This is a genomic window from Kitasatospora sp. NPDC085879 (genome assembly GCF_040686255.1).
GTDB lineage: Bacteria > Actinomycetota > Actinomycetes > Streptomycetales > Streptomycetaceae > Kitasatospora.
On record NZ_JBFBJZ010000004.1, the window covers coordinates 1 to 112,227 of the forward strand.

The following is a 112,227-nucleotide window of genomic DNA, read 5'->3' on the forward strand; positions in this document are numbered from 1 at the left end:
CTGCTGGGCGAGGGGCGGCGCACCGCTCTGATCATCAACGCCGACGACTACAAGGACACCGAGGCCCGCGCGGCCTCGCTCAAGCGTGAGGTGGAGGAGCTGGAGAGCGTCGGCCTGCAGCCCTTCGAGGTCGACCTGCGCGAGTACTTCGGCCGCCCCGAGGCGCTGGCCGAGGTGCTCTCCGGCGTCGACCTGGTCTACGTCCGCGGCGGCAGCGCCTTCGTGCTGCGCCGGGCGTTCGTGAGCAGCGGCGCCGACGACGTGATCCGCCGCCTGCTGGCCGAGGACGCCTTCGTCTACGCCGGCTACAGCGCGGGCCCCTGCATGCTGGGGCCGACCCTGCGCGGCATCGACGGCGAGATCGACAACCCCGACCTCGTCCCCGACGGCTACCAGGACACCGTGATGGACTGGGACTGCCTCGGCGTGCTGCCCTACGTGATCGCCCCGCACTACAAGTCCGACCACCCGGAATCCGCGGAGATCGACCGCTCGATCGGCTACTTCACCGATCACCACATTCCTTTCATCGCCATTCGCGACGGACAGGCCATCGTCGTCGACGGCGAGTCCAGGACCGTCGTGGGCTGAAATCACCCAAAAGCCGTGCACCGGATTTCCGGCCCCTTTCCGGGAGATGCGCGCGGCAGCACTTCTCCCTGTTCTCCGGACCGGAGGGAAATATGACCGCTGTCTGGGAACGCGCAGGTGATGCGGCCGAGGTGCACGCGCTGCTGCGTGCGTGCGACGCCCACCAGGCGGAGCGGTCGGGTACGGCTGCGCCCGACCGCAGCCTCGCGACGACCGAGGCCCTGGTGCGCCTGGGCGCCGTTCACCTGCTGCGCAGCGACGGCCGGGCCGTCGCCATGTTCACCCTGACCACCGCGCCGCGTCCCGAGCCGGCGACGGACGACTACCCGCCCGCGAGCAACCCGGTGTACCTCAGCCGGCTCGCCGTGGCACCGGACCTGCTGGCCGACGGCACCCTGATGGGGGTGCGCTGCGTCCGCAAGGCCGTGCAGCTCGCCGGCGGGACGGGCGCGGACGCGCTGCGCGCGGAGGCGAATCCGGACCTTGTGAACACCCGCGCCATGCTGGCCGACCTCGGGTTCGAGCAGCACGGCCCCGTACACGCGGACGAGACGGGCCGACGCTACGTCCGTCTCCAGCGGACTCTTCGACCGGGGGAGAAACCTCGATGACCACATACACCGCCCCCGCCGTGGTGGCCGAACTGCTCTCCGGCGACACGCCGGTGGTGCTCTTCGGCGCCGGCGACCTCGGCGTCATGGCGCACTACGCGCTCACCCGGCTCGGCGTGCGGGTGACCTGCTTCTCCGACGGCCGCGCCGTCAAGCACGGGACCACCGTCCGCGGCCTGGAGGTCCGGGCGCCCGAGCAGCTGGCCGAACTCCCCGGCGACACCCATGTGTTCCTCTGCGGGAACTACCTGGAGTCGATGACCGACCGGCTCCGCGGGATGGGCTTCACCCGCATCCACACCTGCGTGGACCTGCTCGACGGCTTCGACTTCACCGGCTCGGACACCGGGATGGAGCCGGTCTTCATCGAACGGAAGATCGCGCTGCACAAGCGCGAGTGTCTCAAGGCCGAGGAGCGCGCCTCCGAGGCCCTGGTGCTGAAGTACCTCGACGTCGTGGTGACCGAGGCCTGCTCGATGAAGTGCCAGGACTGCTCCAACCTGATGCAGTACTACACCAAGCCGAAGCACAGCGACCTCGACCTGCTGGAGAGCGCGGTCGACCGGATCATGGACAGCATCGACGGGATCTACGAGTTCCGGGTGCTCGGCGGCGAACCCTTCGTCAACCCCCGCGTGCACCGGGTGATCGACAAGCTCACCGGGTACGAGGGCGTCGAGAAGGTCGTGGTGTACACCAACGCCACGATCGTCCCGCGCGGCGAGAACCTCGAGTGCCTGAAGAACGACAAGGTCGTCGTCGACATCACCAACTACGGCACCCACTCCCGGAAGCACGACGAACTCATCGAGGTGCTCGACGCGCACGGCATCGCCAACCTCAGCAAGATCCCGGTGTGGACCGACTCGGGTCGGATCAAGTTCGTCGAGCGCAGCGCCGAGGAGCTCGACGACATGTTCCAGAACTGCTGCGTCAACGACGTCCTGACCCTGCTGAACGGCAAGCTGTACCGCTGCCCGTTCTCCGCCAACGGCACCAACCTCGGTGCCGTCCCGGAGACGTCGGCCGACGTCGTCGACCTGACCGGCGACCGCGCCGGCGCCGAACTGCGGGCCGACATCCGCCGCCTCTACGGGCGGTCGACGCACCTCACCGCCTGCTCCTTCTGCAACGGCCGGGACTACCGGACCCCGCGGATCGAGCCGGCGATCCAGACCCGCAGGCCGCTCCCGCTGGTATGAGGATCGCCGTCTTCCCGATCGACGCGATCGGGCACGTCAACCCGCTGCTCGCCGTCGTCACCGCGCTCGCCGCCCACGACGGGGTCACCGAGGTGCGCAGCTTCGGCTCGCCCGTACTGGCCCCGTCGTTCACGGAGGCCGGGGCGCGGCACGTCCCGATCGAGCTCGGCGCCGACCCCCGGCCGGCGCCGCCCTCGCTCTCCGACCTGGCGTACAAGAGCTTCGTCCGGCCGACCTCCGTGATCGCCGAACACCTCGACCGGGCGAAGGAGTTCGCACCGGACGCGGTGCTGTACGACGTCTTCTCGGTGCACGGCGCGCTCGCGGCCCGTGCGCTCGGCGTCCCCTCCGCGTCGCTGGTCACCTTCCCCGGCTACGGGGCGCTGGGCGAGGACTTCGTCGCCCACCACGGCGCCCCGCACCCCGAACTGGACGCGGCCAACGAGCACTACCGGCGGCTCACCGGCGCGGACCTGCTCGGCGAGGGCCACCTGCCCGTGCTCTTCCCCTCGGACGACCTCTCGATCGTCACGGCGGTCGAGTCGCTCGCCCGCGAGCCCGACAGCACCACCCCGAACCTGCTGGCCCTGCTGGCGCGCTCCACCGGGGTCTACGAGTACGTCGGCCCGTCCGTCGGCCGGGCCCGGTTCCGGCCGCCGCCGGCGGCAGTCCCGCGGCAGCGCCGCACCCCGCGGTTCGACCCGGACTTCCCGTACGAGCGGCTGACGAGGGCCAGGAAGGACGGCCGGAGCATCGTGCTGTTCTCCCTCGGCACCGTGCTCACCGACTTCCGGTTCCACTCTCCGGTCGGCGGCGCCGCCACCGGCCGGGACTTCCTGCTGCGGATGCTCGGCCACCTGGTCACCGCCTTCGCCGACCGGCCGGACGTGCTCGTGGTGGCGGCGACCGGCTCGGTCCTGACCGAGGCGGACGAGCCCGACTGGCCGGACAACTTCGTGGTCCGGGCCTTCCTGCCGCAGCTGGAACTCCTCGAGTCCCACGCGGACGTCTTCATCACCCACCACGGGATGAACTCCACCACCGAGAGCATCCTCGCGGGCGTTCCGATGGTGTCGCTGCCCGGCGCCGGCGACCAGATCACCAACGCGGAGATCGCCACCGCGAACGGGGCCGCCGTCGCGTACTGGGACCTCCGCGACCCGTTCGCCACCGTCACGGCCGAGACGCTCGGGCGGGCCGTCGACGAGGCCCTGCACGACCCCGCGCACCGGGCGGTCTGCGGCCGGCTGGCCGAGACCATGGCGGCCGCAGGCGGCCCCGCCCGGGCCGCCGGGCTCGTGGTCGCGCTCGGCGCACGGACGGCCGGCCGCTGACCGCCGGTCGGCGGCCGGCCCGGACACCCGGACCCGCCGCCGACCGTCCCGCACACCGACCGCGCTCGCACACCGAGGAGGCGGCAGGTCAGGCCAGCGTCGTCAGGAACTCCGCCAGCCCCTCGACCACCCGGCGCCCGGCGGCCTCCGCGACGAGGTCCTCCCGCCAGCGGGCGGCCACCGACCAGGCGCCGTCCGCCGACGGCTCCACCTCCACCAGCAGCCCCGCACCGGCCCGGGGTGCGGCCACCCGCACCGGCCGGTAGCCGATCCCGTCCCCGCCGAACCGCCCGCCCGGCGTCGGCAACTGGAACGCCACCATCGCGCTCCACAGCCCGTCCTGCGCCCCGCCGGGCCGCACCGCCCGGACGACCTCGTCGAACGGGGTACGGGCGTGCCGCAGCCCCTGGAACACCGCCCGCCCGGTCGCCCGGACGAACTCCGCCGGCTCCCGCCCGTCGGCCGCCATCGGCAGCACGATCGGATTGACGAAGCACCCCACCACGGAGTGGAAGGCCCGCTCGAAACGTCCGGACGAGATCGTGGCCAGGTGCAGCCGGTCCGCACCGAACGCGCGCTCCAGGCCGTGCGCCGTGCCGCAGAGCACCGCCGCCAGCGGGAGGGCCCGGGCCTCCCGGACGGCAGCCAGCACCCCCTCGACCGCGGCGGGGTCCAGGACCACCTCGTGGTCCCGGCGCGGCGCCTGCTCCTGCGCGGCGGCCGGCAGCAGCCGCGGGCACTCCCCGCCCAGCATGTCCCGCCAGAACGGCAGGTCGCGCTCCTTCCACGCCGCGACGTGCTGCGCCTCCCAGCGGGCGTAGTCGTGGAAGCCCGGCACGGGCGGGAGGTCCGGCTGCCGGCCGGCGGCCCGGGCCGCGTAGGCCGCGCCCAGGTCGTCCAGCAGCACCTGCTCCGACCGGCCGTCGAAGACGATGTGGTGCAGGCTCAGGCAGAGCAGCCACCGTTCGTCGCCCAGCCGGCCGAGGCGGGCCCGCAGCGGCGGTTCCTCCTCCAGGTCGAACGGCTGCCGCCACCAGTCGGCGCACAGGGCCGCGGCGGTCTCCGCCACCGGCCGGGAAGGGTCCGCGACGGGCGTCGCGACCAGCGGGGTGCGGACCGGGTCGAAGGGCAGCACCTCCTGCACGGGGCCCAGGTCGCCGTCCCAGCGGAACACGCTGCGCAGCCCGGGGTGCCGCCGGACCACGTCGTCGAAGGCCGCGGCGAGCGCGGCCGGGTCGACCGGCCCGGTCAGCAGGTAGGGCAGCACCACCTGGTTGTCGTCCTGCCCCGGGGCGAGGCTCTCGTCCAGCAGGAACCGCTGCTGGCTGTGCGACAGCGGGACGGGCCCGGTGCTCATCGGCCCTCCAACGCGGTCCGGTCCAGCTTGCCGTTCTGATTGGTCGGCAGCCGGTCCACCCGGCGCCAGGTGACCGGGACCATGTAGTCCGGCAGCCGGGCCGCGACGTGGCCGCGCAGCTCGGCCGAGGCCGGCCCGTCGGCGTCCGCGGCGTACACCGCCACCAACTGTGCGTCGGCGACCAGGACGGCCGCCTCGCGGACCGCCGGGTGGCTGCGCACGGCGGCCTCGACCTCGTCCAGCTCCACCCGGTACCCTCGCAGCTTGACCTGCCGGTCGACCCGGCCGAGGTGCACCAGCGCCCCGTGCTCCCGGCGGACCCGGTCCCCGGTGCGGTACCAGTCGTCCGGCCGGGGCGCGCCCCGCACCACCGCGAACCCGCCGTCCTCACGGAAGAACCGGCCGGCGTTGGCCGCCGGGTCGACGTACCCGGGGAACCGCTGGACGCCCCGGACACAGAGTTCGCCCTCGTCGGCCGGCCGGCCGTCCGGGCCGACCAGCACCGACTCCAGGTGCGGGTAGACGGCGCCGATGGGCACCGTGCCGTTGCCGGTCGGCAGCCAGTCGGCCGGGTCGTCCGGGAGGCGGTGGTTCGCGCAGACGCCCGCCAGCTCGGTCGGCCCGTAGTTGTTCTCGATCACGCCGTGCGGTGCGGCCGCCTTCCAGGCCGCCGCGGCCTCGAAGGTCAGCTGCTCGCCGCTGAACATGCTCCAGCGCAGGTCCGGCAGCGACCCGGGTTTCAGCGCCCTGGTACGGCGGGCCAGCGCGATCACCGAGGGGACGGTGTCCAGGTGGGTGATCGCGTGCTCGGCCAGGAACCGCACCGGGCTCAGCCAGGCGCGGAACCCGGCGACCACCAGCGTGGCGCCGGACGCCCAGGACGCCAGGATCTCGAACACCGAGGCGTCGAAGGACAGGTCGGCGGCCTGTGCCACCCGCGCCCCCGGCCCGAGTTCGTACAGGTCGACCACGTGGCCGAGGTAGCCGGCGAGAGCGGCGTGCGTGACCGGCACGCCCTTCGGCCTGCCGGTCGACCCCGAGGTGTAGATCAGGTACGCCTCGCCCTCCGGAGGCCGGTCGCCGCCGGCCACCGGGCCGGCGGCGGGCAGGTCCGCCGGTCGGACCTGCCGGACGCCCGCGGCCTCGGCGGGCACCGGCTCGGCCGAGTCCGCCAGCAGCAGGGCGGGGCGGGCCTCCCGCACGATGTCGGCCACCCGGCTCTCCGGCCAGCGCGGGCTGATCGGCAGCACGGCCCCGCCGCTGCGGAGGATGCCGAGATAGGCCGTGTAGGTGTGCAGGGACTTGTCGAATCGCAGGCCCACCCGGCCCGGTTGCGGGCCGAGCCGGGCGGCGACCGCCGACGAGCCCTCCCACAGCTCCGCGTAGGAGACGTCCCGGCCGTCGATCCGCAGGGCCGGCAGGTCGGGGTGGCGGACCACCGCCTCCTCGACCGCGGTGACGATGTCGCGCATCGGTTCTCCGGTCCTTCCTCTCAGCTCACCAGGGCTTCGGTGCGGGCCTGCAGCCGGCGCACGCTCGGATAGCCGAGGCTGACCACCCGGGGCACCGCGACCAGCAGGGCCAGCACGCTCAGGCTCGCCGCCACCCCGACGGAGGCCGCGACCGCGCCCAGGGCGTAGCCGACCGGCCGCAGCGCGGACGAGCTCAGCCAGTCGTAGGACGAGACCTTCGACAGCGCGTCGTCCGGGACGTGCTGCTGCATGGTGGTGAGCCACAGCGAGTCCGCCGCCGTCATGCCCGCGCCGGCCAGCGCCAGCGCCGCGGCCTGGACGGCGGCCGGCGCACCGGAGGCGACCAGCAGCAGTGCGGGCACCAGCAGCAGTTCGGCCAGGCGCGCGGCCAGCATGGGGCGCGCGGGCTGGAAGCGGAGCAGCACCAGGTCGCCGAGGACGTCGCCGGCGCCCAGCGCGGCGACGACCACCGCCCAGCTCAGCGCCCCGGACTTCTCCTGCAGGGCCAGGATCGGACCGACCACCATGAAGACGGCGACCGCGACGTGGGTGGCCATGAACCCGGTGAGACTGGTCCAGATCCACGGGGTGCCGCGCACCAGGCGGAAGCCCCTGGCCAGTTCACCGAAGGTGGAGCCGTCCGAGCGCCGGGCGGTCTGCGGGAGTCGGATCCTGGTCGCGCAGAACGCGCCGACCAGGAAGGAGGCGCCGTCCAGGGCGAGCGCCCAGCCCGCGCCGACGGTCGAGATCAGCAGCCCGGCGACGAGCGGCCCGACCACCCCGGACACACTGCGGGTGAACGACAGCAGGCTGTTGGCCTGCTGCATCCGTTCGGCGGGCACGGTGAACCTGGTCAGCCCGGAGGAGGCCGGCAGGTGGAAGGCCTGGGCGGTGCCGAAGAGCACCTGCAGGACGATCAGCAGCACCAGGTTCACCCGGTCGAGCAGCACCATCGCGGCGACGCCGAACTGCACCGCGGCCCGCACCGTGTCCATGGCGGCCATCACGTGGTGGCGCGGCAGGCGGTCCGCCCACACGCCGCCGAGCAGCACGAAGACCACCAGCGGCACGGTGCTCGCGCCGAGCGCGATACCGGCGGTGGCGCCCGAGCCGGTCGCCTGGAGCAGTCCGACGGTCAGCGCGACCAGGCTCACCATGTTCCCCAGGACGGAGATGGAGAAGCCGGCGTACTGGTAGCGGAACTGACGGTGCGTGAACGGCTGGAAGGCCTGGGCCAGTTTCATGGTTCCTCGGGACGTTCGAACGGGGGTGGGACCGGATTACCGGCCTGCGGGGGCGAAGCCGGCCGCGAGGGCGCGAAGCACCTCGTCCACGGCGGTGTCGAGCGACGGCCGGTCCTCGCCGCGCACCGTCACGTTGGCCATCCGGTACTGGGTGGCCGACTTGGGGTCGCCGGGCCGGGCCAGCTCGTCCACGGCGCGGACCCCGGGCAGGGCCCGCAGGTCGCGTGCGCGCAGGCCGGTGCGCACGTCGCCGTCCCGGTCCGCGAAGGTCGGGAACAGGCCGGCGGCCGCGCCGCGCATCGCCGAGAGGTCGGCCTCCGGTGGCTCGCCGAGCGCGACCTGCAGCGCGACGCGGACCGGATCGGGGCCGTCCACCAGCCGGAAGAGCCGGGCGGTGTGCCCCGCCAGCCGGCCGTTCACCTCGATGAGCTCGAAGCCGTCCGGGGTCAGCTGCAGCTCGGTGTGGGTCACCCGGGGGCCGACGTCCAGGGCGTCGAGGATCCGGCCGGTGTACTCCGCGGCCTCGCGGCGGAGCCGGTCCGGGAGCCGGGACGGCAGGAGGTCGCCCTGCACGTTGACGGCGTCGGCACCGTCCCGGCCGGCACCGCGCGCGACCGCGACCGGCAGCTTGTCCAGGACGCCCAGGTGGAGGCGGTTCCTGTCGAAGGTCACCGTCTCCACCGAGACGAGACTGCCCAGCCAGCCCACGCCGGACGGGTGCGGCGCCGGCTCGATCCGGGTCTCCAGCATCAGGTCCGACCAGTCGGTGCGGACGCCGAGCTGCCGGCGCAGGTCCTCCTCGCCGTCGAGGAAGGCGATGCCCCGCCCTCCGGCGGCGCGGCGCGGCTTCAGCACGCAGGGGCCGCCGAGCGCGGCGAACTCCCGTGCCAGGTCGGCCGGGCCGTCGACGGCCGCGGCCCGCACCGCGGTCAGGCCGGCCCGGTGCAGCAGCCGGCGCTGGACCAGTTTGTCCCAGGGCCGCTCCACCGTGGAGGCGGCGCCGGGGTGCAGCAGGCCGTGCAGCAGGTCCGCCGTGTCCAGCAGGTCGTCGTGGAAGGTGGTGGCGCCGCGCAGGCCCAGCGGGGCGAGGAACGCGGCGTGCCCGTCCTCGGGCACCGTGCGGCACTCGAAGAAGCGGCGGGCGACCGCCATGAAGTCCTCCAGCGCGGCCGTCCGCGGGTCCACCAGCAGGACCACCTCGCAGAGCCCCCGGGCCGCGACGTAGATCTCGCGGAGGTTGGCCGCGCCGTCAGGCGCATGACAGACCCCGATGCGGGGGAGGGCGACGGATTCGGACATGGGTCGGCCGCCCGCTACCGCGCGGTGGCGGAACGGGCGCCGTCGAGCAGGGTCGCCAGGCGGCCGTCGACGAAGAAGTCCTCCAGCGGGATCTCGATCTCCAGCCGCGCCTCGATCCGCTCGATCAGGGTGACGGCGAGCAGCGAGTTGCCGCCGAGGCCGAAGAAGTCGTCGTCCGGCGCGGGGGATTCGACGTCCAGCACGTCGCACCACTCCGCGCGCACCACATCGTCGACAACAGCGCTTTCCATGGCGGTCCTCTCTCAGGGTTTCGGGCCCACGGCCCAGACGGGGGACAGCACCGCGCCCCGCCGGGTCTTGGGCGTCTCGGCGTCGAGCCCCAGGTCGACGGCGGTCAGGCCGTGCGCCAGGGCGTGGCGGACCGGGGCCTGGAACAGGCTCTCCGCGTACGCCTCGTGGCGGTGCTCGTGCTCGTCGACCAGGCCCGTCTCGTAGATCTCCAGGCGCGGGCCGACGACACAGGCGAGGGTGACGGCGAGCAGGCCGTCCGGGCCGGACACCGCGAAGGCGATGCGCTCGCCCACCGGGTCGGCCGCCCACTGCGCCAGCCGCATGCGGATCAGGCGGACGGGGTCGGCCAGCCCGTGCCGCCGCTTGACCTGCCCGACGAGTTCGGCGGCCTCCGCGACCACCTCGGCGGCGGGCCGGACGGTGGTGGCCAGGCCGCAGTCCGCCGCCGCCCGCCGGTCCTTCAGCACGGTGCGCCGGCCGCTCGCGCCCAGCCCGGCCAGGTAGGCGGCGTCGTCGGCCGGGACGTGGATCGTGGAGACCTGCGCGATCCGCTCGGCCCGCCAGCCGTCCTCCGCCGGGAATGCGCCCATCTCCTCGTCGCGGACGTACAGCGCGATCGGGACCAGGCCCTCCGCCAGGGCCGCCTCGCGTCCGGCGGCGACCAGCGCCCTCCGCACCGCGGCGGCCTCGGCCGGCGGCAGGCCGGCCGCGACGGCCGCGCCGGAGACGAGGTCGGTGCAACCGCCGAGGAAGAGGTGGGCGTGCGCCGGCCCGTCGAACAGCTCGGGCACCAGGGCGGCCGGATCGACCGGGCCCGGTCCGGCGCCCGCCTTGGGCCGCTGGACGGGCAGCATGCCGAGGACGGTGCCGCCGCGGGTCGCCAGTACCACCCGGGAGTGCCATGCCGCAGCGGAGTACGGCCGGCCCAGCCGGTCCGGCAGCAGTGACACGGAGGAGGCGTTCCACGGCGAGTCCGAGAGATTCCGCGGAATTTCGTCCACCGCCACGAGGCGGGTTTCCACGGCGCTCAAATCCAGGTACCGGCGGAACGCGTGCGCATGTTGCTCATTGTCACCAGGTCGCTGAGGAGGAGTGGATCAGGGGAGCATGCCCGTGGATGCTAGCACGGTGTTCCGAACACCATTCCGATTTAACGGAATTGACGGATCCGCATATTGCCCGTGCTGCTCCGGCCGGATTTCGAATCGGACATCGGGTCCGATTCAGTGTCAGAGTGCGCGTTCCCGGCGGACATCGCCGCCGGGAACGGAACGGCGGATCACGGGATGATCAATTCAGTCGTACGGTCACGCACTTGGGGCGCTGGTACTCGCCCAGTGCCAGGGTGCTCAGGTCGGTGCCGTGGCCGGACCCGCGCCGGCCGCCGTGCGGCAGCTCCGGAGTCTGGTCCAGGTGGCAGTTGACCCACGCCTCGCCGCAGTCCAGCGCCGCCGCGAGCTCCAGCGCGGTGCCCGTGTCGGTGCTCCAGACGCTGCCGGCCAGGGCCTGCGGAAGGCCGTTGGCCAGCCGGACGGCGTGCTCGGTGTCCCGGGCCTGCTGGACGGTGAGCACCGGGCCGAAGACCTCCTCTCGGACCGCCGGGTCGTCGTCCGGCAGGTCCGCGAGGACCGCCGCGGGACGCCAGTACCCGTCCTCCTCACCGGCCCCCGGCTTGACCGCGCCGCAGGCCCGGATCCCCGCGGCGGAGGCGCCGAGGAGCCGGTCGTAGCGGGCCGCCTGGTCCGGGTTGTTCAGCGGACCGAAGTCGATCCCGGCGGTGAGCGAGGACATCGCCGCGGAGAGCCCCTCGACCGTGCGGGCGTAGTTCTCCGGCAGGGTGATGACCCGGGCGGGCGCCGCGCAGCTCTGCCCCGCGTTGTACGTCGAGGCGGCGGCCAGCGAGGCGTACGTGTGGGCGGGCGCGTCCGGCATCACCAGGACGGGGCAGTTGCCGCCCAGCTCCAGGCTGACCGGCCGGAGCCCGGCCCGCCGGGCCACGTCCAGGCCGCCCGCGGTGCTGCCGGTGAAGGCGACCGCGTCCACCGGGCTCTCCACGAGCAGTCGGCCGGTCTCGCGGTCCCCGGTCAGGGTGCTCAGCACGTGCTCGCCGAGGAGTTCGGCGGCGTCCGCGGCGAGCAGCAGCGCGGTGTCCGGGGTGGTCTCGGCGGGCTTGAGGAGCACCGAGTTGCCGACCGCCAGGGCCGGCCCGAACCGCCACGCCGCCATCATCAGCGGGTAGTTCCACGGCACGATCGCGGCGACCACGCCGAGCGGCTCCCAGCGGACCCAGCTCTCGCGGTCGTCCATCCGCCGGCCCGCGGCGGGGACGGCCTCGGTGCGCGCGGCACCCGCGTAGAACCGCACCACGTCGGCCGCGCCGACGATCTCCGCCTCGGCCTCCGCGAGCGGCTTGCCGGTGCCGGCCCGCTCGGCCAGGGCGTACTCCGAGCGGCGGTCCTCGATCCGGTCCGCCAGCCGCAGCAGGCGCCGCGAGCGTACGGCCGGGGTGAGGGCCGCCCAGCCGCGCTGAGCGGCCCGGGAGGCCTCGACGCGGGCGGCGACGTCCTGCTCGCGGGAGATCGGGAATCCCTCCCGGAGTCTTCCTGTTCGAGGATCGGTGAGGGCGCTCCGGGCGTCCCGGGCGGAATCGGCCTGACGGGTGTGCGAACTCGTCGACATGCGAGCAGAGCATAGGCCATTCGGGTGCTGACGGGCGGTGATTCGCAGTCGGCGGACTGCGCTCCCCGTGCGCGGATGTGACATACCGTCACCAAACGGTGATAGGCGGATCCATATCGGATGAACCGGTGCACCCAGCATCCGCCGGACGAGTCAAGATCTAGGCAGTGGGCGATCTATGGGGTTAACTGGCGCTTGCGGGCTGCACCTCGGCTTGTGTGGTGCAGCTGACGTCTCACGTGCGGTCGTAATGATCATTTGCCGGCGAGCCCCGCGCAGTGTGCGCGAGCGGGTCGGCGCAGACCCGATTCCGGGATCGCGAATTCGTCGCCGGGCTCATGGGGGATACCGTGCTCGCTAGTTGTTTTTCCGAGGACGAGGCCGACGAGCACTGTCGCCTTCGACGCCGACTCCTCTCCGTCGATTCCGAACTCCCGCCGCCCGCGGTGGGCTTTCCGGCCGCGGCCGACGGCTTCCTCGAGGCCGGCGCCGACCGGCTGCTGCACAACCTCCGGGAGTACGGCCTCGCCGTCGTGCACCTGGACGAATCACTGACGCACGATCAGTTCGTTGCTCTGGGTGCCCTCCTGGGCGAGGCGATACCCGAGACCGACGACGCGGTGCAGCCCTACGTCGAGGACGGCATCGTCCTCAACCTGGTGGCCGACGCGGGCCGGACGCAGGACGTCTCGCTCCAGCCCTTCGCCACCGGACCGCTCTCGCTGCACAGCGAGGGCAGCGGCCGCAGCGCCGCCGACCAGCCCCGGTACATCGTCCTGATGTGCGAGGAACCCGGCAGCGGCGAGTCCGCCGCCACGGTCCTCGTCCCGATGGCCGCGGTCGCCGACCGCCTCTCCGCCGAGGACGCCGTCCTGCTGGCCGCCACCCGCTACGAGGGCCGCCCGGGCGTGCCGACCGTGGCGCGCCGCGAGGACGGTCGCACGGTCTACTCCTTCCGCGACTTCCAGCGCGATCCGCTGCACTGGGTGTGCGACGCCCCCGAGGCCCACCCCGACACGGTCAACCGCGCCATCCGCCGCCTGCTCGCCGGGATGTACGCGCCGCGGCAGGCCTACGGCGTCCCCTGGACCCGCGGGCTCCTCGTCGTCATCGACAACACCTGGTTCTTCCACGGCCGGACCGCGGGCGCCGTCGGGCCGGTCGGCCGGCCGCGCCACCTCAAGCGGCTCCGGATCCGCTGACCCCCGCCTCCACCGCGTCCCCGCACGGGACCGTCCTTCCGCCGTGCGCCGACCCGGGTCCCGTCGCCGTGGCACTCCGCTCGCTCACCTGTCATGCCCTGGAGAAGTAATGCAGCTGTTCGCCACCACGCCGCCGGCGCGCCGCATCGACGTGCCCACCGAGGCGCGCCTGGCTGCCGCCGGTGCGTGGCAGACCCCGCACGACAGCGGTGCCTTCCTGTCGGGTGTGGACCAGCGGACCCTGGAGGTCTACCGCAGAGCGGTCGACCCCGGTGACCCGATCGAACTCCGCAACCTCTGGCTCGGCCGGGTGGAGACCGAACTCGGCGGCCCCACCACCCGGCAGTGGCAGGCCGACCTGTGGCGCGACTCCCGCGTCCGCCGCGAGGTCACCGAGGAGGAGGTGCTCGGCTCGCGGTCGACCGTCCGCTTCGTCAAGGAACTCTTCAACTGGTACTTCCGTGACGACCTCTACGGCGAACTCCGTGACGACGCGCGGACGATGCTCTCCGGCGGCTCGGTCGACGAACTCAACTGGGGCCTCCCGGAGGCACTCAAGGACTGCATCAGGTACGCCCTGCAGCGCGACTGGTACGGCTACTCCGACTCCTGCGGACGCATCCCCGCCCGGGAGGCCGTCGCCGCCTACGAGAGCGCCCGGATCGCCGGCACCACCTACACCGCGGCCAACGTCGCACTCACCATGGGCGGCACCTTCGCGGTGAGCACCCTGGCCGACTACGTGCTGGCCGGCCGCTCCTCCGACGCGACCCCCGCCCTGTGCGCCACCCCCAACTACCCGCCGCTCGTCGAGGCGATCGCCCGCCGCGGCAACGTCCGACTGGTGCCGCTCGGCACCGAGGGCGGGGTGATGGAACTCGGCCCGCTGATCGCCGCCCTGACCCCGCAGACACCGTTCGTCCTGCTGCAGACCGCCGCCAACCCCACCGGCGCCGCCGTCGACGAGGAGGAACTGGCCCGGCTGATCCAGACCGCCTCGCCGACCACGATGATCGTGCTCGACGAGTGCCACGAGTGGCTCGGTGAGACCCGCACCGCCTCCGTCCTGCGCTCCGCTCCCAACGTCATCCGGGTGTCCAGCCTGTCGAAGAACTGGTCGGCACCGGGCATCAAGGTGGGCTGGATCCTCGCCGACAGTTCGTTCATCGCCGACTACTACGAGTACGCCTCCACCAGCTTCGGCGGCCCGCCCTCCTTCTTCTACACGGTGGTCGAGGTCCTGGCGCGGATGGAGCGCTGGATGATCACCGGCCTGACCCGGCCCGGCGCCGACGAACTCCGTGAGTTCGAGTCCTCCTACGGCCTCACCCTGGACCGGCTCCGCGCCGCCTACGACACCTACTGCGCCGACCGCCGGGCCCGCGAGTCCTGCCTGCAGCTGCTGCGCGACGCGGCCGGCGCCGAACTCTGCCGGGTCGGCGACGTCGTCCGGCCCCGGTACTCGATCAACACCGCCGTCCGCTTCGACCGGTGGGACGACTCCTACCTGTGCTTCCGGGACCTGCTCCGCAGCACCGGCGTGTCCGTCTACCCGGGCATCCTCAACTTCTGCTTCTCCGGCGGCGTCGCGCGCATCACCACGGCCCGCGCCTGGGAGGACCTGGCGCCCGCCCTGCGGCGGATCGGCGCGGCCGTCGGCGAGCGGGAGGCCGCCGGTGTCTGAGTTCCGCCTCGCCCCCGGCCGCAAGACCGTCATCGGCATGATCCACCTCAAGCCGCTGCCCGGCACCCCCTTCCATGAGGAGGGCGGCTTCGGGGAGATCCTCGAAACCGCCGTGGCCTCCGCCGTCGCCCTGCGCGACGGCGGCGCGGACGGCTGCCTCGTCCAGACCGTCGACCGCGTCTACAGCACCGAGGACGAGTGCGACCCCGCGCGGGCCGTCGCCATGGGCCTCGTCGTCGACGCCGTCACCCGGGCCACCGGCGGCGGCGCCGACTTCCGGGTCGGCGTCCAGATCATGCGCAACGCGCTGAGCGCCTCGCTCGCCGTCGCCAAGGTGGCCGGCGGCTCCTTCATCCGGGCCGGCGCCCTGGTCGGCATGACCCTCTCCCCGCACGGCATGGTCCAGGCGGACCCGCTGCGCACCGCCGAGTACCGCCGCCGGATAGCCGCGGACGGCATCGGGGTGATCGCCGAGGTCGACTCGATGCACTTCCGCTGGTTCGGCGAACCCAAGCCGACCGGCGAGGTCGCCAGGGCCGCCCGCGGCATGGGCGCGGACGCGGTCTCCCTCGGCAGCCCCGACGAGGAGTACACCCTCGACGCGATCGCCTCCGTGCGCCGCTGCGCCCCCGGCCTGCCGGTGCTGCTCGCCGGCCACACCGACCACGCCAATGCCGCCAGGCTGCTGGCCGAGGCCGACGGTGCCTTCGTCGGCACCTGCCTCGAACAGGGCGGCTGGGGCGGCCGGATCGACACCGACCGGGTCAAGGCCTACATGGACATCGCCCGTTCCCTGGAGCGGCCGTGACGACCACCGGCACCACGCACCGGGCCGCCGCGCCCATCGACGTCGCGGTCATGGCCCGGCAGACCCGGCGGCTCGCCGCCGACCTGCGCACACTCACCGGACCGACCTGGGAGCAGACCGGCACCGCCCTCGCCGCGCTCGGCGGCACCCGCCCCACCAAGGTCTGCCTGATCGGTGACGGCGACTCCTACCACGCCGCGCGCGCCGCCGAGATGGCCTTCGAGACGCTCGGCGGCACCGACTGCGAACCGCTCTCCGCCCAGCGCTTCCTGGACTACCACGTCGACCTGCCCGCCCACACGGGCGGCGCACCGCTCGTGGTGGGCGTCTCCTCCTCCGGCCGCACCGAACGCGTCCTGCAGGGCGTGGCCCGGGCCCGTGCCCGGGGCCTCGCCACCATCGCCGTCACCGGGGACGCCGACAGCCCGCTCGCCCGGGCCGCGGCCGCCGCCGTCACCGTCGCGCCGCCCGACCCGGAGCGCTCGCCCGGCATCCGCACCTACCAGGCCAGCCTGCTGGCCCTGCTGCTGCTCGCCGTCCGGCTCGGCGGCCCCTGCGGGGCCGGCCGGCCCGATCAGGTCGCCGAGATCGCCTCGCTCGCATCCGCCGTCGACGCCACCGAGCGGGCCCTGCAAGGACCCTGCGAGGACCTCGGCCGCGAACTCGCCGCGGGCCCGGTGATCGCCGTCCTGGGCAGCGGGCCCGGTGAGGGCACCGCCAAGTACTGCGCGGCGAAGCTCGTCGAGGGCGCCGGGGCGATGGCCTTCGGCCAGGACCTGGAGGAGTGGTGGCACGTCGAGCGGTTCGCCGCCCCGCTCGACATGCCGCTGCTCGTCCTCGCCCCGCCGGGCGGCGCCCACGACCGCGCCGTCGACCTCGCCGCCCGCGCCGCCGCGCTCGGCCGCCGGGTGGTCGCCGTCCTGCCCGAGGGCGCGCCCCCGCTCGAAGGCCCGAACCTCCGTACCGTCCGCGTGCACGGCGCCGTGCGCGAGGAGTTCTCCCCGCTGCTCTACCACCTGTTCGCCGGGCACCTGGCCACCGGGCTGGCCCGGCACACCGGCCGCCTGCCCTTCCAGTCCCACCGGGCCGCCGGCCCGGCCGGCGACTGACACCCGACCGGGCGGCGGCGCCACGCCTCCGGCACGACCGAGACACCACTCCAGAAAGACAAGACCCGTGGACATCTCCTTCGATCCCCAGCGGCACATCCGGAACATCTTCGACTCGCCCGAGGTCAAGCTCGTCGACTCCAACGGCCAGGTCCTGCCCGGCATCCTCGGCACCGTCGGTGCCGGGGAGCTGATCGAGGGCGGAACCGCGATCGGCGCGGACCGCCTCATCATGGAGTGCGGCGCCAGGTTCGAGCTGCACACCCACCCCGGCGCGCACATCCTCTACGTGCTCGGCTCCCGCGGCTACATCCACATCGACGGCGTCGACTACGAGATGGGCCAGGGCGACACCGTCTTCGTCCCCGCCAACTACGCGCACGGGGTGAAGACCAACCTGCACGTGCCCGAGCCGCTGGAGATCCTCGCCTTCGGCGTCCCGCACATGCCGCTGGAGTCCGCCGAGCGCATGACGCTGGTGGAGGAGTGACCGCCCCCGACCGGCCCGGCGCCGACGAGGCGCTGGCCGCCGTGCTCGCCACGGTGCGCAGCCAACTGCCGGACTCCGCCGACCCGTCGGCGGAGATCGACCCCGACGCGCCGCTCGACGGGCTCGGCTTCGACTCGCTCCGGACGGTCCGGCTGCTCGTCGAGGTCGAGGAGGCGCTGGGCGTCGAGTTCCCGCCCGACCTGGTCACCGCCGAGACCTTCCGCACCGCCCGGACACTCGCCGACGCCGTCCTCGACGTCCGCACCGCCCGCTGACCAGGACCGCCGCCCGCCCGCCGGCCCCGAACGAGGAACACCCCATGCCCGACGGCCACCCGGCCCACACCGACCCCGTCCACCGCTACGAGGGCCTCCCGTTCCGGGCCGGCACACCACGCCGTGCCACTGTGCTGGACCACCTGGACCACTGGGCGGCCACCCGGGGCGGCGACCCGTACCTCACCGCCGTCGCCGCCGACGGCGGCACCACCGTACTGACCTACCGGGAACTCGACCGGTACAGCCGACGGCTCGCCCACTGGGTGCTCACCGAGGCCGCGGCCCCGGGCGAAGCGGTCGGGCTGATGCCCGTCAACGACGCCGAGTCCGTTGTCGCGATCTACGCCCTGCTCCGGGCGGGCTGCCCGGCGCTGATGCTCAACCCGGCCGATCCGGCGGCCCGGCTGGCGCAGCAGACCGAGGCACTCGGTGTCCGGACGGTGCTGCACGGCGCGAACGCCGACCGCGGCGGCCTCCCCGGGGCCCGTCGGCTGCCCGACCCGCGCCGGCTGCCCGACCCGCCCGCGACCGGCAGCCCGGAGCCGGCGGCCGGCCCCGGCGCGGACGCGCTGTACTTCGGCACCTCCGGATCCACCGCGGCGTCCAAGCTGGTCGCCCAGACCCACGCCAACGCGGTCGCCAACGCCGAGGCGCTCCGCCGTCTCCACGGCCTCGGCCCGGGGGACACCTTCCTCGGCTGCCTGCCGATCCACCACGTCAACGGCGTCCACTTCACGCTCTTCGGCACACTCGCCGCCGGCGCCCACGCCGTCCTCGCCGAACGCTTCAGCCCGTTCGGGTACCCGAAGCTGCTGACCGCGTACCGCCCGCGGGTGGCCAGTGTCGTGCCGAGCGTCCTGGACGCGCTGACCGAGACCTGGCGCAGCCCCCGGCTGCCCGCGGAGTTCCGCTACTTCGTCTCCGCGGCGGCACCGCTCTCCGCGGAGACCGCCAGGGCCGTGCACGACCGGCTCGGCGCCCGCGTCCTGCAGGGGTACGGGCTGACCGAGACCACAAACTTCTCCACGACACTGCCGGCAGGCCTCTCCGACGACGCCTACCGGCGGTTCGTGCTCGACACCGACATCCCGTCCGTCGGTGCCGCCGTGCACGGCAACGAGGTGGCCGTCCTGCTGCCCGACGGCAGCCCCGCCGCACCCGGACAAACCGGTGAGGTCTGCATGCGCGGCCACAACGTCATGGCCCGCTACGCCAACAACGAGGAGGCCACCGCCGAGGCCTTCCGGGACGGCTGGTTCCACTCCCAGGACCTGGGCCGCGCCGTCGTCGACGAGGAGACCGGCCGGACGGTGTTCGTCCTCACCGGGCGGACCAAGAACACCGCCAAGGTCCGCGGCGAGACGGTGTCGCTGGAGGAGATGGAGCGTGTCCTGCGGGCACTGCCCGGGGTGCGCGACGCCGCCTGCGCCGCCCTCCCCGACCGGCTGCTCGGGGAGACGATCTCGGCGGCGGTCTGCGCGGAGCCCGATCTCACCGACCCGGCGCTGCGGGCGCACCTGCTCCGGCACTTCGCCGAGGCGGTCGTCCCGACCCGCATCCTGCGCGTCGACCGGGTGCCCCGCACGGCCACCGGCAAGATCCTCCGCCCCGAACTCAGGGAGCTGCTGTCCCGGCGGCCCTGACGGTGTGCGGCAGCCGCCCGCCGTACCAGATCTCCAGCAGACGGGCCGCCAGCGAGACCGCGGGCGGCAGCAGGAGCTGGCCAGAGGCGGCCCCGGCGCGGACCTCCGCACGGGAGAACCAGCGGGCCTCGGCGATCTCCTCGCCGTCGACCGCGATCTCCGTCGACACGGCGCGGGCCAGGAAACCGAGCATCAGGCTGGACGGGAACGGCCAGGGCTGGCTGGCCACGAACTCGACCGCGCCGACCGCCACCCCCGTCTCCTCCGCGGCCTCGCGGACGACGGCGTGCTCGGCCGACTCGGCCGCCTCGACGAAACCCGCCGGGATCGAGAAGCGGCCCGCCGGCCAGCCCGCCCGGCGGGTGAGCAGCGCCCGGTCCCGGTCGTCGGTGACCAGCATGATCACGGACGGATCGGTCCGCGGGTGGTGCTCCGCCGCACAGGACGGACAGCGCCGCAGATGGCCCGCCCAGGCCGCCGTTGTCGGGCCGCCGCAGTTCGGGCAGAAGCGGTGCGTGCGGTGCCAGTGCTCCAGCGCCACGGCGTGCGCCAGCAGGCCCGCCTCGGCGGGCGGCAGCAGCCCGGCCGCGTCCCGGAGCCCGGCGCCGCGCACCCCCGCGTCCGCCCGGTCGGGCAGCGCGTCGCGGCGCACCGCGAAGCGGCCCGCGCCCTGCTCGTCGGTGCCCAGGAAGTAGCGGTCGGCCTCGTCCGCGGCGAGGTCGCCGGGCGGCAGCGGGACGAGCCGCGCCCCGCCGTCCGGGAGGTCCCGCACCTCGGCGAGGCCGCCGCTGACCGCGAAGACGAGGGTGGCCGGGTGCCGCCACGCGGCGGCCAGCCACTGCTCGTCCAGGCGGTGCCGGGCCGCCCGGTCCGCGGGGTGCGCGAGCGGCAGGGGCTGTGCGGTGGTGCCGGTCCGGGTCATGGCTGTGCCGCTTCCGTCGTCCGTGCGGTGGGTTCCCCCGGGCCCGCGGGCGGGCCCGGGGGAGTGGGTCAGGCGGCGGCCACGCGCTCCGCGGCGGCGTCCAGACGGGCCAGCACGCGCTCGCGGCCGAGCAGCTCCATCGACTCGAACAGCGGCAGGCCGACGGTGCGGCCGGTGACGGCCACTCGGATCGGGGCCTGGGCCTTGCCGAGCTTCAGGCCGTGCTCCGAGCCGACCTTCTCCAGCACGGACTTGAGGTCCTCGGCCGCCCAGGGCGCCGAGGCGAGCGCCGCCCGGACGTCCCGCAGCAGCTCCTCGGCGCCCGCCTTCATCGCCTTGGCCCACGAGGCCTCGTCGGCGACCGGCTCGTCGAGGAAGAGGAAGTCCACCTGCGCGGTGATCTCCGAGAGCACGGCGATCCGGGTCTGCGCGAGCGGCGCGACCCGCGCGAAGACGGCGGAGTCGAAGGCCTCCGGCCGCCACGGCGCGTGCGGGGCGGCCAGCCACGGTGCGCAGGCCTCGGTGAACCGCTCCGGGCTCAGCGCCCGGATGTAGTCGCCGTTGAACGCCGTCAGCTTCTTGATGTCGAAGAACGCCGAGGAGCTGTTGACGTTCTCCACGCGGAACAGCTGCTGCAGCTCCTCGAACGGCAGGATCTCCCGGTCGTCGCCCGGCGCCCAGCCCAGCAGCATCAGGTAGTTGACCATCGCCTCGGGCAGGAAGCCCTCGGCCAGGTAGTCCTCCAGCGCCACCTTGTCGCGGCGCTTGGAGAGCTTCTGCCGCTTCTCGTTCACGATCACCGGCAGGTGCGCCCAGACCGGCGGCTGCGCGCCGAGCGCCTCCCAGAGCAGCTGCTGCTTGGGCGTGTTGGAGAGGTGCTCCTCGCCGCGGACCACCTGGGTGACGCCCTCGTCCAGGTCGTCGACCACGTTGGCGAGCAGGAAGACCGGGGTGCCGTCGCCGCGGGCGATGACGAAGTCCTCGATCGCGCTGTTCGGGAAGGCCGGCTCGCCGCGGATCAGGTCCACGACCACGGTCTCGCCCTCGTCCGGGGTGCGGAAGCGCATCGCCCGGCCCGGCTCCCAGTCGAGGCCGCGCTCGCGGCAGAAGCCGTCGTAGCCCAACTGCTGCGAGCCGGTGCGCTCCTGGACCTGCTCGCGGGTGCAGTCGCAGTAGTAGGCCCGGCCGGCCCCGTGCAGCTGACCGGCGGCCTCGCGGTGCCGGTCGGCGTTGTGCGACTGGAAGTAGGGGCCCTCGAAGGCGGGGTCGGACTCGTTGATGCCGATCGCGGAGAGGGCGTTGACGATCCCGTCGATCCACTCGGGCTTGTTGCGCGCCGCATCGGTGTCTTCGATGCGCAGGACGAAGGTGCCGCCGGACTGTCGCGCCACAGCCCAGTTGTAGAGGGCGGAACGAGCGCCGCCGACGTGGAACATGCCGGTCGGGGACGGTGCGAAACGGACGCGAACAGCGGGAGCAGACATGCCGCACAGCCTACCGAGCCCGGGCCCGTCCCCGCGCCGTGCGGACGCCGCGCCCGCGCCGCGCCGCGGGGCCGGGCACCCGCCGCCGCGGTCATCGCAGCAGCGGGACGACCCGGTCCGCGAACAGCTCCACCGTCCGCCAGTCCACCGGCGGGCGCGCCCCCAGCACGAAGTCCCGCACCCCCATGTCCAGGTAGGGCTGCAGCCGCTCCGCGCACTGTTCGGGGGTGCCGAAGACGAGGTACTCCGGCCAGACCGGGGAGTCCGGCGGCAGGATCCGCGCCAGCGCCTCGCGGCGGGCCGGCAGCTCCCGCTCGTCCTCGACGAGCAGGGCGCGGAAGGTCACGGACTTCCGGACGTCCCGCGGGTCGCGGCCGACGTCCGCGCAGTGCCGGGCGAGGACGTCCAGCTTGTGCCGGTACACCTCGGGGGTGGCGGCGAGCGTGTTCCAGATGTCCGCGTGCTCGGCGACGATGCGCAGCATCCGCCGCTCGCCCTCGCCGCCGATCACCAGCGGCAGCCGGCTCTGCAGCGGCTTCGGCTCGACGTGGGCGCCGGTCAGCCGGAAGTGCTTGCCGGTGAAGTCGGTGCCCTTCTCGGTCCACAGCCGCCGCATGATCTCGCAGGACTCGGTGAGCATGTCCAGGCGCTCCCCGGCGGACGGGAATGGGATGCCGTACTGCTCGTAGCCGAGGTCGGCGCCGGCCGCGCCGACGCCGAACTCCAGTCGGCCGCCGGAGACGTGGTCCAGGGTGGCGGCGATGTTCGCGGCCATCGCGGGGTGGCGCCAGGTGACCGCGGAGACCAGCAGCGCGCACCGGATCCGGCTGGTCCGGGCGGCCAGCGCCGCCAGCACGGTGGTGCCCTCGAAGCAGGGGCCGTCCGGTCCGCCGATGGGCGGCCGCAGGTGGTCGAAGAGCGACACCCAGTCGTAGCCGAGCTCCTCCGCCCGCTGCCACAGCTCCAGCATGTCGTCGAAGGACGAGTACTGCTGGCCCGAGTGGACCCCGAAGCGGACGGTGTCACCGTGTATCTGCATGCCGAATTCCTGCTCTTCTCTCGGGTGCGGCGCGCGGCCGCAGGCCGCTCCGGAGGAGGTGGTTCCGGGGGCGGGCGGAGTCAGGTGGACGAGTGCCGCGGCGGCCCGCGTCCCGAGCCGATCGGGCGTCAGAAGCCGGGCGGGCGGCGGCCGGTTCAGCATAGAGGAGCCCCCCGGCGCCGCGTCGGCGTTCCGTGCGGGTACGGCCGGTACCGGGGCGCCCGGCGGCCGACGCGCCGGGGCGGCGCGGACGCCGTCCGGCCGCTCGCGGCCCGTCCACTAGGATGGCGGGGTGACCGATGACACTCAGCAGACCCCCGACCGCGGGGCGATCAGCCACCCCGAACTGCCGACCGCCTATGCCCCGGCCGAGGTAGAGGGCGTGCTGTACGAGCGCTGGGTGGAGCGCGGTTACTTCACGGCGGACGCGAAGAGCGACAAGCCGCCCTTCACCGTCGTCATCCCGCCGCCGAACGTCACCGGCAGCCTGCACCTCGGCCACGCCTTCGAGCACACGCTGATCGACGCCCTGGTGCGCCGCAAGCGGATGCAGGGCTTCGAGGCGCTCTGGCAGCCGGGCATGGACCACGCCGGTATCGCCACCCAGAACGTGGTCGAGCGCGAGCTGGCCAAGGAGGGCAAGTCCCGCCACGACCTGGGCCGGGAGGCCTTCGTCGAGCGGGTCTGGCAGTGGAAGGCGGAGTCCGGCGGCCAGATCTCCGGCCAGATGCGCCGCCTCGGCGACGGCGTGGACTGGGCGCGCGAGCGTTTCACCATGGACGAGGGCCTCTCGCAGGCCGTCCAGACGATCTTCAAGCGGCTCTACGACGACGAGCTGATCTACCGGGCCGAGCGGATCATCAACTGGTGCCCGCGCTGCCTGACGGCCATCTCGGACATCGAGGTGGAGTACCAGGACGACGACGGCGAGCTGGTCTCGATCCGCTACGGCGAGGGCAAGGACTCGATCGTCGTCGCGACCACCCGCGCCGAGACGATGCTCGGCGACACCGCGGTGGCCGTCCACCCGGAGGACGAGCGCTACAAGCACCTCATCGGCCGCACCATCAAGCTGCCGCTGACGGACCGTGAGATCCCGGTCGTCGCCGACGAGCACGTCGACCCGGAGTTCGGCACCGGCGCCGTCAAGGTGACGCCGGCCCACGACCCGAACGACTTCGAGATCGGCCGCCGCCACGACCTGCCGTCGATCGCGGTGATGGACGAGCACGCCGTGATCACCGTGCACGGCCCCTTCCAGGGCCTGGACCGGCTGGAGGCGCGTTCGGCGATCGTCGGCGCGCTGCGCGCCGAGGGCCGGATCGTCGCCGAGAAGCGCCCGTACGTCCACTCCGTCGGCCACTGCTCGCGCTGCAAGACCACGATCGAGCCGCGGCTGTCCATGCAGTGGTGGGTCAAGGTCGGCCCGCTCGCCCAGGCGGCCGGCGACGCCGTCCGCGACGGCCGGGTGAACATCCACCCGAAGGAGATGGAGAAGCGCTACTTCGACTGGGTCGACAACCTGCACGACTGGTGCATCTCGCGCCAGCTCTGGTGGGGCCACCGCATCCCGGTCTGGTACGGCCCGGACGGCGAGGTCGTCTGCGTGGGCCCGGACGAGCAGCCGCCGACCGGCGAGGGCTGGCACCAGGACACCGACGTGCTGGACACCTGGTTCTCCTCCGGCCTGTGGCCGTTCTCCACCCTCGGCTGGCCCGAGCAGACCGACAGCCTGGCGAAGTTCTACCCGAACTCCGTCCTGGTGACCGGCTACGACATCCTCTTCTTCTGGGTCGCCCGGATGATGATGTTCGGCCTCTACGCGATGGACGGCACCCCGCCGTTCCACACCATCGCGCTGCACGGCATGGTCCGTGACCAGAACGGCAAGAAGATGTCGAAGTCCTTCGGCAACGTGGTCAACCCGCTGGACTGGATGGACAAGTACGGCTCCGACGCGCTGCGGTTCACCCTCGCGCGCGGCGCCAACCCGGGCGTCGACGTGCCGATCGGCGAGGACTGGGTCCAGGCGTCCCGCAACTTCGCCAACAAGATCTGGAACGCCACCCGCTTCGCGCTGATGAACGGCGCCACCGTCGAGGGCCCGCTGCCCGCACCCGAGCAGCTCACCGCGGCGGACCGCTGGATCCTCTCCCGGCTCGGCGAGACGGTCGCCGAGGTGGACGGGCTGTACGAGGACTACCAGTTCGCCAAGCTCTCCGAGGCGCTGTTCCACTTCGCCTGGGACGAGGTCTTCGACTGGTACGTCGAGCTCTCCAAGACCACCCTCGCGGAGGGCGGCGCCTCGGCCGACGCCACCCGCCGGGTGCTCGGCGAGGTGCTGGACGTCACCCTGCGGCTGCTGCACCCGGTCGTGCCGTTCGTCACCGAGACGCTCTGGACCTCGCTCACCGGCCGCGAGTCGGTGGTCGTCGCCGAGTGGCCGGCGGACGGCGGCTTCCGTGACGCCGCCGCCGAGGCCGAGATCGCCACGCTCCAGCAGGTGGTGACCGAGGTCCGCCGGTTCCGCGCCGACCAGGGCCTCAAGCCCGGCCAGCGGGTCCCGGCCCGGCTGGACCTGGCGGGCACCCCGCTGGTGGCGCACGAGGCGGCGATCCGCTCGCTGCTGCGGCTGACCGAGCCCGGCGACGGCTTCACCGCCACCGCCTCGCTGCCGGTCGCCGGCGCCACCGTCGCGCTGGACCTCTCCGGTGCGATCGACGTCGCCGCCGAGCGCAAGCGCCTGCAGAAGGACCTCGCCGCCGCCGAGAAGGAGAAGGCGCAGACCACCGGCAAGCTCGGCAACGAGGCCTTCCTCGCGAAGGCCCCGGACGAGGTGGTCGCCAAGATCCGCGGCCGCCAGGAGGCCGCGGAGGCCGACATCGCCCGGATCACCGCCCAGCTGGCCGGCCTGCCCCAGGCCTGACCGGCCGCCCCGGCACCGACGGAGGGCCGCACCCGCGCGACGGGTGCGGCCCTCCGCACGTTCATCGGGCGGCGGCGACCCGGGTGCGCCGGGCCAGCCACTTGCCGACCTCCCAGAGCAGCAGCAGCGCCAGGGCCGCCAGCAGGGCCCAGCCGAACTGCTGGACGCTGATCCGGGAGGTGCCGAGGATCCGGCGGAAGCCGTCCATCTGGGTGACCATCACGGCCAGCACGAACTCGCCGAGGGCCGCCCAGTTCATCTGCTTGCTGTCGAAGGTGCTGGTGGTGAACACCGAGGCGGTCTCGGAGCGGCACTCGAAGGCCGCGACGATCAGGCAGAGCGAGAACGCGGTGAAGGCGATCGAGCTGCCGGTCTGCACATCGCCGTAGTGCGACTGCCCGAGCTTGATCAGTGAGAGCAGCGCCACGGTGATGGCGAGTCCGCTCAGCCCCACCGTCACCATGACCGGCCGGGTCAGCACCGACTCGCCGCGCGGCCGCGGCGTCCGCCGCATCAGGCCCGGGCTCTCCTGGTCGAAGCCGAGCGCGAAGCCGAACGGCGCGTTCACCACGAAGTGGATCCACAGCACCTGCGGCGGCGGGAAGGGCTCCCCGCTGGCGATGTTGAAGATCGTGGCGCCGAGGAAGGTCAGCACGAAGGCGACCAGCAGCAGGAGCACGAAGCGGATGTACTTGGTGAGGTTGTCGTAGAGCTTCCGGCCCTCCGCCACCGCGTAGACGATGGTGGCGAAGTTGTCGTCGGAGAGGATCATCCGGCTGGCGTTCTTGGCCACGTCGGTGCCGCTGCCCATGGCGATGCCGATGTCGGCGGCCTTGATCGCCGGCGCGTCGTTGACGCCGTCGCCGGTCATCGCGACGACGTCGCCCTTCTTCTTCAGCGTGTTCGCCAGCAGCACCTTGTGCTCGGGCGCGACCCGGCCGACCACCCCGATCGAGTCGATCCGCTCCAGCTGCTCCTGCTCGGACATCGCGGCGAAGTCGGCGCCGAGCAGCGCCTCGCCCTCGATCCCCAGCTGCCGGGCGATGGCCGCACCGGTGGTGACGTCGTCGCCGGTCACCATGCGGACCCGGATGTGGGCGGCCTGCGCCTCGGCGACCGCGGCCTTCGACTCCTCGCGCGGCGGGTCCACCATGCCGACCAGGCTGGTCATCTGAAGACCGGTGACCAGGGCGAGCAGGTCGCCGTCCGGGTCGAAGTGCGCCGGGTCGATGTCGCGGACGGCGGCGGCCATCACCCGGCGGCCCTCGCCGCCCATCCGCTCGGTGGCCTCCTGGGCGCGCCGGGCGAGCTCGCCGTCCCAGGGGATGCTGGTGCCGTCCGAGAGCGCGGTGGCGGCGCGGTCCATCACGGCCGGGGCGGCGCCCTTGACGAAGCAGCGGACGACCGGCCGGCCCATCATGTCCACCGCCGAGTTGAAGGTGGCCATCAGCTTGTAGCCGGGGTCGAACGGCAGCGTCGCCAGCCGCGGGTAGCGCTCCCGGGTGGCCTCGATGTCCAGCCCCGCCTTGTGCCCGAGCACGAGCAGCGCACCCTCGGTGGGGTCGCCCACCACCCGGCCGTCCACCAGCTTGGCGTCGCTGGCCACCAGGTAGGGCAGCACGGCGTCCTCGATGCCGGCCGAGGAGCCCACCGCGTGGTGGATCCGGCCCTCCAGGCCGTACCCGGTGCCGGAGACGGTGTAGCGGTCGGTCGGGCTGAGCACCTCGACCGCCGTCATCTGGTTCATCGTCAGGGTGCCGGTCTTGTCGGAGTTGATCGCCGAGGTGAAGCCCAGGGTCTCGACCGAGGGCAGCTCCTTCACGATCGCGTGCCGCTTCGCCAGGTTGAGGCTGCCGACCGAGAGGATCACCTGGGAGACCGTGGGCAGCGCCTCCGGGATGGCCGCGATGGCCAGCGAGACCGCGCTGACGAACAGGGCGTCCCAGGCCTGGTCGCGGCTGCGGCCGAGGGCGAACATCACCACCATGGTCAGACCGGCCGCACCGGCGATCCACAGGGTGAGGGTGTTGAGCTCCCGGTCGAGCGGCGACTGCTCCTTCTCGGTGGCCGAGAGCAGACCGGAGATCTTGCCGAGCTCCGTCCCGCTGCCGGTGCCGGTGACGACCAGCAGCCCGCTGCCGTGCGTCACCGGAGTGTTCATGAAGGCCATGTTCGACTGCTCGCCGGGCGCGAGCCGCTCACCGGTCAGCGTCCCCACGTCCTTGACCGCCGGGACGCTCTCGCCGGTGAGCGCCGACTCGTCGATCTGCAGCGCGCTGGCCTGGACGATCCGCCCGTCGGCCGGCACCTGGTCACCGGCCGCGATCAGCACGATGTCCCCGACCACCAGGTGCTCGGCGGGGATCTCCGACTCGGTGCCGTCCCGGCGCACCCGCGCGGTGGCCTTCATCATCGACTTCAGCGCGTTCATCGCGCTCTCGGCCTTGCCCTGCTGGCGCAGGCCGACCACGGAGTTCAGCAGCGTCAGCAGGATCAGCAGGATCGCGGTGCTCCACTGCTTGATCGCCAGCGAGACCACGGCGGCGGCCACCAGGATGATCTGCATGTAGCTGCGGTACTCGTCGAGGAACCGCAGCCAGGTCGGCTTCGGCTTCTCCTCGGGCAGTGCGTTGGGGCCGTCCGCGGCGAGCCGCTCGGCCGCCCGGGCCGCGGTCAGACCGGTGGCCGGGTCCACCGCGAACGCCGCCAGCACCTCCGCGGGGGGCCGTGTGTACCAGCTCGGCGCGGGCGCATCCGCCGCCGGATCCACCTGCTGGGTCATCGGTTCCCCTTCTTCTTCCGGCCCTTGCCCGTCCCGTGCTTCGCCTCGTACGGGTCGGCCTCGGCACCGGCCGGGGCCTCGGCCTCCAGGTCGCGCCGGACCTCCCGCAGCTGCTCGCGGGCCTCGGCGCCGACCGTCGGGTACTGCGGGTCGATCCCGGCCAGGGTGTGCACCAGCACCGCCGCCGCGCAGATCCGCGCGAACCACTTGCGGTCGGCCGGCACCACGTACCAGGGCGCCCACCTGGTGCTGGTGGCGGAGAGCATCTCGGAGAAGGCCCGCTGGTAGTCGTCCCAGTAGTGTCGTTCGCGGACGTCGGCCGCGGAGAACTTCCAGTTCTTCTCGGGCAGGTCGATCCGCTTGAGGAAGCGGATCCGCTGCTCCTCCTTCGAGAGGTTGAGGAAGATCTTGACCACCTTGAAGCCGTTGTCGGTGAGGTGGCGCTCCCAGCGGTTGATCTCCCGGTAGCGGCGATCCCAGACGTCCGGCCCGCGGGAGGCCTTCGGCAGCCGCTGCCGTTCCAGGTTCTCCGGGTGCACCCGCACCACGAGGACCTCCTCGTAGTGCGAGCGGTTGAAGATCCCGATCTCGCCGCGGCCGGGCAGCCGGCAGGCGTACCGCCACAGGTAGTCGTGGTCGAGCTCTTCGGCGGAGGGCACCTTGAAGCTGCTCACCTTGACGCCCTGCGGGTTCACCCCGCTCATGACGTGGCGGATGGTGCCGTCCTTGCCGCCGGCGTCGAGCGCCTGGAGGCAGAGCAGCACGCCGTAGGTGTCCTGGGCGGCGAGGCGGTCCTGGTACTCGGCGAGCAGTTCCACGCCGGTGCGCAGCAGCTCGGCGCCGTCCCGCTTCTTCAGCCGGGCCCGGTAGCGCGGGTCGAAGTCGCGGGCGAGGTCGACGTGCGATCCCGGCTTCACCCGCAGCGGCGCAATGAACCGCGCGATTGTCTCGGTCCGGTCGTCCGCCATGCCCGGGACCCTTTCGCCGGCCCGCCTCGGGCGGAGGCGGGAGTCACCTGCCACGCTCCGCCCGGGGCCCGGGTGCGGCAATCGGGGTACGGCCGTTCGGGCCGGGGTCAGGAGGTGCCGTGGGCGGGCGACTTCCGGGCCGCGTCGGGGATCGGCGAGTCCTCGCGCAGGGCCTGCCAGAGCTGCCGGTCCTGGGGCTCCGCGGGGACGACCCGGTTGGGGTCGATGCGGTCGTAGCCGACCGGCAGCATCAGGGTGTCGGTGGCGTTGCTGCGTAGGCCGCGCATGCTCCGGGCGAAGATGGCGAGACCGGTCAGCGAACCGAGGTCGGAGTCGGTGGTCAGGGCCTTGGAGGACACCCCGAACAACGGGGGGAGCCGCGGCCACCACCGGGAGTTGGGCGATGCCGACCCGGCCCACTGCCCCGGCTACGGCGACCGGACGGCCGACGGGCCGCCCGGTCGCCGCCCGCCGTGCGGCGGCCGGGCCGAGATCGACATGATCTTCGTCCGCGAGGACCGGATCGCCGGACCGTACGGTGCGGAGGCGATCGACGCACCCGCCGACTGCCAGGGCCTGAAGGCCTGTTCCGACCACCGGATGCTGGTCGGTGCGGTGACCGTCCGCCCGTGACACGGCGGCCGGCGGCCGTCATCCCGTGTCGGGAGCAGTGCCCTGCCGGGCGGCGCGGTGCAGCAGCAGGGCGGCCGCCAGGCCGCCGGCGAGGACGGCTGCGGCGCCGACCAGCTGGGCCGTGCGGGAGGCCTCGGTGAAGGCGTCCAGGACGGCGGCCCGGTCGGCCTCGGTGCGGGTGGCGGCGAGGGCGGCGGGGACGGAGGCCGCGGCCGGCAGGACGGCGGTCAGCCGGGCGTTCATCACCGCGCCCAGCGCCGCGACGCCGAGGCTGCTGCCTACCTCGGCCATGGCGCCGTCGATGCCGGCGCCGGCGCCCGCCCGGTCCTGCGGGATCGCGCCCACGACCGCCTCCACGATGGCCGGGTTGGCGATCGCGCAGCCGGTGCCCATCAGCACCAGGCCGCCGAGCAGCGGCCCGTAGCCGTCGGAGGCGTACGCGGCGACGGTGAAGCCGGCCGCGAGCACCGCCATGCCGAGGGCGATGGAGCGCGGCGTGCCGAGGCGGACGATCAGCCGGGCGGTGAGGCCGCTGAAGTTGAGGGCGACCACGGCGAGGGCGAACGGGGCCATCCGCAGCCCGGCCTCCAGCGGCGGGTAGCCGTGCACGAACTGCAGCTGCTGGGTGAGCAGGAAGAGCACCCCGGTGCTGCCGAGGGTGATCAGTACGACGCCGGTGACGGCGCCGACGAACCGCCGGTTCCGGAAGAAGGCCGGATCGAGCATCGGGTGGGCCGTCCGCCGCTCCCACAGGGTGAAGGCGGCGAGCAGCAGCAGGCCGGCCGGGGCCGACAGCAGCACGTGCGCCGAACGCCAGCCGTGCTCGGGCCCCGAGACCACGGCGTAGACCGCGGCGGTCATGCCGGCGGTGGAGAGCAGCGCGCCGGGCAGGTCGGGCGGCCCGCCGCCGGGCGCCCGGGACTCGGGGACGAGCGCCCGGGCGGTCACCAGGCCGAGAAGGACCACCGGGACGTTGACCAGGAAGACCGCGCCCCAGGCGAAGTGGGCCAGCAGCAGGCCGCCGACCGGCGGGCCGGCCGCGAAGCCGAGCGCGCTGACGGCGCTCCAGGCGGCGATCGCCCTGGTGCGTTCCCCGGCGTCGAAGATCTGCAGCACCACGGCGAGCGTGGTGGTCGTCAGCAGGGCGCCGCCGATCCCCATGCCGGCCCGGGCGGCGATCAGCTGCCCGGTGGTGGTGGAGAGCCCGGCGGCGAGCGAGCCGAGGCCGAACAGGGCGAGCCCGGTGAGCAGCAGCCGCCGCCGGCCGTACCGGTCGGCGGCGCTGCCGGCGGCGAGCAGCAGCCCGGCCTGGACGAGCGAGTAGGCGTTGACGATCCACTGGATGTCGGCGGTGTCCGCGCCGAGCTCCCGGCCGAGGGTCGGGACGGCCACGTTCAGCACGGTGTTGTCGAGCACCACGACGAGCTGGGCGAGGCAGATCACCGCGAGGGCCGGCCACCGGCCGGGCAGCCGGTCCTCGCGGGCGGACTCCACCGGTGCGGTGGCGGCCGTCACCGGGGCACGGGGGCGAAGCGGGCGATCGGGTTGGCCAGGGTGCCGACCAGTTGGAGCGCCGCGGACGGGTCGGCCAGGTCGACCATCTGCCGGTTGTTCCGCAGCTGCAGCCGGTTCAGGCAGGACAGCGCGAACTCGGGGGCGAACAGGTCGTACTGCTCGAACCGCTCCGCGAGGTGCGGCACCGAGTCGCGGTAGTCGGCGACGCACGCGGCGACCGTCCGCCAGAAGCCGTCCTCGTCGAGGACGCCCTCCTCGGCGAGGATCGCGGCGAGGTAGCGGAAGAAGCAGTCGAAGACGTCCGTGAAGATCGACAGCAGCTTCACGTCGTCCGGCACCTCGGCCCGGACGCGCCGGACGGCGGGCGGCAGCACCGCGCTGCCGTCCATGACGACGATCTCCTCCGCGATGTCCTTGAACACCGCCCGCCGGACGGCGCCGCCGTCCAGGACCAGGATGGTGTTCTCGCCGTGCGGCATGAACGCCAGGTCGTAGGCGTAGAAGCTGTGCAGCAGCGGGGTCAGGTAGGCGTCCAGGTAGCGGCGCAGCCACACCTCGGGGGCGAGGCCGGACCGCGCGACCAGGGCGGCGGCCAGCGAGCGGCCGGCGCGGTCGGTGTGCAGCAGGGCGGCCATCGTCATCAGCCGCTCGCCGGGGGCGAGCGCGGGGACGGGGCTCTCCCGCCAGAGCGCGGCGAGCATCTTGCGGTAGGGCGAGTACCGGTCGGTGGCCGCCTCGTACTGGCGGTGCCGGTAGCCGATGGCGGCGTGCTCGCGGATGATCGTCAGGCCGGTGCCGCGCAGCACCTCGTCGTCCGCGATCAGCTCGGCCAGCCAGTCGTTGATCGCCGGGGTGGCCTCCATGTAGGCCGCCGAGAGGCCGCGCATGAAGCCCATGTTGAGCACCGAGATGGCCGTCTTGACGTAGTGCCGGGACGGGTCGGTGGTGTTGAAGAAGGTGCGGATGGACTGCTGCGCGAGGTACTCGTCGTCGCCCTCGCCGAGGCAGACCAGCCGCTGCCGGGCGACCTCGCCGGCGAAGGTGACCGACAGCTTGTTCCACCACTGCCAGGGGTGCACCGGCAGCAGGTGGTAGTCCGCGAGGGCGAGGCCGCGGCCGGCCATCGCGGCGGCGAACCGGGCCAGGGTGGCCGGGGCGAGCTCCTGGCGGATCAGCGTGTCGTAGTCGGTGTCCGCGCAGGAGGTGAAGACCGAGTGGTCGCGGTGCGCGGCCAGCCAGACCAGCCGCACCGGGGAGGCGGCCTCCGGGGCGTACCGGTGGAACTCGTGGACGCCGAAGCCGATCCGGCCGTTGTTGGCGACGAAGCCGGGGTGGCCCTCGGTCATGCCGGTCTCGACGGTCTGGAAGTCCGCCTCGGCGAGCTCCTCGGCGCCGAGGGCGGGCCGGCCGAGCTTGTACGCGGTGCCGGCCAGGGTGGAGGAGATCTCCTCCAGGTAGACCGGCAGCACCTCGTCGGTCAGACCGAGGGCGGCGCGCAGCTCGATGCAGAAGTCCAGTGCGTCGACCGGGAGTTCCTCGTCCTCCCGGTGCCGGGTGACCGACTCGGCGGGGATCTGCCAGTGGTCGAGGGCGCGCAGCCGGGCGGCGAACCGGTACTCCACCGAGCCGTCGTCGCTGCGGACGGCGTACCGGCCGTCGGGCAGCGGCTCGGGGGTGAGCAGCCGCTCGTGGGCGAACTCGGCGAGGGCCTTGCGGACGAGCTGCCGGTTGGCCTGCGCCCAGGCGTCCGGCGTCAGGTGGGCGACGGCGTCGGCGGGCATCATGCGGCGGCTCCTGCGAGGGCGTTCTCGAACCGGGCGCGGGTGCAGACGCTGAGCAGCGCCTCCTTCTCCGGCTTGGTGATCGGGCCGACCACCTCGAAGCCGACCGCGGCGTTCAGGGCGTGGACGGCGGTGTTGCGGACGTCGGGCTCGACGACGACGCGGCGGGCGGCCGGGTCGTCGAGGACGAAGGCCATCACGGTGGTGATGACGGCCCGGGTGAAACCGTGCACCGGGGTGTCCGTGGGCGCGCACAGGAAGTGCATGCCGACGTCACCCGGCTCGGCGTCGTACAGGCCGACGAGCTCCAGCCGCGCCGGGTCGTAGCGCTCGACCAGGAAGGCCGGGCTGCCGTCGACCAGGCCGATGTACGCGTCGTGGTACGGGTGTTCGGTGATCCGCCGGTACTCCTCGCGGACGGTGTCAACGGTGGCGTCCTGCATCATCCAGAACGAGGCCTTGGGGTGGGTGACCCAGGCGTGCAGCAGGGCGGCGTCGGCGTCCGGGTCGAGCGGGCGGACGGTGAACTCGCCGAGGGCGTCGGTGCGGGTGAAGAGCGTCATGCGAGGGCGCCCTCCGGCGCGCCGAACTCCTGGAAGGCGATGGACTTCTCGATCGGGTAGACCTCGCGGCCGGCCAGCTCGCGGACGATCCACGAGTTGCGGTACGGGCCCATGCCGAGGTCGGGGGAGGTGATGCTGTGGGTGTGGGTGCCGCCGTTCTGCAGGAAGACCCCGCGCCCGGTGGTGTCGATGCTGTAGTTGCGGGCGACGTCGAAGCGGCCGCGGCCGTCCCAGCGGATCCGGTCCCGGATCGGTTCCAGGAAGGCCGGCGGGGTGTACTTGTAGCCGGTCGCCAGCACCAGGCCCTCGGTGGTGAGGCTGAAGTCCCGCTGCTGCTCGGCGTGGTGCAGGCCCAGCGTGTAGGTGCCCAGCGTCTCGTCGTACGAGGCGCTGCGCAGCGCGGAGTTGGTGAGCAGCCTGGTCGGGACGGGCCCCTTGACGCTCTTCTGGTAGAGCAGGTCGTAGATGCCGTTGATGAGGTCCGCGTCGATGCCCTTGAACAGGCCCTTCTGCTCGGACTCCAGCCGGTAGCGGGTCTCCTCCGGGAGGCCGTGGAAGTAGTCCACGTACTCGGGGGAGGTCATCTCCAGGGTGAGTTTGGTGTACTCCAGCGGGAAGAACCGCGGCGAGCGGGTCACCCAGTCGAGGCGGTAGCCGTGCACGTCGGTCTCGGCGAGCAGGTCGTAGTAGATCTCGGCGGCGCTCTGGCCGCTGCCGACGACGGTGATGCTGCGCTTCCTCTGGAGGGCCTGCTTGGCGTCCAGGTAGCCGGAGTTGTGCACCAGATCGCCACCGATGCCCCGGCAGGTCTCCGGGATGTACGGCGGGGTGCCGGTGCCGAGCACCAGGTGCCGGGCGCGGTGCCGGACCTCGCCCCCGGCGGTGGCGGAGACCACCGTGTACAGGCCGTCGGCCTCGTCGTACTCGACCCGGCTCACGGTGTGCCCGAACCGGACGCTGCGCAGCTTGGCGGCGGCCCAGCGGCAGTACTCGTTGTACTCGCTGCGCACCGGGTAGAACGTCTCCCGGATGTAGAACGGGTACAGCCGGCCGGACTCCTTCAGGTAGTTGAGGAAGGAGTAGGGCGAGGTCGGGTCGGCGAGCGTCACCAGGTCGGCCATGAACGGCGTCTGCAGCGTGGCGAAGTCGAGCAGCATCCCGGGGTGCCAGTCGAAGTCGGACTTGCTCTCCAGGAACACGCCGTCGAGGCCGTCGATCGGCTCGGTGAGGCAGGCGAGGCCCAGGTTGTAGGGGCCCAGCCCGATCGCGACGAAGTCGTGGGTGGACATGCTTCTCCCGTGGTGCGGAGGGGCGGGCAGGATCAGACCGCGGCGGGGCAGAGTTCGGGGGCGGCAACCCGGTCGTTGACGTACCGGCCGGCGTGCTCGGCGAGGAGGTCGAGGACGTGCGCGATGTCGTCCAGCGTGGTCTCCGGGTTGAGCAGGGTGAACTTGAGGTAGTGGGCGCCGTCGACCTTGGTGCCGGCGACGACGGCCTCGCCGGAGGCGGCGAGTGCCTCGCGGGCGTACAGGTTGGCCTCGTCGGCGAGTTCGCGGGGCGGGCCGGCGGGCGGCAGCCAGCGGAAGACGACGGTGGACAGCTGCGACTTGGTGACGACCTCGAAGCGCGGGTCCTCGGTGAGCATCTCCCAGGCCGCGGCGGCCCGGTCGACGACCTCGTCGAAGAGCAGGCCGATCGCGTCGGCGCCCATGATGCGCAGGGTCAGCCAGAGCTTGAGGGCGTCGAAGCGGCGGGTGGTCTGGATGCTCTTGTCGACCTGGTTGGGGATCCGCCGCTCGGCCATCCGGGCCGGGTTGAGGTAGTCCGCGTAGTAGGTGGCGTGCCGCAGCACGGCGCTGTCACGGACCAGCACGGCCGAGGAACTCACCGGCTGGAAGAAGGACTTGTGGTAGTCGACGGTGACGGAGTCGGCCCGCTCGATGCCGTCCAGCAGGTGCCGGCGGGTGGGGGAGGCGAGCAGGCCGCAGCCGTAGGCGGCGTCCACGTGCATCCAGGTGCCCGCGGCGGCGCAGAGGCCGGCGATCTCGGGCAGCGGGTCGATGGAGCCGAAGTCGGTGGTGCCGGCGGTGGCGACGACGGCCATCACGGTCAGGCCCTCGGCCGTGCAGCGGGCGAGTTCCCGGGCGAGCGCCTCGGGCTTCATCCGGCGGCCGCGGTCGGTCTCCACGGAGATCACGGCGTCCATGCCGAGGCCGAGCAGCTCGGCGGACTTCTTGACGCTGAAGTGGCTGGCCTCGGAGGCGATGATCCGCAGCTTCGGCAGCAGCTCGTGCTTGGCCGGCGGGGTGTCGGCGGCGGCCGCGAGGGCGGCGCAGGCCTCCTCGCGGGCGAGCAGCAGGGCCTGGAAGTTGGACTGGGTGCCGCCGCTGGTGAAGACGCCGTCGGCGTCCGGGCCGAGGCCGATCCGCTCGGTCGTCCAGTCGATCAGGCGGCGCTCGATGAGGGTGCCGCCGGCGCTCTGGTCCCAGGTGTCCAGCGAGGAGTTGACGGCGGTGAGGACGGCCTCGCCGAGCAGGGCGGGGATCACCACCGGGCAGTTGAGGTGGGCCAGGTACCGCGGGTGGTGGAAGTACACGGCGTCGCGGAGGTAGACGTCCTCCAGCTCGGCGAGCGCCTCGGCCGGGTCGCCGAGCGGGCGCTCGAGGTCGATGCCGGATATCTCCGGGGCCAGCCGGTCCGGGGTCGTCCCGGTGAACGGGCGGGTGGTGGCGGCGATCTTCGCGGTGACGGTGTCGACACCGGCCCGCAGCGACTCGCGGTAGGCCTCCAGCGTCCGCTCGTTGAACAGGTGTGATCTGGCGTCATCCAGGGTGGCGGTACTGCCTGCCGACGGCTCGACGGTGTGGCCCCGGAAACTCATGGTCAGTCCTCAACGGTTGCGGACGGGGTGGCGTAACTTAGGTTAGCCTATCCTAAGTTCTACTCATGCGCGACGGCCCGCCCCCGGGTCTCGGGGAACGGGCCGTCGGTGCTGTTCGATTGAGGGTGCGTCGGGCTGTGCCGGGGTCAGTCCTCGTCGGGTACCGCGCCGGACGCCGCCTCCAGGCGCAGCTGCTCCTCGGAGGCGCCGCGCCGCCAGTAGCCGGCGAAGGTCACCGAGGCCTTGTCCATGCCGCGCTCGCCGACCAGGTGCCGGCGCAGTGCCCGGATGCTCCCGGACTCGCCGGCGATCCAGGCGTACGGGGTGCCCCCGGGCAGGTCGGCCGCCCGGACGGCGTCCAGCAGCGGGGTCGCCCCGCTCTCCCGGACCAGCCAGGTGATCTCCACCTCGGGCCCGACCGTCAGGTCCTGGATGTCCGCGGCGTGCGGGACCTCGATCCACACCCGGGTCCGGGTGGTCGGCGGCAGCCAGTCCAGGATCCCGCCGGCGGCGGGCAGCGCCGTCTCGTCCGCGGCGACCAGCACCCAGTCGGTGCCGGTCGGCGGCCGGAAGCAGACACTGCGGTTGTCCTCGACCGCCGGGCCGAGCAGGACCACCCGGTCGCCCGGCGCGGCCTTCGCCGCCCAGGAGGCCGCCGGGCCCGCGGCACCGGGCGAGTCGGGTCCGTGCAGCCCGTGCAGCACGAAGTCGACGTCCAGTTCGTCCGGGTCGCGGCGCTGCTCGCGGATCGTGTACGAGCGCATCACCGCCCGGACGTCCTCGTCCAGCGCCCGCCAGGCGCCGAACCAGTCCTCGCCCGCCTCGACCGGCAGCACCGGGGCGTCCTGCCCGGGGTGCGGCAGGAAGAGCGAGAAGCTCTGGTCCCGGCCGCCCGAGGCGAAGCCCGTCAACCGCCCGCCGCCGAAGGTGACCCGCAGCATCGTGGGCCCCAGCCGGAGGGTGCGGACCACCTCGGCCTCGAAGAACCCGTACTGCGCCGCTGTTCCGGAAGCGCTGGCCATGACGGCGTCAGCTCACCTTCTTGGCGTTGCGGATGGCCTTGGCGAGGTTCTCCAGCAGCGGCGCGGCACCCGCGTACGAGAAGCGCGGCACGGCGTCCCAGCCGACGACCTGGCCGGCCTTGACGGCGGGCAGCCGGCCCCAGGCCGGCTTGGCGGCCAGGTCCTTGGGCTGCAGCGCGGTCGAGCGGTTGTCCAGCAGGAGCAGGTCGGCGGGGAACTTGCCCGCGTTCTCCCAGCTGAGCGCCTCGAAGTAGTCGCCGGCCTCCAGCTTGGTCGGCACCACGATGTCGACGCCGAGCTCGACGAAGTACATCAGGTCGGTGGAGACCTTCGGGTTGGAGACGTAGAACACGTCGGCGCTGCCCGAACAGGCCATCACCTTGATGCCGCCGCTGGCCTTGGCGGCCTGCCGCAGCTCCTCGGCGGCCTTCTCGAAGCGGGCCTCGGCGTCGGTGACCTTCGGCGCCTTCAGGTCCGCGCCGAGCGACTCGGCGAGCGCGGCGTACCGCTCGATCGGCTTGGTCATCGGGACGCGGGCGGTGGTGATCGCGACGCTCGGGGCGAGCTGCAGGATCTTGTCCTTGCTCTCGTCCGGCACGTACCAGAGCGCGTCCGGGTCGTACATGTGCGTCACCAGCAGATCGGGGCGCAGGGCCGCGTACTTCTCGACGCTGAACTCGCCCCAGACGTTGCCGAGGATCTCGACCTTGTCGACCTTCAGGTCGCCGGCCGTCGGGTCCGCCTTGCCGTCGGCGGTCTTGGTCTCGCCGAAGACGCCGACGATCTGCCGGTCGAGGCCGAAGTCCACCAGGGCGGCCGCGGTGCCGGTGTACGCCACGACCCGCTTCGGCGCGGACCTGGCGGTGACCTCCTTCTTGCGGTCGTCGGTGAACGACCAGGGGCCGGCGCCGGTGGGCTTCGCGGAGGAGCCCGACGCGCCGTCGGATCCCGAACCGCCGCTGCTGCCGCAGGCGGCGAGCACGGCACCGAGCGCGGTGGCGCCACCGGCGGCCAGCAGGCCGCGACGGGAGAGGGAGACGGCAGTTCTGGAACGCGGCATGACGGTGTCTCTCTCGGTTCGAAGGTGTGCGCCGCAGGCAGGGACTGGCAGCGGACCCGCGGCGGGAATTAGGTTAACCTAACCTAAGTCTTTGTCCAGAGGGGGTCCCGGAATCCGGTCTCCCGCCAGCGCCGGAGCACCACCCGTGTCTCTCACCAAGCCGCAACAGGCCCAAGGGGGTTCGGCCGAACCCGCCGACCTCCGACGACGCCCGCCCGGCGCCCGCACCGCGCTGCGCGCCGCCGGACTCCTCGCCGCCCTGCTCGTCCTGCTCGCCGTCCTCGCCCTCAGCATCGGCGTCGGCGCCAAGCAGCTCTCCATCGGCGAGGTCTGGCACGGCCTCGTCGACAGCCACTCCGACTCCTTCACCGTCGTCCACGAGATGCGACTGCCCCGCACGCTGCTCGGCCTCCTCGTCGGCACCGCCCTCGGCCTCGCCGGCGGCGTCATGCAGGCCCTGACCCGCAATCCGCTCGCCGACCCCGGCCTGCTCGGCATCAACGCCGGCGCCTCCGCCGCCGTCGTCTCCGCCGGCACCTTCCTCGGCGTCGCCACCTTCGACGGCTACGTCTGGTTCGCCCTCGCCGGCACCGCCGCCGTGTCCGTCCTCGTCTACGCCGTCGGCGGCGGCCGCGGCGCCACCCCCGCCCGGCTCGCCCTCGCCGGATCCGCCCTCAACGCCACCCTCTTCAGCTACGTCAGCGCCGTCATGCTGCTCGACACCGGCGCCCTGGAGAAGATGCGCTTCTGGACGGTCGGCTCGCTCGCCGGCGCCCAGCACGGCACCGTGCTCAAGGTGCTGCCCTTCATCGCCGTCGGCCTGGTGCTCGCCCTCGCCCTCGCCCGGCCGCTCAACGTCATGGCGCTCGGCGACGACTCCGCCCGCGCCCTCGGCGCCCGGCCCGCACTGATCCGCGCCGCCGCCATCACCGCCGTCACCCTGCTCTGCGGCGCCGCCACCGCCGCCTGCGGGCCGATCGTCTTCGTCGGCCTGATGGTGCCGCACTTCGTCCGCGCCCTCACCGGCCCCGACCTGCGCTGGCTCTTCCCCTACTGCGCCGTCCTCGCGCCCGTGCTGCTGCTCGGCGCCGACGTCCTCGGCCGCGTCCTCGGCCGCCCCGGCGAACTGCAGGTCGGCATCGTCACCGCCGTGCTCGGCGGCCCCTTCTTCCTGTACTTCGCACGCCGCGGAAAGGTGGCCCGGGCATGAGCACCCTCCGAATCGGCGCCGCGGTCTCCGTCCGCTACCGGCCCCGCGCCCTGCTGGTCGGCACCACCGCCCTGCTGATCGCCCTCGCCGTCGGCGTCCTCGCCCTCGGCAGCGGCGACTACCCGATGAGCCCCGCCGACGTGCTGCGCACCCTCACCGGCGGCGGAAGTCCCGCCGAGGACTTCATCGTCAACGAGCTGCGGCTGCCCCGGGTCGCCACCGCCCTGCTGGTCGGCGCCGCCCTCGCCCTCGCCGGCGCGCTCTTCCAGTCCCTCGTCCGCAACCCGCTCGGCAGCCCCGACATCCTCGGCTTCACCCAGGGCGCCGGCGCCGGCGCCCTGCTCGTCGTCCTCGCCGGCGGCAGCAGCCTCGCCCTGGCCGGCGGCGCGATCGCCGGCGGCATCGCCACCGGCGCCGCCATCTACGCCCTCGCCCGGCGGCAGGGCCTCCACGGCAGCCGACTCGTCCTCGTCGGCATCGGCACCGCCGCCATCCTCACCGGCGTCAACGGCTACCTGCTGACCCGCACCCAGCTCATGGACGCCGCCCGCGCCATGCTCTGGCTCACCGGCAGCCTCGACGGCCGCGGCTGGCGCGACGCCGTCCCGCTGCTGATCGCCCTCGCCGTCCTCGGCCCCGCCGTGCTCCTGGGCGCCGGCCGCGCACTGCGGATGCTGGAGATGGGCGACGACGCCGCCAGCGGCCTCGGCATCCGGGTCGAACGCGTCCGGCTCGCCCTGCTCGCCACCGCCGTCCTGCTCGCCTCGCTCGCCGCGGCCGCCGCCGGCCCGGTCAACTTCGTCGCGCTCACCGCACCGCAGCTGGCCAGGCGGCTCACCCGCGCCCCCGGCCCCAACCTGCTCGCCGCGATGTGCACCGGCGCCGCCCTGCTCGTCACCGCCGACTTCATCGCCCAGCGCGCCTTCACCGGCCACCAGCTGCCGGTCGGCGTGGTCACCGGCGTCCTCGGCGGCGGCTACCTGGTCTGGCTCCTCGCCACCGAGCGCAGGGCGGGCCGGATGTGAGTACCGGACCCGACCCCCGCACCAGACCCACGCCCCGAACCAGACCCACGCCCCGGAACGGAGAACCGACCATGGAAACCGGCGGACCGCGCCTCGCCGGCGCCGAGCTGACCCTCGCCTACGAGAAGCGCACCATCGCCGAAGGGCTGAGCGTCGCCATCCCCGACCGGTCGTTCACCGTCGTCGTCGGCCCCAACGCCTGCGGCAAGTCCACCCTGCTGCGCGCCCTCTCCCGCACCCTCAAGCCCTCCGCCGGCTCCGTGCTGCTCGACGGCCAGGACATCGCCGGCATCCCGGCCCGCAAGGTCGCCCGCACCCTCGGCCTGCTCCCGCAGTCCTCCGTCGCCCCCGACGGCATCACCGTCGCCGAACTCGTCGCCCGCGGCCGCTACCCGCACCAGGGCCTGCTCCGCCAGTGGTCCCCCGAGGACGAGCGGGTGGTCGCCGAATCGATGGCCGCCACCGGCGTCGACACGCTCGCCGACCGGCTCGTCGACGAACTCTCCGGCGGCCAGCGCCAGCGCGTCTGGATCGCCATGGCGCTCGCCCAGGAGACCCCGCTGCTCCTGCTCGACGAACCCACCACCTACCTCGACATCGCCCACCAGATCGAGGTCCTCGACCTCTGCGCCCGGCTCCACGAGGAGCAGGGCCGCACCCTCGTCGCCGTGCTGCACGACCTCAACCACGCCGCCCGCTACGCCACCCACCTCATCGCCATGCGCGACGGAAAGGTGGTCGCCTCCGGGCCGCCCGCCGAGATCGTCACCGCCGAACTCGTCGAACAGGTCTTCCGGCTGCCCTGCCGCGTCATCGACGACCCGGAGACCGGCACCCCGCTGGTCGTCCCCGCCGCCCGGCGCGGGGCCGTCCACCACGAAGGGAACCGGGCATGACCGCACGCACCTACCGCGACGCCCACGGCATCCCGCACCTGCGCGCCGACGACCCGCTCGAACTCGCCCACCTCCAGGGCCGCAACGCCGCCGCCGACCGCGCCTGGCAGATCGAGGTCGAACGGCACCGCGCCCACGGCACCTCGGCCGCCTTCCTCGGCGCCGACGCCCTCGGCTGGGACGTCTTCGCCCGGCAGGCCCGGCTCGCCGACACCGCCCGCCGCTGCTACGACGCCCTCGCCCCGGAGACCGCCGAGTGGGTCCGCGCCTACGTCGACGGCGTCAACACCGGACTCGCCGAAACCGGCCACCGCGCACCCGAGTTCGCCACCGCCGGCACCACCCCCGGCCACTGGGAACCGTGGACCCCGCTCGCCGTCTGGCTCTCCCACCACATCCTGTTCGCCGGCTTCCCCAGCAAGCTCTGGCGCGACCGGGTCGCCCGCGCCCTCGGCGAGGAGCACACCGAACTCTTCGCCACCGACGGCCCAGGCACCTCCGGCAGCAACGGCTGGCTGATCGCCGGCGAGCGCACCGCGAGCGGCGCCCCCCTGATAGCCGGCGACCCGCACCGCTTCATCGAGGACCCGGGCATCTACCAGCAGATCCGGCTGGCCTGCCCCGAGTACGACGTCATCGGCCTCGCCGTCCCCGGCGTCCCCGGCATCGGCCACTTCGGCCACACCGGCGGCGTCGCCTGGGCCATCACCAACGCGATGGCCGACTACCAGGACCTCTACCGGGAACGCCTGCGCCGCACCGACGGCCCCGACGGCCCCCGCGTCGAGGCACTCGGCCCGGACGGCTGGCAGCCCGCCACGGCACACCACGAGACCGTCGAGGTCGCCGGCGCCGAACCCGTCGAGATCGAGATCGTCGAGACCGACCGCGGCCCGGTGATCGTCGGCGGCACCGACGGCGACGCCGAGACCCTCAGCCTCCGCCACCCGCCCCGGGCCGACGCCGAACTCGGCTTCGACGCCCTGCCCGCCCTGCTGCGCGCCCGCACCGTCGCCGACGTCGACCGGGCCTTCGACCGCTGGGTCGAACCGGTCAACGTCGTCCAGGCCGCCGACACCGACGGCGGCCTGCTGCACCGCGTCGCCGGCGCCGTCCCGCTGCGCCCCCGGGCCAACAGCCTGCGGCCCGTCCCCGCCTGGGACGCCGGGCACACCTGGCGCGGCCGCCGCCCGATGCCGCGCGCCGAGGTGCACGGCGCCGCCGTGATGGCCAATCAGCGCGGCCTCGCCGCCCCGCTCGGCGTGGAGTTCGCCCCGCCGCACCGCGCCGACCGGATCGCCGACCTGCTCGCCGCCCCGGTCTCCTGGACACCGGCCGACATGGCGGTCGTCCACATGGACACCCACGTCGCCTCCGCCGCCCCGCTGCTCGACCTGCTGGCCGGCCTCGACGGCCTGAGCCCGGCCGCAGAGAAGCTCCGCGACCGCCTGCTCGCCTGGGACCGCCGGATGGCCGCCGACTCCGTCGACGCCGCCCGGTACGCCGCGCTGCGCTCCGCGGTCGTCCGCCGGTTCGCCGCCGAACCGGCACTCGCCGGCCTCGCCGGAGCATCCCCGTACCCGGAGCTGTTCCTGCCCTGGCTCGCTCTGCTGCCGCGGGTCGCCTTCGCGCTGGAGACCCTGCTGGCGGACGACCGCCTGCCCGGAGTGGACCGGGCGGAGCTGGTGCGAGCCGCCGTGGAGGAGGCGGCCGGGGCGGACAGTGGCGAGACCTGGGGTGCCACGCACCGCCTGGCACCCTGGCAGGCCCTGCCCGGCGCGGACGGCGGACCCGACGAGGACTGGCCGGGGCTGGGCGGCGACCACGACTGCGTGCTCTCCACCTCCAGCGTCCCCGGCCTCACCGACCGCAGCGCCCGCGGCTCGGCCGCCCGGTACGTCTGGGACCTCGCCGACCGCGACGACAGCCGCTGGGTGGTGCCGTTCGGCGCCTCCGGGCTGCCCGGCCACCCGCACCGCCGCGACCAACTGCCGCTCTGGCTGAGCGGCGGGCTCGTTCCCGTCACCACCGACTGGACCCGCCTCACCGAGGAGCCGTGATGACCGCCGACACCCCCGCCCGGGCCGCCCTGCCCGCGGACCGCCCGGCGCTGTACGAGGAGAAGCTGCCCGCCTCAGGAGCCGTCCGGATCGTCGAGCTCGACCCGGAGGCCGACGCCGACCTCGTCCACCGCTGGGTCACCGAGCCGCGGGCCCGGTACTGGGGCATGCTCGACGCCGACCGCGAACAGGTCCGGGAGACCTACGGGTTCGTCGACTCGCTGAGCACCCACCACGCCTTCCTGGCGCTCCGCGACGGCCGGCCGGCCGCGCTCTTCCAGAGCTACGAGCCCGAGCACGACCCGGTCGGCGAGTGCTACCGGGTACGGCCCGGCGACCACGGGATGCACCTGCTGATCGGCCCCGCCGACGGGCCCACGCAGCACGGTGTCAGCCGGGCCCTGGTCGGCGTGTTCGTCCGCTTCCTGCTCGCCGACCCGGGCCGCCGCCGGATCGTCGCCGAGCCGGACGCCCGCAACGAGCGGGCGATCGCGCTGCTGCGGCGCTGCGGCTTCGACCTCGGCCCGGAGATCGACAAACCGGAGAAGCGGGCCCGACTGGTCTTCCTCACCCGGGAATCCTCCGAACGGGGCTGACCCGTCCTCAGACGGTCAGCACGATCTTGCCCCGGGTGCCGCGCGACTCGATCAGTTCGTGCGCCCTGGCGGCCTCCTCCAGCGGCAGCACGTGCTGCACGTGGGGCCGCAGCCGGCCCTGGTCGGCCAGTTCGGCCAGCGCCGCCAGGCCCACGTGGTCGGGCTCGACGGTCAGCCCGGTGAAGCGCCGGCCGGCCGCCGCGGCCGCGGCGGTCAGCTCGGCGCTGCCCCGCTCGACCAGGGTGATCAGCAGGCCGTCCTCGGCCAGCATCGGCAGCGAGCGCTGCCCGTATCCGCCGCCGATGCCGTCCAGGACGACGTCGATCCCGCTCAGCCCGGCCGCGAAGTCGCCCGCCGCGTAGTCGATGACGTGGTCGGCGCCCAGCGAGCGGACGAAGTCGTGCTTGGCGGCGCTCGCCGTGGCCAGCACCTCCGCGCCGCGGGCCTTGGCGATCTGTACCGCGAGGTGGCCGACGCCGCCGCCCGCGCCGTGGACCAGCACCCGCTGCCCCTCCCGCAGCCCGGCCGTGTCGACCAGCGCCTGCCAGGCGGTGAGGCCGGCCAGCGGCAGGGCGGCGGCCCGCACGTGGTCGAGGCCGGCCGGCTTGCGGACGAAGTGCCGCGAGGGCGCGGCCACGTACTCGGCGTAGGCGCCGGCCGGCCGCGGGAACAGCGGCATGCCGAACACCTCGTCGCCGACCTCGAACCGGGTGACGCCCGGGACGACCTCCTCGACGACGCCCGAGACGTCCCAGCCGAGGACGAACGGGGGCTCGCCGAGCAGCGGCAGCGCACCGGCCCGGACATGGGCGTCGACGGGGTTGACCGAGGCCGCGTGCACCCGGACGAGCACGTCGCCGGCGAGCGGGACGGGGCGGTCGGTCTCGGTCGGGACGCGCACGTCGGGGGTGCCGAAGGACTTCTGGGTGATGGCGCGCAAGGGGTGCTCCTCGGGACTGCGGGACGGTTCCCGCCGATCGGTTCGGCGTCCACGCTAGGAGCCGGAGAAGAGACGATGAATGGTCGATCCGCTCGATTCGATGTCCGATCGTCTCGTCTGTCCGGACGGTCGGGATAGTCTCGCCGGGTGGACATCCTGACCGACGCCGTCGCCTCCGTCCGGACCGGCAACCCCGTCTCCGCCTGCACCGACTGCCGGGCGCCCTGGGGCCTGCGCTTCGCCGAGCAGTCCGGCGCCGGATTCCACGTGGTGCTCTCCGGCACCTGCTGGCTGATCGAACCCGGCGGCGCGACCACCCGGCTCGGCCCCGGCGACATCATCTTCGTGCGCAGCGGCCGCGAGCACGTCCTCGCCGACGACCCCGGCTCCCCGGTCGTCGACTACCGGATCGACCGCAGTTGGCCGGTCTCGCCGGTGCGGCGCCCCGCCCGACCCGGCACCGGCCCGGTCACCTCGCTGCTCTGCGGCTCCTACCACCTCGACCAGGAACGCCCGCACCCGCTGGTCGCCACCCTGCCCCCGCTGATCCACCTGCCGGCCCGGCGCGGCCGCCACACCGCACTCGCCGCGGCCATCGACCTGCTGGCCGCCGAACTGGAGCAGCCCGGCCCCGGCTCGGACGGCATCGTCGCCCAGCTCATCGACCTGCTGCTGCTCTACATCCTGCGGGCCTGGCTCGACGAACAGCCGGACGCCGCCGCAGCCGGCTGGGCCGCCGCACTGCGCGACCCGGCGATCGCCCCGGCACTGAAGGCGATCCACGCCGCACCCGGCGACGCCTGGACGGTCGAGAGCCTCGGCGACAGCGTCGGCCTCTCCCGGGCCGCCTTCGCCCGCCGCTTCACCGGCCTGGTCGGCGAGCCTCCGCTGGCCTACCTCACCCGCTGGCGGATGACCACCGCGGCCGGCCTGCTGCGGCACTCCGACACCCCGATCTCGGTGGTCGGCGACCAGGTCGGATACAGCTCCGAGTTCGCCTTCGCCAAGGCCTTCAAGCGCGCGTACGGGCTGCCGCCGGGCGAGTACCGGCGCCGCGCCCGCGAGGCCGCCTGACCCGGGACGGGACGGCCGCCGGCACGGTCGGCCAACACGCCGAGGCCCGCGGACGGGGCGCGTACGGCCGGTCCGCGACGGATACTGACGCCATGCGCCAGAACCCAGAGAACCCGGAGTTCCCCGAGGACTACGACGAGGAGTCGCCGGCCGTCATGGAGGCGGAGGACGAGGAGCGGGAGGTGGCCGAGCGCCAGGGCGACGAACTGGAGCAACTGCGCGAGCGGCGGGCCCTCGGCGCGGACGAGGCCGACGACGGCGACGCCGTCGAGCAGGCCCTGGTCGCCTCCCTCGACGACGAGGACGACTACCGGGACTGACCCCGGCGCTGCGCGTAGGGGGCGCCACTCAGAGGTGCCCCCGGCGCCCCTTGGTCGCCTACAGCGCCCGCTGCCGCTGGAGCCAGGTGAAGGCGAGCCAGCCCGGCAGGACCGGCAGCAGGAAGACCAGCAGACGGAAGAGCATCACCGCGGCGAAGGCGCTGCCCTGGTCCATGCCGCCGGTGTGCGCCAGGCCCTCGGTCAGCAGGCCCTCCACCACGCCCGCGCCGCCCGGCGTGGGTGCGGCGGAGCCGGCCGCGTTGCCGGCCAGGAACACCACGGCGACCGCGCTGAAGGACGGCCGGGCGCCGACCGCCATCGCGCAGCAGTACAGGCAGGCCACGAAGGCCGTCGACACCAGCAGTTGGCCGGCGATGCCGGCCGCCAGCTTGCCCGGCTGCTGCAGCAGGTCGAGCAGCCGTGGCAGCACCTCGGCCCGTAGCGGCCGCAGCAGGCCGGCTATCCGCCGCCGCAGCCAGGGCACCGCGAGCGTGGACAGCAGGACCGCCGCGACCAGGCCCAGTCCGGCCGCGAGCCAGGCCGGGCTGGGCAGCTCGGTCTGCGGCCCGAGGCCCACCAGGGTGGTGAAGAAGGCGAGTTGCAGCATGTGCAGCGCCAGTCCGACCAGCTGGGAGGCGCCCACGCTGGAGAGCGCCTGTGCGGTCGGGATCCCGCTGGCCTGCAGGAACCGGGTGTTCAGCGCGATGCCGCCCACCCCGCCGGGCGACACCAACTTGACGAAGGAGCCCGCCACTTGGGCGGCCGAAGCGCGGCGCGCGTCGAGTCTCTCCGGGACGAAGCCGACGAAGCCGAGGGTGGCCGCGCCGTAGCTCGCGACCGCGGCCAGGGCGGCCGCCGCGAGCCAGAGCGGGTCGGCGTCCGCCACCGCCCGGAAGGAGTCCAGCCCGGAGCCGAACAGCGCCTGCAGCAGCAGGTATCCGCCGGCCATCCCGGCCGCCACGGTGGCCAGCGTGCGCGGCCGCAGCCGCTCCAGCCGGACGGGCTCCGCCGGCGCCTGCGGGCGCAGCCGGAGCACCTCCGCGCGTATCGCGGCGGCCAGTTCGGGCTGGCCCGCCAGCGCCTCGCGGGTCGCCCGGCCGAGGGCGATCGGCTGCAGCAGCTGCAGCGCGGCGCCGATCGCGGCCGGCCCGAGCACCGCGGCGCCGGCGGCCACCGCGCGCTCGGGGCCGGCGCGCAGGGCCAGCACGGTGAGCATCCCGGCGACGTCCAGTCGCAGCAGCAGCTCGCCGGCCGCGATCTCGCCGTGCGCGAGTTCGGTGAGCTGCACCTCGCCGCCGGGGCCGAGCCGGACGGTGTCGGGGCCGAGGGTGCGGTGGGCGATGCTGCGCCGGTGCAGCAGCCGCAGCTGCCGCCAGGCGTCCCGCAGCACCTCGTCGGTGACCTCCGCCGCGGGGACCTCGCCGAGCGGCCGGCCGGGCAGGTGCCGGTACGCCACCAGGGCCGCGTCCGGGCCGAGTTCGGCGGCGGCCAGGGGCTCAGGGGTGCGCACCCCGGCCGCGACGGCGGCGTGCGCGACCAGGGTCTGGTGTTCCAGGCCGGCGCGCAGTGAGCGCAGGCCGAGCGGCAGCGGAGCGGTGCGCAGCCGCAGCAGCTGCCACACGTGCTGCGGCAGGCCGAGTGCGGCGGCGCGCCGGTCGAGCAGCCGGACGTCCAGGTCGGGGCGGTCCTGGTGCTGGGTCACCAGGTAGCGGCAGGGGCCGGCCACCCGGACCGTGTTCGGGCGGGTCCCGGCGTTGCGCAGGGTCACCCACAGCTGCAGCTCGGACGGCTCCCGGGTGGGTTCGCCGACGGCCCAGGACACCAGGTGGGCGGTGGTCCAGCCGACCAGCAGGGCGAGCACCACGGACAGCGGGGTGGCGTAGCCGGTGAGCAGTCCGGAGAGTCCGGCGGCGGTGAGGGTGGCGGCCAGCGAGGCACGCCAGCGCGGCAGCCCCCCGGTGCCGACCGCGGTCATGAAGGCGAGCACCGGGGCCAGGTGTCCGTACACCGGGTCGGTGCGGCCGGGGCCCCCGGGGGACGGGTGGGTGAGCGCGGTCAGGCCGCCCACCGCGAGGTCGAGGAGGAGCGAGAAGGCGTACGCCAGGACGGCGGCCAGCACGCCGTCGGCGACCTGCCGGCCGGCCCGGCGCAGTACCCGGCCGACCGCGAAGGCCAGCGGTACGAGCAGCAGCGCGGCGGCGCTGCAGGCGGCCAGCAGCCGCACCGGCGGCTGCGGCAGCAGTCCGGTGCCCTCGGCGACGTCGGCGTCCAGGCCGCCGGCGGTGCCCTGGGCGTACTGGGCGAGCAGCAGGAGCAGGCCGATCGCGGCGATCCCGATCAGGGCGCGGATCAGCGCCGCGGGGTGTCGCACCCGGCGGTGACGCGGTGTCGCGGGCGCGGTCCGCAGCTCTCCTGCGGGGTTCAGCGTGGCCACGCGGCATGCTCCCACATCCCCCGGACGGCGGAGTGCCGACCGCGGCACACGGCAGGGGTGCCGGGAGGGCGGCGGGCCCGGGCGGGTACGGAGCCGCCAGTACAGAAAGGAATGAAGGCGCTAAAATCCGGACATAACACCTCGTGCGGCCGGTGTTCCCCGAGCCCCGCGGCCCCCGCGGGCGGCCCGGCTGCCGATAGGGAGGCCGACCATGGCCAAGCAGACCACCGGCAAGATGACCAAGCTCCGCCGCGGCACCCAGGACCTGCTCGAACGCCGCGGCATGGCCAGCAATCCGGGCCCGCTCGCCCCGCAGCTGCACACCGACAACCCGACCGCCGCCCGCATCGGGCCCTACTTCGGGGACGCGATGTTCAGCCACGGCGGACGCCGGGCCTCCACCACCGCGGGGCCGATGGCCGGAGTCGCCCACCACGTCGAACTGCCCGGCCACCGCCACCGCGGCGCCGAGAAGCACTCCGCCCACTGAGCCCGACCCGCGCCGCGCCCCGCCGGGCGGCGGGGCGCGGCCGCACGCCGATGCGGAAGAGTGGGGCCGCGACCGCCGCCCGGCGGCCGCCCCCCGACGCGGAGGAGCACCGCATGTCCGACAGCCCCCTGCTGCAGACCCGCGAGGAGTGGCTCGCCTCGCTGCCCCGGGTGTACGCCGCCGCCGGCTGCCTGATCACCGACCCGCAGGGCCGGGTGCTGATCGTCAAGGCCGGCTACCGCGAACACTGGCAGTTCGTCGGCGGCACCGTCGACCTCGGCGAGAACCCGCAGCAGTGCGCCTCCCGCGAACTGCGCGAGGAGACCGGCATCGAGAAGCAGGCCGGCGACCTGCTGGCCGTCGCCTGGACCAACCCCTCCGGCGAACTCGACCACCCCGCCTGCCACTTCCTCTTCGACCTGGGGACCCTCCCGGCCGACACCCCGATCACGCTGCCCGCCGGCGAACTCGACGACCACCGCTGGGCCGAGGTCGACGAGGCACTCGACGTGCTCGGCCCGGCCCGCTCGCTGCGTCTGAGCGCCGGCCTCGCCGCCCGCGCCGACGGCCGCACCCGGATCGTCACCAGCCCGGTCAGCGGCTTCTGAACATCCGGCCGACCACCCGGCGCGGCCTCAGAGGACGAGCTTGAAGCCGTCGTGGCTGCGCTCGAAGCCGAGCGAGGCGTAGAAGCGGTGGGCCTCGGTCCGGCGCTTGTTGCTGGTCAACTGGACGAGACCGCAGCCCTGTTCACGGGCCCGGTCGATCGCCCGGGCCAGCAGCAGCCGGCCCAGCCCGCCGCCGCGCCGGTCCGCCCGGATCCGGACGGCCTCGATCAGCGCCCGCTCGGCGCCGCCCCGGCCGAGGCCCGGGACACGGGTCAGCTGCAGGCACCCGAGCACCGTCCCGTCGCCCTCGTCCAGCACCAGCAGCTCATTGCGCGGGTCCGCCTCGATCGCGGCGAAGGCCGCCTCGTACGCTGCACCGACCTCCACCGCCGCGGGATCGGTGACGGCCGACTCGTCGGTGAGCAGGGCGAGCACGGCGGGCAGGTCTCGGCGGGCGGCGGTACGGACGATCACACGGGGAGTGTCGCAGATGGAGATCCTGGAGTACCCGGAGGCCGAGGTGCCGGCGCCGCTGCGGGCCCAGGTGTGGGCGCTGCAGGAGCAGGCCTGGCCGACCGGCGGCGCCGACCCGGGCACCAGCCACGACCCGGCGCTGGACCCGCGGAGCATGCTGCTCGTCGACGGCTCCGCCGTGGTCGCCGCCCTCGACCTGCTCGGCAAGGAACTCGAGCACGGGGGAGAGGTCTTCGCCGCCCGCGGCCTCTCCGCCGTGGTCACCGACCCGGGCCGCCGCGGCCGCGGCCACGGCCTGGCGCTGGTCACGGCCGCCCGCGCCCGGATCGCCGCACTCGGCGCCGACCTCGGCCTGTTCACCTGCGACCGGCCGCTGATCGGCTTCTACGAGCGGGCCGGCTGGGAGGTGCTGCCCGGCGCCGTCCTGATCGGCGGCACGCCCGAGGAGCCCTTCCCCAGCGACCGGCCGGGCTTCGACAAGGCAGTGCTCGCCGGGTTCTTCTCCGCGCCCGCCCGTGCCCGCCGGCACGGCTTCGACCGCGCCCGGATCGCGCTCCACCCGGGCACGGTCGACCGGCTCTGGTAGCCCGTCGCGGGGCCGTCAGCCCAGCAGCCGCGCCCGGACCGCCGCCGTGTCGGCCGGCGGCAGGTATCCGGCCGGCTCGAACTCGGCGATCGTCTCCAGCAGCGCCGCCTCGGCGGTGGTGCCCGCCCCGTCCAGCACCGCCTCGATCTCCGCGGTCTCGTCGGGGCGGCCCAGCATCGCCCAGAGCGGGCGCAGGTTGTCCGCGCTCAGCAGGTAGTCGTCGACGATCGAGTCGGCCGTCACCCCGGCCACCGCGAGCAGCACGAGGGCGGCCAGGCCGGTGCGGTCGCGGCCCGCCCCGCAGTGCACCACCACCCCGCCCGGGCCGGCCTGGCCGACGGCGGCCACCACCCGTGCCACCGCCCGCTGGCAGTGGTCCAGGTACGGCCGGAAGGACAGCGGGGTGCCGTCCAGCCCGCCGAACCGGGCCCACCAGTCGGGCCCGGCCAGCTCGTCCAGCGGCACCCGCACCAGCTCCACGCCCTCCGGGCGCCGCAGCAGCGGCCGGTACTCCTCCTCGTTGCGGAGGTCGACCACGGTGCGGATGCCGTACGCCTGCAGCGCGGCCCAGCCCTCGGCGGTCAGCCGGTCCAGGTTGTCGGCGCGGACGACGGCCCCCCGCCGCGTCCGCCGGCCGTCCCGGGTGGGCAGCCCGCCGAGCTCGCGCACATTCAGGCAGCCGTCCCACACCAGGCGCCGATCGTCCGTCATGTCCCGTTCCCCCCAAGCCGTCGCGGGGGCCTCGTCGAACCCCCGGAGAACAGACTCCCGGCGGTACGCCGATGGTTCCCCGCGCACCCCTGCGCGGCGCCCCGCCGGGCCGCCCGGTCAGGCGCCGAAGGCCCAGAGGTCGCGGCCCGCGGTGTCGCGGCAGCGGACGGCGCCGAAGCGGGCGTCGCCGACCGAGAGGAAGCCGGTGGCCGCGCCGCGGAGCACCTCGCGGGCGACCGCGTCCCCGTCCGACCAGTCGCCGTACAGCCGCAGGACCCGGTCGGACAGCTCGGTGCGGCGGATCGGGGCCACGTCGGCCAGCCGCAGTGCCGCGTTCACGTCGACGAGCTCGTCGGGCGCGAGGTAGCGCCCGGTGTCGCCGGAGGCCGCCTCCAGGCGGCGGAGCAGCTCGGGCAGCCCGTAGTGGCGGACGGCCGCCACGGTGTCCTGGACGGCGACGGCCCACCGCGGGCCCGGGGCTATCTGCCACCACACGTCGCCGCCGACCGGCAGCAGCGAGCCGATCCCGGCCCGCCAGGACTCCAGACCGGTGACGGCGTTCGGGTTCGGCCGCAGCGCCCGCCCGGGCCGCCCGTCCGACCAGGAGGACTTGCGGGTGAGCCCGAGGTTCACCGTGTAGCGGACGATTCGGTCGTCGGCCGCGCCGAGCTCGACGCCGAGCAGCGCCCAGTGCTCCTCGTCCGGCAGGGCGAAGGTGTGCCGCCATCCGGTGAAGCCCATGGCGCGCAGGGCGGGCGCGAGGTGGTCGCGCATGCCCTCCGCGAAGAGCGTCCGGGCAGTGGTCATCACGGTGTCCTGGGGGTAGGGGACCGGCGGCGGCCGCGAGGGGTGGCGCGACCCTGTCCAACGTATGCCCCGGTCACCTCTGTCGGCCGCGGACGAATGACAGCTGCTGCCAGGACATTGGTCCCGCCGGCCATGGTCCTCGGACCCGGCCGGCGGAGATCGCCCCGTCGGCCCCCCGGCACACCCGGATGGCCCATGATGGGGCGGGTGCACAGTGCAGATCACCACGGGCCGGGCGTCGGCGACCCGGCGGTCCACACCACCAGCCCGGACCACCCGCCCGGCCGGCAGGCGGACCTCACCGCGACCGTCGAGGCCGCCCGGAACGGCGACGAGCAGGCGTTCCGGCTGCTGTTCAGAGCCGTCCAGCCCGGCCTGCTGCGCTACCTGAGGGTCCTGGTCGGCGGCAGACCCGAGGACGCCGAGGACATCGCCTCCGAGACCTGGCTGCAGATCGCCCGCGACCTCCCCGGCTTCCGCGGCGACTCGGACGGCTTCCGCGGCTGGTGCGCCACCATCGCCCGCAACCGCGCCATGGACCACCTGCGCCGCCAGCGCCGCCGCCCGGTCGCCGACCTGCCCGTCGAGCACCTGTTCGACCTCGCCGCCGCCGAGGACACCGCGCGCAGCGCCATCGCCGCCGTCACCACCGCCGACGCGCTCGCCCTGATCTCCCGGCTGCCCCGCGACCAGGCCGAGGCCGTCCTGCTGCGGGTCCTGCTCCAGCTCGACGCGGAGACCGCCGCCCAGGTGCTCGGCAAGCGCTCCGGCAGCGTCCGGATGGCCGCCCACCGCGGGCTGAAAAGGCTGGCCAAGCTGCTCGAACAGACCGGCGGACCCGCCGCCGGCCTGCCCCGGCAGCAGTCCGCCGAAAAAAATTCCGCGCAGGGTGTGACACCCGCGCGGACCGCGACGCTGAAGGACATGAGATGAGCAAGAACCGATCCCGCCGGATCGACCGGGACACCGCCGAGCAGCTGCTCGGCGGCACCGCGGTCGGCTCGGAGGCCGGTCCGGCCTCCCTCACCGGTCACGCGGCCCTCGCCGGGCTGCTCGCCGCCGCGGCAGCACCACCGGCCGACGGCGCACTGCCCGGAGAGGACCAGGCCGTGGCCGCCTTCCGGGAGGCTCGTCGCACACCTGCACCGCACCCCGGGAGAGCGAGCATGGCGGACCACGCGCGAAGGAGGACCTTCACGCTGAAGGCACTCGTCGCGGCGTTCGCCGTGACCGCCGTCGGCGGCGTCGCCGTCGCCGCGGGCACCGGCAACCTGCCGCAGGCACTCGGCGGCAGCCCGTCCCACGGGCACGGCCCCACCGCCGCGGCGACAGCCCCGTCCGACGGGGCCTCGGCCACCCGCACCGGCCGCGGCACCACGAGCGCGAACCCCGCCTCCCCGAGCACCGCCGGACGGACGGACGGCGCCGTCTCCCCGTCGGCCGGCCGCCCGTCCTCACCGGCCTCCGCCCTGCCCGAGGTCGCCGCGCTCTGCCAGGTCTGGGCGGACCACTCGGCCGCCGGTGAGAAGCAGCGCGAGCTGCTGGCCGAGCCCCGGATGGCACCGCTGCTCGCGGCGGCCGGCGGTGCGGCCAAGGTGGAGCGGTTCTGCAAGTCCGTCCGGGGCGCCACGGCGAGCCCGTCCACCACGCCCGGTGCGGACCGCGGCGACGGGGACCAGACGCCCAGCCCCACCCCGACCAAGGCCGAGCGGACACCGACCCGCACCGCCCCCAGGTCCCTCCCCGCCGGCACCGACCCGATCGGCGCCGCGATGAGGTGACACCCCAGCTCCGGACGGCCGGCGGGCACACCCCCCCCGGATCCGTCGGCCGTCCGGTGACCCGCACCACCCCGAAGACTCCGGGGGGTCGGTGGGCTCCCCCGTGCCCACCGCCTCCCCGGGATCCGCTCCGGACGGGCGCAGGAACTCCCCCGGGTCCTTGCGCCCGTCCGGATCCGCCCGTCCGGATCCGTCCCTCGGCGGGCGCCACGGAGCCCCGGGCGGGCGGTGGATTCCCCCGTGTCCACCGCCCGCCCGGCCCCGGGGCCACGACAGGAGTTCCCCATGACCGACGACACCCTGCGGATCCCCCGCGTGACGGCGCCGCCGACCGGCGCCCCGGTGTTCGTCGACGCCAGCGGCCGCCGCCGACGCCTCGTCCGCCGGGCCGGCTGGCTGCTCACCGTGCCCGCCGCCGGCTACCTCGGTCTGCTGGCGTCCAGCCTGGTCGGCGGCCCGACCCTGGACGCGCCGTTCCTGCCCGCGCTGCCCGCGCACACCGCGGACCCGGCCGCCACCGCACCCGCCGCACCGCCTGCCGCAGCCACCGCCGCCCCCGCGGTCCGCCCCGCCGGGACGGCGACCGTCCCCCGCGAAGCGGTCACACCGCCGGCCGCCCGTCCGACCACCGCCCCACCCGCCACCGCAGGCCCCACCGCCACACCGGGCCCCACCGCTACCGGCCAGGGCCACGGCCGGCCGACCGCCCAGCCCGGCCGCAAGCCCACCAAGACCCCGTGAGCGCCGCCCCGTGACCACCGCCACCCGCCCGCGCAGGGGCGGCCGCCGCGCCGCCGTCCGGCAGACACCGCTGCGCACCCACTGGCTGCTGCTGACCGTGCTCGTCCTCACCCTGGCCGCCGCCCTGCTGCTGCAGGGCTACACCCGGCACATGTACGGGCACGCCGCGGACGGCGCCGCACCCGACCGCGGCAGCGCCGCAGCCGTCCCCGAGGCCGTCCGCACCGGAGGCCCGGTGATCGCCGCGGCCGAGGAGGGCGCACCCCGCACCGCCCGCCCGGCCGCCGGCACGATCGCCCTCACCTTCGACGACGGCCCCGACCCGCGCTGGACCCCGGAGATCCTCGACGTGCTCCGCCGCCACGGCGTGCACGCCACCTTCTTCACCGTCGGCACCCAGGTCGCCGCCGAGCCCGCCCTCGCCCGGCGGATCGTCGCCGAGGGCCACCAGATCGGCGTGCACACCTTCACCCACGCCGACCTCTCGACCGCCGCCCCGTGGCGCCGCACGCTGGAACTCCGCGAGGCCCAGCTCACCCTCGCCGGTGCCACCGGCGTCACCAGCACCCTCTTCCGGCCGCCGTACTCCGCCGGCAACGACGCGCTCACCGACACCGGCTGGGACGCCGTCCGACAGGCCGGCCGCGAGGGCTACCTGACCGTGCTGACCAGCCAGGACACCGAGGACTGGCGCCGCCCCGGCGTCGCGTCGATCGTCGCCGCCGGCACCCCGCAGGGCCGCGACGGCCAGATCGTGCTGATGCACGACGCCGGCGGCGACCGCAGCCAGACCGTCGCAGCCCTCGACGCCCTGCTGCCCCGGCTGCAGGCGGCCGGCTGGCGCTTCGAGACCGTCTCGCACGCCGTCGGCCTGGCCGACCCCGTCCGTCCGGCCGGCACCACCGAGCACTGGCAGGGGCTCGCCCTGATCGCGGTGCTCGGCGCCAGCGCCTGGGTGCTCGACCTGCTGGAGTGGCTGCTCTGGGCGGCCGGCGCGATCGGTGTGCTGCGGGCCGTCGCCCTGCTCGTCGCGGCCCGCCGGCACAAGCGGCTGCGCGCCCGCGGCTGGGGCCCGCCGATCACCGAACCGGTGTCGGTGATCGTCCCCGCCTACAACGAGAGCGCCGGCATCGAGGCCGCCGTCCGCTCACTGCTCGCCTCCGACCACCCGGTCGAGGTGATCGTCGTCGACGACGGCTCCACCGACGGCACCGCCGACCTCGTCGAATCCCTGAACCTCCCGTACGTCCGGGTCTTCCGCCAGCCCAACTCCGGCAAGCCCGCCGCCCTCAACCTCGGCCTGCGCTACGCCCGCGCCGAGCTCGTCGTCATGGTCGACGGCGACACCGTCTTCGAGCCGGACGCCGTGCGGATGCTCGTCCAGCCCTTCGCCGACCGCCGGGTCGGCGCGGTCTCCGGCAACGCCAAGGTGGTCAACCGCGGCGGCCTGCTCGGCCGCTGGCAGCACATCGAGTACGTGGTCGGCTTCAACCTCGACCGCCGCCTCTTCGACCTCGCCGAGTGCATGCCCACCGTGCCCGGCGCGGTCGGCGCCTTCCGCCGCTCCGCGCTGCTGCGGATCGGCGGCGTCGGCGAGGCCACCCTCGCCGAGGACACCGACCTCACCATGGCGCTGTGCCGGGCCGGCTGGCGGGTCGTCTACGAGGAGCGCGCCAAGGCCTGGACGGAGGCCCCCGCCTCGCTCGGCGCCCTGTGGCGGCAGCGCTACCGCTGGTGCTACGGCACCCTGCAGGCCATGTGGAAGCACCGCGGCGCGCTGCGCCAGCGCGGCCAGGCCGGCAAGCTCGGCCGCCGCGGCCTGCTCTACCTGCTGATGTTCCAGGTGCTGCTGCCGCTGCTGGCCCCGGTGGTCGACGTCTTCGCGCTCTACGGGCTGGTCTTCCTCGACCCCGTCCGGATCGTCGGCCTCTGGCTGGCATTCCTGCTGATGCAGGCGGCCATGGGGGCGTACGCGTTCCGGCTGGACGGCGAGAGGCTCGGCCCGCTCTGGACGCTGCCCCTGCAGCAGTTCGTGTACCGGCAGCTGATGTACCTGGTGGTGATCCAGTCGGTCTGCACCGCACTGGCCGGATCCCGGCTGCGCTGGCAGCGGATGCAGCGCTACGGAAGCCTCTCCGTCCCGCCGCCCGCCACCGGGGCCGCACCGGGCCGCTAGGGTGCACAGGTGCACGAGGCGGGCGCCGAGGCCCGGACCACCGAAGCGAGAGGAGCCGGACAGGTGATCGGACGCGCGCTGAACGGCCGCTACGAACTGACCGAGATACTCGGCGTCGGCGGCATGGCCACCGTCTACCGCGCCGTGGACCACCAGCTCGGCCGCGCGGTCGCGGTCAAGGTGCTCAACGGCGGTCTCGCCGACGACCCCCGCTTCGCCGAGCGCTTCGGCCGCGAGGCCCAGCTCGCCGCCATGCTCGTCCACCCGCGGATCGTCATGGTCTTCGACTCGGGCGTCGACCAGGGCTCCCCGTACATCGTGATGGAGCTGGTCCAGGGCCGGACGCTCGGCCGGCTGCTCGCCGAGCAGCGCACCCTGCCGGTCGAGCGCGCGGTCGGCATCGCCGCCGCGGTCTGCGAGGCCCTGGAGGTCGCGCACGGCGCCAGCCTGGTGCACCGCGACGTCAAGCCCGGCAACGTCATGATCTCCGACGACGGCGGCGTGAAGGTCGTGGACTTCGGCATCGCCCGCGCCAACGCCTCCGCCGGCCAGCAGCTCACCCAGAGCGCCTCCGTCCTCGGCACCGCCTCCTACCTCTCGCCCGAACAGGCCACCGCCGCCCCGCTGGACGGCCGCTCCGACCTGTACGCGGTCGGCTGTGTGCTCGCCGAGATGCTCACCGGCACACCCCCGTTCACCGGCGACACCCCCGTCGCCATCGCCTTCAAGCACGTCTCAGAGCAGCCCGCCCCCGTGTCGCTGTACCGCCCGGAGATCCCGCCCGCGCTGGACGTCGCCGTCATGCGGCTGCTGGCCAAGAACCCCGAGGACCGCCCGGCGACCGCCGCCGCCGCCCGCGCCGAGCTGCTGGCCGCCGTCCCGGTCGCCGCCGCCCAGGACCGCACCAGCGAACTGCTCGGCGCCGCCACCCAGCTGCTCCCGCCGGTGGCCGCCCCGCCGGGCGGCTTCCCGACACCGCCGCCATTCCCCGCCGCGCACCCGCAGCAGCCGTACGTCGAGCAGCAGCGCACCTCGCTGCTGCCACCGCTGGAGATGCCGCCGCCCGCCGCACCGGCCTGGGAGGACGAGGCGCCGCCCGAGCGCCGCAACCCGTGGCTGCTGGCGGGCGCCGGCGCGGCCGTGCTGGCCGGCGTGGCCGCGGTGGCGGCGTTCGCCTTCAGCGGCGGCCCGGCCGGTGAGGGCACCGCGGCCGCCGCCACCCCCAGCACCACGGTCTCCGCGGCCCCCGCGAGCCCCACCCCCTCGGCCACCCCGTCACCGAGCGCCACCGGATCGGCCTCGCCCTCCGCCGGCCGGCTCACCCCGGTGGGGGCCCTCGCAGCCCTGCGCTCCGACATCGCCGACACCGATTTCGTCAAGGAGAAGGACCGCAAGGAGGCGCTGCTGCGCACCCTCGACGCCGCCTCCGACGCGATGGGCGCGGATGACTGGTCGGGCGCCGAGGACAAGCTGAAGTCGGCCCAGCGGACGCTCCGCGACCTCGGCAAACGACACGCCCTGCCGCCCGCGACCAGCGTCTCCTGGCAGACCAGGCTCGCCGCGATCACCGCCTCCGCGCACGCCAAGGCGGACTGACCGGCGGCTCGGTGCGGCCTCGGCGCGGCCTCACTCGGGGCCCGACCGTCCCTCGGGCGTGCGGCCCAGCCGGCGCCCCACCAGGTTGCGGGTCCGCCGGCTGACCGAGGTGGCGCCCGCGGTCAGGAAGATCAGCGTGTAGAGGATCTGCAGCATCACCACGCCCCGGGCCTCCTGGCTGACCGGGGTGATGTCGCCGTAGCCGACCGTCGCCATGGTGATCACGGTGAAGTAGAGGGCGTCCAGCCGGGTCTGCACGGTGCCGTGGAACGTCCCCGGGGACTTGGCCAGCGACAGGTAGGTGGTCGCGAAGAGGATCAGTGCCGCCGAGATCAGCACCATGATCACAAAGGCCGGGTGGCCGGGCCGTTCGGTCAGTTCCGCCCAGATCTCGTGCAGCAGCGCCGCGGCGAGGCCGACCAGCGCCACGCCGAAGGCCGTCCAGCTGATCATCGGGTGCTCCGGTCCGAACACCCCGATCGGCACCAGGAACCACGCGGTCAGCATCAGCGTCGGCCCACCCAGCATGGCCACCAGGCCCAGCAGATTCGGACGCGCTCTCACGGCCGCACCTCCCCGGTCGGTCCCGCCGGGCCGGTGCCCGGCTCGTCCAACAACTCGACCACGGCGAGGACGGCCAGCAGTGCGACGCCCAACCACACCGCCACCAGGGCCGTCGGACGGTCCCACAGCAGCAGCACGAGGACGGACGCGCCGACGGCCGCCCAGCACAGCCCGGCCTTGAACCGGTGCACGAAGCGCCCGACCGGGCCGAGCCGCAGCCCCATCCGCTCCGCGGCCGTCCGGACACCGCCCAGCCCGGCCTCCCACAGCCCGCGCACCGCACCCGCCGAGCGCCCCCGCCCCGACAGCCAGGCGCCCAGCGCGACCAGCACCCCGAGCACGACCACCAGCCGGACGGCGTCCCGCAGGTAGCGCACCAGGGTGTCGTAGACCGCGGCGGCGGCGTCCTGGTCGACGCCCGCGGGCAGCCGGTCCAGGTAGACCGCCCGGAAGCCGGTCAGCCCGAGGCCGAACAGCCCGGCCGCGCCCGCCACCGCCAGCGCGGCAGCCACCGCGGCCCGCCGCCGGCGCACCGCGAGCAGCACCCCGCCCGCGGCGCAGGCGGCCGCGAGCACCGCCACCCAGTACCCCGCGAGCGACAGCAGTCGCAGCAGCGTCCGCACGTGCTCCACCTGCTCGGACCTGACCAGCACGTACGAGGTGTGGATCTCCGGGATGCGCGAGGCGATCGCCACGCCGTCGGCGGCCAGGGCCTGCTTGGCCCGGTCGATCACCGGCGCCAGGTCGAGGGTGACGGTGTCGCCGCGGATCTCGACGGCGCCGCCGCCCGCACCGGTCACCGCCCGGTCGACGGCGGCGTGCGCGCTCCGGTTGAGCTCGTCCCAGACCGCCGGGAAGGCATCGCTGCGCACCAGCCGCTGCACGCCGTCGTGGACGAGTCCGGTGACCCCGCTGTCCAGGGCGGAGCCGAGCCGCTGCAGCAGTGCGTCCAGCAGGGGTGCGCCGCCCGGGGCGAGGTCGGAGACCAGGGAGTCGACCGGCAGCCGCTGGACGACGGCCTCGGTCACCCGGTTCGTGACGGCGGCCTGCACCGCCGGGTCGTCGGCGAGCGGCGCCATGGTCGCGACGTACCGGTCGGTGTCGGTGATCTCCGCCTTCGTCCAGGCGGCGAGCACGGCCAGGGGGGTGAGCAGCGCGGCCAGCACGATCAGCAGGGCGGCGGTGGCGGAGCGCAGCGGGCACCGCCCGGGCGCCGGACGGGGCGCGGGGCCGTCCGGCCCGTCGTCCCGCGTGCTGCTGGCCATCGGTGCCTCCACAAGGGGCTGCGTCCGTCCCAGCAGACACCGGCTCCGGCGGTCGGGCCAGTCGGCGAGAACGCCGGAGCCGCCGGTACGTCGGGTGACGTACCGGCGGCTCCGGGGTGGTCTCAGGCGTTGGTGGCCGACTTGTTGGTCTCGGCCGACGTGGTGACGGTGGTCGGGCTCACCGCGGGACGCGGCTGGTCGGCCGGGGTCGAGGAGGCGGTGGTGTTCTGGCCCTCGGCCGGGGCGTCGTCCTCGCGGAGCGCCTTGGTCTCGGCCTTCAGGATGCGCATGGACTTGCCGAGCCCGCGGGCCATCTCGGGCAGCTTCTTCGAGCCGAACAGCAGGACGAGCACTGCCACCATCACGAGGATGTGCCAGGGCTCGAGACCGTTACGGAACATCCCTGACCACCGGTCCTTCCGAGGAGTTTCTCGTCGCTTCTTGGGCGCCGGACGAGTGTGCCCGACTCCGGCCAGTATGCCTGGCCGGAGCGACGGACGTATACACCGGTCCGGAAACCACGGTCAAAATGCAGGTGATTCCTGGGTGGTGGTCTGGACCATTTCGGGCGCAGCTCCGCCGGTGGGACCGGCCGGCAGGTGCTTCATCAGACGGTGGGCGACCAGCGCGGCACCGATCAGGAAGACCGCACCGGCCACCGCGGCGAGGTGCATGCCGTCCGCGAAGGCGCCCCGGGCGACCGCGAGCAGCTCCGCGCCCGTCCGGCCGCCGAGCTGGGCGGCGGCGGTGACGGCTCCGCCGAGCGTGTCGTGCGCGGCCCGGGCGGCGTCCCCGGCGACCCCGGCGGGCAGTCCCTCCTCCAGGCGTGCCTTGTAGACCGCGGTGCCGGCCGTGCCGAGCACCGCGATGCCCAGCGAACCGCCCAGCTCGGACGCGGTCTCCGAGGCGGCCGAGGCAGCGCCGGCCTGCTCCGGCGGCGCGGCCGAGACGACCATCTCGGTGGTGAGCGTCATGGTGCCGACCGAGCCGGCCGCGATCACGCCGGCCGCGGTGAGCGGCAGCCAGAGCGGCGAGTCGGGCCGCACCAGGACCATCAGGGCGTAGCCGCCGGCCCCGGTCAGGAAGCCGGCCGTCATCAGGACGGCCGGGCGGACCCGGCCGGCCAGCGCGCCCACCGAGCCGGCCGCCGCCGCGACACCGACCGAGGGCAGCAGCGCCCAGAGGGAGGCGGTCAGCGGGCTCATCCCCTTCACCAGCTGCAGGTACTGCGAGGTGTACAGGGTGAAGCCCATCATCGCGAACATCGCCACGGTGTTGACCGTGATCGCCCCGGTGAAGGTGCGGATCCGGAACAGCGCGGGGTCGATCAGCGGGTGCTCGGCGGTGCGCAGCCGGCGGACGAGGGCGGCCATGGCCAGCGCCCCGGCGGCCAGCGCGGTGAGGGGTGCGACGGCCCAGCCGTCCACGGCGAGGGTCTTGACGCCGTACACCGCGGGCAGCACGGCGGCGATCGACAGGGCGGCGCCGGGGAGGTCGAAGCGGCCCTGCCGCGGTGCGCGGTACTCCGGCATGAGCACCGGCGCGGTCAGAAGGACGAGCAGCATCACCGGGACGGCGGCCAGGAAGGCGGAGCCCCACCAGAAGTGGTCCAGCAGCAGCCCGCCGGCCACCGGGCCGAGGGTGGCGCCGCCCATCAGCGCGCCGGTCCAGATCCCGAGCGCGGCCTGGCGCTGCTTGGGGTCGTGGAACATGTTGCGGATCAGCGCCAGCGTGGACGGCATGACGGTGGCCCCGGCCACCCCCAGCACCGCCCGGGCGGCGATCAGCCCGCCGGGCCCGTCGGCCCGGGCGGCCAGCAGCGAGGCCGCCGCGAACCCGGCCGCCCCCAGCATCAGCAGCCGCCGCCGGCCGATCCGGTCGCCCAGGGCGCCCATCGGGATCAGCATCCCGGCCAGCAGGAACGAGTAGATGTCCATGATCCACAGCTGCTGGGTGCCGCTCGGCCGCAGGTCGGTGGAGATGAACGGAACGGCGAAGAAGAGCACGCCCATGTCCATGGTCAGGACGAGAGTCGGCAGCAGGAGGACGGCGAGTCCGGTCCATTCGCGTCGGCCGGCGCGGCCGTGGGTTGCGGTCATGGCAGTGACTGTACGAGCGTATGAAACGCTTGTCTAGTACAAGCGTCTAAATCAATCGTGTCAGTCATCCGTGCAAGACGTTCGTCCAGATCGGCGGTAGCATCGGGCGCATGGGAAATCGCGAGGACCTGCTGGCCGGCGCCAAGCGCTGCCTCCTGGAGAAGGGCTACGGGCGCACCACCGCCCGGGACATCGCCTCCGCCGCGGGCGTCAGCCTGGCCGCCATCGGCTACCACTACGGCTCCAAGGACGCCCTGCTCACCCAGGCGATGCTGGAGGCGATGGGGGAGTGGGGCGACGAGCTCGGCCGGGTGCTCAGCGCGCTCGGCGGGGAGACGGACCCTCAGGAACGCTTCGTCGCCGCCTGGGACAAGGTCCTGGAGAGCTTCGCCGAGCACCGCGGCCTGTGGGCGGTGCAGATCGAGATCCTTGCCCGGATGGAGCAGTCGCCCGAACTGCGCGAGGTGCTCGGCGGCGCGCAGAAGGAGGCCCGGCTCGGGCTGTCCGCGATGTTCCAGGGCGTGCCGGAGGTGCCCGACACCCCGGAGGAGCTGGCCCGCGGCGCCTTCTACCAGGCGCTGCTCGCCGGGCTCGCCACCCAGTGGCTGGTCGCGCCCGACATCGCCCCGGACGGACGCGAGTTCCTCCAGGGCCTGCGGCTGGTCGGCGCCGAGGTGCTGCCCGGCGCCTGACCGCCGACGGCCGCCGTCAGGCGGTGACGACGGTCAGCAGCACGACCGAGTCCTCGTGCGCGAGCAGACCGTGCCGCTCCTGCGGGATGCCGTGCAGCTCGCCGGCCACCGCCTCCCGGCGCCGGCCCGCCACGGTCAGCGACACCCGGCCGCGCAGCACCAGGAGGCTGGCCGCGACCGGGGCGTTGTGCTCGTCCAGCGAACTACCCGCCGTCAGGGCGATCACGGTCTGCCGCAGCACGCCGTCGTGCAGCACCAGATGGGCGCTGCGCCCGTGCGGGTGCTCGGCGGCGAGCGCGGCGTGCTGGTCGGCGAGCGCGTCGATGTCGACGCGGACGGGTTCGGTCATCGCGGCCTCCTTGCGGACTCGACACCCCGAACCATGAGACACCCCTCAGGCATCCGGCCGCACCCGCACCCGCTCGGCGTGCGGCCCGCCCGGACCGGCCCGATCGTGGAGGCATGGCGACCAACCAGAAATTCACCAACGGATTCCGCGTCAACCGCACCATGCTCGGCACCGGAGTGGTGCTCACCGGCATCGGCGCCGTGCTCTCGCTGGCCGGCACGGCGATCGTGTGCGCGACCCTCGCCTCGGCGGGCCGCGACTACGTCAACCGGATGGAGACCCCGCCGAGCGAGCAGGCGCGGCGGGCGATGCAGCAGGCGAAGGCCGCCTCGATGGCGGGCCTGGAGGCCTGGCGCACCGAGAGCACCAAGGCCTCCGCCAACTGAGCCCCGCCGCGCGGACCGGGGCTCGTCGTCAGGGCCGGGGCAGCACTGCCCCGGCCTCCTGGCGCAGCTCCTGCTTGAGGACCTTGCCGGTCGGGTTGCGCGGCAGCGGCCCGGCGCGGAACACCACATGGGCGGGCACCTTGAACGCGGCCAGCCGGGCCGCCACGTGCGCGCGGACCTCCGCCGCGTCCGGCCCCGCGCCCGCGTGTGCCACCACCACGGCCGCGACCTCCTCGCCCAGCAGCGGGTGCGGGACCCCGACCACCGCGGCGTCCGCGATGTCCGGATGGCTCAACAGGACACCCTCGACCTCGCCGCAGTAGACGTTCTCGCCGCCGCGGATCACCACGTCCTTCAGCCGGTCCACCACGTACACCTCGCCGTCCGCCCGCCGCGCGAGGTCCCCGGTGCGGAACCAGCCGTCGGCGGTGAACGCGGCGGCGGTGGCCTCCGGGTCGCCGCGGTAGCCGAGGAACACCGGCTGGCCGCGCAGCAGCAGTTCGCCGATCTCGCCGTCCGGCAGCGGTGCGCCGTCCGGGCCGGCGATCCGGACCTCCACCGCCGGGCACGGCCGGCCGATCGACTCCGGCCGGGCCAGGTAGCGGGCGCCCACGTTGGCCGTCACCCCGCCGCAGGTCTCGGTCAGGCCGTAGCCGTTGCGGGCCTCCACCCGGCCGCCGAAGGTACGGGCGATCCGCCCGGCGAGGCCGGGCGGGGCGGGCGCGCCGCCGGTGCTGACCATGGTGAGGCTCGCCAGCGGATCACCGGCTGCGTCGGCTGCGTCGAGCAGGCCGAGCGCGGTGGTGGGCACCCCGGCGAAGATCGTGACGCGGTGCCGGGCGATCAGCTCCCGTGCCGCGTCCGCCTCCCAGCGGTGCATCAGGACGGTCGTCCCGCCCGCGGCCATCGCCAGGAAGACCGAGGTGAAGGCCGCCACGTGGAAGAACGGGAAGGTCATCAGCACGGTCGGCGGCGGCGCCGCCTGCGGGGCCTCGCCCCGGCAGAGCGCCGCCCCGGCCGCGAAGAACCGCGGGGTGTGCGCGCCCGCGCACCAGTTGGCGTGGCTGGCCGCCACGCCCTTGGGGCGGCCGGTGGTGCCCGAGGTGTAGATCAGGGTGGCCGGGTCGTCCGGGCCCGCGACCGGCTCCGGGGCCGGCAGACCGGTGAGCGGCAGGTCCTCGAACCGGTCGTGCGGGCCGGCTGTGCCGCCCGTGCCGGCCGCGCCGACGGTGAGCAGCGGCACGCCGTTCACCGCCGCCCAGTCGGCCGTCCGTCCGGCGCGCTCCCGGTCGGTGACGACCAGGCCCGGAGCGCAGTCGTCCAGCGCGCGGGCCAGCTCCTCCGCCCCCCACCACGCGTTCAGCGGGACGGCGACCAGGCCCGCGGCCTGCGCGGCCCAGAAGGCGATCTGCCACTCCGGAAGGTTGCGCATCGCGATCGCCACCCGGTCGCCCGGGCGCAGCCCGTACACCGTACGGAAGCGGTGGGCGACCGCCGAGGCGGCGGCGTGGTGCTCGGCGAACGTCCAGACCCGCTCGCCGGCCACCAGGAACGGGCGGTCGCCGTGGGCGAGGGTGGCGTCGAACAGCTCCCGCAGGGTGCGGGGGCCGCGGACGTACCGCGGCCCCCGCGGGCCGGGCTCCGCCTCGAACGGCGCGCCGGGCGCGGCCAGCGACCGGTGGGCGCGGGCGACGGCGGCGAGCGAGTCCTCCGGTGCGGTGGTCATCGGCCCGGCGACCTCACAGGCCCAGCGACTTGGCGATGATGGTCTTCATGACCTCGCTGGTGCCGCCGTAGATCCGGAACACCCGGTTGTCGGTGTAGAGGCGGGCGATCGGGTACTCCAGGATGTAGCCGTAACCGCCGTGCAGTTGGAGGCACTTGTCGATCACGTCGGAGGCCGACTCGGTGCAGAACAGCTTGGCGGCCGCCGCGTCCGCGACCGTCAGCTCGCCGTGCTGGTAGAGCTCCAGCGCGCGGTCGACCATCGACTGCTGGGCCACCACCTGCGCCTCGCAGTCGGCCAGGGTGAACTTGGTGTTCTGGAACTCCGCGACGGCCTGGCCGAAGACCTTGCGGTCCTTCACGTACTGCACCGCGAAGCGCACCGCGGCGGCCGCGGCGGCGTACGCGCCGACGGCGATCGCCAGCCGCTCCTGCACCAGGTTGTGGGTGAGGTACGAGAAGGCCCTGCCCTCCTCGCCCAGCAGGTCCTCCACCGGCACCTTCACGTCGGTGAAGGACAGCTCGGCGGTGTCCGAGGTGCGCAGACCGATCTTCTGCAGCTTGCGGCCGACCGCGTAGCCCTCGGACTTCGTGTCCACGCAGAGGATCGACAGGCCGGCCCGGCGGTTCGCCGGGTCGTACGGGGCGGTGCGGGCCACCACCAGGACGAGGTCCGCCAGCACACCGCCGGTGATGAAGGTCTTCGCGCCGTTCAGGACGTAGTGGGTGCCGTCCTCGGAGAGCTTCGCGGTGGTCGAGATGCCCGCCAGGTCGGAGCCGGCGCCCGGCTCGGTCATCGCGATCGCCGTCATGATGTCGCCGGAGACGAAGCCGGGCAGCCAGCGCTGCTTCTGCTCCTCGTTCGCGTACTCCAGCAGGTACGGCAGCACCAGGCCGGTGTGCACCCCCGACGAGCCGAAGCTGACACCCGCCCGGGCGACCTCCTCGGTGACGACCGCCTGGTACTTGAAGCCGCTCTCGCCCGCGCCGCCGTACTCCTCCGGCACCTCGATGCCGTACACGCCGAGCGCGCCGAGCTTGCGGTAGAAGTCGCGCGGCGGGTGACCGGCCGCCTCCCAGCTCTCGTAGACCGGGACGACCTCCTTGGCGATGAAGTCCCGGATGGTCGCCCGGAACGCCTCGTGGTCCTCGTTGAACACCGTCCGGCGCACGGCGGCGCTCCCTTCGTTCGGCGGCTGATCGCCAGACAAGTTAATCGCCGGTAGCCCCGGGTGTAAAGCATCCGCGCGGCTTTTCCATGCAGGTCACGGACGGGATAAGTGAATCCTTGCTACCCTGGCGCCGATCACCGGACGGGCGGAGGGCACAGGTGGCAGCGGAGCGCGGGCCGGCCGCGGGCGGGCGTGTCGTACGCAGGCCGCCCGGACGCAAGGCACAGATCCTGGCCGCCGCGGCCGGACAGTTCCACCGGCGCGGCTACCACCAGGTCTCCATGGCCGAACTCGCCGCCGAGGTGGGCATCACCGCACCCGCCCTCTACCGCCACTTCCGCAGCAAGCCGGAATTGCTGCTGCGCGCCGTCACCGCCGACCTGGACGCCCTGCACACCGCCGTCCGGGCCGGCACCGGCGGGACCGCCGACCTGTGCACCGCCCTCGCCGCGGCCGCCGTCGACCACCGCACCCTCGGCACCCTCTGGCATCGCGACGCCCGGCTGCTGCCACCCGCCCAGCGCGCCGCGCTGCGCCGCCGGCTGCGGGCCGACGTCCGCCGGATGACGGATGCACTGGCGGCTGCCCGCACCGAACTCACCGACGGGCAGGCCGAGTTCCTCTGCTGGTCGCTGCTCTCCGGCTACGGCAGCCTCTCGTACCACACCTTCGCGCCGCCCCGGCGGTGGTTCGAGAACCTGCTGCGGCGGATCGGCGCCGAGCTGCTCGCCGTCGAGCCGATCCCGCCGAGCGGCCTGCCCGCCGCCGCGCCCGCACCGTCGCCGGCCGACGGGTCGCGCCGCGAGGCGCTGCTCCAGGCCGCCGTCCGGCTGTTCCACGAGCGGGGCTTCGACAACGTCTCCACCGACCGGATCGGCGCCGCCGCCGGCATCTCCGGGCCCAGCGTCTACAAGCACTTCGCCACCAAGGCCGACCTGCTCGCCGCCGCCACCGTCCGCAGCCGCGAACGGCTCTGGCACGAGGTCGAAGGGGCGATCGCCGCAGGCGGCGGACCGGCCGGGGCGCTGGAGTCCGGCCTGCACGCCTACCTCGGCTTCGCCCGCCGCAACAGCCACTACCTCGGCGTGATGCTCAGCGAGACCGAGCGGCTCGACCCGCCCGACCGGCGGGCCGCCGTCGACTTCCGCCGGGACTTCCTGCGGGTCTGGGTCGGCCTGCTCCAGCAGGTCCGGCCCGACTACGACACCGCCGAGGCCAGGATCCGCGTCCACGCCATGTTCGCCGTCGTCAACGACGGTGTCCGGCACCGCCCCGGCGGCACCGGGCCCGCCGCCGGCCTGTTGGAACCCGCCGCCCGCGCCGTGCTCGGCCTGCCCGCGGCACCCCGGCCGTTCTCGGGAAAAGAGCTGGTCGGCGGATAGTCGTACTGGCAGAATCCGGGCTCATGTCCCAAGGTCTGCCGCCCGGCGAGAATCTGCGCACGACCGAGGTCGACCTCGGCGGGCTGGTGAGCGTCCTCGCCACCCATCTGTACTCCACCCCGCTGGTCGCCCTGCGCGAACTCGTCCAGAACGCCCACGACTCGCACACCCGCCGCCGCCTGGAGGACCCGGAGTGCGCCGACGCGCCGCTCATCCGGGTCCGCGGCGACGCCGCACGGCGCACCGTCGTCATCGAGGACACCGGCGCCGGCCTCACCGAACCCGAGATCCACGCCTACCTCGCCACCGTCGGCACCGGCTACACCCGGATGCTGCGCGACCTGACCGGCAACCAGGACCTCATCGGGGCCTTCGGACTCGGCTTCCTCTCCGCCTTCTCGGTCGCCGACGAGGTCACCGTCACCACCACCTCGCACCGCGAACCCGGACTCGGCCACCGCTACCGCAGCCGCGGCGGCGAGCAGTACGGCGTCGACCCCGTCGACCCCCGGCCCGCCCCCGGCACCGCCGTCGAACTCCTCCTCAAGGCCGAGCACGGCCACCTCGCCGACGAGGACGCCCTGCGCGAGGTCCTCGGCCGCTACTGCGTGCTGCTGCCGATCCCGGTGTACGTCGGCGACGACGAACACCCCGTCAACGACGTCCCGGTGCCCTGGCGGCAGAACGTCGACGGCGACCCGCACACCGCCCGGATGGCGTTCGCCTCCGCCTTCGGCCGCCGCTTCGAACCGCTCACCGCCTTCCCCGTCACCCCCGTCGAGGGCACCACCGACGCCGTCGGCCTGCTCTGGGTCCAGGACGGCGGCACCTACGGCTCCACCGACAACCGCGACCTCGCCGTCTACCTGCGCGGCATGCTCCTCGCCGACGACGCCCGCGACCTGCTGCCCGGCTGGGCCGGATTCATCGGCGGCGTCGTCGAGTCCAGCCGGCTCACCCCCACCGCCAGCCGCGAGGACCTCCAGCGCGACGAGCACTACCGCGCCCTCCAGAAGGCCCTCGCCGACGCCGTCGTCGACGGCCTCTACGAGACCGCCCGCCTGCACCCCGCCGCCTGGCGCCGCATCCTCGCCCGACACGGCCAGGACCTGCTCGGCGCCGCCCTCTGCGACGACCGCCTCCTCACCCTGCTCGCCGACGACGTCCCCGTCCCCACCTCCCAGGGCGACCTCACCGCCGGCGCCCTGCGCGCCGCCGGCCGCGGCGCCCTGCACGTCGCCCTCGGCAGCACCGGCGGCTTCGAGGAGATGCTCTACCGCGCCATGCAGGTGCCGATCGCCCGCGGCGACCGGTACGCCGTCCTGCCCTTCCTGCGGCGCTACGCCCAGCTCAAGGACTGCCGGATCGTCGAACTCGGCAGCGAGAGCGGCAACCGCGAACTCTTCCGCGACCCCGCCGAACCGCTCGCCGCCGAGGAGACCGCCTGGCTCACCGCCGCCCTCGCCGACGACGGCGAACAGCTCGTCCCCGCCCGCTTCGACCCGCCGGGGCTGCCGCTCGTCCTGGTGCCCGACCGCGAGGCCGAACTCAAGGCCCGCATCGAGGACGACCGGGCCGACTCCCGGATCCCGTTCGCGGCACTGCGGCTCGCCCGCGCCTTCACCGCCCGCACCGACGGCACCGTCAAGGCCCGGCTCTACCTCAACCTCGCCTCACCGGCCGTCCAGGACCTGCTCACCGCCTACCGCGCCGGGCACACCGGCAGCGCCACCGCCGCCGGGCTGCTCCGCTCGCTCAAGGTGATCATGGCCGCGGCGGGCGGCTCCGCCAACGGCGACCTCACCGCCGCACTCACCGGCATCGGCACCGCGGTCGCCGCACTGACCTGGTCACAGGGGGAGTAGCCCGCGCGCCCCTGACGGTTCACCGCCGGCGTCCCCGGGAGTGCACCGCCCGCGCCCCCGGCGGGTTGCCCGATCTTTCGTTCGCGAGGAGTTCACCGAATGACCACCGACATCTGGGCCTGGGTGCGGGACACCCACGAGCAGCTGGCCGAGGCGGGCCACCACCGGCTGGCCACCGCGCTGGTGGAGATCGCCGGGCACGCCGTCGAGGGCCGCAACGAGCAGCTCGACGCCATGTACCCGGAGGCGCTGGCCTCCGCCCGCGCCCTCGGCCTGCCCTGGGTCGAGGTGTTCCTGCGGCACTGGCGCATGCAGAACCTGCTGAACAAGCGCCACCAGGGCGAGGCCGCGATGGCCGAGGCCGTCGACCTGCTGGAGTTCGCGCACCGCGAGGAGACCGCCTCCTGCCCCCAGTCGGTCTGCGCCGTCCAGGACTTCACCATCTGCCACGCCCGGATCGACGGCCCGGGCTACGTGGCCGAGCGGCTCGCCGTACTGGACGAGACGCTGGCCCGGGTCGAGCCCGCCCGCGCCTGCTTCGACTGCCTGTCACGGGAGTACGCCGACACACTGGAGGACGACGACCGGCCGGCGGACGCCCTCGCGCACCTGGACCGTGCGCAGGCCCGGATCCAGGCGGCCGGCGAGCAGGTGTCGCTCGCCTTCGGGCACAGCCGGGCCGGCGCGCTGGTGAACCTCGGCCGCCCCGAGGACGCCCTGGCCGCGTACGACACCGCGGAGCGCGCCTACACCGCCCGCCACACGCTGGACGACGACGACCGGCGCAAGCTCGCCGTCGGCCGGGCCGTCGCACTCGCCGCCCTCGGCCGCACCGAGGAGGCACTGAAGCAGCTGCCGGACGGCGAGGAGGCCGACCGCTTCCCCGACATCCGGCACCGCTGGGCGGCCGCGGTGGAGAGCCTCGTCGAGGCCGGCGCCCTGCCGCACGGCGACCTCGACAACGACGCCGCGCTCGGCGTCCGACTCGCCCGCTGGGTCGGCTACCTGGACACCGCCGGCTCCCACCGGCCCTGCCTGGACCTGCTCCTGATCGCCGGCCGGCTGGCGGTCGCCCGCGGCGCCCGGACGGTCGCGCTCACCCTGGCCGCCACCGGCGAACGCAAGCTCGGACAGCTGCGCCGCACCGACGGCGTCGCCGACCGGCTCGCCGAGCTGCGGGCCGACGCCGAGGCCCTGCCGCTGCCCGGGGCGCCGGTGCCCGCCACCGAACTGCCGGAGTGGCTCGGCACCCGCCGCGTCACCTTCGAGCAGGCACTGGACCACTTCACCGCGGCGAGCGCCGAGTCGGCGGAGGCCGCCGCCATGCTGGTGCTCCAGCGGGCCCGGGCGCTGGACGCGCTCGGCCACCCGCGGGCCGCCGCGGACCTGCTCTGGGCCCGCCTGGACGAGGACCCGTCGGACGAGGACCTGCCGGGCATGCTCGGCCAGGTCCTGATCGACGCGGAGGACGGCGAGGGCGTCCGCCGGCTCGCCGACCGGCTGATGCCCGCCAACCCCTCCGAGGCGCACTGGATCCGGGCCCGCTGGGCCGCCGCCGAGGGCCGCTGGGAGGAGGTCGGCGAGCACTGCGACGGCGTCCTCGCACACGAGCCGGAGGCCCTGAACACCCGTCGGCTGGCCGCCACCGCGGCGACCCGCCTCGGCGACCACACCCGCGCCCAGCGGCTGTACCAGGAACTGCTGGAGCACGCGCTGCCCGCCGGCGAGGCCGACGAGGCCGAGGAGCACCGCACCGTCCAGGAGCCCGACCTGTGGCACCTGATCACCGCCGCGACCGCCAACCGGGACTGGGCGGTCGTCCGCAGCACCGGCGCGCTGATCGGCATCGGGTTCGACACCGACGAGGGCCCGGTGGACGAGGAGTGGCAGACGGTCACCGTCCGCACCACCCGGGCCAACGGGGCGAGCGTCGACCTGCCCGCGGTGCGCACCGGCCCGGCCACCGCGCGGATCCTGCCGGTGCTCGGCGACGACGTCCCGCTCAACCACCGCGACGTCGTGGTCTTCGGCCCGGCCGTGCTCAACGAGCGCCCCGCCGACGAGTCCGAGCGGGACACCTGGCGCCCGGTCTTCCGCCAGCTGACCCTGCTCGACCCGGCCGGCTACACCACGCACTGGGTGGACGGCGCCTGGCCCGGCGAGGACGCCTGGTTCGCGCTCCGCGAGGCGCTCGCCGAGGAGGGCTACGGGCTGTGGGCGTACAGCGGCGACCAGTACGCCGTCACCGACCCGGCCGCCGAGGACGGCAGCCTGCCCGGCATCTACGCCGCCCTCGGCGTGCCGCCGACCGCCGGCACCGCGGACGCCGACGCGCTGCTGCAGCGGCTGACCGCCGACTGGGAGCACCCGCTGAGCTGGCTCGACCTGGCACGGGCCGCCGGGGCCGACACCACCCGGCACGAGGAGACCGTCCGCCGCTACGGGCTCTGACCAGGGCGCGGCCCCCGACGACCCCGGGCGGCTCCCGGCCCACCGGCCGGGAGCCGCCCGGCGGGCCGCCGGTCCGTGATGTCGGTCACGGCGGTCCGTTCGCACCGCCCCGGACATGTGCGTCCGCGCGTCCGATCGGGCAAGGTGGGGCGCAGGATCGGAGCGTGGCCGGCGCGGCCACCAGGGGCGGCGAGGAGTGGCGGACGTGCCGAAGCGGGGCCGACCGGGCGGCGGCAAGAAGGCCAGGGGCGGCCGCAGGACCGCACCCGCCGCGCCCCCTGCGGACCGCGCCCCGGAGCGGGCCGCCCGCAGGCCGTCCGCGTCCCCCACCGAGGGCCTGCTCGGGCCCGCCGCGCCCGCCCGGCCACCGCAGACCGCGGTGCCGCTCGCCCCACCGCCCCCACCCACCGAGGGCCTGCTCGCGCCCGCCGCCGGCCCCGAGGACACCCTCACCCCGGAGGACTGGCGCGCCGCCGGCTACACCCCGGCGCACGGCGTCGACCTCTCCGAGCTGCGGGCCGGCGCACCCGGCGCCGCGCCCTGGCCGGACCGGATGCGCACCCTGCTGCGCACCCCGATGACCGAGCGGCCCGCCTTCGAGCGGACCCCGCGCGACCTGCACCCCTCGGCCGCCCGGCACGTCCCCCGGGTGCTCGACCTCACGCTGCGGATCGGCGAACTGCTGCTCGCCAGCGGCGAGGCCGCCGAGGACGTCGAGGCGGCTATGCTCGGCATCGCGCACGCCTACCGGCTGGACCACTGCGAGCCGCAGGTCACCTTCACACTGATCTCCATCTCGTACCACCCGTCGCTGATCGACCCGCCGGTCAGCGCCGCCCGCACCGTCCGCCGGCGCACATCGGACTACACCCGGCTCGCCGCCGTGCACCGGCTGGTCGCCGACATCACCGCGGAGAAGATCCCGGTCAACGACGCCTACCGGCGGCTCGCCCTGATCCGCCGCAACCGGCACCCCTACCCGGTCTGGCTGCTGGCGCTGGCCACCGGCCTGCTGGCCGGGGCGGCGACCTTCCTGGTCGGCGGGCGGGTCGACGCCAAGGCCTGGCTGGTCTTCGCCGGCGCCTTCGTCGCCGCGGTGGTCGGCGACCGACTGGCCTCGCTGATCGCCCGCCGCGGGCTGCCGGAGGTCTACCAGTTCGTGGTCGCGGCGACGCCCGCCGCATTCATCGGCATCGTGCTCTCCTTCAACGACCTGCACCTGCGCGGCTCGGTGGTGATCACCGGCGGCCTGTTCGCGCTGCTGCCCGGCCGGGCGATGGTCGCCGCCGTCCAGGACGGCCTGACCGGCTTCTACATCACCGCCGCCGCCCGCCTGCTGGAGGTGCTCTACCTGATCGCCGGCATCGTGATCGGCGTGATGTCGGTGCTCTACCTCGGCGTCAACTACAACGCCAAGCTCCGGCCCGACGAGTCCATCGGCGGCACCGTCGACCCGCCGATCCAGCTGCTCGCCGCGATGGTGCTGGCGCTGGCCTTCGCGGTGCTGCTGCAGACCGAGCGGCGGACCCTGCCGATGGCCGTGGTGATGAGCGGCATCGGCTGGTCGACGTACGGCGTGCTGACCAACGCCGGGGTCTCGCCGATCGCTGCGACCGGCATCGCGGCCGGCCTGGTCGGCCTGTTCGGCCAGCTGACGGCCCGCTACCGGCGCGCCTCGGCGCTGCCCTACGTGACGGCGGCGATCGGCCCGCTGATGCCCGGTTCGGCGCTGTACCTCGGCATGCTGGCCTTCGCCCAGGGACATGCCAGTGCCGGACTGGTCTCCGTCACCCGGGCCGCCGCGTTGGCGATGGCGCTGGCGATCGGCGTCAACCTGGGAGGCGAGGTCGCCCGGCTCTTCCTCAAGACCCCCGGCGCGACCGAGCCGCTCGCGCCCCACCTGCTCGTCCCCCGCCGGGCGGCCAAACGCACCCGCGGCTTCTGACCGGTCGTTTGGCCCGTCGAAGCCCCGCTGCACCACCCGAGAACGAAGGCACCACCCGTGATCAACGACCTGCTGGACGGCTACCGCGAACACATCGTCGACGCGCACAAGCAGCCGCTCTTCCTGCTGCTCGTCGGCTTCGTCGTGTCGTTCGTCGGCATCCGGTTCAGCGTGCGGATGATCCGCGCCCAGGTGCGCTGGTGGCCGGGCAACATCACCCCGGGCGGGCTGCACATCCACCACATGGTCTTCGGCCTGGGCTTCCTGCTGGTCGGCGGCATCGGCGTGTTCGCCACCAACGGCGGCCACCCGTGGATCGACTGGTTCGGCCTGTGCTTCGGCATCGGCTGCGGCCTCGTGCTCGACGAGTTCGCGCTGATCCTGCACCTGGACGACGTCTACTGGAGCGAACAGGGCCGCACCTCGGTGGACGCCGTCGTCCTGGGCCTGCTCGGAACGGCGCTGCTGCTCACCGGCTACGTGCCGCTCGGCGTCGTCCCGGGCCAGTCCTCGCCGATGGAGCAGGGCCGGTGGGGCCTGGTCGCGGTGATCTCGGTGAACGCCCTGGTCTCGGTGATCGCCCTGCTCAAGGGCAAGTTCTGGACCGGCCTGCTCGGCATCATGGTGCCCGGCCTGGCCTGGGTCGGAGCCGTTCGACTGGCCCGGCCCGGCAGCCCCTGGGCCCGCTGGAACTACACCACCCGGCCGCGCCGCATGCAGCGCGCCCTGCGCCGCGAGCGGCGGCTGCACACCCGCGCCGACCGGGCCCGCACCTGGCTGTTCGACCTGATCGCCGGCGCCCCGGACAAGGTGCCGGCACACCACACCGCCACCCACCGGGTCGCCGAGCGGATGGCCGCCCGGGCCACCGCCCACCTCGACGCCCAGCACGCCCGGGCGCTCGCCCGCCGCTCGGCCCGGCTCGCCGACCGCCGCGCCGCCGCCCTGGCCGCCCGCCGCCCCGGCGGGCCCGCCGCGCAGCCCGGTGCCCACCCGGCCGCCGGCCCGGAACCGGAGCGCCAGGCGCTGGCGCACGCCCGCCGCCGGACCGTCCGGGCCGGCCGCCAGCGGGTGTACGCCGCCCGCCCGGCCGCCGCGGAGACCCCCGAGCCCTACACCCCCTACCGGCACCCGAAGCTGCCGCACCCCCAGCCACGCCGGCCGGTCTGACCGGGCACCCGAGCCCACCGGGCCGCGACCGGGCGGGTCAGACCGCGACCGGGGTGCGGGCGGCGAGCTCCGCCAGCCGGCGCGGACCGTCGGTGCTCGGCTCCCACCCGAGCTCACGGCGGGCCCGGGCGGTGGACATCCGCAGATTCGTGGCGAGCATGCAGGCCGCCAGCGGCGCAGGCCGGAACAGCCAGCGCGGCACACTCATCGGCCTCGGCGCCCCGAACGCCTCGGCGACCGCCCGGACGTGGGTGCCGAAGCCGAGCGGCAGGTCGTCGGCGATGTTGTAGGCCCGGTCGTCGCCGCCCTTCTCCAGGGCGAGGACGATCGCCCGCGCCGCGTCGTCGACGTCCACCCACGACAGCTTCCGGCCGTGGTCCGGGGCGACCGGCAGCGCCCGGCGACGCAGCAGCGGCAGCAGGGCGGTGTCGCTGACGCCCTCGCCGTAGAACAGGCCGTACCGCAGGCTCACCGCGGACAGCCCGTCGGCGGCGAAGGCGAGGTCCTCCTTGGCCCGCATCGCGTCCACGTGCGCCCGCTCGCGCGGGTCGGCGACGCGCGGGCCGTACTCGTCCCGGCCCTCCTCCAACGGGCGGTCGCCGTGCTCCCCGTACCCGTAGCCGAACATCATGGTCTCCAGGACGATCCGCCGGGCCCCGACCTCCCGTGCCGCCTTCAGCAGGTTGACGGTGCCGCCGGTGCGCAGGGCGTCGGTGCCGGCCATGTCCCGGTGCCGCATCATCGACCGGCCCTGGAGCGCGGTCGCGGCGTGCACCACCGCGTCGAAGGACTGCCCGCGGACCGCCCGCAGCACCGCCTCGCGGTCCAGCAGGTCGGCCCGGAGGGTGTTCGCCGGGCCGCGGCCGAGACCGGCGACCTCGTGCCCGGCCGCGGTCAGCTCCCGGACGGCCTTCCGCCCGAGCACCCCGCTCGCTCCCGCCAGGAGAATCCTCATCGCGCTGCTCCCTCCGTCCCGGCGCCGCCCCTGTCGCGGTGCCGTACCAGACGGACGGCGCAGCCCCCGGGAACGTGACAGCACCCGGAGAACGGCACGGGTGACAGGCCGGAACGCGGCCCGGAGGACGGCCCGGACGACGCGTCCCGGACCGGCGGAAAAACCGGATGCCCGCCCCCCCGGACCCGCCGTACGGTGGCCGGATGAGCAAGGACGCACCGGCCGGCATCGAGATCCGGGCCGTCACCGAGGACGAACTCCCGCTGTGGGACCGCGCCGTCGCCCGCGGCTTCCTCCGCCCCCACCTCGACGAGGGCACCGATTACCGGCGGCTCACCTTCGAGCCCGGCCGCTTCCTCGGCGCCTTCGACCCGCACGACCCGAGCCGCTGCGTGGCCACCTTCCGCAGCTTCGACACCGAGCTCACGATGCCCGGCGGCGCCCTGCTGCCGGTCGACGCGATCACCGCCGTCACGGTCAACTCCACGCACCGCCGCCGCGGCGTCCTCAGCCGGATGATGGCGCAGGACCTCGCCGCCGCGAAGGAACGCGGCAGCGCCGCGGCGATCCTGATCGCCGCCGAGCACCCCATCTACGGCCGGTACGGCTTCGGCCCCGCCACCCGCGCCCACGCCTGGACGGTCGACCTGAGCCGCGGCGGGATCCGCCCCGACCTGCCGGCCTCCGGCGGCCGCACCGACTTCGTCACCATGGCCGAGGCCCGCAAGCACGGCGCCGAACTGCACGAGCGCTGGCGCCGCACCCAGCCCGGCGCGATCGGCCGCAGCGACACCTGGTGGCGGCTGCACCACGGCGACGTCACCCTGCCCGGCTACGACTGGAAGGAGCCCTTCGTCGCACTGCACCGCGACGCGCAGGGCACCGTCACCGGGCTGATCGCCTACACCGTGGAAGACCTGTGGGAGGCCAACCTCCCGAACTGCACCCTCACCGTCCTCGACTTCCTGGCGCTCGACCGGGAGGCGGCCGTCGCACTGTGGCGCCTCGCCTTCTCGGTGGACTGGGTGCGCAAGGTCGCGATCGGCAACCTCGGGCCCGACGACCTGCTGCCGCTGCTGCTCACCGACCCGCGCGCGGCCGTGCTCGGCCAGGACAGCTCCGACTTCCTCTGGCTGCGGCTGCTCGACGTGCCCGCCGCCTTCGCCGCCCGCACCTACCGGGCACCGGGCCGGCTCGTCCTGGAGGTCGCCGACCCGGACGGCTGGGCGGCCGGCCGCTGGGCGCTGGAGGCCGCCGCCGACGGCACCGGGCGCTGCGTCCCCACCGAGGACGACGCCGACCTCGCCCTGGACGCGGCGGCGCTCGCCTCGCTCCACCTCGGCACCGGGTCCGCCGTCCGGCTGGCCGCCGCCGGCCTGCTGACCGAGCTGACGCCGGGCGCGGCCGACCGCGCCGACCTGGTGCTGCGCACCGCCGTCCAGGCCTGGAACCCGGACCTGTTCTGAACGCCCGGCCGCCGGTCGGCCGCCCGCGGCTCAGGTCGCGGTGCGGCCGATCGTCGGCAGGATGAAGTCGTGGATCAGGCCCTTCACGTCCCGCACCAGCGGGCGGAACACCCGGTAGCGGGAGAGCACGACCACCTTGGCGACCATCGGCGTGGACCGGCGGACGAACTCGCGGGTCCGCTCCTGGCCGGGCGTGTGGTCGAAGACCCAGTACAGCACGATGATCATCAGGTGCAGCCAGAGCAGCTCCGGCAGCAGCTCGGCCAGTTCCTTGTCCAACTTGGACGCGATGTCGGAGCCGGTCAGCACGTCCCGGAAGAGCCCGACGGCGGTGGCCCGGGCGCGGTGCGACTCGTTGGCGAACGGGCTGAGCGAGCTGTTCGGGTCGGCCGCGGTGCGGAAGAACTGCGCGGCGAACTCGTGGTACGGCGCGGCGCAGTCCAGCCAGGAGGCGAGCGCCAGGTACAGCCGGTCGGCGAACTCGGTGTGGCCCTCCATCCGCCGGGCGGCGTCCACCGCGTGCTCGACCGTCATGCCGTCGTAGAACCCCTGGATCAGGAATTCCTTCGACTCGAAGTAGTAGTAGGCGTTGCCCACCGAGATCCCGGCCTCGGCCGCGATCGCGCGCATGGTGGTCTTCTCGTAGCCGCGCTCCTGGAACAGGCGCATCGCGGTGTCGAGGATCAGCGCACGGGTCTGCTCGCTCTTGCCGGTCTTGGGGCGCGCCCGGCCGCCCGGCAGCTCCGCGCCGAGCGCGGGTTCCTGGGCGCTCTCGTCCATGCTGCGGGTGCCGCCCTTCTGCTCGTCCACGGCCCTGAGCCTAGCCGGGCACGCAGGGTCCCCCGCCCGGGGTCGGCCGACGCGGGCCGGGCCGGGCCGTACCGGATCTCCCCTCCGCACCCGGTACGGCACCCGCCACCGCATATTTCGAACGTGTTCAAAATATGCTCCCGGGAGACTCTAGAGGCGGCCCCGCCCGACTTCAAGCCGGCCCGCCCGATCCACGCCCGCACAACGGCGGGTCGCGGCCGCACCGACTGTGAAAGGCTCGGGACCATGACCGCAGAGATCACCGTCCGCGACGGCGGCCCGGCCGACGCGCCCGCCGTCGCCGCCCTGCACGCCGACAGCTGGCGGACGGCCTACACCGGACTCGTCCCCGCCGAGGCACTGGGCGACGGTCTGCCCGCCCAGCGCCGGGAGATCTGGGAACTGCGCCTCACCGCCGACTACGGCGATCCCGCACACACCCCCACCCTGCTGCTCGCCGAGGAGGCCGGGAACGGACCGGTCGGCTTCGCCTACCTGGTGCCCGAACCCGACGGCCGCGTCCTGCTCGACAACCTGCACGTCCGCCCCGGACGCACCGGCGGCGGCATCGGCGCCCTGCTGCTGCGCACCGCACTCCGCCGCACCGCGCCCGCCGTGCTCCGCCTGGAGGTGCTGCGCGACAACCACCGCGCGATCGCCTTCTACGAGCGCGAGGGCGGGATCCGCACCGACGAGCGCACCGCCGAGTTCCCCGGCGGACACGAGGTCACCGAGTACGAGTACAGCTGGCCGCAGCCCGCTCACCGGTCGTAGACCGTCACGGCCACCCCGCGATCGGCCAGTCGGGCGCGGACCAGCGGCTCCACCCGCTCCCACCGGCCGCCGGCCAGCCCGCAGCCGATCCGCGGCATGTGCGCCGACGCCCCGAGCCGCGCGGCGTGGCCGGCGAGCGCGGCCAGGCCCGCGTCGATCGCCTCGTACCGCACCGGCACGCCGGTGGAGCGGCCCGTCCTGATGCCGCGCTGGCCGACGATGTTCGCCACCCAGACGTACCTCTCCACCTGGACCAGCTGCACCGCGCCGAGCCCGAAGTCGTTCCGCGCCCGCCCGCGGTGCCAGGCCCGGTACGCGGCCTCCGGCTCCGGCCAGCGCCGCGACAGCGCCAGCACGAAGCCCTTGCCCCAGCCGCCCAGGTCGTTGCAGACATGGGCGATCACCTTGACCCCGGCGCCCTGCGGCGCACTGGCGTCCCCGCGCAGGTACGTGATCTCAGCCCCCATGGCCGCGACGCTAGCGCCCGGCACCGACAGCGGGCAGCCGATTTCGTGGGGGACGGCCCGGCCGCTCGGGCGGGGTCAGTCCATGGCCGGGACGGGCCGGCGGGCTGGGGAGTCCCCGTCCGGGGCCGCGTCGCCCGGCTCGCGGAGCAGACGGGCCCCGGAAGCGGCGACGAGCAGGGCGGTGGCCGCCGCGGCGGCCGGGACGAGATAGCCGGTGCCGGCGGGAGCGTGCTGGGCGACCACGCCGCCGAGGGCCGAGCCGGCCGAGACGCCGACCAGGATCGCCGAGACCGACGCGGCCATCGCCTCGTTCAGCCGGCCGGCCGGGAGCAGCCGCTGAACCAGCGTCATCCCGCTGACCATGGTCGGCGCGGTGCCCGAACCCGCCAGGAACAGCGCCGCCGCCAGCACCGCCGGCCCCGCGCCGGACAGCCCGGCCGCAGCCGGCAGGAGCATCAGGGCGGCCATCGCGGCGACCCCGCCGAGCAGCCGGGCGACCGGGCCGCGGCGTGGCCGCAGCAACCCGAACACCAGCCCCGAGACGCAGGACCCGGCCGCCACCAGCCCCAGCAGCAACCCGGCGAGCGAGCCGTGCCCGGTCGCGTCGGTGTAGGCGATCGTGGTGACGTCCATCGAGCCGAACACCACCCCGGTGGCGAGGAACATCGGCAGCAGCACCCACAGCCCGCCGCGCCCGCCCGCCGCGCGGCCGGCAGTCGCGGCCTCCGGCAGGACGGGCGCGGCCGGCGGCTCGGTGCCGCGCTGCGCGGCGAGCAGCAGCACGCCGGTCGCGCCGAACACCGCCGAGGCCACCAGCCCGGCCTCCGGGACGAGTGCACGGCAGAGCAGCACCGCCAGCACCGGGCCGAACATGAAGCACAGCTCGTCCAGGGCCTGTTCGAAGGAGTTGGCGAGGTGCCGGCCGGCCTCGTCGGTCCGCAGCAGGTGCGCCCAGCGGGCCCGGACCATCCCGCCCACATTGGGCACGGTCGAGGAGCACGCCCAGCACAGGAACAGCGTCCAGTCGGGCGCCCCGAACCGGACGCAGAGCAGCAGCCCGGCCATCGGCAGCCCGGCGGCCAGCACCGCGGGCACGGCGACCCGGGCCTGCCCGTGCCGGTCGACCAGGCGGCCGAGCAGCGGCAGTCCGACGGCGAGGGTGGCCAGCCCGGCGGCGGAGACGGCGCCGGCCAGGGCGTACGAGCCGCGCCGCTCGGCGATCAGGACGACGGCGGACACCCCGGCCATCGACATGGCGAGGCGCGCCAGCAGCCCGGTGAGGGTGAAGGCGAGCGCCCCGGGCAGGGCGAGGATGCGACGGTACGAGGCGAACACGGGACTCCCGGCAGAGGATCGGCGACCCCGCCAGCCTCGCGGCGGGGACGGCGCCCGGTCCAACACCTGTTCGGCCCGATCCACGCATTCCTGTTGTCAATCCGGGGCCGGGTGCCTACGCTGCGGTGATCATGCCCCAGGACCTGCACCCCCGACTGCTGCGCGGCTTCGTCACGACCGCCGAGACCCTGCACTTCGGTCGGGCGGCGGCCCTGCTGCACATCGCCCAGCAGGCGCTCAGCCGGGACGTCCGCGCGCTGGAGCGGCAGTTGGGCGAGGTGCTGTTCCACCGCACCACCCGCAGCGTGCTGCTCACCCCGGCCGGGGAGGCCCTCCTGCCGCAGGCCCGCCGGCTGCTGGCCCTGCACGACGAGATCGTCTCCGCCGTCCGGGCCCGGCCGCTGCTGGTCGACCTCGGCAACGACATCGACGGCGCCGACCTGACCCCCGACCGGCTGCTCGCCGCGGCCCGCACCGCCGTGCCGGAGGCCGAACTGCTCGCCCGCTTCCACGGCGGACTGGCCGCCGCGGCGGCCGAGTTGCTCGCCCACCGGCTCGACGTGGCGTTCGGCCGGTGGGCCGGGCTCCCGCCCCGGGTGCGCACCCAACTCGTCCACGTGCCGGTGCGATTGGAGCCGATGGCGGTCTTCCTGCCGGCCGACCACCCGCTGGCCGGCCGTCCGGAGGTGCCGCTGGCGGCCCTGGCGGGCCACCCCGTGGACGTCCTCACGGGCAATCCGGCGACCACCGAGTGGACCGACCTCGGGCTGCAACTGCTCGCCGCGCACGGCCTGGTGGCGGCGCCCGGGCACGCCCCGCCGATCGGCGTCCCGGAGCTCGCCCGCTATCTCGCCCGGCACCGCGAACCGGTGCTCACCGCCGTCGGCGGGCCCGAGGTGCCGGGCTGTGTCACCCGGCCGCTGGTCGACCCGGTGCCGCTCAGCCTGGTGGGCCTGGTCCACCGGCCCGGCCTGCGCCACCCGGGGCTGGCCGCACTGCTCACGGCCGCCGCGGAACTGGGCCGCGACGAGGGCTGGTTGCGCCGCCCGCCGGGCAGTTGGCTGCCGGCGGAGGACGCCGCGGCGCTGCCCGGGTGAGCGGCCGGCTGCCCGGCTACTTGTCGGCGATCAGGGTGCCGGCCGCGCCCCAGCTGTCGGCCGGGACCTCGTGGATCCACACCTGGACGCTCTCGGCGGGGATCTCGTAGGCGTCGACGAAGGCGTCGGTGATCCTGCGGACGAGCTCGCGCTTCAGCTCGACGGTGCGGGGGCCCTGCTGCACGGTGACGATGGGCACGGTGACTCCTCGGCTCGCGCCGTCCGGTGCGGTGTCTCCGCCCGGTCCGGCGTCCTGGAGAGAGTCCACACCCGCGGGCCGGTCGCGACCCAGACCCGATCGGCTCTGACAGCGATCACGGATCCTGATCGTCCCAGGTCAAGGCGTGTGTGGCGAGGTCCGGTCGGCCCGGCAGGCGTCGATCAGCAGCCGCGGCGGCCGGGTGCCGTGCCGGACGGCCAGCGCGGTCGGCAAGGCGAGGCGGGGCGTGCGCAGCGGGCGGAATGCGACCCGGCCCGGCAGCATCATCCGGGCGTTCTCCGCGTAGACCACCGTCCAGGTGGCCGGGCCGGAGCCGACGGCGGCAAGGGTGTCCTGCAGCGTGCCGGAGGCCGGACCGGGGACCGGTTCGAAGCCGGCCTCGCGGCAGGCGGCCGTCACCAGGTCGACCAGGGCCGGGTGGTTGCGCCGCTCGGTGAGCCGCAGTGGGAGGGCCGCCAGATCGGCGAGGTCGAGGGCGTCCTGCCGGGCCAGCGGGTGCCGGGCGGGCAGGGCGACGGTCAACTCGTCCTCCCAGAGCGGGAGGTAGCGCAGGTCGCCGTCCGGCTCGGGCGGGATGCCGCGGACGAACGCGGCGTCCAGCCGGCCGTCGGCGAGCCGGGCCAGCCGTTCGGCCGCAGGCAGGGCGCGGAGTTCCACCGCGACGCCGGGGGCGTGCCGCTCGTAGGCGTCGAGGATGCGGTCCAGGCGGGCGCCGAGGCCGGTGACGGTGCCGAGGCGGAGGCGGTCGGGGGCGGTGAGGGAGGCCGCGAGGGCGCGGGCGGCCTGTTCGGCGTCCAGCACCGCGCGGGCCGCGGGCAGGAAGCGCTCACCGCTCGGGGTGAGCCGTACGTGGCGGGGCGAGCGGTCGAACAGCTCGACCTTCAACTCCCGTTCCAGCCGTCGCACCTGCTGGCTGACGGCGGGCTGCCCGAGCAGCAGCCGCTCGGCCGCCCGGCCGAAGTGCAGTTCCTCGGCGACGGCGACGAAGCAGTGCAACTGCCGCAGTTCCATGGCCACCCCCCGGTCGACCTGCGACTCTAGCCGACGGCCGCACCCGCCGGGCCCGGCCCGGACACGGCGGCGCCCCCGCCGGCGAGGTCGGCGGGGGCGTGGCCGGGATGCTGCGAACCGTGCTGCCGTCAGGCGGACTTGACGGCCGAGATGTCGAAGGTGAGCTTGACCTTCTCGCCGATCAGCACACCGCCGGTCTCCAGCGCGGCGTTGTAGGTGAGGCCCCACTCGGTGCGGTCGACGGTGGTGCGGCCCTCGAAGCCGACCCGGTCGGCGCCGTACGGGTCGGTGGCGTGACCCGTGTAGTCGAGGTCGAGGACGACCGGCTTGGTGACGTCCTTGATGGTGAGCTCACCGGTCATCCGGTAGCTGTCCTCGCCGATCCGCTCGGCGGAGGTCGAGCGGAAGCGGATCTCCGGGTACGTCTCGGCGGCGAAGAAGTCGCCGGTGCGCAGGTGCTCGTCGCGCTGGGCCTGGTTGGTGTCCACGCTCGCGACCTTGATCACCAGCTCGGCGGAGGAGTTGCCCGGCTCGGCGCCGTCCAGCTTGAGCTTGCCGTCGTACTCGGTGAACTCGCCGCGGACGTTGGTGACCATCGCGTGGCGTACCGCGAAGCCGATCCGGCTGTGCGCCGGGTCGACGGCCCACTCGCCGCTCAGGTGGCCCAGGGTGGGGCCGGCGACGGGGGTGGTGACGGCGGTGGCGGTGTCGTTGCGGCGGCTGAAGATGCCCATGGCTTGCTCCTCGATCGTGAAGCCAATTGTTTAGGCTTCAACTTGTTGGCTCCACCATAACCCCATCTGGTTCAAAGTTCAACCATCGATTCCGGGGGCGGTCCCGGGAAGCCCGGAAACCGCCCCCGACCTGCCCGGGAACCTCAGGCGCCGGCCAGGTCCACCAGCTCGAAGGCCGTCCGGCCGTCGATCGTCTCCCGGATGATGTCCGCGTGGCCGGCGTGCCGACCCTGCTCCTGGATCAGGTGCAGCAGCACCCAGCGCGCCGTCCGCCGGCTGTTCGGCGGGAACCACGGCGCCTGCGGCAGCGGGAAGTCGACCTCCAGGCTCGGCAGCGACCGGACGATCTCCTCCGTCTCCGCCGCCACCCGCTCGAGCTCCTTCAGCCAGTACTCCACCGTCTCGCCCTCGCCCAGGCGGTACTCCGCCGCCCAGTCCTTCGGGCCGTCCTCGCCCCGCCCCATCAGCTGCTCGACGATCCAGTACCGCTCGGTGCGGGCCGCGTGCCGCAGCAGCACCACCAGCGACAGGCTGCTCACGGTGGGCGTGGCGGCCGCCTGCTCCTCGGTCAGCCCCAGCACGGCGCGCCGCAGGCCGCCGCGCTGTGCGGCCAGGAAGGACAGCAGGGCGTCGCGCTCGTCGGTCTCCGCGTTCACCAGGGTCGGCATGCCGGCCACCTCTCGTCGCCTCCGCCGGGCTCTCCGGCTTCGGTAGGACCGACGCTATCGACCAATCAGGTCAGGTTCGGTCCTCAATGGCGGAGGGGGCGGCCCGGTTAAGGTGAACCGGTCGGCCCACGGAGGTTCACCCATGGACGCGCTGCACGCGCTCTGGCAGGACGGCGGCCGGCTCGCCCTCTGGGCCGAGAGCGAGGCCGCCTACCGGGACCGGCCGGCCACCCCCGCCCGGCCCGGCTCCGGCCCCGCCGCCCACCCCTTCGCCCTCCCCGCCGCCGGCACCGCCCGACTGCTCGCCGGACTCGGCCCCGGCCCCGGCTGGCTGGCCGGCCAGGCCGCCGAACGCTGGACCACCCTGCACCTGCCCTCGCTAGGCGGCGCCCCCGCAGCCTCCCCCCAACTGCCCGCCGGCACCCGGCCGCAGGGCGCCGCCCCCACCCCCTGGCGAGTGCCCGTCCTCGTCCTCGAAGGCCCGCACACCGCCCAACTGCTCGGCGCCCTCTTCGACCCGCACCGCGCCCTCGCGCACTGCCAGCCCGACGACGGCCCGCCCACCGAACTCGCCCAGGGCACTTCGCTGCGCTGGCTCACCGCCGTGCACGACCTCGCCTGGCGGATGGTCGGCCGCGGCCGCGTCCTGCCCGCCCTCCAGGACACCGGCGGCACCCCGTACGCCCGCTGGCGGCCCGCACCCGACACCGAGGACCGTGCCGAGGCCGCCGCCCTCGCCGCCGGCTGCCCCCGCGTCTGCCTCGCCGCCGACCCGGCCGCCGCCGCGGGCCGCCGCCGCGCCGACACCCTGCTCGCCGACGTCCTCGACACCCTCACCGACCTGGAGGCCCGGGCCGCCCTCGCCGACCTGCCGCCCCCGCCCGGCGACGACCCCTGGCTGACCGCCCTGCACGCCGGCGACGGCCGCCTCGCCACCGCCCCCGAAGGCCTCGCCGAACGGCTCGCCGCCTGGCACGCCCGGGTGCCCGCCGACCCCGCCGCCCGACTCGTCCTGCGCCTCGCCGAACCCCTCGGACCGGCCGCCGACGACACCCGCCCGGACGACCCCGGCAGCGACCCGGACGCCGGCCCGGACGATGACTGGCGGCTCGACCTGCTGCTCCAGGCCACCGACCGGCCGTCCCTGCTCGTCCCCGCCGCCGAACTGTGGACCGAGGGCCCCGCCCACGCCGCACTCGCCCGCACCGTCCCGCATCCCACCGCCGCCCTCGCCGCCGAACTCGACCGGGCCGCCCTGCTCCACCCGGCCCTGCGCGCCACCGCCCGCGAGATCCGCCCCACCGGCCTCACCCTCGACCGCGAGGGCGCCCTCGCCTTCCTCCGCGACGCAGCCCCCGCCCTCCGGGACGCCGGATTCGGCATCCTGCTGCCCGCCTGGTGGCAGCAGCGCCGCCCCCGGCTCGGACTCGTCCTCACCGCCCGCAGCGGCACCCCCGGCGCCGTCGAACAGCCCGCTCGCATCGACCGCGACGACGTCCTCGCCTTCCGCTGGCAGCCCGCCCTAGGCGACACCGTCCTCACCGAGGACGAACTCGCCGAACTCGCCGCCGCCCAACAGGGACTCGTCCGGCTCCGCGGCCGCTGGACGGAGGTCGACACCGCCCAGATCCGCGCCGCCCACGCCTTCCTCGCCCGGCACGCCACCGGCACCCTCGACCGTGCCGACCTGCTCCGGCTCGCCCTCGACGACACCGCGCACATCGCCGGACTGCCCGTCACCGCCGTCCACGCCGACGGCCCGATCGGCGACCTGCTGGCCGGCCGCGCCGGCACCGACCCCACCGACGCCGCCACGGCCGCCCCACCCGGATTCCACGGCGAACTCCGGCCCTACCAGCGGCGCGGCGCCGCCTGGCTGCACGCCCTCGGCCGGCTCGGCCTCGGCGCCGTCCTCGCCGACGACATGGGCCTCGGGAAGACCGTGCAGACCCTCGCCCTGCTCGCCCGCGAACACGCCGAGGGCGCCACCGGCCCCACCCTGCTGGTCTGCCCGACCTCCATGCTCGGCACCTGGCAGCGGGAGGCCGCCCGGTTCACCCCCGGCCTGCGCGTCCGCCTCCACCACGGCCCGGAACGCGGCACCGCCCGAACCGCCGCGACCGGCGCCGACCTGGTCGTCACCAGCTACGGCACCGTCCAGCGCGACGCCGCCGACCTCGCCGGCGTCCGCTGGCGGCGGATCGTCGCCGACGAGGCACAGGCCGTCAAGAACACCGCCACCGACCGCTCCCGCGCCCTGCGCGCCCTGCCCTCCGGCCCGCGGATCGCCCTCACCGGCACCCCCGTCGAGAACCGGCTCGCCGAACTCCACGCCGTCCTCGACTTCGCCAACCCGGGGCTCTTCGGCAGCGCCGAGTCCTTCCGCGAACGCTTCGCCGTCCCCGTCGAGCAGAACGCCAACCCGGCCGCCGCCGAACGGCTGCGCCGCCTCGCCGGGCCCTTCCTGCTGCGCCGGGTCAAGAACGACCCCACGATCGCCCTCGACCTGCCCGAGAAGCAGGAGTTCACCGTCGCGTGCGGCCTCACCGCCGAACAGGCCGGCCTCTACCGGGCCGTGGTCGCGGACCTGCTGCAGCGGGTCGACGGCATCCGCGGCGTCGAACGCAAGGGCGCGGTGCTGTCCGCGCTCGGCCGGCTCAAGCAGGTCTGCAACCACCCGGCCCAACTCGTCCACGACCGCGGCCCGCTGGCCGGCCGCTCGGGCAAGATCGACCGACTGGAGGAGATCCTCGCCGCGGCCCTCGCCGCCGGCGACCGCACCCTCGTCTTCAGCCAGTACACCGAGTTCACCGCCCGGCTCCGCCCCCACCTCGCGGAACGGCTCGGAACCGAGGTCCTCCACCTGCACGGCGGCGTGCCGCCCACCGAACGCGACCGGCTCGTCCGGCGCTTCCAACAGCCGGACGGACCAGGGGTGTTCCTGCTCTCGCTGCGGGCCGGCGGCACCGGACTCACCCTCACCGCGGCCAACCAGGTCGTCCACCTCGACCGGTGGTGGAACCCTGCCGTCGAGGACCAGGCCACCGACCGGGCCCACCGGATCGGCCAGCGCCGCACCGTGCAGGTCCGCCGGCTGGTGTGCACCGGCACCGTCGAGGAACGGATCGCCGACCTCGTCGAAGCCAAGCGCACCCTGGCCGGCACGGTCGTCGGCGAGGGCGAGCAGTGGCTCACCGAACTCTCCGCCGACACCCTGCGCGACCTGCTCACCCTCTCCGCCGACGCCACCGGAGCCTGACCGCCGTGACCACCGAACAGCCCCCCGCGGGGCGGCCCACCACCGCCGGAGTCGACCGAGCCTTCTGGGAAGGCGACTTCACCCTCCGCGCCGACGAGGACGACCGGCCGCCCGCCCCCGCACTCGACCCGCTCGGGCCGTCCGGCACCACCGTGCGCGGCCGCGACCTCGCCGACCTCCTCGCCCCCGCCTATCGGCGGTTCACCGGAGCCGACTGACCGGACCGGACCGAACCGCCCCGTCCCGTCCCGTCCCGTCCCGCCACCGGATGTCACGTTTCCCCGGGCTGCGCCGTCCACCCTCCGACAACGGCGCGACGACCCAGGAGGAACCGGCCATGACCCGCATCCCGCTCACCCCGCCCCGCACCCTGCTCAACCGCATCGGCGCCTGGTACTCGCGACGGACGTACGGCAAGGTCCTCGACCCCGGGCTCGCCCTCGGCCACAACAGCCGGGTGCTGCTCTCCTTCGTCCGGCTGGAGCGCGGCGTCGCCCGCTGGAACGCCCTCGACCCCGGCCTCAAGCACCTCGCCGCGATGGCCGGCGCGGCCCGGATCAACTGCTCCTGGTGCCTCGACTTCGGCCACTGGGCCGCCGCCGACGGACTCGGCCTGCCGCTCGACAAGATCGCCCTGGTGCCGCAGTGGCGGCAGCACACCGAGGCGTTCACCGAGCTCGAACAGCAGGTGATGGCCTACGCCGAGGCGATGACCGAGACCGAACCCGCCGTCACCGAACAACTCGCCGCCACCCTGCTCGCCCGGCTCGGCGAGGCCGCCTTCGTCGAACTCACCGCCGTCGTCGCACTGGAGAACTTCCGCTCCCGCATCAACAGCGCCTTCGGACTGACCAGCCAGGGCTTCGCCGAGGCCTGCGCCGTCCCGGCCCGGTCGTAGCGGGTCCGCCCCGCACCGCGAAAACCCGCTGCGGGGCCCGGCGGCAGGCTGACAGGGTGGGCCGGTGACCGAACTGCGCCAGATCCGTGCCGACTTCGACGAGCGCACCATCACCGTGTACCAGGCGTACGCGCCGGCGATCGCCGGCCCGGCCGTCGCCGCCGGACGGTTCGTGGAGCCCTTCTCCCGGGGCCGGATGACCTGGATCAAGCCGTCCTTCCGATGGCTGATGCACCGCAGCAACTGGGCTCGCAAGCCCGGGCAGGAACGGGTGCTGGCCGTCCGGATCACCCGCGAGGGCTGGGAGCGCGCACTGGCCGAGGCCGCCCTGACCACCGGCGATCCGGCCGCGCTCGCCGAGGCGGCGGTGCACGTCCAGTGGGACCCGGAACGGTCCGCCGCGGGCGCCGCGCTCAACCACTACAGCATCCAGGTCGGCGTGGGCCGCGCCCTGATCGGCACCTTCGTCGACGAGTGGACGGTCTCGGTCACCGACCTGACCCCCCAGGTGCACCGGATCTCCGGGCTGATCCGGGCCGGCCGCAACGCCCAGGCCGTCCGGCTGCTGCCGCCCGAGCGGCCCTACCCGCTGGCCCCCGAACTGGCCGGCCGACTGGGGATGGCGCCGCGCCGCTGACCGGTGCGCCGCTGTGCTGCTCTTCCGTACGGGCCGCAGGCCGTTTCAGTCCGCGGCGCGGCCCGTACCGGTGACCGCGGCGAAGTCGGCCACGAACCGGCCGAGCAGGCGGGCCAGGACCTCCCGGTCCTCCGGGCTCCAGCCGGCCGTCGCCTCGGCGACCACCGCGCGCCGGAAGGCGTCCACCCGCTCCAGCACCGCCCGGCCCTCCGGGGTGAGCCGCAGCAGCGAACGGCGGCCGTCCGCCTGGTCCGCCTCGCGCCGCAGCAGCCCCGCGGCCAGCGCCTGCGCGGTGAGCCGGCTGGCCCGCGGCTGGTCGATGCCGAGCGCCGAGGCCAGCCCGGTGACGGTCGGCACCGCGGCGGCCGCCACCGCGTCCAGCAGCAGCACCACGCCGTCCGGGGGCGCTGCCGCCGAGACCTCGCCGGGCCGCCCGGCCCCCGCCCGGTGCGCCGCCAGCCGCGCGAGCGCCCGCCGGGACTGGCTGCGCCGCAGTGCCACCAGCGCGCGGGCGATCCCGGCGACCTCCGGGCCGCCCGCCGACAGGTCCTCGGGAAGGTGCTTGCCGTCCATCGCCGCCCAGGTCCATAGTGGATAACAACTGCATGTCACTCTACATGGATATGGGGGAACCGCCATGGAGACCGACCCGACGGGCCGTCCCCTCGGCTACTGGCTCAAGCACCTGCACAACCTCCTGGAGGACGGCTTCGCCGCGTGCCTCGCCGACCTCGGCGTCGACCGCCGCCAGTGGCAGGCCCTGCACACCCTCGCCGGCGGCCCGCGCACACCCGACGCCCTCGCCGACCTCCTCGCCCCGTTCTGGCCCGACGCCCGGGCGGGCGTCGACGGCCTGCTGCACGGCCCCGCCGGCCTGCTGCCGCGCGGCTGGGCCGAACCCGCGGACGGCGACCGGGTGCGCCTGAGCAGGCCGGGCCGAGAGCTGCACGACGCGGTCGAGACCCGGGTCGCCGAGCTGCGCGCCGCCGTCCTCACCGGACTGACCCACGATCAGTACGCCGGGACCGTCCGCGCGCTGGCCGTGATGGCGGCCAATCTGGAGAACCGCGGCGCGGTGTCCGCATGACCGGCCCCGAGCCCGGCAGGGGGCTCCACCCCGACGGCACCATCGCCCGCGAGGGTGCCCCGGACCGCGTCCCCGCGGCGTTCCGGCCGGTCGTCGACACCACCCGCCGGCGGGTGGCCGCGCTCTTCGGGCCCGACCGCCTGCACAGCGCCTACCTCTACGGCAGCATCCCGCGCGGCACGGCCGTCCCCGGAGTCTCCGACCTCGACCTGCTGCTCGCCCTGCACGCGGAACCGACCGCGGCCGACCGCGCCGACGCCGAGACGCTCGGCGCCGGCCTCGACCGCGACTTCCCGGCGATCGACGGGGCCGGCGTGCTCGTCTTCGGCACCGACACCCTGCTCAGCCCGCTCGAACGGCACGACCTCGGCTTCTTCCTCGCCTGCCTGTGCACCCCGCTGCTCGGCGAGGACCTCGCCGCCCGCCTGCCCGCCTACCGGCCCGACCCGCTGCTCGCCCGGGAGACCAACGGCGACCTCGCGCTCGCCCTGCCCGGCTGGCGCGCACGACTCGCCGCAGCGGCCGGGGGCGAGGAACGCCGCCGCCTCGCCCGGGGGGTCTCGCGCCGTCTGGTGCGCACCGGCTTCACCCTGGTCATGCCCGACTGGAACGGCTGGACCAGCGACCTCGCGCTCTCGGCGGAAGTCTTCGCCGCCCGCTACCCGGCCCGCGCCGACCAGATGCGCCTGGCCGCCGCCACCGCCCGCACCCCCACCCCCGACCCGGCCGTCCTGACCCTCCTCGTCACCGACCTGGCCCCCTGGCTCGCCGCCGAGTACACCGCCGTCCACGGCCCCAAGGCGCCCCGCCCCTGACCTGTCCGCGCGCCGTGCCCTCCGGCGCGGCCGACGCGATTGCTGGAGTTAGCAGCGTGCTTGCAATTGCAAGCAGCGGTGTGCATGCTGGAGGCATGGCCTCACTGAACGTCGGCTCGCTCGGCGAGTACATCCGCGAGCAGCGGCGGAACGCACAGTTCTCGCTGCGGCAGCTGGCCGACGCCGCCGGAGTGTCCAACCCGTACCTCAGCCAGATCGAGCGCGGGCTGCGCAAGCCGAGCGCGGAGATCCTGCAGCAGATCGCCAAGGCGCTGCGGATCTCGGCCGAGACGCTCTACGTGCAGGCCGGAATCCTGGAGGAACGGCGGGAGGAAGGACTCGAACTCCGGGTCGCGATCCTCGCCGATCCACTGATCAACGAGCGGCAGAAGCAGGCCCTGCTCGCCGTCTACGACGCCTTTCTCAAGGAGAACCGCGAGAGCGGCCCCGCTCCCGACGCGTCTCCTGTCGCAGAGGACTGACCCGCCGTCGGGGCACCGGCGCCCCGCCCGCGACGTCCGCACGAGACCACCGCACGCACCAGCAACGCCCGGGAGGACCGGCCATGCCGATCACCGACGACATCAAGAAGACCCTCAGCGACCCGACCCCGCTCTACGCCCTCGCCGGCGCCGGAGACCTCGCCTACGAGAAGCTCCGCGAAGTGCCCGGCAAGGTCGAGGAGATCGCCGCCGACCGCAAGGCCGCCCAGGAGAAGGCCGCCGCCCGGCTGCAGGAGGCGCAGACCCTGCTGGTCGAGGCGCAGGGCAAGGTCACCGAGGCCGTCTCCGCCCTGCCGGCCGAGCTCAAGGACCTCAAGGAGCTCCAGGAGAAGGCGCAGACCTTCGCGCTGCAGCAGGTCGGCCGGGCCGTCGAGCTCGCCGTCAAGGCCAAGGAGGCCTACGACGAGCTGGCCGTCCGCGGCAAGGCCGTCGTGGAGAAGAACCGCGGCGCCGGCGACACCGCGGAGCCCGCGGCCGAGGTCGCCGCCGAGGCCCAGGTGACCGAGGTCGCCCTGGACGCCGAGCCGGCCCAGGACACCCCCGCCGAGGAGACCGCCCAGGACAGCGCGGACGAGCCGGCCCCCACCGCCAAGAAGGCCGCCCGGGCCCGCAAGTCCACCGGCAAGTAGGCCGACGGCCGGTCCACCGGCACGTCACCGGTAGGAGCGTGACGGCCGGGCCCGCCGATCCGCCGACCCGGGCACGCCCGGGCGGTTCGGATCGTTGTCACCGGAGCGGGGCGTCCGCCGTGCCACCATGGGCGGAGGAGCCGAGGCCGCAGTGAGGAGTCCGCAGTGTTCCACATCCTGCTCTTCGACGTGCTCAACCCCTTCTGGTGGTTGTCCGTCGCGATCATCGGCTTCAAGCTGTTCGCCTTCGTGGACGCGGCAGTACGCCGTGAGGACGCCTACCGGGCCGCGGACAAGAAGACCAAGGGCTTCTGGCTGATCGTCCTGGGCCTGGCACTCGGGCTCGACCTGCTCTTCGGCGCCAACGTCCTCGGCAACTTCCTGACCCTGATCGGCCTGGTCGCCGCCATCGTTTACGTGGTGGACGTGCGGCCCGCGATCAAGCAGCTCACCGACGGCCGCGGTGGCGGCCGGCGGAACATCGGCCCCTACGGGCCCTGGTGACCGTTACGTCCCGCAGCACGCCGAGAGGGCGGCACCCCGCACGGGGTGCCGCCCTCTCGGCGTCCGGTGGCTCAGCCCATCAGCGCGGACACCGGATTGCGCTCCAGCAGCAGCACGGCGACGTCGTCCGTCAGGGCGCCGCCGTTCAGCTCCTCGACCTCGGCGAGCGCGCTGTCGACCAGCCGGCCGCGGGTCAGGCCGGCCGCGTGGTGGTCGGCGACGAGCTCGATCAGACCGTCCTGGCCCAGCCGGCGCGAGCCGGCACCGACCCGGCCCTCGACCAGGCCGTCGGTGTACAGCAGCAGACTCCAACCGGGGTGCAGCTCCAACTCCACGGCCGGCCAGACGGCCAGGCCGTCGTCGCAGGGCAGCAGCCCGAGCGCCGGGCCCGTCTGGTCGGCCGGCAGCAGCCGCGGCGGCCCGTCGGCACCCAGCAGCAGCGGCGCCGGGTGCCCGGCCAGGAACAGCCGGACCTGCTCGACCTGCGGGGCCGCGGCCCCGTCGTCGGAGCCGGCCCCCGGGGCCGAGGCGTCGCCGGCCGGCTCCGCGCCGGGGACGAGGACCAGCATGCACAGCGTCGCGAAGATCTCGTCGCTGCGCCGTTCGTGCTCCAGCACGTGCTGCAGCGTGGTCAGCAGCTCCTGGCCGGTGAGCCCGGCGAAGACCAAGGTCCGCCACGCTATCCGCAGGGCGACACCGAGGGCGGCCTCGTCCGGGCCGTGCCCGCAGACGTCCCCGATGACGACGTGCACGGTGCCGTCGTCCGTCCGGACGGCGTCGTAGAAGTCGCCGCCGAGCAGGGCCCGGCGGCGGCCGGGGCGGTAGCGCCGGGTGAAGGCGAGGCCGGCCCCGTCGAGCAGCGGCGTGGGCAGCAGGTGCCGCTGGAGCCGCGCGTTCTCCTGGCCGCGGAGCTCCGCCTCCACCAGGCGGCGCTGCGACTCGTCCGCCCGCTTGCGCTCCACCGCGTACCGCAGGGCACGGGCCAGCAGCGCGCCGTCCGTCTCGCGCTTGACCAGGAAGTCCTGGGCGCCGGCCGCCACGGCGGCGGCGCCGAGCTCGGCACCGGCCGCGTCGGTGAGCACGATCAGCGCGACGTGCGGGGCGCGACGGCGCAGCTCGCGCAGCCCGTCCAGGCCGTCGGACGGGAAGGGCTCGTCGGTGGGGTGCCCGCCGTGCGCGGGGGCGGCGAGGTCGAGCAGCACGCAGTTGAAGTCGGCCGGGCGGGGACGGCTGCGCCGGGCGGTCATCGGCACCGGCGCCAGCAGCGCGGCGGCCTCCTCGACACCCCCGGCCCGGTGCAGGTCGACCCTGGCGCCGCTCTCGGCGACCAGCGACTCGATCAGGCCCATGTCCCCGGTGTCGCCGTCCGCGATCACCAGCAGGCGGTAGGGCGCCTCGCCGGACGGCTCGGCCCGGGCGGGCGAGGTCGTCCGCGGATGCGGTATCGGCGCCGGCTCGCGGGTGTCGTCGCCCCGGTCGGGCCGGGCGGACCTGCCGGCGGTGGCGGTGTCCGCGGCCTCCTTGGCGCGCTGCGCGACCGGCCGGCCGGCGGCGGAGCGGCCGGGGGCGGCAGCGGCGGGCGTGCCCGTACCGGTGCCCGCGCGGTGCGCGGTGTCGGCGGCATCGGCGGTGCCGAACCTGGCTGCGGCAGCGGATGCCCGCCCGTCTCCCGTTGCGGGCATTGGTCGATCCTTCCTTTCCCCGACTGCCCAACGGCTGGTGTCCGTGCGCAGTGCCCGCCTGGCACCGCGGGTCGAGGAGCTTCTCGCGACCATAACGTGATCTCCGGGGATTTCTCTGACTGGCGGCCGCTGCTGTGGTTTTTGCCACGCTCTCGGCGGCGTGCCCGACCGGCGGCGGCGCCGGTCGCGATGGGACTGACAGGAGGTCGATGACGGTGACGCAGATCACGCTTGTGCAGGGTGACATCACGGATCAGCAGGTGGACGTGGTGGTGAACGCCGCGAACTCGTCGCTGCTGGGCGGCGGCGGGGTGGACGGCGCGATCCACCGCAGGGGCGGTCCGGAGATCCTCGCGGACTGCCGACGGTTGCGTGCCTCGCACTACGGAAAGGGCCTGCCGACCGGCCGGGCCGTCTCGACGACGGCCGGGCGGCTGCCGGCCCGGTGGGTGGTGCACACCGTCGGGCCGGTGTTCGTGGCGGAGGAGCGGTCGGTGCGGGCTGGGCTGCTGGCCTCCTGCTATCGGGAGTCGCTCGGGCTGGCGGTGGACCTGGGGGCGCGCTCGGTGGCCTTCCCGGCGATCTCGGCCGGGATCTACGGGTGGCCGCTGGAGGACGCGGCGCGGATCGCCCTCACGACCGTCGCGGACGAGGTGGCCGGCGGGCGGGCCGGCGAGGTGGCGGAAGTGCGCTTCGTGCTGTTCGGGGCCGAGGTGTACGGGGTGTTCGAGCGGGTGTGGCACGCGCTGGAGTCGGAGGGTGAGGGCGAAGGCGGGGGTGAAGGCGAGGGCTGAGGCCCGGCCCGTCCGCGGCGGCGCCGGTCCTGCGGTGTGACGCAGAGGAGCTGACGGAACCTCATGTGACGGTCGGCAGTTCGTGCGATCGATTCCATGGTGGCGTGACGGGCCGTCAACACGCCAGAGGAATTCGATAACTCGTTCGAGTGAATCCCCCGCTCCGCACAGCCGAACCGTCCCGGCGGCCGCATGCGGGCCGGCCGGAACCGGGCAGGTGGGCGCCCTACGGGGCCAGCGCGGGCCAGGCCACGGTCACTTCGCCGTGCCGCCAGCGGCGGGTGTCGACCAGCGGCCAGTTCTGCGCCAGCGCCGTGCAGGCGGCGACCCAGCGCTGCCGGGCGCCGAAGGCGGCGTACGGCGCGGCGGCCGCCCAGGCCCGGTCGAAGTCGGTGAGGAAGGTGTGCACCGGCCGCCCCGGCACGTTGTGGTGGATCAGCGCCTTCGGCAGCCGTTCGGCCAGGTCGGAGGGGGTCTGCAGGTCGGCCAGCCGGGCCGCGAAGGTGACCGTGCGCGGCCCCTCGGGCCCGAGCGCCACCCACACGTGGCGGCGGCCGATCTCGTCGCAGGTGCCCTCGACCAGCAGGCCGTCCGGCGCCAGCCGTCCGCAGAGCCGCTCCCAGACCGCGGTGACCGACTCCTCCTCGTACTGCCGCAGCACGTTGGCAGCCCGGACGAGGTGCGCGGAGGCGCCGTCCAGGGGCACCTCGAAGCCGCCCCGGCGGAAGGTCAGCAGCGGCGGGTCCGCGTACGGCAGGGCGGCCGCCACCCGGGCCGGTTCGATCTCGATGCCGACCACCCGGATGTCCGGCCGGCCCGCCCGCAGCCGGGCGGCCAGCTCGACCGCCGTCCACGGGGCCGCCCCGTAGCCCAGGTCCACGGCGATCGGCGGCCGTTCGGCGACCCGCAGCGTCCGGGCCATGGTGTGCACGATCCAGCGGTCCATCCGCCGCAGCCGGTTGGTGTTGGTGGTGCCCCGGGTCACCGTCCCGACCGGGCGGGTCGATCGCGGCCCGCGGGCGGGGGAGGGGTCGAAGGCGGCCATGCCCGCAGGGTACGCGGGCGCCCCCGCGCCCGGGCGGCACGGTCGGCCGCCGCCAGGGCGCCCGGCCCGGCCCGGGGCGGTGTCGGGGGTCTCACCCGTCTGTCGGGAATACCGGCCGCAGGCCCGCTGGTTGGCACACTGGACGTCTGTCCGCCCGGAACGATCGGTTCCGGGCGGCCTTGCGTCGGACGCGGACCGCCGCGCCGGGCCACTGCCGGCAGGCGTCCCGCTGCCCTGCCCGCACGACCGGATGCACCATCGACCGGGGAGCACGAGGAGGCTTCAGCCAGGTGACGCAGCACCCCGTACGCACGGCCCGTCGTGAGCGGCTCGCCCAGGCGGCCGGAGGCACGGCGCCGACCGCCGGCACCGCCCCGTCGGCCCGCCGCGGCCGCCTGCAGGCGCTGATCGGCGGGCGCCCGAGGCGCCCGAGGCGGATCGCGATGCTGAGCGTCCACACCTCGCCGCTGCACCAGCCGGGCACCGGGGACGCCGGCGGCATGAACGTCTACATCGTGGAGCTCGCCAAGCGCCTCGCCGAGCTGAACATCGAGGTCGAGGTGTTCACCCGGGCGATCAGCTCCGACGACGCCCCGGCCGTCGAGCTCGCCCCCGGCGTGCTCGTCCGCCACGTCACCGCCGGGCCGTACGAGGGCCTCGTCAAGGAGGACCTCCCGGCCCAGCTCTGCGCCTTCACCCACGGGGTGCTGCGCACCGAGGCCGGCCACCGCCCCGGCCACTACGACCTGGTGCACTCCCACTACTGGCTGTCCGGGCACGTCGGCTGGCTGGCCGCCGAGCGCTGGGGCGTGCCGCTGGTGCACACCATGCACACCATGGCCAAGGTCAAGAACGCGGCGCTGGCCGAGGGCGACAGCCCCGAGCCTCCCGCCCGGGTGATCGGCGAGACGCAGGTCGTCGGGGCCGCGGACCGGCTGATCGCCAACACCGACGAGGAGGCGGCCGAGCTCTCGCACCACTACGACGCCCGCCGCGACCAGCTCGCCGTCGTCCACCCCGGGGTCAACCTGGACGTCTTCCGGCCCGGCAGCCGCGCCGCCGCCCGCGCCGCCCTCGGGCTGCCGCAGGACGCCGCGGTGCTGCTGTTCGCCGGCCGCATACAGCCGCTCAAGGCGCCCGACGTGCTGCTCCGGGCGGTCGCCGTGCTGCTGGCCCGGCGGCCCGAGCTGCGGGAGCGGCTGGTCGTCCCGGTGGTCGGCGGCCCCTCCGGCACCGGCCTCGCCAAGCCGGAGAGCCTGCACAAGCTCGCCGCCCAGCTCGGCATCTCGGACGTCGTGCGGTTCCACCCGCCGGTGGGCCAGGCCCGGCTCGCCGAGTGGTACCGGGCCGCCACCGCGCTGGTGATGCCCTCCTACAGCGAGTCCTTCGGCCTGGTCGCGCTGGAGGCCCAGGCCTGCGGCACCCCGGTGGTGGCGGCCGCGGTCGGCGGCCTCCCCGTCGCCGTCCGGGACGGCCGCACCGGCAGCCTGGTGCACGGCCACGACCCGCTCCGCTGGGCGGACGCCCTGGAGCCGTACGCGGACCGGCCCGAGCTGGTGCGCGAGCGCGGCGCGGCGGCGGCACGGCACGCGGCCCACTTCGGCTGGGACACCGCGGCGGCCGCCACTGCCGAGGTCTACGCCCAGGCCATGACCCACCCCGCCCGCGGCCTGCGCCTGGCGTAGGTCCCGCGGGGCAGCCCTCAAGGCCCCGGCGTCACCGCCGGGCGACCCGTCCCGGTGGGGTTGCCGGGGCGGGGGCGGTACCGGCGAGTAGCGTCAGCGTCATGGCAATCCGTACCAAGGACGAGGCGCTGACCCTGCTGCGCACCGCGCTCGACGAGGCCGGGGTGAGGTGGGAGCCGGCCGTGACCGACCCGTACACGCTGGTCGCGACGCTGCCCGGCACCCGCAAGCTGTCCACCACCTGCGCGCTGCGGGTGGGCGACCACACCCTGTCGGTCAACGCGTTCGTGATCCGCAGGCCGGACGAGAACCACCAGGCCGTGTACCGCTGGCTGCTGGAGCGCAACACCCGGCTCTACGGCGTCGCGTACGCCGTCGACCGGCTCGGCGACGTCTACCTCGCCGGGCGGCTGCCGCTGGAGGCGCTCACCCCGGACACCGTCGACCGGCTGCTGGGCACCGTCCTGGAGAACGCCGACGAGCCCTTCAACACCCTGCTGGAGCTGGGCTTCGCCACCGCGATCCGCCGCGAGTGGGAGTGGCGCACCAAGCGCGGCGAGTCCACCGGCAACCTCGCGGCCTTCGCCCACCTCGCCCAGGCCGCCACGGAGTCCGCGGCCGGGTCCGCGGCCGGGTCCGCGGCCGAGGAGACCGGCCCGGCTACGACCGGCTGAGCTCGGCGCTCGGGGCGGCCTCCGCAGGCAGTGCGTCCGCCGGGGCCGCCGCCGGCCGCCGGCCGAGCAGCAGGAACGCCCCCGCGGCGACCGTGCCGAAGACGGCGCAGGCGCCCCACACCGCCCGGCCGCCGGCGTGCTCCAGCAGGTAGCCGCCGGCCGCCGGGCCGACGAAGGAGGCCAGCGACCAGGAGAGCGAGTAGACGCCCTGGTAGCGGCCCCGGGCGCGGGCCGGGGAGAGCTCGGCGACCAGGCCCATCATGGTCGGCGCGGCCATGATCTCGCCGATCGTCCAGACCGCCACGGTGAAGGCGTAGAACCCTGCCGAGCCGCCGGCCAGTGCGGTCAGGCCGAAGCCCCATCCGGTCAGCAGTGCGCTGGCCACCAGCAGCCCCGTCCGGCCGCGGCCCTCCATCGCCCGGGTCAGCGGCAGCTGCAGCACCACGATCAGCACCCCGTTGAGGCCGATCACCAGCCCGTACCGGGCCGCCGAGATGCCCGCCAGCCCCATGTCGACGGCGAGCGTGGTGCTGCCCTGCTGGGCGACCACCGCGAGCAGCAGGTTCACCGCCACCAGCGCCATGAACCGGCCGTCCCGGAAGACCGTGCCGAGGCCGGCCCCGGGCTCGGCCGGAACCGGGCCGTCGGCCGCCCCGGACGGCGCCGAGGGCCGGTCCGGGCGGGACTCCGGGACGCGGGCGAAGACCACCACCGCGCAGGCCAGCGTGGAGGCCGCGTCCAGCAGGAAGAGCGCCAGGTAGCCGTGGGCGGCGATCAGGCCGGCCACCGCCGCGGAGACGCCGAAGCCGATGTTGATCGCCCAGTAGTTCAGCGAGTACGCCCGCACCCGGTGCTCGGCCGGGACGAGGTCCGCGATGATCGCCGAGACGGCCGGCCGCGAGGCGTTGCTCGCCAGGCCGACCAGGAAGGCCGTCACCGCGATCGCCGCCCGGTCCTGGCAGAAGCCGAGGACGGCGGTCGAGACGGCCGTGCCGAGCTGCGCGACGAGCAGGGTCGGCCGCCGCCCCCAGCGGTCGGCGAGCACCCCGCCCGCGACGGCGGCGATCGCCGAGCCGAGGCCGAAGAGCGAGGCCACCAGGCCGGCGTAGGCGGGGGAGAAGCCCCGGTCGCCGGTCAGGTAGAGGGCCAGGAAGGTCACCACGAAGCCGCCGAGGCGGTTCACCAGGGTCGACGTCCACAACCACCAGAAGGCGCGCGGCAGACCGCCCACCGCCTCCGAGACGGTGCTGCGCAGACGGACGGCGGCGGACATCGGCGGCTCCCGGGCAGGGCGGACCGGCGCGTCCGGGCAGGGGTGGGCCGCCGGGCGACGCAGGTAAGTGGCACAAGTGGTATCCGAACATTACCCGGGATGAGACGGTCGGACCAGCGGATAAACGGCTCCTCTAAACTGGCGCCCATGGCTGACACGACCTACCGACTCATCCTGCTCCGCCACGGCGAGAGCCAGTGGAACCAGAAGAACCTCTTCACCGGATGGGTCGACGTCGACCTCAACGAGAAGGGCGAGAAGGAGGCGGCCCGCGGCGGCGAGCTCCTCCTTTCCGAGGGGATCCTCCCCGACGTGGTGCACACCTCCCTGCTGCGCCGCGCCATCCGCACCTCCCAGATCGCGCTCGACAAGGCCGACCGCCACTGGATCCCGGTCAACCGCAGCTGGCGCCTCAACGAGCGCCACTACGGCGCCCTGCAGGGCAAGGACAAGGCCCAGACCCTCGCCGAGTTCGGCGAGGACCAGTTCCAGCTCTGGCGCCGCTCGTACGACACCCCGCCGCCCGCGCTCGCCGACGACTCCGAGTACTCGCAGGCCGGCGACGCCCGCTACGCCGACATCCCGAGCGAGCTGCGCCCGCGCACCGAGTGCCTCAAGGACGTCGTCGAGCGCATGCTCCCGTACTGGTACGACGCGATCGTCCCGGACCTCGCCGCCGGCCGCACCGTGCTGGTCACCGCGCACGGCAACAGCCTGCGCGCCCTGGTCAAGCACCTGGACGGCATCTCCGACGAGGCCATCGCCGGCCTGAACATCCCCACCGGCATCCCGCTCGTCTACGAGCTCGACGCCGACTTCAAGCCGCTCAACCCCGGCGGCCGCTACCTCGACCCGGAGGCCGCCGCGGCCGCCATCGAGGCCGTGAAGAACCAGGGCAAGAAGTAAGTCCGTAGCGCCGAGGCCCCGTCCGGTCCGCCCGGGCGGGGCCTCGGCGTGTCCGGGCCCGCGGGCCGACGGTTCGTCAGGTCGGTTCTGTCGCAGACTGGTTCAGACCATTGACGGGAGTGGCGGGCCGCTCCTAGCGTGGTGGTCCAGACCTGGCGCGAGCACGCCAACCCCCACCGCGCGCTGCCCGCCGGGCGTTCACGCACACGCACACTCCATCCACCCCCACGGAGGGAGCACCATGCGCAAGCGTCACATCCTGGCGGCCGTCGCGGCCGCCGCGGCCGTCCCCCTCGCCACCGCGGTCCCCGCGTACTCGCACGGCTGGATCACCACACCGCCGAGCCGGGCCGCCCTGTGCGCCGCCGGCACGGTCGCCAACTGCGGCGACATCCGGTGGGAGCCGCAGAGCGTCGAGGGGCCGAAGGGCTTCCCGGCCAAGGGCCCGGCCGACGGCACCCTCTGCGCGGGCGGCAACAGCCGCTTCGCCCAGCTGGACGACCCGCGCGGCGGCGCCTGGCCGGCCACCAGGGTGAGCGCCGGCCAGCGGCTGACCTTCACTTGGAAGTTCACCGCCCGGCACGCGACCACGCAGTTCCGCTACTACCTCACCAGGCCGGGCTACAGCGCGGGCAGCAGGCTGACCCGCGCCAACATCGACTCCACGCCCTTCCTCACCGTCCCCTACAACGGCGCCCAGCCCCCCACGACGCTGAGCCACACCGCGACCCTGCCCTCCGGCCGCACCGGCCACCAGGTGGTGCTGGCCATCTGGGACGTCGCGGACACCGGCAACGCCTTCTACCAGTGCATGGACGTCACCTTCTGACGGACGCACCCGGTCCGCCGTGCGATGGACCGCGGACATGCGCGGGCCCCGCCCGGGCGGCGTGACATCGCCGTCCGGGCGGGGCCCGCGGTGTCAGTGGCCGCCGCAGCAGCCCCCGTCGGCGCCGCCGCACTGGCACGGGGCCCCGGACTGGCAGCCGCAACCGCAGCCCGGCCCGCAGCCGCAGCCCGCGGCGAGGACCGGCAGCAGCTTCACGGAGGGCACTGTGGCGGCGCGCGCCGCGGGCGTGGTCGGGTTCTGGTCGGCCTTCATCACGGTCGGGTCCTCCTCATCGACGGCTGTCGACGGCAGTCGACGGCGCACCACGGCACGCCGCAGCACCTGCGGGCATGCCCAGAACGAGTGAAAACCGGTCCCGGACGGGGCGTCAACGGGCGCGCGGAGGTAGGGCGCCCGCGCAGGCGTGCGCCCCTGCCCCCCGTGCCGCGGGTCACTCGGCCTGCTGCGCCGCCGTCTCCGCCGCGAACTCGTCCGCGTGCTCGCCGGTCACCAGGAAGACCACGCGCTTGGCCACCGACACCGCGTGGTCGGCGAACCGCTCGTAGTAGCGGCCGACCAGGGTCACGTCGACCGCGGTCTCGATGCCGTGCTGCCAGCGGTCGTCCAGCAGGTGCGAGAAGAGCTCGCGGTGCAGCGCGTCGATCGCGTCGTCGTCCCGCTCCAGCTCCATCGCCGCGTTGGCGTCCTTGGTGGAGATCACCAGGCCGGCCTTGGCGACCAGGCGCTGGGCGAGCTGCCCCATCTCCAGCACGATCGGGTGCAGGTCGTTCGGCACCGCCGACTCGGGGTAGCGCAGCCGGGCCACCTTGGCCACGTGCCGGGCCAGGTCGCCGCAGCGCTCCAGGTCGGCGCTCATCCGCAGGCTGGTCACCACGATGCGCAGGTCCGTCGCGACGGGCTGCTGCCGGGCCAGCAGGTCGATCGCCCGGTTCTCCAGCTCGTGGTGGAGGTCGTTGACCTTCTCGTCGGCGGCGATCACGCTCTCCGCCAGCGCCAGGTCGGCGTCGAGCAGCGCGGTGGTGGCCCGGCCCATGGCGGAGCCGACCAGCCGGGCCATCTCGACCAGGCCGTCGCTGATCGAGTCCAGTTCCTCGTGGTACGCGTCGCGCATGCTCTCTCCTCCTGGCCGCCCGTCCCCCGTTCGAAGGGTCGGCCGGTCCGTCAGTAGCTGTGTCGGTGGCGGTGCCGACCGGTCCGCCCGCGAGGACGGCCGCTGCTGGTGGCGCGAATGGTAGCCGCGTCACCGCCCGCACGGGCTTGCGTCGACAACACTGCGCCGCCCGGGCGACCACGCACGACCCCCGCAGTGAACCAGTAGAGGACTGAAGGTGAATTCTCGGCAACGTCCGGCCGATCCCTTGATCGCACCCTGGGGGAGCGCGCCCGACGTGCGCTTAGGCTGAGTGACATGGACGTGAATGTGGCCACCGCCGCTGCCTGCGCCATAGCCGGGCTCGGCGTCGGTCTCACGGCCGCCATCGCCTTCCGTTGGAGCGAACGCGAGCAGGCCCGCGGCACCACCCCCCGGGGCGGCGCCGCCGGCCGGACCGGCTCGGGCGGGCTCCTGGCGTACGAACCCCCGCTGCCACCCGGCGTGGACACCGTGCTCTCCGTGCTGCGCTCCTGCGCGATCGTGCTCGGCGAGGGCGACGAGGTGGTCAAGGCCAGCTCCGCCGCCTACTCGATGGGTCTGGTCCGAGGCGGTGCGATGGCCGTGGAACAGATGCTCACGCTCGCCCGGGCGACCCGCCGCGACGGCGAGATCCGCCAGGCCGAGCTGGAGGTGCCCCGGCCCGGCGGCGCCCGCACGGCCGAGCCGCTGGCCGTCTCCGTGCGGGTCGCCCCGCTCGGCTCCCGGCTGGTGCTGGTCCTCGTCGAGGACCTCACCGAGCGGCGCCGGATCGAGGCGATCCGCCGCGACTTCGTGGCCAACGTCTCGCACGAGCTCAAGACCCCGGTCGGCGCGCTGTCGCTGCTCTCCGAGGCCGTCGCGGACGCGTCGGACGACCCGGAGGCCGTCCAGCGGTTCGCCGGCCGGATGCAGATCGAGGCGACCCGGCTGGCCAGCCTCGTCCAGGAGATCATCGACCTCTCCCGGGTCCAGGACGACCAGCGGCTGGTCGACCCGGAGCCGGTGCCGGTCGACGAGCTCATCGCCGAGGCGATCGACCGCTGCCGCCAGCCCGCCGCGGCCAAGCAGATCCTGATCGCCGCCGGCGGAACCGGCGGCCTCTACCTGCACGGCAACCGCGGCCAGCTCGCCGCCGCTCTCGGCAACCTGGTCGAGAACGCCGTGAACTACAGCCCGCCGCGGACCAGGGTGGCGATCGCCACCCGCCGCATCTCCAGCGCCGCCGCACTCGGCGAGGCCGAGGGCGAGCTGATCGAGATCTCGGTGACCGACCAGGGCATCGGCATCTCGGAGAAGGACCGCGAGCGCATCTTCGAGCGCTTCTACCGGGTGGACCCGGCCCGCTCGCGGGCCACCGGAGGAACCGGCCTCGGCCTCTCCATCGTCAAGCATGTCGCGGCCTCCCACCGCGGCACCGTGGCGGTGTGGAGCGTGGAGGGCCAGGGATCCACCTTCACCCTGCGGCTCCCGGCCGGGCAGCCGCCCGCCGGCAACCGCGAGACCGTGCCGCCGACCGAGGCGGGCCGGACGACCGACAACACCGCACCGCACCCCCTTCCTGCCCCGGAGGCCCGATCGTGACCCGAGTACTGGTGGTCGAGGACGAGGAGTCGTTCAGCGACGCCCTCTCGTACATGCTCCGCAAGGAGGGATTCGAGGTGGCCGTCGCAGCCACCGGCCCCGACGCCCTCGAGCAGTTCGAGCGCAACGGCGCCGACCTTGTGCTGCTCGACCTGATGCTGCCGGGCCTGCCGGGCACCGAGGTCTGCCGCCAGCTGCGCGTCCGCTCCAACGTCCCGGTGATCATGGTCACCGCGAAGGACAGCGAGATCGACAAGGTCGTCGGTCTGGAGATAGGCGCTGACGACTACGTCACCAAGCCCTACTCCACCCGCGAGCTGGTCGCCCGCATCCGCGCGGTGCTCCGCCGCCGCGGCGAGGACGGCAACGGCAACGGCGACGGCAGCGGCCCGGGCGCGCTGGAGGCCGGCCCGGTCCGGATGGACGTCGACCGGCACGTGGTGACGGTGGACGGCGCCAAGGTCGACCTGCCGCTGAAGGAGTTCGACCTGCTGGAGATGCTGCTCCGCAACGCGGGCCGGGTGCTCACCCGGATGCAGCTGATCGACCGGGTCTGGGGCGCGGACTACGTCGGCGACACCAAGACCCTGGACGTCCACGTCAAGCGGCTGCGCGCCAAGATCGAGCCGGACCCGGGCGCGCCGCGCTACCTGGTCACCGTCCGCGGCCTCGGCTACAAGTTCGAGCCGTAGGCCGGGCGCGCCGGACACCCCGGACATGCCGACGGCCGAGGGCCCCGCCTGGTGCGGGGCCCTCGGCCGTCGTGCTGCGTGCGCGCGGTGCGCGGCGGATCAGTGCGCCGAGGCGCTCGCCGTCGCGGTCGCCGAGCCGGTGGCGGTGGCGGTGGCCGAGCCGGACGCGGTGGCGGACGGCGAACCGGTGGCAGTGGCCGAGGCGCTCGCCGAGCCGCTCGCGGAGGCCGAGGCGGAGGCCGACGGCTTGGCGGTGTGCTCGGGCGCCTTCGGGCCGAAGGACGCGTACAGGCCGGTCGCCGGGACGACGCCCACCGGGAGGCCCACCTTGCCGGCGGTCTTGAAGGAGAAGTCGGTGTCGGCGTAGCCGCCGATCGGGAGCTTCGCCGAGGTCAGGTGCGCGAGCGGCTGGCCCTCGCCGCCGATCAGCACCGAGCCGCCGGCCGGGACGACGATCTCGGTCACGGCCGCGCCCTTGGCGTCGGTGAAGGTGGCGGTGCCCGCGCCCTCCACCGTCACGGACTGCAGGACCTCGGGGGTCGAGCCGGTGTTGGCGATGTTGACCGTCAGGTTGACCGGGCCGGCCTCGTCCGAGGAGGCGCCCTTCTCGGTGACGAGCAGGACGTTGTTGAGACGCAGGTTCTGGCCGATCGAGGTCGCCGCGTTGTCGGGCTTGATCTGCAGGGTCTCCGCCTGGTTGCCGGCCGAGCAGGCGGACAGCGGCACAACGGTGGCGAGGACGAGGGCGGCGATCGCGCCGCGTCGAAGGCTCCGGCTCACGGCGGCGACTTCTCCTTGGATGTGGATCACGGATGTGGATCACGTGGGGTGGTCAGCGATCAGACTACCGACCGCTTACGCCCGCCTCCCACGGGGTGGCCCCGTGTCGCGGCGCTCCGTCCGTACGCACCCGTAGAGATGTCCCGCCGCCGATCCCGGACGTCCACGAACCGGGCCAGGTCGCACGGGTCCTGTCGGCCCGGCCGCCCGGTAACGGTTGGGACACGGCGCCGAAGAGGACGAAAACTCAAGATCCAATCATGGTTTCGGCAGTGTTGCCAGAGGTTTCGTCGAGCTGTCGTACCGCCTCCGACCTGCGGGAAGCCCACCTCGAACACCGGTCGCAGCACGTCATGGGGGTGGTTGTCAAGCCCTGAGACCCGCCCTGACCTGCGAAAACGCCCTTCGGGTGCGCCGAGAAGCGTGTTATTCTGGAAAGCCACGGAAGGGGTCCTGTCACATGACGTTCAAGGTTGGCGACACGGTGGTCTACCCCCATCACGGGGCCGCGCTGATCGAGGCCATCGAAACTCGCCAGATCAAAGGTGTGGACAAGACCTACCTGGTGCTCAAGGTGCAGCAGGGAGACCTGACACTGCGTGTGCCCGCCGAGAACGCGGAGTTCGTCGGCGTGCGCGACGTGGTCGGTCAGGAAGGTCTGGACCGGGTCTTCGAGGTGCTGCGCGCGCCGTACACCGAGGAGCCCACGAACTGGTCCCGTCGCTACAAGGCGAATCTCGAGAAGCTCGCTTCGGGCGATGTCATCAAGGTCGCCGAGGTCGTTCGCGACCTGTGGCGCCGCGAGCGCGAGCGCGGGCTGTCGGCCGGTGAGAAGCGGATGCTCGCCAAGGCCCGGCAGATCCTGGTCAGTGAACTCGCGCTGGCCGAGAACACCAACGAGGACAAGGCGGAGACGCTGCTCGACGAGGTCCTCGCCTCCTAAGCGGCTTCGCAATGCCCAGCGCCCGATGCCGGCGCGCGATCCCGGTCACACGGCTGACCGGGTCGTTCTCCGGCACCTCGGGCGCTTCGGCGTGTCCGCCGGCGAACTGCTCGCCGGCTGCACCGGCGCACCCGCGTACAGACGCCCCGCACGGCCGACCGCACCCCGGTCGTGCGCCGGTGTGGCGCGCGGGGGTGTCGGACTCGTCGGAGCGGTTTGGCTAACGTGCAGTCGGAAGGGGTCCATCGCGCACGCCGTGCGGCGCACGCCATGGCCATACCCACTTCGCCGAAGGAGCGAAACCTGAACGGGTCAGCAGCAGTTGCAGCGGCGGTGGTGCCCGCCGCCGGGCGCGGGGAGCGGTTGGGGCCCGGCGCCCCCAAGGCCCTGCGCGAACTCGGCGGGGTGCCCCTGCTGGTCCACGCGGTCAGGGCGCTGGCCCGCAGCCGGGCCGTGGGCCTGGTCGTGGTCGCCGCGCCGCCGGACGGGGTCGCCGAGGTCGTCGCGCTGCTCGACAGCCACGGCCTCGACGGCAAGGACGTCCGGGTGGTCGCCGGCGGCGCCGACCGGCAGGAGTCCGTCCGGCTCGGACTCGCGGCCGTCCCCGAGGAGGTCGACATCGTGCTGGTGCACGACGCCGCCCGGCCGCTCGTCCCGGTCGAGGTGGTGGACGCGGTCGCCGCCGCCGTCCGGGCCGGCGCCGACGCCGTCGTCCCCGCCGTGCCGCTCGCCGACACCGTCAAGCGGGTCGATCCGCAGGCGCCCGGCGTGCCCGAGCCGGTGCTGGAGACCCCGGACCGCTCCGCGCTGCGCGCCGTGCAGACCCCGCAGGGCTTCCGCCGCTCGGTGCTGCACGAGGTGCACGAGAAGGCCCTCGCCGAGGAGTCGGCCGGCGCCCTGCCGCCGGTGACCGACGACGCCGGGCTGGTCGAGCGATTCGGCGGCCGGGTCGTCGTGGTGCCCGGCCACGAGGAGGCCTTCAAGGTCACCCGTCCGCTGGACCTCGTGCTCGCCGAGGCGGTACTCGCCCGAAGGAGGGCCTCCGATGGCTTCTGACGCACCCGCACCGATCCTGCCGCTGGTCGGCATCGGCACCGACGTGCACGCCTTCGAGGCCGGCCGGCCGCTGCGGGTCGCCGGGCTCGACTGGCCGGACGCCGGCGACGGCCTGGCCGGCCACTCGGACGCCGACGTCGCCGCGCACGCCGCCTGCGACGCGCTGTTCTCCGCGGCCGGCCTCGGCGACCTCGGCGCGCACTTCGGCACCGACCGCCCCGAGTGGTCCGGCGCCGCCGGCACCGTGCTGCTGGCGGAGGCCGCCCGGATCGTCCGCGCAGCAGGCTTCGAGATCGGCAACGTGGCGATCCAGGTGATCGGCGTCCGGCCGAAGATCGGCAAGCGCCGCGCGGAGGCGCAGGCCGCGCTCTCCGCCGCGGTCGGCGCCCCGGTCGCGGTCTCCGGCACCACCACCGACGGACTCGGCCTGACCGGTCGCGCCGAGGGGCTGGCGGCGATCGCCACCGCCCTGGTCTACCGGACGCCCTGACGCCCCGCCGGCCCGCCCGGCCCCCGGGGCTGACGGGCCGTCGGCCGGGCCGGGCCGGGCGGCACCGGCCGGACGCGCCCGCGAAGCCGTGCGGCGGCGGGTGTCCCGCGCCGGGAAAGGTGGCGGGGCACCCCCGTCCGCCCACTACGCTTGACGCTGTGACCCTTCGCCTGTACGACACCAGCACCCGCCAGGTACGCGACTTCGTCCCGCTTGTACCGGGCTGCGTCTCGATCTACCTGTGCGGTGCCACCGTGCAGGCCCCGCCCCACATCGGCCACATCCGGTCCGGCCTCAACTTCGACGTGATGCGCCGGTGGTTCGGCTACCGCGGCTACAACGTCACCTTCGTGCGCAACGTCACCGACATCGACGACAAGGTGATCGCCAAGGGCCGCGAGTTCGGCATCCCGTGGTGGCAGATCGCCTACGCCAACGAACGCGCCTTCAACGACGGCTACACCGCGCTCGGCTGCCTCCCGCCGACCATCGAGCCGCGGGCCACCGGCCACGTGCCCGAGATGATCGAGATGATGCGCGGCCTGATCGAGCGCGGCCACGCCTACGCCTCCGAGGGCAACGTCTACTTCGACGTGAAGTCGCACCCGGACTACCTCGAGCTCTCCAACCAGAAGCTGGAGAACCTCCAGCAGCCGGAGAGCGAGGGCGAGACCGGCAAGCGCGACCCGCGCGACTTCGCCATGTGGAAGCGCGCCAAGGAGGGCGAGCCCAGCTGGGAGACCCCCTGGGGCCGCGGCCGCCCGGGCTGGCACCTGGAGTGCTCGGCGATGGCGCACAAGTACCTCGGCAGCGCCTTCGACATCCACGGCGGCGGGATCGACCTGATCTTCCCGCACCACGAGAACGAGATCGCCCAGTCCAAGGCCTTCGGCGACGAGTTCGCGGCGTTCTGGGTGCACAACGCCTGGGTCACCATGGCCGGCGAGAAGATGAGCAAGTCGCTCGGCAACTCGGTGCTGGTCTCCGACATGGTGCAGCGTTGGCGCCCGATCGTGCTCCGCTACTACCTCGCCTCCCCGCACTACCGCTCGATGATCGAGTACAGCGAGGAGTCGCTGCGCGAGGCCGAGACCGGCTTCGCCCGGATCGAGGGATTCATCGAGCGCGCCGTCGAGCGCTGCGGCAAGGTGGACGCCGCCCCCGAGGTGCCGCTCGCCTTCGCCGAGGCGATGGACGACGACCTCGGCGTCCCGCAGGCGCTGGCCGTCCTGCACACCGCCGTCCGCCAGGGCAACAGCGCGCTGACCGCGGACGACAAGGAGAGCGCGGTGGCGCGACTCGCCGAGGTCCGTGCGATGCTCGGAGTGCTGGGACTCGACCCGCTCGACGACTTCTGGGCCGGCGGCGCCCGCGGGAACGACCTGCACGGCGTGGTCGACTCGCTGGTGAGCCTCGTCCTGGACCAGCGCCAGGCGGCCCGGGAGCGCAAGGACTACGCCACCGCCGACGCCATCCGCGACCGGCTCGGCGCCGCCGGGCTGGCGATCGAGGACACCCCGTCCGGCCCCCGCTGGACGGTCAACCAGTAGGCCCCGCCCCCTCGGGCGGGACCGGCGAACAGTAGCCCCGGCCACGGGGCGAGCGTGGGCCGCAGCCGGTGCGAACCGGCTACGGCCCATCCTCATGACGAACCTCAAGACGTAGAAGAGACAGGAAGTACAGCCATGGCCGGCAACAGCCAGCGCAGGAACCGCCGCAACCCCGGGTCGAAGAAGGGCGCGAACGTCGGTACCGGCGGCCACAGCCGGAAGGCGCTGCAGGGCAAGGGCCCGACCCCGCCCGGCGAGGCACGCAAGGGTCACCCCAAGCAGCGCGCCGCCAACGCCGCGCTCAAGCGCGAGCGCGACGCCAAGTCCCGGGCCGGCATGCGCCGCGCCGGTGGCGGCGGCCGGGGCGGCCGCGGCGGTGCCGGCGCGGCCGAGCTGGTGGTCGGCCGCAACTCGGTGGTCGAGGCCCTGCAGGGCGGCGTGCCCGCCACGGCGCTGTACGTGATGCAGTTCATCGACACCGACGACCGGGTCCGCGACGCGTACCAGGCCGCCAACGAGCGCGGCGTCCCGCTCATGGAGGCCCCCCGCGCCCAGCTCGACCAGATGACCGGCGGCCTCAACCACCAGGGCCTGGTCCTGCAGGTCCCGCCGTACGAGTACGCGCACCCGGACGACCTGGTCGCCGCGGCCGCCGACGCCGGCCAGGACGCGCTGATCATGGCGCTCGACGGGGTCACCGACTCCCGCAACCTCGGTGCCGTGGTCCGCTCCGCCGCCGCCTTCGGCGCGCACGGCGTGGTCATCCCCGAGCGGCGCGCGGCCGGCATGACCGCGGGCGCCTGG

104 protein-coding genes and 1 pseudogene (1 of these 105 only partly in view) are annotated in these 112,227 nt (G+C 74.5%); 59 read left to right on the top strand and 46 right to left on the bottom strand.

Annotation, left to right across the window (positions count from 1 at the left end; translation table 11 throughout):
* The 4 genes from AB0P35_RS04520 to AB0P35_RS04535 all read left to right on the top strand — a co-directional run.
* Positions 1-591 (top strand): Type 1 glutamine amidotransferase-like domain-containing protein (locus AB0P35_RS04520; RefSeq protein ID WP_363506365.1); only part of this gene is annotated, 591 nt, incomplete at its 5' end.
* A gap of 92 nt (positions 592-683) precedes the next feature.
* Positions 684-1,202, top strand: a complete 519-nt coding sequence (locus tag AB0P35_RS04525; protein WP_363506370.1) for a hypothetical protein — start codon at positions 684-686, stop codon at positions 1,200-1,202.
* Positions 1,199-2,404, top strand: a complete 1,206-nt coding sequence (locus tag AB0P35_RS04530) for a 4Fe-4S cluster-binding domain-containing protein (protein ID WP_363506373.1) — start codon at positions 1,199-1,201, stop codon at positions 2,402-2,404. Before AB0P35_RS04525 ends, AB0P35_RS04530 begins: the two co-directional genes overlap by 4 nt.
* Positions 2,401-3,738, top strand: coding sequence for a glycosyltransferase (locus AB0P35_RS04535; protein WP_363506376.1), 1,338 nt, complete (start codon positions 2,401-2,403; stop codon positions 3,736-3,738). The genes AB0P35_RS04530 and AB0P35_RS04535 overlap by 4 nt, the downstream gene beginning before the upstream one ends.
* Before the next feature lie 88 nt (positions 3,739-3,826).
* On the opposite strand, the gene AB0P35_RS04540 is transcribed toward AB0P35_RS04535, so the two are convergent.
* From AB0P35_RS04540 to AB0P35_RS04570, 7 genes are all read right to left on the bottom strand, one after another.
* A complete protein-coding gene (locus AB0P35_RS04540) occupies positions 3,827-5,095 on the bottom strand; it encodes a condensation domain-containing protein (protein WP_363506379.1) in 1,269 nt (422 codons plus the stop codon).
* The gene (locus AB0P35_RS04545; protein ID WP_363506382.1) at positions 5,092-6,567 is read right to left on the bottom strand and encodes an AMP-binding protein; all 1,476 of its coding nucleotides are present in this window, start codon (positions 6,565-6,567) and stop codon (positions 5,092-5,094) included. The genes AB0P35_RS04540 and AB0P35_RS04545 overlap by 4 nt, the downstream gene beginning before the upstream one ends.
* 20 nt (positions 6,568-6,587) lie before the next feature.
* The gene (locus tag AB0P35_RS04550) at positions 6,588-7,811 is read right to left on the bottom strand and encodes an MFS transporter (protein ID WP_363506385.1); all 1,224 of its coding nucleotides are present in this window, start codon (positions 7,809-7,811) and stop codon (positions 6,588-6,590) included.
* Positions 7,812-7,847: 36 nt separating this feature from the next.
* On the bottom strand, positions 7,848-9,110 hold the full coding sequence (locus AB0P35_RS04555; RefSeq protein ID WP_363506388.1) for an ATP-grasp domain-containing protein: 1,263 nt from the start codon (positions 9,108-9,110) through the stop codon (positions 7,848-7,850).
* 14 nt (positions 9,111-9,124) lie between these two features.
* Complete coding sequence (locus tag AB0P35_RS04560) at positions 9,125-9,361, bottom strand: acyl carrier protein (RefSeq protein WP_363506391.1); 237 nt, start codon at positions 9,359-9,361, stop codon at positions 9,125-9,127.
* Between the two features lie 12 nt (positions 9,362-9,373).
* Positions 9,374-10,384, bottom strand: coding sequence for a hypothetical protein (locus AB0P35_RS04565; protein WP_363506394.1), 1,011 nt, complete (start codon positions 10,382-10,384; stop codon positions 9,374-9,376).
* A gap of 268 nt (positions 10,385-10,652) precedes the next feature.
* Positions 10,653-12,041 (bottom strand): aldehyde dehydrogenase family protein, encoded by a 1,389-nt coding sequence (locus AB0P35_RS04570; RefSeq protein WP_363506397.1) that lies wholly within the window; start codon positions 12,039-12,041, stop codon positions 10,653-10,655.
* 338 nt (positions 12,042-12,379) lie between these two features.
* Here AB0P35_RS04570 and AB0P35_RS04575 point away from each other — a divergent pair, with 338 nt between their 5' ends.
* The 7 genes from AB0P35_RS04575 to AB0P35_RS04605 all read left to right on the top strand — a co-directional run bounded on the left by AB0P35_RS04575 (position 12,380) and on the right by AB0P35_RS04605 (position 19,255).
* Complete coding sequence (locus AB0P35_RS04575) at positions 12,380-13,243, top strand: TauD/TfdA family dioxygenase (RefSeq protein WP_363506400.1); 864 nt, start codon at positions 12,380-12,382, stop codon at positions 13,241-13,243.
* A 109-nt stretch (positions 13,244-13,352) separates the two neighbouring features.
* Positions 13,353-14,927 carry a pyridoxal phosphate-dependent aminotransferase gene (locus AB0P35_RS04580; protein WP_363506403.1) on the top strand — a complete coding sequence of 525 codons (1,575 nt, stop codon included), beginning with the start codon at positions 13,353-13,355 and terminating at the stop codon, positions 14,925-14,927.
* Positions 14,920-15,735, top strand: coding sequence for a BtpA/SgcQ family protein (locus AB0P35_RS04585; protein ID WP_363506406.1), 816 nt, complete (start codon positions 14,920-14,922; stop codon positions 15,733-15,735). Before AB0P35_RS04580 ends, AB0P35_RS04585 begins: the two co-directional genes overlap by 8 nt.
* Positions 15,732-16,844, top strand: coding sequence for an SIS domain-containing protein (locus tag AB0P35_RS04590; RefSeq protein WP_363506409.1), 1,113 nt, complete (start codon positions 15,732-15,734; stop codon positions 16,842-16,844). The genes AB0P35_RS04585 and AB0P35_RS04590 overlap by 4 nt, the downstream gene beginning before the upstream one ends.
* A 67-nt stretch (positions 16,845-16,911) precedes the next feature.
* Positions 16,912-17,334 carry a cupin domain-containing protein gene (locus AB0P35_RS04595; protein ID WP_363506412.1) on the top strand — a complete coding sequence of 141 codons (423 nt, stop codon included), beginning with the start codon at positions 16,912-16,914 and terminating at the stop codon, positions 17,332-17,334.
* Positions 17,331-17,609, top strand: a complete 279-nt coding sequence (locus tag AB0P35_RS04600) for an acyl carrier protein (protein ID WP_095874146.1) — start codon at positions 17,331-17,333, stop codon at positions 17,607-17,609. The genes AB0P35_RS04595 and AB0P35_RS04600 overlap by 4 nt, the downstream gene beginning before the upstream one ends.
* 44 nt (positions 17,610-17,653) lie before the next feature.
* Positions 17,654-19,255: a class I adenylate-forming enzyme family protein gene (locus AB0P35_RS04605; protein WP_363506416.1), complete on the top strand. Its 1,602-nt coding sequence runs from the start codon at positions 17,654-17,656 to the stop codon at positions 19,253-19,255.
* On the opposite strand, the gene nudC is transcribed toward AB0P35_RS04605, so the two are convergent.
* The 3 genes from nudC to AB0P35_RS04620 all read right to left on the bottom strand — a co-directional run bounded on the left by nudC (position 19,227) and on the right by AB0P35_RS04620 (position 22,700).
* On the bottom strand, positions 19,227-20,177 hold the full coding sequence (nudC, locus tag AB0P35_RS04610; protein ID WP_363506419.1) for an NAD(+) diphosphatase: 951 nt from the start codon (positions 20,175-20,177) through the stop codon (positions 19,227-19,229). The two genes, AB0P35_RS04605 and nudC, sit on opposite strands and share 29 nt — an antisense overlap.
* Positions 20,178-20,245: 68 nt before the next feature.
* The gene (gene gltX / locus AB0P35_RS04615; protein WP_363506891.1) at positions 20,246-21,613 is read right to left on the bottom strand and encodes a glutamate--tRNA ligase; all 1,368 of its coding nucleotides are present in this window, start codon (positions 21,611-21,613) and stop codon (positions 20,246-20,248) included.
* 139 nt (positions 21,614-21,752) lie between these two features.
* On the bottom strand, positions 21,753-22,700 hold the full coding sequence (locus tag AB0P35_RS04620) for a TIGR03560 family F420-dependent LLM class oxidoreductase (protein ID WP_363506422.1): 948 nt from the start codon (positions 22,698-22,700) through the stop codon (positions 21,753-21,755).
* A 292-nt stretch (positions 22,701-22,992) separates the two neighbouring features.
* On the opposite strand from AB0P35_RS04620, the gene AB0P35_RS04625 reads away from it, so the two are divergent.
* On the top strand, positions 22,993-25,626 hold the full coding sequence (locus AB0P35_RS04625; protein WP_363506425.1) for a valine--tRNA ligase: 2,634 nt from the start codon (positions 22,993-22,995) through the stop codon (positions 25,624-25,626).
* Between the two features lie 61 nt (positions 25,627-25,687).
* On the opposite strand, the gene AB0P35_RS04630 is transcribed toward AB0P35_RS04625, so the two are convergent.
* From AB0P35_RS04630 to AB0P35_RS04640, 3 genes and pseudogenes are all read right to left on the bottom strand, one after another.
* Positions 25,688-28,408, bottom strand: a complete 2,721-nt coding sequence (locus AB0P35_RS04630) for an HAD-IC family P-type ATPase (protein WP_363506428.1) — start codon at positions 28,406-28,408, stop codon at positions 25,688-25,690.
* Entirely contained in the window at positions 28,405-29,376 is a 972-nt protein-coding gene (locus AB0P35_RS04635) for a polyphosphate kinase 2 family protein (RefSeq protein WP_363506431.1), read from the bottom strand. Before AB0P35_RS04635 ends, AB0P35_RS04630 begins: the two co-directional genes overlap by 4 nt.
* 107 nt (positions 29,377-29,483) lie before the next feature.
* Positions 29,484-29,732, bottom strand: a pseudogene (locus AB0P35_RS04640) (LytR family transcriptional regulator); the annotation flags it as partial.
* Here AB0P35_RS04640 and AB0P35_RS04645 point away from each other — a divergent pair.
* Positions 29,725-30,009: a hypothetical protein gene (locus AB0P35_RS04645; protein ID WP_363506434.1), complete on the top strand. Its 285-nt coding sequence runs from the start codon at positions 29,725-29,727 to the stop codon at positions 30,007-30,009. The pseudogene AB0P35_RS04640 and the gene AB0P35_RS04645 overlap by 8 nt on opposite strands.
* Before the next feature lie 18 nt (positions 30,010-30,027).
* Here the strand turns inward: AB0P35_RS04645 and AB0P35_RS04650 are convergent, their stop codons facing one another.
* From AB0P35_RS04650 to AB0P35_RS04680, 7 genes are all read right to left on the bottom strand, one after another.
* Positions 30,028-31,503: an MFS transporter gene (locus AB0P35_RS04650; protein ID WP_363506894.1), complete on the bottom strand. Its 1,476-nt coding sequence runs from the start codon at positions 31,501-31,503 to the stop codon at positions 30,028-30,030.
* 17 nt (positions 31,504-31,520) lie between these two features.
* Positions 31,521-33,308, bottom strand: coding sequence for an IucA/IucC family siderophore biosynthesis protein (locus tag AB0P35_RS04655; protein ID WP_363506437.1), 1,788 nt, complete (start codon positions 33,306-33,308; stop codon positions 31,521-31,523).
* Positions 33,305-33,868, bottom strand: a complete 564-nt coding sequence (locus AB0P35_RS04660; protein ID WP_363506440.1) for a GNAT family N-acetyltransferase — start codon at positions 33,866-33,868, stop codon at positions 33,305-33,307. The genes AB0P35_RS04655 and AB0P35_RS04660 overlap by 4 nt, the downstream gene beginning before the upstream one ends.
* The gene (locus tag AB0P35_RS04665; protein ID WP_363506443.1) at positions 33,865-35,157 is read right to left on the bottom strand and encodes a SidA/IucD/PvdA family monooxygenase; all 1,293 of its coding nucleotides are present in this window, start codon (positions 35,155-35,157) and stop codon (positions 33,865-33,867) included. Before AB0P35_RS04665 ends, AB0P35_RS04660 begins: the two co-directional genes overlap by 4 nt.
* 32 nt (positions 35,158-35,189) lie before the next feature.
* Complete coding sequence (locus AB0P35_RS04670; protein ID WP_363506446.1) at positions 35,190-36,749, bottom strand: aspartate aminotransferase family protein; 1,560 nt, start codon at positions 36,747-36,749, stop codon at positions 35,190-35,192.
* 146 nt (positions 36,750-36,895) lie between these two features.
* The gene (locus AB0P35_RS04675) at positions 36,896-37,771 is read right to left on the bottom strand and encodes a siderophore-interacting protein (RefSeq protein WP_363506449.1); all 876 of its coding nucleotides are present in this window, start codon (positions 37,769-37,771) and stop codon (positions 36,896-36,898) included.
* A gap of 7 nt (positions 37,772-37,778) precedes the next feature.
* Complete coding sequence (locus AB0P35_RS04680) at positions 37,779-38,831, bottom strand: ABC transporter substrate-binding protein (protein ID WP_363506452.1); 1,053 nt, start codon at positions 38,829-38,831, stop codon at positions 37,779-37,781.
* A gap of 232 nt (positions 38,832-39,063) precedes the next feature.
* Here AB0P35_RS04680 and AB0P35_RS04685 point away from each other — a divergent pair, with 232 nt between their 5' ends.
* From AB0P35_RS04685 to AB0P35_RS04705, 5 genes are all read left to right on the top strand, one after another.
* Positions 39,064-40,041, top strand: a complete 978-nt coding sequence (locus AB0P35_RS04685; RefSeq protein ID WP_363506897.1) for an iron chelate uptake ABC transporter family permease subunit — start codon at positions 39,064-39,066, stop codon at positions 40,039-40,041.
* Positions 40,038-41,066, top strand: coding sequence for an iron chelate uptake ABC transporter family permease subunit (locus AB0P35_RS04690; protein WP_363506455.1), 1,029 nt, complete (start codon positions 40,038-40,040; stop codon positions 41,064-41,066). The genes AB0P35_RS04685 and AB0P35_RS04690 overlap by 4 nt, the downstream gene beginning before the upstream one ends.
* Positions 41,067-41,137: 71 nt before the next feature.
* Positions 41,138-41,962, top strand: coding sequence for an ABC transporter ATP-binding protein (locus AB0P35_RS04695; RefSeq protein ID WP_363506459.1), 825 nt, complete (start codon positions 41,138-41,140; stop codon positions 41,960-41,962).
* The gene (locus tag AB0P35_RS04700) at positions 41,959-44,022 is read left to right on the top strand and encodes a penicillin acylase family protein (RefSeq protein ID WP_363506462.1); all 2,064 of its coding nucleotides are present in this window, start codon (positions 41,959-41,961) and stop codon (positions 44,020-44,022) included. Before AB0P35_RS04695 ends, AB0P35_RS04700 begins: the two co-directional genes overlap by 4 nt.
* Positions 44,022-44,618, top strand: a complete 597-nt coding sequence (locus AB0P35_RS04705; RefSeq protein WP_363506465.1) for a GNAT family N-acetyltransferase — start codon at positions 44,022-44,024, stop codon at positions 44,616-44,618. Before AB0P35_RS04700 ends, AB0P35_RS04705 begins: the two co-directional genes overlap by 1 nt.
* A gap of 7 nt (positions 44,619-44,625) precedes the next feature.
* Here AB0P35_RS04705 and AB0P35_RS04710 read toward each other — a convergent pair whose 3' ends face one another.
* Positions 44,626-45,558, bottom strand: a complete 933-nt coding sequence (locus AB0P35_RS04710; RefSeq protein WP_363506468.1) for an NADP-dependent oxidoreductase — start codon at positions 45,556-45,558, stop codon at positions 44,626-44,628.
* Between the two features lie 147 nt (positions 45,559-45,705).
* On the opposite strand from AB0P35_RS04710, the gene AB0P35_RS04715 reads away from it, so the two are divergent.
* On the top strand, positions 45,706-46,632 hold the full coding sequence (locus tag AB0P35_RS04715) for an AraC family transcriptional regulator (RefSeq protein WP_363506471.1): 927 nt from the start codon (positions 45,706-45,708) through the stop codon (positions 46,630-46,632).
* A gap of 92 nt (positions 46,633-46,724) precedes the next feature.
* Positions 46,725-46,952: a hypothetical protein gene (locus tag AB0P35_RS04720; RefSeq protein ID WP_095874165.1), complete on the top strand. Its 228-nt coding sequence runs from the start codon at positions 46,725-46,727 to the stop codon at positions 46,950-46,952.
* A gap of 58 nt (positions 46,953-47,010) precedes the next feature.
* On the opposite strand, the gene AB0P35_RS04725 is transcribed toward AB0P35_RS04720, so the two are convergent.
* Positions 47,011-49,386, bottom strand: coding sequence for a lysylphosphatidylglycerol synthase transmembrane domain-containing protein (locus tag AB0P35_RS04725; protein WP_363506474.1), 2,376 nt, complete (start codon positions 49,384-49,386; stop codon positions 47,011-47,013).
* Between the two features lie 211 nt (positions 49,387-49,597).
* Between AB0P35_RS04725 and AB0P35_RS04730 the strand changes: the two genes are divergently transcribed.
* Both AB0P35_RS04730 and AB0P35_RS04735 read left to right on the top strand, forming a co-directional pair.
* Positions 49,598-49,876 carry a hypothetical protein gene (locus AB0P35_RS04730; RefSeq protein WP_095874167.1) on the top strand — a complete coding sequence of 93 codons (279 nt, stop codon included), beginning with the start codon at positions 49,598-49,600 and terminating at the stop codon, positions 49,874-49,876.
* A 113-nt stretch (positions 49,877-49,989) separates the two neighbouring features.
* A complete protein-coding gene (locus AB0P35_RS04735) occupies positions 49,990-50,484 on the top strand; it encodes an NUDIX hydrolase (protein WP_363506478.1) in 495 nt (164 codons plus the stop codon).
* 27 nt (positions 50,485-50,511) lie between these two features.
* Here AB0P35_RS04735 and AB0P35_RS04740 read toward each other — a convergent pair whose 3' ends face one another.
* Positions 50,512-50,958, bottom strand: coding sequence for a GNAT family N-acetyltransferase (locus tag AB0P35_RS04740; RefSeq protein ID WP_363506481.1), 447 nt, complete (start codon positions 50,956-50,958; stop codon positions 50,512-50,514).
* Positions 50,959-50,974: 16 nt separating this feature from the next.
* Between AB0P35_RS04740 and AB0P35_RS04745 the strand changes: the two genes are divergently transcribed.
* The gene (locus tag AB0P35_RS04745; protein WP_363506484.1) at positions 50,975-51,544 is read left to right on the top strand and encodes a GNAT family N-acetyltransferase; all 570 of its coding nucleotides are present in this window, start codon (positions 50,975-50,977) and stop codon (positions 51,542-51,544) included.
* A 15-nt stretch (positions 51,545-51,559) separates the two neighbouring features.
* On the opposite strand, the gene AB0P35_RS04750 is transcribed toward AB0P35_RS04745, so the two are convergent.
* Both AB0P35_RS04750 and AB0P35_RS04755 read right to left on the bottom strand, forming a co-directional pair.
* Entirely contained in the window at positions 51,560-52,255 is a 696-nt protein-coding gene (locus tag AB0P35_RS04750; RefSeq protein WP_363506487.1) for a tyrosine-protein phosphatase, read from the bottom strand.
* Positions 52,256-52,372: 117 nt separating this feature from the next.
* Positions 52,373-53,062, bottom strand: coding sequence for a hypothetical protein (locus tag AB0P35_RS04755; protein ID WP_363506490.1), 690 nt, complete (start codon positions 53,060-53,062; stop codon positions 52,373-52,375).
* Positions 53,063-53,260: 198 nt separating this feature from the next.
* Between AB0P35_RS04755 and AB0P35_RS04760 the strand changes: the two genes are divergently transcribed.
* The 5 genes from AB0P35_RS04760 to AB0P35_RS04780 all read left to right on the top strand — a co-directional run bounded on the left by AB0P35_RS04760 (position 53,261) and on the right by AB0P35_RS04780 (position 59,356).
* Positions 53,261-53,995 carry an RNA polymerase sigma factor gene (locus AB0P35_RS04760; RefSeq protein WP_363506900.1) on the top strand — a complete coding sequence of 245 codons (735 nt, stop codon included), beginning with the start codon at positions 53,261-53,263 and terminating at the stop codon, positions 53,993-53,995.
* Positions 53,992-54,843, top strand: coding sequence for a hypothetical protein (locus tag AB0P35_RS04765; RefSeq protein ID WP_363506493.1), 852 nt, complete (start codon positions 53,992-53,994; stop codon positions 54,841-54,843). Before AB0P35_RS04760 ends, AB0P35_RS04765 begins: the two co-directional genes overlap by 4 nt.
* Before the next feature lie 285 nt (positions 54,844-55,128).
* Positions 55,129-55,584 carry a hypothetical protein gene (locus tag AB0P35_RS04770; protein ID WP_363506496.1) on the top strand — a complete coding sequence of 152 codons (456 nt, stop codon included), beginning with the start codon at positions 55,129-55,131 and terminating at the stop codon, positions 55,582-55,584.
* 10 nt (positions 55,585-55,594) lie between these two features.
* Positions 55,595-57,760: a bifunctional polysaccharide deacetylase/glycosyltransferase family 2 protein gene (locus tag AB0P35_RS04775; protein WP_363506499.1), complete on the top strand. Its 2,166-nt coding sequence runs from the start codon at positions 55,595-55,597 to the stop codon at positions 57,758-57,760.
* Positions 57,761-57,823: 63 nt separating this feature from the next.
* Positions 57,824-59,356, top strand: a complete 1,533-nt coding sequence (locus tag AB0P35_RS04780) for a protein kinase (protein WP_363506502.1) — start codon at positions 57,824-57,826, stop codon at positions 59,354-59,356.
* A gap of 30 nt (positions 59,357-59,386) precedes the next feature.
* Here the strand turns inward: AB0P35_RS04780 and AB0P35_RS04785 are convergent, their stop codons facing one another.
* From AB0P35_RS04785 to AB0P35_RS04800, 4 genes are all read right to left on the bottom strand, one after another.
* Complete coding sequence (locus tag AB0P35_RS04785) at positions 59,387-59,920, bottom strand: ion channel (protein ID WP_363506505.1); 534 nt, start codon at positions 59,918-59,920, stop codon at positions 59,387-59,389.
* Positions 59,917-61,185 carry a hypothetical protein gene (locus AB0P35_RS04790; RefSeq protein ID WP_363506508.1) on the bottom strand — a complete coding sequence of 423 codons (1,269 nt, stop codon included), beginning with the start codon at positions 61,183-61,185 and terminating at the stop codon, positions 59,917-59,919. Before AB0P35_RS04790 ends, AB0P35_RS04785 begins: the two co-directional genes overlap by 4 nt.
* A gap of 122 nt (positions 61,186-61,307) precedes the next feature.
* Complete coding sequence (gene tatA / locus AB0P35_RS04795; protein WP_095874177.1) at positions 61,308-61,586, bottom strand: Sec-independent protein translocase subunit TatA; 279 nt, start codon at positions 61,584-61,586, stop codon at positions 61,308-61,310.
* A gap of 123 nt (positions 61,587-61,709) precedes the next feature.
* Complete coding sequence (locus AB0P35_RS04800; RefSeq protein ID WP_363506511.1) at positions 61,710-63,284, bottom strand: MFS transporter; 1,575 nt, start codon at positions 63,282-63,284, stop codon at positions 61,710-61,712.
* 110 nt (positions 63,285-63,394) lie between these two features.
* On the opposite strand from AB0P35_RS04800, the gene AB0P35_RS04805 reads away from it, so the two are divergent.
* A complete protein-coding gene (locus AB0P35_RS04805; protein WP_095874179.1) occupies positions 63,395-63,976 on the top strand; it encodes a TetR/AcrR family transcriptional regulator in 582 nt (193 codons plus the stop codon).
* Between the two features lie 16 nt (positions 63,977-63,992).
* Here AB0P35_RS04805 and AB0P35_RS04810 read toward each other — a convergent pair whose 3' ends face one another.
* Positions 63,993-64,325 (bottom strand): cupin, encoded by a 333-nt coding sequence (locus tag AB0P35_RS04810; RefSeq protein WP_095874180.1) that lies wholly within the window; start codon positions 64,323-64,325, stop codon positions 63,993-63,995.
* A 113-nt stretch (positions 64,326-64,438) separates the two neighbouring features.
* On the opposite strand from AB0P35_RS04810, the gene AB0P35_RS04815 reads away from it, so the two are divergent.
* Positions 64,439-64,711 carry a hypothetical protein gene (locus tag AB0P35_RS04815; RefSeq protein ID WP_363506515.1) on the top strand — a complete coding sequence of 91 codons (273 nt, stop codon included), beginning with the start codon at positions 64,439-64,441 and terminating at the stop codon, positions 64,709-64,711.
* Positions 64,712-64,739: 28 nt separating this feature from the next.
* On the opposite strand, the gene AB0P35_RS04820 is transcribed toward AB0P35_RS04815, so the two are convergent.
* The gene (locus AB0P35_RS04820; RefSeq protein WP_363506518.1) at positions 64,740-66,437 is read right to left on the bottom strand and encodes a class I adenylate-forming enzyme family protein; all 1,698 of its coding nucleotides are present in this window, start codon (positions 66,435-66,437) and stop codon (positions 64,740-64,742) included.
* Positions 66,438-66,450: 13 nt separating this feature from the next.
* Positions 66,451-67,608, bottom strand: a complete 1,158-nt coding sequence (locus AB0P35_RS04825; RefSeq protein ID WP_095874183.1) for an acyl-CoA dehydrogenase family protein — start codon at positions 67,606-67,608, stop codon at positions 66,451-66,453.
* 158 nt (positions 67,609-67,766) lie between these two features.
* Between AB0P35_RS04825 and AB0P35_RS04830 the strand changes: the two genes are divergently transcribed.
* The 5 genes from AB0P35_RS04830 (at position 67,767) to AB0P35_RS04850 (ending at position 76,421) form a co-directional block, all read left to right on the top strand.
* On the top strand, positions 67,767-68,990 hold the full coding sequence (locus tag AB0P35_RS04830; protein ID WP_363506521.1) for a helix-turn-helix domain-containing protein: 1,224 nt from the start codon (positions 67,767-67,769) through the stop codon (positions 68,988-68,990).
* 23 nt (positions 68,991-69,013) lie between these two features.
* Entirely contained in the window at positions 69,014-70,855 is a 1,842-nt protein-coding gene (locus tag AB0P35_RS04835; RefSeq protein ID WP_363506524.1) for an ATP-binding protein, read from the top strand.
* 99 nt (positions 70,856-70,954) lie between these two features.
* Entirely contained in the window at positions 70,955-73,306 is a 2,352-nt protein-coding gene (locus tag AB0P35_RS04840) for a hypothetical protein (RefSeq protein ID WP_363506527.1), read from the top strand.
* Between the two features lie 205 nt (positions 73,307-73,511).
* Complete coding sequence (locus AB0P35_RS04845) at positions 73,512-75,251, top strand: threonine/serine exporter family protein (RefSeq protein ID WP_257019141.1); 1,740 nt, start codon at positions 73,512-73,514, stop codon at positions 75,249-75,251.
* A gap of 57 nt (positions 75,252-75,308) precedes the next feature.
* On the top strand, positions 75,309-76,421 hold the full coding sequence (locus tag AB0P35_RS04850) for a hypothetical protein (protein WP_363506530.1): 1,113 nt from the start codon (positions 75,309-75,311) through the stop codon (positions 76,419-76,421).
* A gap of 37 nt (positions 76,422-76,458) precedes the next feature.
* On the opposite strand, the gene AB0P35_RS04855 is transcribed toward AB0P35_RS04850, so the two are convergent.
* Positions 76,459-77,376: an NAD(P)-dependent oxidoreductase gene (locus AB0P35_RS04855; RefSeq protein ID WP_363506533.1), complete on the bottom strand. Its 918-nt coding sequence runs from the start codon at positions 77,374-77,376 to the stop codon at positions 76,459-76,461.
* Between the two features lie 203 nt (positions 77,377-77,579).
* Between AB0P35_RS04855 and AB0P35_RS04860 the strand changes: the two genes are divergently transcribed.
* Positions 77,580-78,842: a GNAT family N-acetyltransferase gene (locus AB0P35_RS04860; RefSeq protein ID WP_363506535.1), complete on the top strand. Its 1,263-nt coding sequence runs from the start codon at positions 77,580-77,582 to the stop codon at positions 78,840-78,842.
* Positions 78,843-78,872: 30 nt separating this feature from the next.
* Here the strand turns inward: AB0P35_RS04860 and AB0P35_RS04865 are convergent, their stop codons facing one another.
* Positions 78,873-79,652, bottom strand: a complete 780-nt coding sequence (locus AB0P35_RS04865) for a TetR family transcriptional regulator (protein ID WP_257019142.1) — start codon at positions 79,650-79,652, stop codon at positions 78,873-78,875.
* 246 nt (positions 79,653-79,898) lie between these two features.
* Here AB0P35_RS04865 and AB0P35_RS04870 point away from each other — a divergent pair, with 246 nt between their 5' ends.
* Entirely contained in the window at positions 79,899-80,426 is a 528-nt protein-coding gene (locus tag AB0P35_RS04870; protein WP_363506539.1) for a GNAT family N-acetyltransferase, read from the top strand.
* Here AB0P35_RS04870 and AB0P35_RS04875 read toward each other — a convergent pair.
* A complete protein-coding gene (locus AB0P35_RS04875; protein ID WP_363506542.1) occupies positions 80,414-80,893 on the bottom strand; it encodes an Appr-1-p processing protein in 480 nt (159 codons plus the stop codon). The two genes, AB0P35_RS04870 and AB0P35_RS04875, sit on opposite strands and share 13 nt — an antisense overlap.
* Before the next feature lie 75 nt (positions 80,894-80,968).
* Positions 80,969-82,228: an MFS transporter gene (locus tag AB0P35_RS04880; protein ID WP_363506545.1), complete on the bottom strand. Its 1,260-nt coding sequence runs from the start codon at positions 82,226-82,228 to the stop codon at positions 80,969-80,971.
* A gap of 131 nt (positions 82,229-82,359) precedes the next feature.
* On the opposite strand from AB0P35_RS04880, the gene AB0P35_RS04885 reads away from it, so the two are divergent.
* Positions 82,360-83,325, top strand: coding sequence for a LysR family transcriptional regulator (locus AB0P35_RS04885; RefSeq protein WP_363506548.1), 966 nt, complete (start codon positions 82,360-82,362; stop codon positions 83,323-83,325).
* 16 nt (positions 83,326-83,341) lie between these two features.
* On the opposite strand, the gene dmpI is transcribed toward AB0P35_RS04885, so the two are convergent.
* The 4 genes from dmpI to AB0P35_RS04905 all read right to left on the bottom strand — a co-directional run bounded on the left by dmpI (position 83,342) and on the right by AB0P35_RS04905 (position 85,958).
* Positions 83,342-83,593: a 4-oxalocrotonate tautomerase DmpI gene (gene dmpI / locus AB0P35_RS04890; RefSeq protein ID WP_363506551.1), complete on the bottom strand. Its 252-nt coding sequence runs from the start codon at positions 83,591-83,593 to the stop codon at positions 83,342-83,344.
* A 69-nt stretch (positions 83,594-83,662) separates the two neighbouring features.
* Positions 83,663-84,556 (bottom strand): LysR substrate-binding domain-containing protein, encoded by an 894-nt coding sequence (locus AB0P35_RS04895; RefSeq protein WP_363506554.1) that lies wholly within the window; start codon positions 84,554-84,556, stop codon positions 83,663-83,665.
* A 128-nt stretch (positions 84,557-84,684) separates the two neighbouring features.
* Complete coding sequence (locus tag AB0P35_RS04900; protein WP_363506557.1) at positions 84,685-85,290, bottom strand: YceI family protein; 606 nt, start codon at positions 85,288-85,290, stop codon at positions 84,685-84,687.
* A 143-nt stretch (positions 85,291-85,433) separates the two neighbouring features.
* Entirely contained in the window at positions 85,434-85,958 is a 525-nt protein-coding gene (locus tag AB0P35_RS04905; protein WP_363506560.1) for a DUF664 domain-containing protein, read from the bottom strand.
* 142 nt (positions 85,959-86,100) lie between these two features.
* On the opposite strand from AB0P35_RS04905, the gene AB0P35_RS04910 reads away from it, so the two are divergent.
* From AB0P35_RS04910 to AB0P35_RS04925, 4 genes are all read left to right on the top strand, one after another.
* Positions 86,101-89,217, top strand: a complete 3,117-nt coding sequence (locus AB0P35_RS04910) for a DEAD/DEAH box helicase (RefSeq protein WP_363506562.1) — start codon at positions 86,101-86,103, stop codon at positions 89,215-89,217.
* Between the two features lie 5 nt (positions 89,218-89,222).
* Complete coding sequence (locus AB0P35_RS04915; RefSeq protein ID WP_363506564.1) at positions 89,223-89,435, top strand: hypothetical protein; 213 nt, start codon at positions 89,223-89,225, stop codon at positions 89,433-89,435.
* Positions 89,436-89,554: 119 nt separating this feature from the next.
* Positions 89,555-90,115, top strand: coding sequence for a carboxymuconolactone decarboxylase family protein (locus tag AB0P35_RS04920; protein ID WP_363506567.1), 561 nt, complete (start codon positions 89,555-89,557; stop codon positions 90,113-90,115).
* Positions 90,116-90,179: 64 nt separating this feature from the next.
* Positions 90,180-90,752, top strand: a complete 573-nt coding sequence (locus AB0P35_RS04925; protein ID WP_095874196.1) for a DUF4291 domain-containing protein — start codon at positions 90,180-90,182, stop codon at positions 90,750-90,752.
* A gap of 45 nt (positions 90,753-90,797) precedes the next feature.
* Here the strand turns inward: AB0P35_RS04925 and AB0P35_RS04930 are convergent, their stop codons facing one another.
* Positions 90,798-91,325, bottom strand: a complete 528-nt coding sequence (locus AB0P35_RS04930; protein WP_363506570.1) for a MarR family winged helix-turn-helix transcriptional regulator — start codon at positions 91,323-91,325, stop codon at positions 90,798-90,800.
* Positions 91,326-91,389: 64 nt separating this feature from the next.
* Here AB0P35_RS04930 and AB0P35_RS04935 point away from each other — a divergent pair, with 64 nt between their 5' ends.
* The 5 genes from AB0P35_RS04935 (at position 91,390) to AB0P35_RS04955 (ending at position 94,290) form a co-directional block, all read left to right on the top strand.
* A complete protein-coding gene (locus tag AB0P35_RS04935; RefSeq protein ID WP_363506573.1) occupies positions 91,390-91,839 on the top strand; it encodes a MarR family winged helix-turn-helix transcriptional regulator in 450 nt (149 codons plus the stop codon).
* Positions 91,836-92,654: a nucleotidyltransferase gene (locus AB0P35_RS04940; RefSeq protein WP_363506576.1), complete on the top strand. Its 819-nt coding sequence runs from the start codon at positions 91,836-91,838 to the stop codon at positions 92,652-92,654. Before AB0P35_RS04935 ends, AB0P35_RS04940 begins: the two co-directional genes overlap by 4 nt.
* A gap of 95 nt (positions 92,655-92,749) precedes the next feature.
* Positions 92,750-93,136, top strand: a complete 387-nt coding sequence (locus AB0P35_RS04945) for a helix-turn-helix transcriptional regulator (protein WP_363506579.1) — start codon at positions 92,750-92,752, stop codon at positions 93,134-93,136.
* An 83-nt stretch (positions 93,137-93,219) separates the two neighbouring features.
* Positions 93,220-93,786 carry a hypothetical protein gene (locus AB0P35_RS04950; RefSeq protein WP_363506582.1) on the top strand — a complete coding sequence of 189 codons (567 nt, stop codon included), beginning with the start codon at positions 93,220-93,222 and terminating at the stop codon, positions 93,784-93,786.
* A 165-nt stretch (positions 93,787-93,951) separates the two neighbouring features.
* Positions 93,952-94,290, top strand: coding sequence for a DUF2516 family protein (locus AB0P35_RS04955; protein ID WP_257019144.1), 339 nt, complete (start codon positions 93,952-93,954; stop codon positions 94,288-94,290).
* 71 nt (positions 94,291-94,361) lie between these two features.
* Here AB0P35_RS04955 and AB0P35_RS04960 read toward each other — a convergent pair whose 3' ends face one another.
* Positions 94,362-95,972, bottom strand: coding sequence for a SpoIIE family protein phosphatase (locus AB0P35_RS04960; RefSeq protein WP_363506585.1), 1,611 nt, complete (start codon positions 95,970-95,972; stop codon positions 94,362-94,364).
* 209 nt (positions 95,973-96,181) lie between these two features.
* Between AB0P35_RS04960 and AB0P35_RS04965 the strand changes: the two genes are divergently transcribed.
* Positions 96,182-96,766, top strand: a complete 585-nt coding sequence (locus tag AB0P35_RS04965; protein ID WP_363506588.1) for an O-acetyl-ADP-ribose deacetylase — start codon at positions 96,182-96,184, stop codon at positions 96,764-96,766.
* A 226-nt stretch (positions 96,767-96,992) separates the two neighbouring features.
* Here the strand turns inward: AB0P35_RS04965 and AB0P35_RS04970 are convergent, their stop codons facing one another.
* Positions 96,993-97,811 carry a class I SAM-dependent methyltransferase gene (locus AB0P35_RS04970; RefSeq protein WP_363506591.1) on the bottom strand — a complete coding sequence of 273 codons (819 nt, stop codon included), beginning with the start codon at positions 97,809-97,811 and terminating at the stop codon, positions 96,993-96,995.
* Between the two features lie 395 nt (positions 97,812-98,206).
* On the opposite strand from AB0P35_RS04970, the gene mshA reads away from it, so the two are divergent.
* Positions 98,207-99,496, top strand: coding sequence for a D-inositol-3-phosphate glycosyltransferase (gene mshA, locus AB0P35_RS04975; protein ID WP_363506903.1), 1,290 nt, complete (start codon positions 98,207-98,209; stop codon positions 99,494-99,496).
* A 101-nt stretch (positions 99,497-99,597) separates the two neighbouring features.
* A complete protein-coding gene (locus AB0P35_RS04980) occupies positions 99,598-100,170 on the top strand; it encodes a YbjN domain-containing protein (protein WP_363506594.1) in 573 nt (190 codons plus the stop codon).
* Here the strand turns inward: AB0P35_RS04980 and AB0P35_RS04985 are convergent.
* Positions 100,157-101,443, bottom strand: a complete 1,287-nt coding sequence (locus AB0P35_RS04985; RefSeq protein ID WP_363506597.1) for an MFS transporter — start codon at positions 101,441-101,443, stop codon at positions 100,157-100,159. The genes AB0P35_RS04980 and AB0P35_RS04985 overlap by 14 nt on opposite strands.
* 147 nt (positions 101,444-101,590) lie before the next feature.
* On the opposite strand from AB0P35_RS04985, the gene AB0P35_RS04990 reads away from it, so the two are divergent.
* Positions 101,591-102,349, top strand: a complete 759-nt coding sequence (locus tag AB0P35_RS04990; protein ID WP_363506600.1) for a phosphoglyceromutase — start codon at positions 101,591-101,593, stop codon at positions 102,347-102,349.
* A gap of 241 nt (positions 102,350-102,590) precedes the next feature.
* On the top strand, positions 102,591-103,178 hold the full coding sequence (locus tag AB0P35_RS04995) for a lytic polysaccharide monooxygenase (protein WP_363506603.1): 588 nt from the start codon (positions 102,591-102,593) through the stop codon (positions 103,176-103,178).
* A 451-nt stretch (positions 103,179-103,629) separates the two neighbouring features.
* Here the strand turns inward: AB0P35_RS04995 and phoU are convergent, their stop codons facing one another.
* The gene (gene phoU / locus AB0P35_RS05000; RefSeq protein WP_095874219.1) at positions 103,630-104,310 is read right to left on the bottom strand and encodes a phosphate signaling complex protein PhoU; all 681 of its coding nucleotides are present in this window, start codon (positions 104,308-104,310) and stop codon (positions 103,630-103,632) included.
* 297 nt (positions 104,311-104,607) lie between these two features.
* On the opposite strand from phoU, the gene AB0P35_RS05005 reads away from it, so the two are divergent.
* On the top strand, positions 104,608-105,912 hold the full coding sequence (locus AB0P35_RS05005) for an ATP-binding protein (RefSeq protein WP_363506606.1): 1,305 nt from the start codon (positions 104,608-104,610) through the stop codon (positions 105,910-105,912).
* Entirely contained in the window at positions 105,909-106,604 is a 696-nt protein-coding gene (locus AB0P35_RS05010; RefSeq protein WP_030267755.1) for a response regulator transcription factor, read from the top strand. Before AB0P35_RS05005 ends, AB0P35_RS05010 begins: the two co-directional genes overlap by 4 nt.
* Before the next feature lie 99 nt (positions 106,605-106,703).
* Here AB0P35_RS05010 and AB0P35_RS05015 read toward each other — a convergent pair whose 3' ends face one another.
* Entirely contained in the window at positions 106,704-107,384 is a 681-nt protein-coding gene (locus AB0P35_RS05015) for a DUF461 domain-containing protein (protein WP_363506609.1), read from the bottom strand.
* 460 nt (positions 107,385-107,844) lie between these two features.
* Here AB0P35_RS05015 and AB0P35_RS05020 point away from each other — a divergent pair, with 460 nt between their 5' ends.
* The 5 genes from AB0P35_RS05020 to rlmB all read left to right on the top strand — a co-directional run.
* Positions 107,845-108,327: a CarD family transcriptional regulator gene (locus tag AB0P35_RS05020; protein ID WP_014136563.1), complete on the top strand. Its 483-nt coding sequence runs from the start codon at positions 107,845-107,847 to the stop codon at positions 108,325-108,327.
* 270 nt (positions 108,328-108,597) lie between these two features.
* On the top strand, positions 108,598-109,383 hold the full coding sequence (gene ispD, locus AB0P35_RS05025) for a 2-C-methyl-D-erythritol 4-phosphate cytidylyltransferase (RefSeq protein ID WP_363506612.1): 786 nt from the start codon (positions 108,598-108,600) through the stop codon (positions 109,381-109,383).
* Positions 109,373-109,873: a 2-C-methyl-D-erythritol 2,4-cyclodiphosphate synthase gene (gene ispF, locus AB0P35_RS05030; protein ID WP_095874223.1), complete on the top strand. Its 501-nt coding sequence runs from the start codon at positions 109,373-109,375 to the stop codon at positions 109,871-109,873. Before ispD ends, ispF begins: the two co-directional genes overlap by 11 nt.
* 158 nt (positions 109,874-110,031) lie before the next feature.
* Positions 110,032-111,423 (top strand): cysteine--tRNA ligase, encoded by a 1,392-nt coding sequence (cysS, locus tag AB0P35_RS05035; protein WP_095874224.1) that lies wholly within the window; start codon positions 110,032-110,034, stop codon positions 111,421-111,423.
* A gap of 135 nt (positions 111,424-111,558) precedes the next feature.
* Positions 111,559-112,227, top strand: partial view of a 23S rRNA (guanosine(2251)-2'-O)-methyltransferase RlmB gene (rlmB, locus tag AB0P35_RS05040; protein ID WP_095874225.1) — the 5' portion only. It continues 324 nt past the right edge of the window; the window shows 669 of its 993 coding nt (coding positions 1-669); the start codon lies at positions 111,559-111,561; its stop codon lies beyond the right edge, outside the window.

Bases quoted from the DNA above. Each gene is read 5' to 3' on its own strand.
- AB0P35_RS04525 (WP_363506370.1), top strand. From the start codon at position 684: ATGACCGCTGTCTGGGAACGCGCAGGTGATGCGGCCGAGGTGCACGCG.
- AB0P35_RS04530 (WP_363506373.1), top strand. From the start codon at position 1,199: ATGACCACATACACCGCCCCCGCCGTGGTGGCCGAACTGCTCTCCGGC.
- AB0P35_RS04535 (WP_363506376.1), top strand. From the start codon at position 2,401: ATGAGGATCGCCGTCTTCCCGATCGACGCGATCGGGCACGTCAACCCG.
- AB0P35_RS04540 (WP_363506379.1), bottom strand. From the start codon at position 5,095: ATGAGCACCGGGCCCGTCCCGCTGTCGCACAGCCAGCAGCGGTTCCTG.
- AB0P35_RS04545 (WP_363506382.1), bottom strand. From the start codon at position 6,567: ATGCGCGACATCGTCACCGCGGTCGAGGAGGCGGTGGTCCGCCACCCC.
- AB0P35_RS04550 (WP_363506385.1), bottom strand. From the start codon at position 7,811: ATGAAACTGGCCCAGGCCTTCCAGCCGTTCACGCACCGTCAGTTCCGC.
- AB0P35_RS04555 (WP_363506388.1), bottom strand. From the start codon at position 9,110: ATGTCCGAATCCGTCGCCCTCCCCCGCATCGGGGTCTGTCATGCGCCT.
- AB0P35_RS04560 (WP_363506391.1), bottom strand. From the start codon at position 9,361: ATGGAAAGCGCTGTTGTCGACGATGTGGTGCGCGCGGAGTGGTGCGAC.
- AB0P35_RS04570 (WP_363506397.1), bottom strand. From the start codon at position 12,041: ATGTCGACGAGTTCGCACACCCGTCAGGCCGATTCCGCCCGGGACGCC.
- AB0P35_RS04575 (WP_363506400.1), top strand. From the start codon at position 12,380: ATGGGGGATACCGTGCTCGCTAGTTGTTTTTCCGAGGACGAGGCCGAC.
- AB0P35_RS04580 (WP_363506403.1), top strand. From the start codon at position 13,353: ATGCAGCTGTTCGCCACCACGCCGCCGGCGCGCCGCATCGACGTGCCC.
- AB0P35_RS04605 (WP_363506416.1), top strand. From the start codon at position 17,654: ATGCCCGACGGCCACCCGGCCCACACCGACCCCGTCCACCGCTACGAG.
- nudC (WP_363506419.1), bottom strand. From the start codon at position 20,177: ATGACCCGGACCGGCACCACCGCACAGCCCCTGCCGCTCGCGCACCCC.
- gltX (WP_363506891.1), bottom strand. From the start codon at position 21,613: ATGTTCCACGTCGGCGGCGCTCGTTCCGCCCTCTACAACTGGGCTGTG.
- AB0P35_RS04620 (WP_363506422.1), bottom strand. From the start codon at position 22,700: ATGCAGATACACGGTGACACCGTCCGCTTCGGGGTCCACTCGGGCCAG.
- AB0P35_RS04630 (WP_363506428.1), bottom strand. From the start codon at position 28,408: ATGACCCAGCAGGTGGATCCGGCGGCGGATGCGCCCGCGCCGAGCTGG.
- AB0P35_RS04635 (WP_363506431.1), bottom strand. From the start codon at position 29,376: ATGGCGGACGACCGGACCGAGACAATCGCGCGGTTCATTGCGCCGCTG.
- AB0P35_RS04655 (WP_363506437.1), bottom strand. From the start codon at position 33,308: ATGATGCCCGCCGACGCCGTCGCCCACCTGACGCCGGACGCCTGGGCG.
- AB0P35_RS04660 (WP_363506440.1), bottom strand. From the start codon at position 33,868: ATGACGCTCTTCACCCGCACCGACGCCCTCGGCGAGTTCACCGTCCGC.
- AB0P35_RS04665 (WP_363506443.1), bottom strand. From the start codon at position 35,157: ATGTCCACCCACGACTTCGTCGCGATCGGGCTGGGCCCCTACAACCTG.
- AB0P35_RS04670 (WP_363506446.1), bottom strand. From the start codon at position 36,749: ATGAGTTTCCGGGGCCACACCGTCGAGCCGTCGGCAGGCAGTACCGCC.
- AB0P35_RS04675 (WP_363506449.1), bottom strand. From the start codon at position 37,771: ATGGCCAGCGCTTCCGGAACAGCGGCGCAGTACGGGTTCTTCGAGGCC.
- AB0P35_RS04680 (WP_363506452.1), bottom strand. From the start codon at position 38,831: ATGCCGCGTTCCAGAACTGCCGTCTCCCTCTCCCGTCGCGGCCTGCTG.
- AB0P35_RS04690 (WP_363506455.1), top strand. From the start codon at position 40,038: ATGAGCACCCTCCGAATCGGCGCCGCGGTCTCCGTCCGCTACCGGCCC.
- AB0P35_RS04695 (WP_363506459.1), top strand. From the start codon at position 41,138: ATGGAAACCGGCGGACCGCGCCTCGCCGGCGCCGAGCTGACCCTCGCC.
- AB0P35_RS04700 (WP_363506462.1), top strand. From the start codon at position 41,959: ATGACCGCACGCACCTACCGCGACGCCCACGGCATCCCGCACCTGCGC.
- AB0P35_RS04705 (WP_363506465.1), top strand. From the start codon at position 44,022: ATGACCGCCGACACCCCCGCCCGGGCCGCCCTGCCCGCGGACCGCCCG.
- AB0P35_RS04720 (WP_095874165.1), top strand. From the start codon at position 46,725: ATGCGCCAGAACCCAGAGAACCCGGAGTTCCCCGAGGACTACGACGAG.
- AB0P35_RS04730 (WP_095874167.1), top strand. From the start codon at position 49,598: ATGGCCAAGCAGACCACCGGCAAGATGACCAAGCTCCGCCGCGGCACC.
- AB0P35_RS04735 (WP_363506478.1), top strand. From the start codon at position 49,990: ATGTCCGACAGCCCCCTGCTGCAGACCCGCGAGGAGTGGCTCGCCTCG.
- AB0P35_RS04745 (WP_363506484.1), top strand. From the start codon at position 50,975: ATGGAGATCCTGGAGTACCCGGAGGCCGAGGTGCCGGCGCCGCTGCGG.
- AB0P35_RS04750 (WP_363506487.1), bottom strand. From the start codon at position 52,255: ATGACGGACGATCGGCGCCTGGTGTGGGACGGCTGCCTGAATGTGCGC.
- AB0P35_RS04755 (WP_363506490.1), bottom strand. From the start codon at position 53,062: ATGACCACTGCCCGGACGCTCTTCGCGGAGGGCATGCGCGACCACCTC.
- AB0P35_RS04760 (WP_363506900.1), top strand. From the start codon at position 53,261: ATGGGGCGGGTGCACAGTGCAGATCACCACGGGCCGGGCGTCGGCGAC.
- AB0P35_RS04765 (WP_363506493.1), top strand. From the start codon at position 53,992: ATGAGCAAGAACCGATCCCGCCGGATCGACCGGGACACCGCCGAGCAG.
- AB0P35_RS04770 (WP_363506496.1), top strand. From the start codon at position 55,129: ATGACCGACGACACCCTGCGGATCCCCCGCGTGACGGCGCCGCCGACC.
- AB0P35_RS04790 (WP_363506508.1), bottom strand. From the start codon at position 61,185: ATGGCCAGCAGCACGCGGGACGACGGGCCGGACGGCCCCGCGCCCCGT.
- tatA (WP_095874177.1), bottom strand. From the start codon at position 61,586: ATGTTCCGTAACGGTCTCGAGCCCTGGCACATCCTCGTGATGGTGGCA.
- AB0P35_RS04800 (WP_363506511.1), bottom strand. From the start codon at position 63,284: ATGACCGCAACCCACGGCCGCGCCGGCCGACGCGAATGGACCGGACTC.
- AB0P35_RS04805 (WP_095874179.1), top strand. From the start codon at position 63,395: ATGGGAAATCGCGAGGACCTGCTGGCCGGCGCCAAGCGCTGCCTCCTG.
- AB0P35_RS04810 (WP_095874180.1), bottom strand. From the start codon at position 64,325: ATGACCGAACCCGTCCGCGTCGACATCGACGCGCTCGCCGACCAGCAC.
- AB0P35_RS04815 (WP_363506515.1), top strand. From the start codon at position 64,439: ATGGCGACCAACCAGAAATTCACCAACGGATTCCGCGTCAACCGCACC.
- AB0P35_RS04820 (WP_363506518.1), bottom strand. From the start codon at position 66,437: ATGACCACCGCACCGGAGGACTCGCTCGCCGCCGTCGCCCGCGCCCAC.
- AB0P35_RS04835 (WP_363506524.1), top strand. From the start codon at position 69,014: ATGTCCCAAGGTCTGCCGCCCGGCGAGAATCTGCGCACGACCGAGGTC.
- AB0P35_RS04840 (WP_363506527.1), top strand. From the start codon at position 70,955: ATGACCACCGACATCTGGGCCTGGGTGCGGGACACCCACGAGCAGCTG.
- AB0P35_RS04855 (WP_363506533.1), bottom strand. From the start codon at position 77,376: ATGAGGATTCTCCTGGCGGGAGCGAGCGGGGTGCTCGGGCGGAAGGCC.
- AB0P35_RS04860 (WP_363506535.1), top strand. From the start codon at position 77,580: ATGAGCAAGGACGCACCGGCCGGCATCGAGATCCGGGCCGTCACCGAG.
- AB0P35_RS04870 (WP_363506539.1), top strand. From the start codon at position 79,899: ATGACCGCAGAGATCACCGTCCGCGACGGCGGCCCGGCCGACGCGCCC.
- AB0P35_RS04875 (WP_363506542.1), bottom strand. From the start codon at position 80,893: ATGGGGGCTGAGATCACGTACCTGCGCGGGGACGCCAGTGCGCCGCAG.
- AB0P35_RS04885 (WP_363506548.1), top strand. From the start codon at position 82,360: ATGCCCCAGGACCTGCACCCCCGACTGCTGCGCGGCTTCGTCACGACC.
- AB0P35_RS04895 (WP_363506554.1), bottom strand. From the start codon at position 84,556: ATGGAACTGCGGCAGTTGCACTGCTTCGTCGCCGTCGCCGAGGAACTG.
- AB0P35_RS04900 (WP_363506557.1), bottom strand. From the start codon at position 85,290: ATGGGCATCTTCAGCCGCCGCAACGACACCGCCACCGCCGTCACCACC.
- AB0P35_RS04905 (WP_363506560.1), bottom strand. From the start codon at position 85,958: ATGCCGACCCTGGTGAACGCGGAGACCGACGAGCGCGACGCCCTGCTG.
- AB0P35_RS04910 (WP_363506562.1), top strand. From the start codon at position 86,101: ATGGACGCGCTGCACGCGCTCTGGCAGGACGGCGGCCGGCTCGCCCTC.
- AB0P35_RS04920 (WP_363506567.1), top strand. From the start codon at position 89,555: ATGACCCGCATCCCGCTCACCCCGCCCCGCACCCTGCTCAACCGCATC.
- AB0P35_RS04930 (WP_363506570.1), bottom strand. From the start codon at position 91,325: ATGGACGGCAAGCACCTTCCCGAGGACCTGTCGGCGGGCGGCCCGGAG.
- AB0P35_RS04935 (WP_363506573.1), top strand. From the start codon at position 91,390: ATGGAGACCGACCCGACGGGCCGTCCCCTCGGCTACTGGCTCAAGCAC.
- AB0P35_RS04940 (WP_363506576.1), top strand. From the start codon at position 91,836: ATGACCGGCCCCGAGCCCGGCAGGGGGCTCCACCCCGACGGCACCATC.
- AB0P35_RS04945 (WP_363506579.1), top strand. From the start codon at position 92,750: ATGGCCTCACTGAACGTCGGCTCGCTCGGCGAGTACATCCGCGAGCAG.
- AB0P35_RS04950 (WP_363506582.1), top strand. From the start codon at position 93,220: ATGCCGATCACCGACGACATCAAGAAGACCCTCAGCGACCCGACCCCG.
- AB0P35_RS04960 (WP_363506585.1), bottom strand. From the start codon at position 95,972: ATGCCCGCAACGGGAGACGGGCGGGCATCCGCTGCCGCAGCCAGGTTC.
- AB0P35_RS04965 (WP_363506588.1), top strand. From the start codon at position 96,182: ATGACGGTGACGCAGATCACGCTTGTGCAGGGTGACATCACGGATCAG.
- AB0P35_RS04970 (WP_363506591.1), bottom strand. From the start codon at position 97,811: ATGGCCGCCTTCGACCCCTCCCCCGCCCGCGGGCCGCGATCGACCCGC.
- AB0P35_RS04980 (WP_363506594.1), top strand. From the start codon at position 99,598: ATGGCAATCCGTACCAAGGACGAGGCGCTGACCCTGCTGCGCACCGCG.
- AB0P35_RS04985 (WP_363506597.1), bottom strand. From the start codon at position 101,443: ATGTCCGCCGCCGTCCGTCTGCGCAGCACCGTCTCGGAGGCGGTGGGC.
- AB0P35_RS04990 (WP_363506600.1), top strand. From the start codon at position 101,591: ATGGCTGACACGACCTACCGACTCATCCTGCTCCGCCACGGCGAGAGC.
- AB0P35_RS04995 (WP_363506603.1), top strand. From the start codon at position 102,591: ATGCGCAAGCGTCACATCCTGGCGGCCGTCGCGGCCGCCGCGGCCGTC.
- phoU (WP_095874219.1), bottom strand. From the start codon at position 104,310: ATGCGCGACGCGTACCACGAGGAACTGGACTCGATCAGCGACGGCCTG.
- AB0P35_RS05005 (WP_363506606.1), top strand. From the start codon at position 104,608: ATGGACGTGAATGTGGCCACCGCCGCTGCCTGCGCCATAGCCGGGCTC.
- AB0P35_RS05020 (WP_014136563.1), top strand. From the start codon at position 107,845: ATGACGTTCAAGGTTGGCGACACGGTGGTCTACCCCCATCACGGGGCC.
- ispD (WP_363506612.1), top strand. From the start codon at position 108,598: ATGGCCATACCCACTTCGCCGAAGGAGCGAAACCTGAACGGGTCAGCA.
- ispF (WP_095874223.1), top strand. From the start codon at position 109,373: ATGGCTTCTGACGCACCCGCACCGATCCTGCCGCTGGTCGGCATCGGC.